Consider the following 110,905-nt stretch of genomic DNA (forward strand, 5'->3'; position numbering starts at 1 on the left):
GCCATGGTGGCGCGCAACATCGCAAGCCACCTGGACCAGTTGTTCAGGGACAAGCCCAGGGAATGGCGGCCGCTGGTCTATTGCTGGCGCGGCGGCATGCGCAGCGGCAGCTTCGTCAACTGGCTGAGGCTGGTGGGCTGGGATGCACAGCAGCTCAAGGGCGGCTACAAGGCCTGGCGCGCCCATGTCATCGAGCAGATTGCGCTGCTGGCGCCGCGGCTCGACCTGCGCGTGCTGTGCGGCCCCACCGGCAGCGCCAAGACGCGGGTGCTGCAGGCGCTCGCCGCTCAAGGAGAGCAAGTCCTCGACCTCGAAGATCTGGCGGCCCACCGGGGTTCGGTGCTGGGCGCCATGCCCGGCCGGCCTCAGCCGTCGCAGAAGGGTTTCGAGACGCAGTTGATGCAGGCCCTGGCCGGCCTGGACCTGAGCCGGCGCGTCTGGGTCGAAGCGGAGAGCCGGCGCATCGGCCGCATCACGGTGCCGGAGCCGCTGCTGCAGCGACTGCGCGAGAGCCCGGTCGTCGAGATTGATGCGTCACCCCAGGCCCGGCTCGACTACCTGCTGCGCGACTACGCCTGGCTGGGTGACGACCCGCAGGGCCTGGCCGACAAGCTAGGCACGCTGCGCGAACTGCTGCCCAAGGAAGTGCTGGCCGAGTGGCAGGCCTGGGCGCTGGAAGGCGCCCTGCCGCCGCTCTTCGAAGCCCTGATGGCCCGGCACTACGACCCTCTGTATGCCCGTTCGCAGGGCCGCCATCTGGCGGGCCTGCCCGACGCCCAGCGCCTGCAATGCGAGGATCTGTCGGATGCCGGCATCCAGGCCCTGGCCAGCCGCATCGCCTCATTGCCCTAGATTCCAACCATGACCCAAACGCCCGCCACGCCACCCGTGCCCCGCCTGACCTCCCTGTCCCACGGTGGCGGCTGCGGCTGCAAGATCGCCCCGGGCGTGCTGAGCGAGATCCTGAAGAGCACGCGCCACTTTCCGGCGCCGCCGGAACTGCTGGTGGGCATAGAGACCGCCGACGACGCGGCGGTCTACCAGCTGACCGACGAGATCGCGCTGATCGCCACCACCGACTTCTTCATGCCCATCGTCGACGACCCCTTCGACTTCGGCCGGATCGCGGCGACGAATGCCATCAGCGACGTCTACGCCATGGGTGGCAAACCCATCATGGCGCTGGCCCTGGTGGGCATGCCCATCAACGTGCTGCCGGTCGACGTGATCGGCAAGATCCTGGCGGGCGGTGAATCGGTCTGCGCTGCCGCCGGCATCCCGATCGCGGGCGGTCACACCATCGATTCGGTCGAGCCGATCTACGGGCTGGTCGCACTGGGCGTGGTGCACCCCCAGCGCGTCAAGCGCAATGCGGACGCACGCCCCGGCGACCGGCTCGTGCTGGGCAAACCTCTGGGCGTAGGCATCCTCTCCGCGGCCCTCAAGAAGGAGTCGCTCTCGCCCGAGGGCTACGCGCGGATGATCGCCACCACGACACAGCTCAACACCCCGGGGCCGGACCTGGCGGCGCTGGACGGCGTCCATGCGATGACCGATGTGACGGGTTTTGGCCTGGCCGGCCATGCGCTGGAACTGGCGCGCGGTGCCCAGGCCAGTGTCGAGCTCGACTGGGCGCGGGTGCCCTTGCTGGCGCAGGTGCGCGAGCTCGCCGAGCGCGGGATGGTCACCGGCGCCTCGGGGCGCAACTGGGCCGGCTACGGCTCGGACGTGCAGCTGCCGCAGGGCTTCCCGGCCATCGATCAGGCGCTGTTGAGCGACCCCCAGACCAGCGGCGGCCTGCTGGTGTCTTGCGACGCCAGCGCGGTTGACGCCGTGCTGGACGTGTTTCGCCGCCATGGGTTCGGTGCGGCGGCGGAGATCGGCAGGGTCGTGGCAAACGGGCCGCAAGGCAGCCGCCTGCGCTTGAACTGAGCCGCCCCACGGCGGGTCCGACCGCCTATCCCCTCCCGGCAACAGAGGTATGCCCGGCCGGGGGGGTGTAAGGTCGGGCTACTTTGGAGCCCCTCATGACGTCCCGTTCTGGATCCGCATTGCTGGCAGCAGGTCGCACTCCTGCGTGCCAAACATGATCCGCCTCGAGATCGCGCTTGAACTCGACTACGTCATTGCCGACCCGGGCTGTGATTTCATCTTCAACATCCACGCGGCCAGCACGCCCCGCCAGCTGGTGGTGGCGGAGTCGCTGACGCTGAGCCAGCCCTTGCTGGCCCGCGTCGAGACGGAGCCGGTCACCCGCAACCGCTACCTGCGCCTGCAGGCCCAGGCCGGGCCGCTGAAGGTGGCCTACCGCGCCACGGTCGACCTGATGCATCACTTCGCCCCGCCGGGCGACGTGGGCGAGGTGCCCGTCGCGCGGCTGCCCGCTGAGGTGCTGGGCTATATCTACCCGAGCCGCTACTGCCAGTCCGACCGGCTGCACCGCATGGCCATGCGCGAGTTCGGCCAGCGCTGGCAGGGCTATGGCCGCGTGCAGGCCATCCGCGATTGGGTGCTGGAGCGCACGACCTTCACGTCCAACACCTCGGACTCCAACACCTCCGCCATCGACACCCTGCTCGATCAAGTGGGCGTGTGCCGCGACTTTGCCCACCTGATGATCGCGTTGTGCCGCGCCATCAACATCCCGGCGCGCTTCGCCACGGGCATCGACTATGGTGCCGACCCCGCGCTCGGGCCGACCGACTTCCATGCCTACGTGGAGGCCTACGTCGGCGACCGCTGGTACATCTTCGACCCTTCAGGCACCGCGATCCCGATGGGCTTCGTGCGCTTTGGCACCGGGCGTGATGCCGCCGACGTCGCCTTCGCCACCATCTTCGGCACGGTCAACTCCAGCGCCCCGGTCATCAACATCCAGGCCGTGGCCGGTGCCGACGGTCGCCTGCAGCTGCCCTACCACTGCACCGACGCCATCTCGACGGACGGATAACGTGGCCGTGAAGATTCTCTCGGTTCTAGCCCGGCATCCCATCCTGGTTCCCCTGGCCTGCGCCGCAGCGTTGACCGTGGTGCTGGTGGGCGAGAGTTCCTACTGGCAGTCTGAAGACGTGCTGGGTGAACTCAGCGCCCTGCGCGCCGGCACCGCCAGGCTGGAGGAACTGCGCGCCGCCCCCACCGATCAGCAGACCGACATCCACCGCACGCTGCTGCTCAACCGCCTGGGCGTGGCGCTGCTGAGCGTGGCCAGCCTCGCTGCGTTGTTCCTGTACCTGCGCCAGGGGCTCGCGCTGGAAGACCAGCGCGAGCGCGAAAAGCAGGAACGCCAGCGCCTGGTGCAGATCGAGCGTGAGCGGCTGGAGGTCGAGGTGGCGCGCCGCACCGCGCAGCTCGTCAAGCTGGCGCATCACATCGAAACGGCGCGCGAGCAGGAGCGGGCCCGGCTGGCGCGCGACCTGCACGACGAGATGGGCTCGCTGCTGACGTCCGCCAAGCTTGATGCCGCGCGCATCAAGACCCGCGTCGCGAGCCTCGCACCCGAGGCGCTGGAGCCGCTGACGCGGCTGATCGAGAAGCTCAACAGCGGCATCGCGCTGAAGCAGGACATCATCGAGAACCTGCGCCCGTCCACCCTCGACACCCTGGGCCTGGCCGTCACGCTGGACATCCTGGCCGGCGATTTCGCGAAGCGCTCCGGCGTGCTGGTGCATTGCGAGCTGGCGCCCGTGCGGCTCGCCGAGGCCGCCGAACTCGTCGTCTATCGCGTCGTTCAGGAAGCCATCACCAACGTCAGCAAATATGCGCGCGCGCGCCAGCTGTGGCTGAACCTGGGCATCATCCAGGGGCAGGCCGAACTGACGGTGCGGGACGACGGCGTCGGCTTCGACGCCAACGCAGCAACGAACTCGAGCTACGGCCTGCTGGGCATGCGATTCAGGGTCGAAGCCGAGCACGGCAGCTTGTCGGTGACCTCGGCGCCGAATCAGGGCACGCTGATCCGGGTCAGGCTGCCAGCGTCGACCGAAGCCCCCGTTCCCTCCGAATACCTCAGCATCGCCGCCGCCACATCTCCGCCGGATAGTCCTCAAGGCCGAGTGAACGGTACAGCCCGCGACCTTCCGGTGTTGCGCCAAGGCTGAACTCTCGCCAGCCTGGTTGGCGCATGGTGCACACGCCGGCAGCGGGCTGCCGCGATCTTTATACGTTCTTTACACCGCCTACGGGAAACTGGCTCCATCCCACCCAGTTTCCCGTTCATGAGCCTTGAGACCCAACGCAGCGGCCTGGCCGCACTGACGCTCGGCGCAATCGGTGTCGTCTATGGCGACATCGGCACCAGCCCCCTCTACACGCTCAAGGAAGTATTCCTGCCCGCTACCGGCGTCACGCTGGACACCCACAACCTGGTGGGCGCGGTCTCGGTGATCGTCTGGGCGCTGATGTTCGTCGTCACGCTCAAGTACGTGATCCTGATCCTGCGCGCCGACAACCGCGGTGAAGGCGGTGCACTCGCGTTGACGGCCCTGGCCGCCCATGCCGTGCAGCAGCGGCCCAGGCTGCGTGGCGCGCTGCTGTTGCTGGGCCTGTTCGGGGCGACGCTGTTCTATGGCGACAGCGTCATCACGCCCGCGATCTCGGTGATGGGCGCCATCGAAGGCCTGGAGGTCGTGACGCCGACCTTGAAGCCCTATGTGCTGCCGATCTCGGTGGCCATCCTGGTGGGGCTGTTTCTGGTGCAGCGCCATGGCACGGCGGCGGTGGGCAAGGTGTTCGGGCCTGTGATCGTGCTGTGGTTCGCCGTGCTCGGCGCCATCGGCGTCATGCACATCACCCAGCATCCCGAGATCCTGGCTGCACTCAACCCGCTGGAGGCCTGGGCCTTCCTCAGCACGCGGGGATGGCATCTGTTCGCTGCCGTCGGCGCCATCGTGCTGGCATTGACGGGCGCCGAGGCCCTCTACGCCGACATGGGCCATTTCGGCGTGAGGCCGATCCGCCTGGCCTGGACGGGGCTGGTGTTTCCCGCGCTGGCGCTCAACTACCTGGGCCAGGGCGCGCTGCTGATCGGAGACGCCACGGCCATCGAGAACCCGTTCTTCCGCCTCTTCCCCAGCGCCTTGGTGCTGCCCATGGTCGGCCTCGCTGCGATGGCCGCCGTGATCGCCTCGCAGGCCGTGATTTCCGGGGCCTACTCGATGACCAAGCAGGCCATCCTGCTCGGCTTCCTGCCGCGCCTCACCTTGCGCCATACCTCCGCCAGCGAGTCCGGGCAGATCTACGTGCCGGCGGCCAATTGGGCACTGCTGGCCGGCGTCATCGGTGCGGTGCTGATGTTCGGCAGCTCATCGGCGCTGGCGGGGGCCTACGGCATCGCGGTGACGCTGACGATGCTGATCACGACCGTGCTGACCTTCTTCGTCATTCGCGACGGCTGGAAGCTCCCCGCGCCGCTGGCGATCGGCGCCACGGTGTTCTTCCTGGCCGTGGACATGCTGCTGGTTGCCGGTTGCGCGATCAAGTTCTTCGACGGCGGGTGGTTTCCGCTGGCGCTGGGCCTGATGCTGTTTGTCTTGATGAGCACCTGGGCGCGCGGCCGTCAGCTGCTGATGGCCGGCCTGCGCAGCGAAGGCATCGAACTCCAGCCCTTCATTGAGAGCCTCGCCCTGGGCGAAGCCCATCGTGCACGGCGCACGGCGGTCTATGCAGTCGCCGACCCGAACCTCGTGCCGCAGGCCCTGTTGCACAACCTCAAGCACAACCAGGTCCTGCACGAAACGAACGTCATCCTGAACGTCATGTTCCACGACCGTCCGATGGTCGACGCAGCCGACCGCCTCGAATTGACGTCATTGGCGCCAGGCTTCTGGCGCGTGCTCGTCCACTACGGGTTCATGGAGGAACCCGACGTTCCCCTGGCACTGGCGCTGTGCGAGGCCAAGGGCTTGCGCATCGAGCCCTTCGAGACCAGCTACTTCCTCAGCCGCGAGACGGTGGTGCCGACTCCCGGTGGCGGCATGGCGAACTGGCGTGAGCGCCTGTTTGCAGCATTGAGCCGCAACTCCAGCGGGGTCGCCAGGTTCTTCCGGTTGCCGGACAACGCGGTGGTCGAACTGGGCACACGCGTGCAGATATAGCCAGGCGCGTCGCGCCGTCTTGCGAACAGTTCGGCCCGCGGGGGCAGTCCGGCAGCGTCGAGGCGCTCAACCACGGCAGCAACGACGTGCTCGCACTACAACCCCGGCGTTCCCTTGTCGAACGCCGGTATCCCCTCGATGGCGTGGTGAGCGGCCTCGGTGGCATAGGTCAATGCTTCCTGCTCCGTAGCCCACAGGTTGTCGGTTGCCGGGCGGTAGCTGTCATCCGTGCCAACCTGGCCAGCGGCGGCCACGTCAAGGATCGCGAAGCGTCCTTCGAAGCCGCCGCTGCGAGGCGCCGCCTCCACCGTGAACCGCACACCCCGGTGAACGTCGGCGATGGCCTCACTCATGGCTTCTCCTTGGATTGAACGACGCCGTCAGTGCGGCTCAGCGTCCTGCCCCATCAACTCCGCCTTGCGCCCGGCGATGGCTTCACCCAAGGTATCCAGGTCGAGGTCGGACTTGCGGATCTTGGGGAACATCTCGCCTTCCTCTTCCTTGACGTGATGGTCGATGTACTCGCCAAGCACCTTCACCTTGGCGTCGTAGTGATCGTCATCGGGCGAGCCGGCTTCGATCTGCGCGATGAGTTCCTTGGCGCTGGCGTGCTCGATGTCGGCTTCGTCGATCAGGTCGGCGTCGTCGCCCAGCACGTCCCGCGCGGCCGGATAGAAGAGCTCTTCCTCAGCCGTGGCGTGCGCGGTCAGCATGACGCAGATCTGCAGCGCGATGGCTTGTTTCTCGCCGGCATCGCCATCGGCCTTGACAAGCTTGTCATAGGCCCGGAACAGGGACTTCACCTCCCGGTGATCGGCGGTCAGCAGATCGATCGCGTCCGGTGTCGAATCGCGTGTCGTCGGGCTGGCGGGTTTCCTGGCCGTGCTCTTGGTGGATTTGGCTGAGGTCTTCGTTGCGCTGGTGGGCATGGGAGTTCCTGCTGGCTGATGGTTTGGAAAGACTCCGGCGGGCACCGGAGCCGGTGAATTCAGAGCTTGTCTTCGGCAAGGGCGGTACGAACCGCCCTGTCGAGATCAAACCCAGGTCTCGCCGTAGTAGTCGTAGACCTTGCGACCGTAGTCGCGCGTGTATGCCGGCTCGCTGTAGCGGGCATAGCGCGGCGCGCCTTCCAGCTGCGACTTGTCGAGGTTCACCACATAGCCGTCCTTGGCGGTGTCGTACTTCAGCTTGGACCAGGGCATGGGATAGAGATCGGTGCCCATGCCCAGGAAGCCGCCGAACTCCAGGGCGGCGTAGCGCACCTGCCCGGAGGCCTTGTCGATGACCAGGTCGTCGATGGAGCCGAGCTTGTCGCCCTGCAGGTTGTAGACCTCGGTGCCTTCAACCTTCGAGGCAGCGATGGTGGGGCCGGTGGTGTTGTCAGTGTTCATGGTGGTCTCCGTAGCTGTGTAGCGGTCGATGGCGCCGCCCTGCTTCGACGGCAAATCACGTACCCACGCGCGGTGCCTCCTGCCTCGTTGAACCGCCTTGCAGGCTTGCCAACCATGCGGCATTCCGTCCTACACATGCCACCGCTGGCTTGGCGCATGCTGCGATGCAGCAGTTGAAGTTCAGCCATGTCGAAATGCATCATGCTGATTCGCCACGCCGAGAAGCCACATGGCGAGGACGGCGGCGTGGATGAATCCGGCCGCGACGATCCCAACTCACTCAGTGTTCAAGGCTGGCGCCGCGCCGGTGCGCTGGTTCCGTACTTCTCGGCACTGGCTGAACGCCTGCATCCGCAGGTGCTGGAGCGCCCGCAGCACATCCTTGCGGCCCGGCCAACGGCAATGCATCCGTCGACCCGCCCCTATGACACCGTGGAAGGCCTGGCCGACCGCCTCGGGGTTGCCGTCGATGAACGCTGGTCGGATCACGATCCGGTGGACAAGCTCGCGTGGCACTTGCGGTCGCTGGACGCACCGGTGCTGGTTTGCTGGCGGCACGACGACCTCCCCAAACTTGCCAAGGCGATCACGACAGTCGATGAAGTGCCGGAGAACTGGCCGTCCGAGCGATTCGACCTGACGTGGTCGTTTCGCTGCCAGGCGGGTCGCTGGCTGTTCCAGCAAGTGCCGCAGCTCCTGCTGGCCGGTGACCGGCTCACACCCGTCGACTGGCCGCAGAACAGAGCAAGGGCACGGCAAGCGGCTTGAGCAGGTTGCCGACGGTCTGGCCGCCATGGTGGCCCGCCTGCGGCATCAGGTGCAGCCGCTCGGCCAGCATCGGCCCTCGCGGCCGGTGGGAGCGGCATTTGCCAATCGTTGGGCCTTCCGCACCCTGCGCAAAAGCCCCTTGAGCCCAGCACCAACCGTCAGCCGCTTCCTCACCGCCGACGCTGCGAAGGCGGCGTTGACGGCGCCTGCCATCGCCGTCCAGCTCGCCATGGTCGACTGGCGCGGCGGCAGCGCGCGGGCGCGGCCCTCGTCATCGCCCCCCAACGGAGCGGCCCGTTCACGCGAGCGCAGTTTGCGCAGCTGCGGCAAGTTCTGCTGCACAGACTGCAGGTGGAATTCGGCGTCTCCATCGACGGCGTCGAGGCCGGCCAATGCGCTGGCGCACGGGACCTCGTCTGCGCTAACGCGCAGCGCCTCGCCTGGAACATGACCGGGGGCTTCAACCGGCAGGAGATGCAAGGTGCAGAGCAACTGGAACGGCGCCTTCAAATGCCTGGCACCCGAGCAGCTGATCGAGCGGCTGGCATGGCTGGAGCGGCCGCTGGTGTTCACCAACGGCGTGTTCGACCTGCTGCATGTCGGCCACGTCAGCTGCCTGGAGGCGGCACGCCGCCAGGGCAATGTGCTGGTGGTTGCGCTGAACAGCGACGCCTCCGCCCACGACCTGGGCAAGCCGGGTGAGCGTCCCTGCTGCACGCTGCACGAGCGCGCCCACGTCATCGCGGCCCTGTCCTGCGTGAACTGGGTGACGTGGTTCGAAGAGGCCACGCCGGCGGCGCTGCTGCAGGCGGTGCGGCCCGACGTGTACGTGAAGGGCAGCGACCACGCGGCGGAACAACTGCCTGAGACACCGTTGGTGCGCGGCTGGGGCGGCCGCGTCGTCACCGTGCCCTACTTGGCCGGCCACTCGGCGGCGGCCAGACGCAGCTGATCGAGCTTGGGGCGCATGCGCCTTCCCCTAAAGACCCTCTCAGGCGCCTAAGGCGGTAGGGGTCGGGCCGGGAAGCGAGCAGCGAGCTTGCCCGGGGCGGCGCTCATGACCTGGCCTCCTCCTCGGCCCAGCCCTGTGCGCCGATCAATGGCACGAAGGCCACGTCGGCGAGCGCTTGCTGGTCGAAGTGGCCGTTCGCCAGGCGCCTCACCTTGACGAGGGTCTGGCCTCGGGTTTTACCGACCGGGATGACCAGGCGGCCGCCGGGCGCGAGCTGGGCCTTGAGCCCGGGCGGCACGTCCGGGCCCGATGCGGCGACAAGGATGGCATCGAAGCTCCCCCCGCCGGGCCAGCCGCCGCTGCCGTCGCCGGTGATGATCTCCACGTTGTCGTAGCCGAGCGCCGCCAGGCGCTCATGCGCACGACGGGCGAGCACTTCGCTGCGCTCGATTGCCGACACGTGCGCGGCGATGCGGCTCAGCACGGCAGCCGCATAGCCCGAGCCCGCGCCGATCTCCAGTACCGCGTCGCCCGCCTTCACTTCGGCGGCCTCGATCATCAGCGCGACGATGAAAGGCTGGGAGATGGTCTGGCCCTGGGCGATGGGCATTGCTGCGTCCTGGTAGGCGACGTCCTCAAAGCCCGCCTCGACGAAAGCCTCGCGCGGCACGGTGCGCATCGCCCGTAACACCGCGTCGGCGCGGATGCCGCGGGCGGCCAGCTGTGTGGCCACCATGCGCTCGCGCCGCTCGGCGTAATCCACGTTCATGGCGCTCAGAAATCCATCAATTCGCTGGACGTGCAGTCCCGGCCGTGCTCCTTGGAAACGTAGAGCGCCCGGTCGGCACGCTCCAGCACGGCATCCAGCGCCTCGTCCGGGCGGGCCTGCGCGACGCCAGCCGAGAAGGTGTAGGCAATGCCGGCATGCGGCTCCAGCGTGTGGCGCACTCGCTCGAGCGCGGTGCAGGCCTCCGCCATCTCGGTGCCCGGGAGCAGCAGGAGGAATTCCTCGCCGCCGATGCGGCCCATGGCTTGGCCGGATCGCAGATGGGCCTGGGTGTGATCGCAGAAGTGGCGCAGCACGGCGTCCCCGACGGCGTGGCCACGCGTGTCGTTGACTCTCTTGAAGTGGTCCAGGTCCAGCAGCGCAAGGCTCACCGGCTGGGAATGCCTGCGGGGGTCGTTCAGGGCGCTCTGAGCGAGTTTCAGGATGTGCCGGCGGTTCGGCGTGCCGGTCAAATCGTCGGTAAAAGCTGCCTGAACCGCCAGCTCGTGCGCACGTTCCAGCTCCGAAGCCATCCGCTGGTTGGCTCTCAACAGGCGCTCGCAGTCGTCCTTCTGATCGCGCAGCAACTTGCGCTGCAGATAGAGGGCGACAAACGCACCGACCTTGCTTTCCAGCACCTGAGGGTGCACCGGCTTGACCAGGAAGTCGACGGCACCGGCCTCGTAGCCACGAAAAGTCCGCGCTGCGTCGCCGCCGTCGCCCGTCAGAAAAATGATGGGAACTTCGCGGGAACGCGCCTCATCGCGCATGGACTCGGCAAGCTGGAAGCCATTGACGTCGGGCATGTTGACGTCGACCAGCGCCAGCGCAAAGTCGTGCTGCGTCAACCGTTCCACCGCCACCGCAGCGGACTCGGCGGATACCACCTCTATGCCGGGACGATCCAGGATCAGCTTCGTCGAAGCAAGGTTGTCCAGGTTGTCATCGACATGGAGGATGAAGGCAGTCTCACGAACAGGCAGCTGAAGCTCCCGGGAGGACGTTGGTCGTGGGCGGCAATTGGCGCTCCCGGTGCCACCCCTGTCAGATACTGGCGCCGTCAAGTCGACATCAGGAATCTCCGTGAACACGTCCCCGATCAGCGACGACCTGGTAGACCGCGTTCGCCACGCGCTGGCCGGTGTCGCCGACGTGCGTGAGAAGCGCATGTTCGGCAGCGCCGGCTTCATGGTGCGCGACCACCTGTGCGTGACGGCGAGGCCCGAGCGGCTGATGTGCCGCATCGACCCGGCGCTGCACGAGATGGCGCTCCAGCGTGACGGTGTCGAGACGGTGGTCATGAAGGGGCGCCCCTACCCAGGCTATGTGTTCGTCGCCTCGACGACCGTGCAAACGAAGGCGGCACTGGACTACTGGATCGAGCTGTCCCTCAAGTACAACGCGACGCTGCCTGCGGCCAGGGAAAGGCAGAGCACATCGCGGGCCAGGGCCAAGGGGGCTGGCACCACCGACGGCACGCGCTCACGTTCTTGAGTGAATGGCCGGGCGCTTGCGGCGCAGCGAAGGCCCTTCCTACACTCGGCCAGGAATTGCGAGCGGCACACGCAGTGGATGTCGTCATGATCGCGGTCCGAGCCCTTCGACCTCTCGTTTCACGCCATTCATGCCATGAAGCTCCAGCCACTGCCCCGGCCCGTCGCCATCGTCATGGCCGGCTTGATCGCCGCTACCACGCAGGCTCAACCGACCGAACCCTTCCCCGTCCATATCGAGGTGGATGCCGGTCGCTCCATGGGCGAGCTCAAGCCCATCTGGCGCTTCTTCGGCGCGGACGAGCCCAACTACGCGACCATGAAGGACGGCCGCAAGTTGATGAAGCGGCTGGGCGACCTGCGGCCGGGGAGCGTGTACTTCCGCGCGCACAACCTGCTGAACACGGGTGACGGCACGCCGGCGTTCAAGTGGGGCAGCACGAATGCCTACACCGAGGACCGTGACGGCAAGCCGGTCTACGACTGGGCCGTCCCCGACCGCATCATCGACAGCTACCTCGAACGCGGCGTGCGGCCCTACCTGCAGATTGGCTTCATGCCGCAGGCCTTGTCGAGCGCCAAGCCGGGCACGCCGTACCAGCACAGCTGGCGCCCCGGCTTCGCCTACGACCTGATCGCCGGCGGCTGGAACGCCCCGCCGAAGGATTACGCCAAGTGGGCCGAGCTGGTCTTCCAGTGGACCAGGCACTGCGTGGAGCGCTACGGCCGCGAGGAAGTGCTGCGCTGGTACTTCGAAGTCTGGAACGAGCCCAACGGCCCGGCCTACTGGACCGGCACGCAGGAAGAGTTCAACAAGCTGCATGACTACGCCATCGACGCCGTGCGCCGGGCACTGCCCGAGGCTCGCGTGGGTGGCCCCGACGTTGCGGGCTCCGGGGGGGCGTTCATGGACGCCTTCCTCAAGCATGTCGTCAGCGGCCGCAACCATGCGACGGGGCAGATCGGCACGCCGACCGATTTCCTCGCCTTCCACGCCAAGGGCAGCCCGCGGTTCGTCGACGGGCATGTGCGCATGGGCATGGCGCCCCAGTTGAGCGGCATCGCCAACGGCTTCCAGAAGATCGCCGCGGTGCCCGAGCTGAAGGACAAGCCCATCGTCATCGGCGAGAACGACCCGGAAGGCTGCGCCGCCTGCCCAGGCCCGCAGAACGCCTACCGCAACGGCACCATGTACTCCAGCTACACGGCGGCCAGCTACAAGCGCATCTGGCAGCTCGCCGACCGCCACCAGGTGAACCTGGAAGGCGCTCTGACCTGGGCCTTCACGTTCGAGGACCAGCCCTGGTTTGCGGGCTATCGCCAACTGGCGACGAACGGTGTCGACCTGCCGGTTCTCAACATCTTCCGCATGTTCGCCAAGCTGGGGCCAACGCAGCTGCGCGCCACCAGCGACGCCGAAGTGGCGCTGGAGGACATCGTGGCGAACGGGGTCCGCGGCCGCCCGGATGTGGGCGTGCTGGCCACCCGCACGCCCGACGGCAAGATTGCGGTGATGACCTGGCACTATCACGACGACGATGCCAGCGGCCCGGATGCGGCGGTCAGCTTGAAGCTGGCGGGCCTGGGCGGGCAGGCGACGCGGTCGGTGACGCAGTGGCGCGTCGACAAGGCCCACGCGAACGCATTCACGGCTTGGCAGGCGATGGGCGCGCCCCAGGCGCCGGACGCGAAGCAGTACGCCCAGCTGGAAGCCGCCTCGGTGATGGCGCCGGCCGCGCTGCCGGCGCTGGCGGTGGCCAATGGCAGTGCGACGCTGAGCTTCACGCTGCCACGGCAGGGTGTGTCGCTGCTCGTCATCGAGTAGGCGCAAGTACACCCGGTGAACGTCAAGCTTGCAGCACTGAAGTGGCTGGCCGGCCTGCTCGTCTGCGGCCTGCTGGCGCCGCTGGCGCTGGCCGCGGACGCGCCGCGCACCGAGACGCTGATGCTGTCGGGCACCGGCCCGGATGACGCGCTGGACTGGGACTTCGTCATCGACGGCGGGCAGCGCGCGGGCGAGCAGGCGCGCATCAAGGTGCCGTCCAACTGGCAACAGCAAGGCTTTGGCCACTACCAGTACGGCTACGACAAAGGCCCGCGGGCGGCGGACAAGGCGATCTACCGACGCCGCTTCAGCGTGCCGGCCGAGTGGCAGGGCCGCACGGTCCGCGTGGTCTTCGATGCGGTGATGACCGACACCCTCGTGAAGGTCAACGGCAATGTCACCGGGTCCATCCACCAGGGCGGCTTCAACCGCTTCAGCCACGACATCACCCGCTGGCTCAAGCCGGGCGAGGACAACGAGATCGAGGTGCAAGTCAGCGAGGCCTCGGCCGCCACGGCCACCGACATCGCCGAGCGCCATGGCGACTACTGGGTGTTCGGTGGCATCTACCGGCCGGTGTGGCTGGAGGCGTCGCCGCTGCAGTCCATCGCGCACGTGGCCATCAACGCCCAGGCCAGCGGCGAGCTCACGGCCGACGTGACGCTGCGGGCGCCGCGCACGGTGACCCGGCTGGTGGCCCAGATCACCACCCGCGACGGCACGGCCGTGGGCCAACCCTTCTCCGCCGCGATTCCCACCGGCGGCGCCGGGCGCGTGCGCGTCCAGGGGCGGATCGACCAGCCGCTGCTCTGGTCCGCCGAAACGCCGCACCTGTACTTCCTGCAGCTCACGCTGTTCGAAGGCGACAAGGCCGTCCACCAGGTCAGCGAGCGCTTCGGCTTTCGGACCTTCGAGGTGCGCGAGGGCCAGGGCCTGTACCTCAACGGCCAGCGCATCATGCTCAAGGGCGTGAACCGCCACAGCTTCCGCCCGGAGACGGGCCGCGCCGTGTCGCGCGCCCAGGCCTATGAGGACGCGCGGCTCATCCGGTCCATGAACATGAACGCCATGCGCGTGGCCCACTACGCGCCCGAGAAAGCCTTCCTGGAGGCAGCCGACGAGCTGGGGCTGTACGTCATCAACGAGCTGAGCGGCTGGCAGAAGGCCCATGACACGGAGGTGGGCCGCAAGCTCGTGCGCGAGCTGGTGGAGCGCGACGTCAACCACCCCAGCATCCTGTTCTGGTCCAACGGCAACGAAGGCGGCTGGAACCGCGAGCTGGACGGCGACTTCGCCCTCTACGACCCGCAGGCGCGGCCGCTGATTCACCCCTGGGAGGCTTTTGGCGGCATCGACACCAAGCACTACCCGCGCTACCCGGACCTGCAGCGCCGGCTGGCCGGCCCGCTGCTGGTGATGCCCACCGAGTTCCTGCACGGCCTGTTCGACGGCGGCCTGGGTGCCGGCCTGGACGACTACTGGCGGGCCATGAGCGCCTCGCCGCGCGGCGCGGGCGGCTTCCTTTGGAACCTGGCGGATGAAGGCCTCGTGCGCACCGACCAGGGCGGGCGCATCGACGTGTTCGGCACCTACGCGCCGGACGGCATCGTCGGCCCCCGGCACGAGAAGGAGCCCAGCTACTACACGGTCAAGGAGATCTGGTCACCGGTGCAAATCGCGCCGCCAACGCTCGACGATCAATTCAACGGCGTGCTGAAACTGCGCAACGCGTTCGATTTCACGACGCTGGCGGCGGTGCGCTTCCAGTGGGAATGGATTCGGTTCGCCCAACCGCAGGACCGCAGCCCGGACGCCCGCGTGCTGGCCCAGGGCGACCTCGCCGGGCCGGCCGTGGCCCCGCATGCCGCGGGTGAATTGAAGCTGCCGCTGCCCGCGGCCTGGCGCGAGGCGGATGCGCTGCGCCTGACGGCAATGCAAGGCGACCAGCATCTGTGGACCTGGGTCTGGGCAGAGCCGGACCGGCCCTCCCACCTCGCGCGCCAGCATGCCGGCGCGCCCGCGGTGGTAAGAGACGGCGACAGCATCCGGCTGCAGGCCGGCGCCATGTCCGCGCGCTTTGATGCCCGTACCGGCCTGTTGCTCGAACTGGCAAGGGGCGGCAAGGCGCAACCCTTGTCCAACGGGCCACGCCTGGCCGTCGCCCGGCCCAGGCAGGCCGCCGAGCCGGCATGGCTGGAGCCGGCCGCCACGGCCGACGGCGTCTACGAGTTCCCCACCCCGACGATGGCCAATGTCGCCACCATCGACCTCGGCATCACCGAGACCGACGGCTGGGCGAGCTTCAAGCTGGATCTGTCTGCCGATGGCCAGCGTTGGAAGACCGTCTTTGATGGCGCACGGGTGGCGCGCGACGGCCAGACCTACATCTTCCCGCCCCAGGCCGTGAAGGCACTGCGCGTGACCCGCCTGGCGGGCGTGCGGCGCACGCCCTCGGTGGTGTCTCTGCGGCTGGCCTTCGAAGCAGACCGCTTCGCCGTACCAGCGGCTCAGGTCGCCGTGACCGCAGGCACCGGGCCGCAAGGCGCCTGGCTGGAAGCGCCTGGCGCCGGCGGGCTGGACCGCGTGCGCTGGACGCTCGGCGAGGACGACGACGGCGGCGTGCTTGCGCTGGACTACGGCTACCAGCTCCAAGGCCCCATGCTGTACCACGGCATCGGGTTTGACCGCCCGCTGGCGGACGTCAGCGGCTTCCGCGCGCTCGTGCGCGGGCCGAGCCCCGTCTGGCAGAACCGCCTGCGCGGGCCCGTGCTTGGTGTGTACGACATCGCGCCGCCTGCCGGCTATTTCGCGGACCCGCGCTGGCTGCGGCTGATCTCACCAGTTGGGGACCTCACCATCGTCAACGACGGGGCAAGCTATCTGCAACTGGGCGCGAGGCTGGCAGACTTCCCGACCACCAGCGTGGATTTCCCAGCCAGCGACATCGGCTTCCTGCACGCCATCCCCGCCATGGGCGCCAAGGGCCAGGCCGCTGACCTGACCGGGCCGGCGGGTGAGCCGGCCCTGGCGACGGGACGCTACGGCGGCCGGTTGCTGCTGCGGTTCTGACGGCCGCATGACGCTGCCCGGTTGCACAACGATCACAGGAGACCCATTGAACCCCCTTCACGTCATGCGGGCCGCGGCTTGCGGCCTGCTCGCCCTGGCGGCCACGGCATCATCTCAGGCGCAAGACATCGCCCTGGGCCAACGACTGTTCGACAGCAACTGCGCCATGTGCCACACCGTGACACCGGACACGCGCGCGCTGATGGGCCCCGGCCTGCATGGCATCGTCGGGCGCAGGGTGGGTGAAGCGCAGGGCTTCGGCTACTCGGCGGCACTGTCCGCGCTGGGTGCAAAGGGCAAGGTCTGGACGAAGGCGGAGCTGGACAGGTTCATCGCCGACCCCTCGGCCTATGCACCCGGCACCACCATGCCGATCAGCATGGCGGACAAGGCGCAACGCCAGGCGCTGCTGGCCTATCTCGACAAGCTTTCGGCCTCTGCGGCCCAGCCGGCGGCGAGCACTGCGGCCAGCAAGCCGGCGGTCCCTGGTGCAGACGTGGGCAGCTGGAGTGCTGATCGACCGGGGCGGATCCATGAGTGGAAGGTGGCCGACCTGCCCACGCCCTTCGCCACCGAAAGCGCAAGCAACGGGCCCCGCACGGTGCCACGCCCCGAGGGCGCGTTGCCGTTAGTTCCCGAGGGCTTCAAGGTCAGCTTGTGGGCCAGGGACCCTGATCGCGGCCGCGTCATGGTCAAGGCACCCAACGGGGACATCTTCATCTCGTCCACGACGAAACGGCTGGTCAAGGTGTTCCGGTCGTCCACGGGCGAGACCGCCGATCTGGTGAGCACCTTTGCGTCGGGCATGGACCGCCCCTTCGGCCTGGCTTTCTGGCCGACAGGCTCCGACCCGCGGTACCTCTACGTGGCCTTCGTCAATTCCGTCGTCCGATATCCGTACCGCAACGGCGACCTTGTGGCCGGCGGTGAGCCCGAAGTGGTCGTTCCCAAGCTGTCCCAGGCCGTCGGCGCGCACTCGTCCCGGACGCTGGTGTTCTCTGCCGACGGACGCACGATGTTCCTGTCCATCGGCTCGGCGACCAACGTCGCCGAGGGCATCGGCAAGACGCCTCCCGAGCCGCTTGCCGGCTGGGAAGCCAGGCACGGCCTGGGTGCAGCCTGGGGTGAGGAGGAAGGCCGCGCCGTGGTGCTGGCGTTCGATGCCGATGGCAAGAACCGGCGCACCTATGCCGCGGGGCTGCGCAACTGCGTCGGCATGTACCTCTACCCACGCACCGGGAACCTGCTGTGCAGCGTCAACGAGCGCGATCTGCTGGGCGACAACCTGCCGCCGGACTACCTGACCCGGGTGAAGGAAGGCGCCTTCTATGGCTGGCCCTGGTTCTACATCGGCGCTCATGAAGACCCCCGTCTCGCCGGCCATCGACCCGACCTTCGCGACAAGGTGACAGCGCCCGATCTGCTGCTGACGGCACACGCAGCGCCACTGGGCATGGTCATGTACGAGGCGCCGCCGGCCGCCCCTGCGGCGTTCGCGAAGGCCTACGACGGCGACCTGTTCGTCGCCTTTCACGGCTCCTGGAACCGGCAGACGCGCACGGGTTCGAAAGTGGTCCGGGTGTTCATGAAGGAGGGCGTGCCGACGGGCCGCTATCAGGACTTCGTGACGGGTTTCGTCGCCAGCGACACCGAAGTCTGGGGCCGGCCCAGCTCGGTCGCCGTGCAGAAGGACGGCTCACTGCTCGTGGATGACGATGTGACCGGCGAGATCTGGCGCGTCGCTCCGAAATGAATGTTCCAGGCTGACCGACGACGCGTTGCCCGTTGCCCGGCACGCCCCCTAGATTGGCAGCTGCCCGGGGCGTCCCACCGGACCGGAAACATGTTCTCCTTGCCGGCGGACCGTTCACCCGATTCCGTTGTCAGGTTTTTCGTCTCCGTCAGCCAAGGAACATCATGACTCGCTCACGAACGTTGCTCAGCGCGCTTCTTTGCGCTTGCGCGGTTTTGCCGTTTGGCGCGGCGCATGCGCTCGGCGTCGTCACCTATGTGGGTCACGCGGCCGCTGACAATTTCAATCCGCTCAATCGCCTGAATGACATCGACCACGGGACGACCTTTGCGCCTGCAAGCTACGGGGTGAACGTGGATGGCAACGTCGCCACCTCGATCACCGATTCAGCCCAGGGGGGCTCGGCTTATGCCTATTCCCTCTCCGTGGCTGCGTACTCGCCTGTCCTCGGATTCACCGTCGGCGGTGGTGCTGGAGCGACCACGACCATTCATTACCAGGTCATGCTGAGCGGCCCGGCCGCGGCAACGGTAGTGCCGGTGCACGTCCTCGCCCACGGCTTGGTCGACGGCGAAGGAAGTACGCAGGCATCGGCCTCCTTCTCCGTGAACTACGACAGCGGCGGCGCTGGCGCGATTTTGCTCGCCGGCATCAACCTCAACGGAGTGAGTGGCAACAGCTTCTCGTTCGATCAGGTCACCAACTTCAAGGTCAATGCCGTCTTTGATGTCTACCTCCGTGCCGATTCCGGCTCGGGCGGCCCCGGCGGGCCGGCAGGCTGGTCGAAGGCCTTCGTTGACCCTTCGTTCACGATCGACGACCCGGCGCTGGCCGCGCTCTACCACTTCGAAGGCATTCCTAGCGCCGTGCCTGAGTCGGCGACCTGGGCGCTCACGATGTTGGGGCTGGGCGTGGTTCTCGGCGTGCGGCGCCGGCGGACTGCGCTCGTGCCAGTGCCCGAATCGCAATGATTGGTTAACTGGCCCCAGTAGGCGGCCGCGCCATGCGCCTCAAATGGTCGCTCCGCTAGACTGACGACCATGCGCCACGGCCTGACGACCTTCCTGCTGATGCTGTGCATGTGCTGGCAAGCGCTGGCCCATGCAGGCATTGCCGTGGGGATGGCCGGCCAGGAAGAGCAGCAGCATGCGTTGATGCACCTCGAGGGCCAGGGGCACCATCACGATGATCACGGCGACGCCAGCGGCGTCCACGAGGACCAGTCGCTCGCCTCGGCCCATCATCTCGCCAGCGACTGCGGCTTGCATTCACCGGTCCTGATGACCCGTGTTGACCTGCACTTGCCACAACTGCCGCCGGCGATGCCGGTGCAGACCGCGGCGACGCCGCCTCCACCGCCCTGCCTTGCCGGCCCCGAGCGGCCGCCCAAAACCCAGTCCTGATCTCGCCGCGACCCGCGCGTGTACACGCGCGGCCGTCTGTCGCTCTGGTGGTGACCTCTTGCGCATGACCAGCCCTGGGCTGGCCCCATGCCGGTCGCCGCCGCTTTCGCATCAGGACCCTCGTGAAACTTCCTCCATGGTTGGCGCCATGGCTCGCCGGCAGCGCCCTTGCTGCCAGCGCGCTCGCCTGTGCCGCCCAACCCCTATCGAATTCCGCAGCGCTCGCGGCCAGCCGCCCCAGCCTGGCCCAGGCGATTGACGCCGCCTGGCAGCGCTCCGCCGAGGTGACGCAGTCGCAAGGCCAGCAGCGCCAGGCTCGCGCCGAGCAGGCCGTCGCCAGCAGCTGGCTCGCCGCGCCGCCAGCGCTGCAGCTGTCCCAGCGTGAAGGCCGCGGCAGTGGCGCCAGCGGCCAGCGCGAAACCGAGGTCGGCGTCGCCCTGCCGCTGTGGCGTATCGGCGCCCGCGCAACCGCCGGCCAGGCCGCCCAAGCCGGCCTCGACTGGAGTGCCGCCGCCGAGCGGGCCGCTCGCCTGCACGTGGCCGGCCAGGTGCGCGAAGCCCTTGGCCAGCTGAGCGGCCTGGAGGCGGAGCAGCGCCTGGCCGCGCTGCAAAGCCAGTTGCTCGGTCACCTGGCCGAAGACGTCGAGCGCCGCGTCAAGGCCGGCGACCTCGCGCCTGCCGACGCGATGGCGGCCCGGGCCGAGTGGCTGTCCAGCCAGGCTCTGGAAGCCGAGGCTGCACTGAAGCTGCACGCCCAGCAGACGCAATGGCAACTGCTGACGGGCCTCGCCGTTGCCGCGCGGTTCGAGCCCCCGCCCGCAGGGGCGACCTTCGACCTCGATGAGGCTCACCCCGAACTGCAGCTCGCCGCGCGCGCCGTCGACCGTGCCCAGCGCCAGCTCGCCCTGGCACAGGCCCAGCGCGGCGACGGCCCCGAGCTGGGCGTCAACCTGCGCCAGGAACGCCCCGGCCAGGGCAATCCGGCATTGAACAGCATAGGCGTCGCGCTGCGCCTGCCTTTTGCTGCATTTGGCACCGAGACGCACGCCCAGCCGCGCATCGCCACCGCGCTGTCCGAGGTCGACATGGCCCTGACCCAGCAGCAACGCACCCGCGACCGCCTCGCGGCCGAGCTGGAGCTGGCACGCAGCCAGCTGCAAGGTGCTCAAGCCCAGACCCGCCTCGAAACGCAGCGCGCCACGCTGCTGCGCGAGCGGGCGGGCCACATCGACAAGGCTTTCAAGGCGGGCGAAGCGCCGCTGCCCGAACTGCTGCGCGCCCTCAGTGCCGCCGCCCAGGCCGAGGCCGCCAGCGAACGCCAGCAAGCCCATCTGCGCCTGGCCCAGGCGCGACTCCAACAAGCCCAAGGATTGCTTCCATGACCTCCCTTTCCCTGCTGCGCGCCCTCGGCGCCGCTGCGCTGGCCGTGAGCCTGGGCGCTGCGGCCGGCCCCGGCGCCCACGGACCCAATGGCGAACATCTCGACGGCCCGGCCGCCACAACCGCGCCCGCCGGCAGCCGCCCGCGCATCGAAGCCAGGAGCGAGCAGTTCGAGCTGGTCGCCACGCTCGCCGGCGGCGAGTTCTCGATGCTGATCGATCGCTTCGCGACCAACGAGCCGGTGCTCAAGGCGCAGGTCGAAATCGAGTCCGGCGGTCTCAAGGCCAAGGCTCCCTTCCATGACGACATCGGCGACTACGCAGTCGCCGACGGGGCGATACTGAAGCTGCTCGGCAAGCCCGGTGACCACGCCATCGTCATCACCGTCATCCACGGCAACGAGTCGGACCTGCTGGACGCGACCCTCAAGGTCACCGCCGAGCAAGCCCAGGCGCCGCACGCGCACGAGCCCGGCGATGACCACGGGCACGACCACGCCAGCGGCTCGCGCAAGCTGTGGACGGGGATGGGCGTCACCGCGGCGGTGCTGATCGCCGTGGCCGCATGGCGCCGCCGCTCCGGCGCCAAGACGGGGACCGGAGGCCAGGCATGAAGCGCCCGCTGCTGACCCTTGGACTGCTGCTGGCCGCCACGGCTGGCCTGGCCGGCCCCGGCGCCCATGGGCCGAATGGCGAACACCTCGACCAGGACGGCCCGATCAGCGCCTCTGGCCTCGTGCGCCTGCCCGACGGCAGTGTCAACGTCCCCAAGCTGGCCCAGCGCCGCTTGGGGCTGCGCACGCTGATCGCACCCGAGACGGAGGCCGCCGCGACGCTGGAGTTGCCCGGCCGCGTGGTGCAGGACCCGAACGCCAGCGGCCGTGTGCAGGCCAGCCATGGCGGCCGTATCGAACCCGGCCCCAAGGGACTTCCTGTGCCCGGCCAGGCCGTGCAAAAGGGGGAAGTCCTCGCCTGGCTGCACCACCACGCCGAGCCTTTCGCTCAGGCCAACCAGGAGGCCCAGCGCGCCGAGTTGCGCGCCGGCCGGCAGCTCGCCGAGCTGCGCCTGAAGCGGCTGGAAGGGCTGGAGGGCACGGTGCCGCGCAAGGAGATCGAGGCCGCGCGCCTGGAGGCCGAGTCTCTGGCCGCGCGCGAGCGCAGCATCGCCGCGAGCCTGGATCAGCGCGAGCCGCTGCGCGCGCCGGTGTCGGGCGTCATCGCTCGCTCCGAGCTGATGGCCGGCCAGGTCATCGACGCACGTGACGTGCTGGTCGACATCGTCGACCCGGCACGGCTGATGGTCGAGGCACAGACGCCCGACGTGACGCTGGGCCAGCGCATTGCCGGCGCCGAGCTGGCGGATATCACCGGCGTGAAGCTGCAGCTCGCTGGCGTGCCCCGTGCACTGCGCGACGGCAGCTTGCCGCTGAGCTTCCGCGCCCAGGCGGACAAGGCCGGGCAAGCGACATCGCTCGCCGTCGGCCAGACGGTCGGGGTGATCGTCGCGATGAAGGACAAGGTCAAGGGTGTCGTGCTGCCGGCCGAGGCCGTCGTGCGCAGCCCGGTCAACGAGGCCGTTGTCTGGATCAAGACCGGCGCCGAGCGCTACATGCCTCAGCCAGTGCAGGTGAAGCCGCTGGACGCCAAAACCGTGCTCGTCACGCGCGGCCTCGCGGCGGACAACCGCGTCGTCGTCGTTGGCGCGGCGCTCATCGCGCAGATCCGCTGAAGGACCGGCCATGTTCAACTGGATCGTCCACACCAGCCTGCGCAACCGGCTCTTCGTTCTGGCCATTGCCGCACTGCTGATGGCCTACGGCGGCTTCACCGCCTGGCGCACGCCGGTCGATGTTTTTCCCGACCTGAACAAGCCCCTGGTGACTGTGCTGACCGAGGCGGGCGGCATGGCGCCTGAGGAGGTGGAGCAGCTCGTCAGCTTCCCCATCGAGACGGCGCTGAACGGCATGCCGGGCATCACGCGGGTGCGTTCGACGTCGGGGGTGGGCCTGTCCCTCGTCTACGCCGAGTTCGACTGGGGCACCGACGTCTACCGCAACCGCCAGCAGGTGTCCGAGCGGCTCGCGCAGCTGCGCGGCCAACTGCCGGGCGACATCACCCCGACGATGGGGCCGGTCTCGTCCATCATGGGCGAGGTCATGCTGATCGCGCTGCCGCTCAGCGCCGGCCAGGCCACGCCGATGCAGGCGCGCGAGTACGCAGACTTCGTGCTGCGGCCGCGGCTGCTCGCCATCCACGGCGTGTCCCAGGTCATCCCCATCGGCGGTGAGGTGCGCACGCTGCGCGTCGAGCCCGACACGGTGCGCATGGCCCAGCTCGGCGTGTCGCTGACGCAGGTGGAGCAGGCGCTGCGCGGCTTTGCGAGCAACGCGGGTGGCGGCTTCGTCGACCTGAACAGCCGCGAGTACCTGATTCGTCACCTCGGCCGCACCCATCGCATCGAGGACCTGCAGGGCATCGCCGTCGCCTGGAAGGACGGCCGCGCCATCCTGCTGGAGCAGGTAGCCAACGCGCGCTTCGCCGCCGGCTTCAAGCGCGGCGACGCCGGCTACAAGGGCGCACCGGCCGTCATCGTCAGCGTGCAGAAGCAGCCGGACGCCGACACGGTGCAGCTGACGCGACAGATCGAGACGGCCCTGGGCGAGCTCAAGCCCGGCCTGCCCAAGGGCCTGAGCGCGCCCCAGGTGCTGTTCCGCCAGGCCGACTTCATCGAGGCCTCGATCAGCAACGTCACCGGCGCGCTGCGCGACGGCGCCATCATGGTGGCCATCGTGCTGTTCGCCTTCCTGCTGTCGGTGCGCACGACGCTGATCTCGCTGATCGCGATCCCGCTGTCGCTGGCAGTGACGGCACTCGTGTTCCGCCTGCTCGACCAATCCATCAACGTGATGACGCTCGGCGGCCTGGCGATCGCCATCGGCGAGCTGGTGGATGACGCGGTGGTCGATGTCGAGAACATCCAGCGCCGCCTGCGCGAGAACCGGGCGCTGGCCCACCCGAAGCCGGTGCTGGAGGTCGTGCGGGCCGCCAGCGTCGAAGTGCGCACCGGCATCGTCTACGCGACGCTGATCGTCGTGCTCGTCTTCGTGCCGCTGTTCGCGCTGCCGGGCATCGAGGGGCGGTTGTTCACGCCGCTGGGCATTGCCTACATCGTGTCCATCCTCGCTTCGATGCTCGTGTCCATGACGGTCACGCCGGTGCTGAGCGCCTTCCTGCTGCCCCGCATGAAACGGCTGGCGCACGGCGACAGCCCGCTGGTCGCGCGGCTCAAGCGCTGGGACGAGCGCGTGCTGACGTGGTCCTTCCCGCGCGCGCAGCTGCTGATCGTCTCGGCGGCAATCGCCGTGGCTGCCGCCGCGGCCAGCGTGCCGTTCTTTCCGCGCGCCTTCCTGCCGGCCTTCAACGAGGGCTCCCTGGTGTTGTCGTTGATGTTCAACCCCGGCACGTCGCTGGCCGAGGCCAACCGCATGGGCGCGCTGGCCGAGAGGCTGATCGGCCAGGTGCCCGAGGTGACCCAGGTCGGCCGCCGCACCGGACGCGCCGAACTGGACGAGCATGCCGAGGGCGTGCACTCGTCCGAGATCGACGTGGATCTGCGGCGCGGCGGCAAGCCCGTCGACCGCGAGGCGGTGATGGCCAGCATGCGCGCCCAGCTCGCGTCGCTGCCCGCCCAGGTCGCCATCGGCCAACCCATCTCGCACCGGCTGGACCATCTGCTGTCGGGCGTACGGGCGCAGGTCGCCGTGAAGATCTATGGCGACGACACCGACACGCTGCGCGGCCTGGCCGAGCAGATGCGGGCGGGGCTGAGCAGCGTGCCGGGTCTGGTGGACCTCACCGTCGAGAAGCAGGTGCTGATCCCGCAGATTGCCGTGCGGCTGGATCAGCGCAAGGTCGCCCAGGCCGGGCTGTCGCCGGGCGAAGCCGTGCGCGTACTGCAAGCCCTGACGGACGGTGCCCACGGAGCGCAGATCGTCGACGGCCAGCGCCGCTATGACCTGGTGCTGCGCCTGCCCGACGACCAGCGCGGCCCGCAGGACCTGGCGCGCACGCTGATCGACACACCGGCCGGGCGGTTGCCGCTGTCCAGCATCGCCACCGTGGAAGAGTCCGACGGACCCAACCAGATCGGCCGCGAGAACGGCCGCCGGCGCATCGTCGTCTACGCCAACACGGACGGCCGCGACATGGGCCGCGTCATCGGCGACATCCGCCAGGTCATCGCCAAGACGGCGCTGCCCACCGGCGCCTTTGTCAGCCTGGAGGGCCAGTTCCAGGCCCAGGAGCAGGCCACGCGGCTCATCGTCGGCCTGTCGTTGATCTCGCTGGCGATGATGTTCCTGGTGCTCTACACGCGCTACCGCTCGGCGGTGCTGGCCGGCGTCATCATGGCCAACATCCCGCTGGCGCTGATCGGCGCCGTCATCGCGATGTGGCTGGCGGGCGTGACGTTGTCGGTGGCAACCATGGTGGGCTTCATCACGCTGGCCGGCATTGCCACGCGCAACGGCATCCTCAAGGTCAGCCACTACATCAACCTGTGCCGCTTCGAGGGAGAGCGCTTCGGCCAGCCCATGATCGTGCGCGGCTCGCTGGAGCGGCTGACGCCGGTGCTGATGACGGCCCTCGTCGCGGCCTTCGCGCTGACCCCGCTGCTGCTGGCCGGCGACGAGCCGGGCAAGGAGATCCTGCACCCGGTGGCCGTCGTCATCTTCGGTGGCCTGGTCAGCTCGACGCTGCTGGACACGGTGCTGACGCCGGTCGTCTTCTGGCTGGTGGGTGAGCGCCCCTTGATGCGGCTGTTGCGGGATGAAGAGCCCTCGGCGGGCGCGCAGGAGGCTTTCTAGACGTTGATCGAGGCCATGCGGCGCCGCACACCCCAAAGCGCCGCACGCCATCAAGTAACGTGCCGTCATGACGAAACGACTGATTGCTCTGGGCGTCCTGCTCGCCACTGGCATGCCACTCTGGGCGGCCGATGCGGCCCGCGACAACGGGACGCTGGCGACCAAGGCCGAAGCCGTGTTCGGCAAGCAGGCCGGCCAGAGCTTCGATGCCCAGGCGGTCAAGCCGAGTGCCGCGGCGCCGCGCACGGAGACCGTGACGGTGACGCTGGCCCCGGGCAAGGGTGCCGAGGTCCAGGCCGAACTCGACGCCGGCCAGGGCATGGTCTTCCACTGGTCCGCCAGTGGCGACGTGGCCGTGGACCTGCATGGCGAGCGGGCCGGCTCGAAGGACGAGTACACCAGCTACGACATCGAAGCCGGCCAGCGCCAGGGCGCCGGCACCTTCGTGGCGCCGTTCGCAGGCACCCATGGCTGGTTCTGGAAGAACCGCAGCCAGCAGCCGGTCACGGTGACCCTCACGATCACGGGCTTTCACAAGCGCCTGGTCCGGCACGGCGGCCAGCCCTGAGAGCGACGCCGGACATGCCCCTTCACCTGAACTTCCCTGCGCTGCGCGGCGGCCTGCTGGCCCTGCTGGCAGCCGCGCTGTTCGGCGTCAGCACGCCCCTCGTGCAGAAGCTCGGCCAAGGACTGGGGCCGTTCACGACCGCGGCGTTGCTGTATGCCGGCGCTGGTCTCGTCGGCGCACTGCTGCGCCAGAAGGCGGAGAAGGAGGCGCGCGTGCTCCGCTCGGACGTGCCGCGCCTGCTGGCCGTCGCCCTCTTCGGCGCGGTGATCGGCCCGGTGGCGCTGGCGTGGGGATTGCAGCGCACCAGCGGCACCGGCGCGTCACTGATGCTGACACTGGAGGCCCTCTTCACGGCCGTGCTGGCCTGGAGGCTCTATGGCGAGACCATGGACCGGCGCGTCTGGGCGGCGATGCTGTTGCTGCTCGCGGGCGGCGTGCTGCTCATCCTGGACCAGGGCCTGGCGTCAAGTGGCCAATGGGTCGGGCTGCTTGCCGTGCTCGCGGCGACGGCCGCTTGGGGCACGGACAACACCTTGTCGCGCGCGCTGGCTGAACGTGATCCCGGCCAGGTCGTGCTCGCCAAGGCTGCGCTGGGCGCCGCGGCAACGACGGTGCTGGCCTTCGTCGCGGGCGAGGCGATGCCCAGCCTTGGCGCAGCAGCAGGGTTGATGGGCATTGGCGCGACCGGTTATGGCCTGAGCCTGCGCTTTTACCTGCTGGCCCAGCGCGAGTTCGGTGCGGCGCGCACGGGCTCGGTGTTCGCTTTCGCGCCCTTCATCGGCGCCGCGCTGGCCTTCGGGTTGGGAGACCGCTCAGCCGGCTGGGGCATGGCCGCCGGGGGCCTGCTGATGCTGCTGGGTGTGGCGCTGCACCTGGCCGAGTCGCACGACCATGAGCATGAGCACGAGGAGCTGCAGCACGAGCACGCGCATCGGCATGACGACGGGCACCACGACCATCACCACGATCCGATGCCCGCGGGCGCACACAGCCATCGGCACCGGCACGATCCCAAGCGCCACAGCCATGCGCATGTGCCGGACGCCCATCACGGGCATGACCACTGAAGTCAACGCCCCAGGCGCGCCTTGACTGCCGCCACGAGCGGCGCGACGGCCGACGGTGGAAACGGCGACACGCTGCTGACGTTGATCTCGCAGAGCACGTAGCTGCCCGGTTGCTCACCGAACAGGAAATCGCAATCCCACAACATGGGCAGCTGGTCCCGGCTCAGGCCGACGCGCTCGCGCAGCAGGTCTATCCATCCTGACTCCAGGTGCTGCCGCAGCGCCTGGAACTGCGGCAGGTCCGCCGGGTGATAAAGCCGCGGGCTGGTGGCAGGTGGCGGCCCACCGTCCTTCGCGGGATGGAGCGCATTGACCGCCTGGTGCCCGAAACCGGCAACGCGGTCCTCGACGAGGTAGGCCCTCACCATGCCGTCGACGAGACGCGGCTGCCAGGCTTGGTCGATCATGTGGCCGCCGTTCTCCGGCTCGAAATAAGGCGCCAGCCGCTGCTGCAGCTCGTGCAGGCTGAGCAATTCCTCCTCGCTGCCCCGTTGCGCGTGGCGCACCTTCAAAAGCGCGGAGCCGGCGGCCTCGACACGCCAGACGCCATTGCCACTTTGCCCGCGGTGCTGCTTGAGCACACGCGCCCCGATGGTCAGCCGCTGCGGCAACTCGTCGACCAGTTGCGCCAGGCTGTCGACGCGGACCGCATCGCTGCCGAAGGGCAGGTCGCGGACGTCGACAAGAACGTCCTTGGTGCCGAGCTTGAGCAGGGTGTCGGGATGCGTGCTGACGAAGACGCCGCCCGCGGCCAGCTCGCGCAGCATTGCATCGAGCCGGTCACGGCGGCGGCCCGCCTCGATGGGGTTGCACCAGACCAGCAGGCCATCCACTCGCTTCAGCTGGGTAGCGACTTCATCGGCGAAGTCGTCGTGATAGACGGCCGGCTCGGCCGCAATGCCGGCGGCGGCAAAGGCCTCGAACAGCGCGGCAAAGCGACTCTCGTCCGGGTCATTGCGGTCGCGGGCCGCACGGTCTCCTGGATAGAGCAACGCCAGCGTGGGTGGGTGGTCAGCAGCCATGCGCGGACGGGCCGTTCAGGCTGGCTGGGTCAAGAGGAAGGTCCTGGGGGATGGCGTTCATGGCTTGTCCTCGGCGTTCTGAAAGGCAGTCAGCAGGCCCTCGAAGACCCCGGCGCTGACTTGCATCAACTGGTCGTCATCGGTGATGGCCTCGCGCATGCCGGCCAGCACGCGCTCGACGCCCGCGGCCTCCGGCGGCTGCACGCCGCCGATGTCCAGGCTGTGCACCAGCAGGCCCAGGCGCAGCAACGCAGGCGTCTCCAGGCCGAAGCTGGCGAGCAGCGTCTCGAAGGTCACGCGCGCGCCGACGTGGGTGAAGGTCGCGCCGTCGAAGTCGAAGCCGAGCGCCCTCTTCGGGCAGTCGGCCGGCGACTTGAGCCACAGGATGCGGGCTTCGGGATCGATGAAGCGGCGGATCAGCCAGGCGCAGGCCATCCGGTCCACCCACGGCCGGGCGCGCGTGGCCCAGATCCGCCCCTGGTAGTCGGCCCGATCCAGTGGCGTGATGGTTCGCACGGCGGGTTGAGGCTCATCCGGCGACAGCAGCCGGCTGGCCTGGTCCTCGAATTCTTCCAGTGCTTCGCGGGCCTGGCGTTGGGCCTCACCGGGAAAGAAGTCGATGGCGACGAACTGGTCGAAGGCCTTGCGCAGCTTGCGAGCCAGCTTGACCGACTCCATCGCCTGCTCGGCGCTGAGCCGCTTGCGACCGTCGGCGATATCGCCCAGCAGGGCCGCGAACTCGGCGCTGCGGTTGAACAGCGCAGGGAAATTTGCGTCGCCAGACTCCGTGCCCAGCAGATGAGCCGTACCGTCGTTCTGGCGCAGGTCGTCGGCAATGCTGCCCAGCGCCGCCTCATGCGCCTCGGAGTGCGGCAGCAGGTAGACGCCGTCGCGCAGCACCGCCGCGCCGCAGCCCTTGAGCGCCCGCCAGACGCGCATGCGGGCGGCGGTGTTCTCAGTCGGCAGCGAGAGGATGAGGAGCAGCCACTTCATTTGGTTTAATATATAACATCATGTCTCAACTGCAACATTGCCCGCTCTTGCTGAGTTCTGAATTCCCCGCACTCAGGTCCGTAGGGCTGGTCTGGCTAATGGTTCACGCAGAACTGGGAACGCGACGAGGTCGGCAACGGCGACATGGGGACGGTCCGTGAGCCAATAGCGTCTTTCCAGGAAAGCTCGTCGGTCAGCTTATCGAGTCCGTTGCCTTGCGCAGGATGTCGTCGGTACGCATGCTGTTGTAGTCCGCCGCCCGCGCATCGCGCACGGTTCCGTCGGGCACGATCTGCAGTTTCCCAGTGGTCGCCGGATCACCAATCCTTGGCGCAGCAGGACGTCACCTGATTGGCGGTGAATCGCGCCCAGCCCAAGCCGACAGTGGCTAAGAGCATCGCGCCAAGAGCCGGGGCCGAAAACCTCGGCCGTTCGGCCGATGACCACTCAATTGGGGAACGGCGCCGGGCTCGCCAGGTAGTCCTTGAACAGGCGCGCGAACTGCCCGTCATCGGTCGTGATGGTCGCCGACGTACTTCCGCCCGGACTGAAGACGATCGCAAACACACCGATCGCCGTGTATTGCGCCGCATGCGTGAGCATGTAGTGCACATGGTTGTCGCGGTAGTGGCCTGGTGTGCCGCCAGGGGCGGCCGAGGGTACGCCCATCGGCGTCTGCCAAAACAGAATGGGCAAATTGCCGAGGATGCTGCGCGTGGCGCTCCACTTGGCCAGCTCCTGGCTGTAGTTGGGTGTGGTGATGTTGTTCTCGTCCAGGTAGAACGGTCCATTGCCGCGTCCCGCACATTCAGCCACCGGCGATGCGACTTCAAAGCAACCAGCATCCCGATCGCTCGTCTGCGCCACGATGAAGTCAGCCTTGTCTGCACCGACTTTCAGCATGAAGTTGCCGACGCTTGTGGCATCGCCTCCCCAAAAGGATGGCGGGAAGCCGAACTTTGCATTTGGCGCGTAGGTGCGACCGAGGGCCAACAGGCACCCGGCGACGCCTACTGTGGTGTCCGGCTGGCCGGCGCATTCGGCGACAAAGCTAACGCGCGCCGGCACCTTCGTCGGATCGCCGCCTGACTTGGCCTGCACGAAGCCCCAGAAGTCAGGCTCGAGGTTGACCAGGGCGGGCTGGCCAGTGGCGGCGATCTTCTGGTACATCAGTTTTACTTGTGACCAGTATTTCGTCATGAACGCCGCGTCATTGACCGGGATCATGTCGGCTTCACCATCGGCGGCCATTTGGAACAGCGTGAACAACGGCACGGCCCCGATCGCCCTGTCGGCGGCTGAGACGTAAGTCACATAGGCACCGTCCGGACTGTTCCAGTAGGGCCATGAGCCCGGGCCGGTCCCTACGAGGTAGGTGTCGATGATGTCTGGCTGAATGTGCTGACTCGTCATGTCCGAGATCGAATTGCCACCGAGCCCCACGAGAAGCCGACTCGGCATGCCAAGCGCCGCATTGATCGAAGGAGGCGGGGCAGGGGCAGGGGCCGGTGCCGGTGCCGGTGCCGGTGCCGGTGCCGGTGCCGGTGCCGGTGCCGGTGCCGGTGCCGGTGCCGGTGCCGGTGCCGGTGCCGGTGCCGGTGCAGGTGCAGGTGCAGGTGCAGGTGCAGGTGCAGGTGCAGGTGCAGGTGCAGGTGCAGGTGCAGGTGCAGGTGCAGGTGCAGGTGCAGGTGCGGGTGCGGGTGCGCCGGTGCCAGACGCATCCCCGGATGAGCCTCCGCCGCCGCAAGCGGCGAGCCAGGAGCTCAACAGGCCGATCGCGATGAGCCGCATGCGATTCGGGCTGCGAGGGGTCAGCGATGCCTTTGTCGGCGATCGGACAACGCAGGGCCCGGCGATTCTTTTGGTCATCGGTGACATTCCTCGGCTTTGTAGGCTGCTCGCTGTGGGCAAGCAGGTGTCCACGAAACGCGCAAATTGGTCTGACAGGAATTCAATCACACCGAATGCGGTCCGACCAGATAACTATTTAACGGTGAACCGACAAGGGGTGTTGGGTCCCGTTTAGCGCCGTAGGCCCCGGTCTTGGATGGGAGGCAGTTGGCGCGCTCCAGCTCATGCAGGTCTGACGCGGCGTTTCATTCAGTTCTGTATTCGACCAAAAGCTCGTCGCTCAGTTCTGAATTTCTAGCTAGCCTGGCGGGCCATGACGGCGTTTGCTCCGTTGGCTTGGGAGTCAAGACGGCCGCATGCAGCGCCACCGCCCCTCGCCCCGCTGGCGCGTGGCGGCGGCCACCGACTCGGGTCGCACGCCTGGCACATGCAATGCGATGACGCGGGCAAAAGGCGTTTTCTGCGGCCATTCGACGAGCACCACAACTGGTCTGCCATCGTGGCAGTGGAACTCCCATTCGGTTTCCACGTCGCCGGCAAAGTGGTTGATCAGCCGGCGGTAGAAGACGTCGGTGACTCCTGCCAGCGCACCTCTTCGACGGAGCCCTTGTAGGCCGAATAACGAAAGCCTACCGTGTCGAAGCTCAGCGACTCGTAGTTGACCGGCTTGCGCAGATCGAAGAACAGGAAAGGCAGTAGTACGCCAACCCCGGCGGTCCAGATGGCGCCCAAGTACTTCGGCGCCGCAAGCGAGGCCACAAGGCACACGGCGGACACAGCCCAGGGCAGCCAGTCAGACGTGTCTTTCAATTTCGGACGCGCCACGACGACGCCACGCGCCTCACTGCGCCGCGCAAAGCTTGCGCGCCACTACCTCAAGCTCTGGCGGCAGCGTGTCGGCCAGCGCGCTTTCGGAGGTAATGACCGCAATGACCACCGCCGCGCCCTGGCCTTCTCGCGCCGCGCGGCCGGCGCCGGTGGATGCGAGGGCCACTTGTCGGCTGCAAGACAGGGTGGTCTCCACCTCGGTGGACTGGGCCGCGTGGCTGGCGGGCGGGTGGGCGTCGGCAGGCGGGGATTGCATTAGCCAGCGCAGCGAGAGGAGATCGCCATCGCGACGGGTGTGGGTCGGGTCGTGGCGCAACGTCTGCGAGCCGGTCACGAGGGGCTGACGGGGCCAGTCACGGGTGGGAGCGTCCAGCAGCGGCTGGTCGGCACAGGCCAGCGCGAGCATGCCTTCGGCGCGCGTGCCGGCCGGAACAGCCTTCCACGGGTCGGGCGCGGGCATGCGTGTGACGCGCGACGCGCCTTGGGCGAAGGCCGCGTCATGCGTCTGGCGCGACAGCAGGTGCAGGCGGCGGCCTGAGCAGTCGAACTCCTGCACGGAGGAGCTTGAGCGGTACTTCGCCCCACCCTGTTCAGCGCGCGGCTGGTCGAAGTTGGCCATCACCCGTACCCGCCCGAGATCGCCCTGCCGCTCGCGCGAGGCCAAGTCCACGAACATCTCGCCAGCCGCGGTGGGCCCCACGTAGCTCCAGTCAGCGTGGGCAGGCATGACCAGGCACAAGAGCAGGCCTGAAGAGACGGTGCCGCGGCGCATTCGATCCCTCCCGAAATTGACGTTTTGCGGAAATTCTGGCAGCGCCCATAGAAACGATGGCTTCAGGCCAGAAGCACCTTAGCCGGCTAGCTTTGCGTTGCCCAGCGGCTGCAGATCTCATAGTTGCGTTCGGCGTCGCCGTCACTCCCCCACGCATCCAATTCCGGCTTGTCGATAGTCTTCAACGCCGCGGCGGCCACCTCACGATCCTTGACCATGCAGGCCAATACTGCGCTCCGGTTGCGCCAATAGTTGCCCGGGTACACCGCAACCAGCCGCTCCAGGCCTTGGCGCATCAATGACCAACGCACCTGCGTTTTATCGAACAGCGATTGTCCGTAGTAGTAGACAGCCGCGTCGTTGTAGAGCCTTGCGTAGCGCATGATGGACTCGGCCTCGGGCAACGGCCGCATTGCCTCGCGCACCCAGGCTTCCAGCTGCTGCGGGGTGCCACCCCATCTCGGCATCAACCCGTCGATAGCGGCGCGGTAGATGCATTCGTCATTGGGCTCGCCTGAAAGGATGCGCCGCGCTGCTGTCAGCCGCTGGTCCACGCTGGCCTTGCGGAACATCAGTACCTCCAGCATCACCTGAGCGACATGGCTGTCCCCGGAGAGCATGGGCGCAAACTCGTTTGCGTGGGCCTGCAGTCGCCCGGCTTGGTGTTGGCAAATGCGCTGCCAGACTGGAACCAGGCCAGGTCTATCAGCGCGCGCAGGTGAGCGGCATGCGCCAGCGCTAGTTCCGGTCTGCTCTTCGCCCAGGCAAGCGTGCCAGCCACGCGGGCTTCGTGATACGCCAGCGACTGCTCGACGTCGCCGCCGCCTAGTCCATGGCGAAAACTGCACAAGGCTAGCGCGCCGTCGCGGGACCACTGCGGGGCAGCGCGCACCGCGACGTCAAGCCGCGTCAGCTCGTCCCAGTCGGCCCAGTCGGCCCAGTACATCGCACTGGCCGCTTGGTAGTGGATCATGTCACCCAGGCCGCCAGCCACTTGTGCATGGCTCAACGCCTGCGCGAAGAGCAGTGCGATAGCCAGCAGCGCTTGCCCGAGTCCCATCACAAGTCCCACTCAAATTCGCGTTCGAACAAACGCATACCCTGTTTCGGCGCCCATTCCATCCAGTCCATCTCTTGCGCCTTGGTCAGCGTTGCCAGGTCAAGGACTCCTTCAAACGCCAACGCACGTACCTCCCGCAAGCCCGGCACTGAAATCTCGCGCTGGACCACCGTCGGATTCACAAGCTTGCCGTCAGAGTTCAACGCGGCCCGGATGGTGATAACGCCACGGACGGTGAAAAGGCTACCCAGCTTGGGGTAGGCGTTGTCGGCGCTGGTGGGGCCAGCCGCAACCAGGCGGTTGATCCCCAGCACGTCGGCGGCCTGCATGGCCATGGCGGCGCGGAATTGCGCCGGAGTGACGCCCCCCCACTGGTGCAGGGCACAGCGCACTGCTGGTTCGGCCACCCGTGGATCCAACCGGCTGTCTCCCGAATCGCCGAGGTAGAGCTGTGCCAGCACGGGGGGAAGTGGCTTCCAGGGAGGCTGACTATCGACGCGCAGTGCCAACAGCATGTCCTCCGCGTCCAGCGGCTCGGTTTCGTCGACTTGTCTTGCCTTGCCCCAGCGCGCCAACAGGTCGCGCTCGGCTTGCACTGCGGCGCGTCGAACTTCGGGCGGCAGCCCGCGCAAACGTGCGAGGCGCATGACCAATTCGCTCGACCACCCACCCACCGGGCGGCACATGCCCGGCATCCGCAATGCTTGGCTCAGTGCGGCATCCTGCTCAGGCCCAGTACTGTCGCGCCCCCACAGCGCGAACTCGTTGGCCAACCGCGCCGTCATGCGGCGAAACCAATCCTTTTCTTCGGGCTGCTGAATTTCCTCCAGTGCCCATTGCGTCATCAGCGCCTGAACCCGCGGCAGATGCTCAGCCTGCATCGCCTGTGCAGCGGCGCGTGCTTCATCGTCGAGCGCGTCGTCGGCCCGCACAGTGAAGCGCGGCACCACGAGGTTCTTGAAGATCTGCTCGATATAGTCACGCTGCGCCTCGCTGAGGGCCGGTGCGGGGGCAGATGCAGCCGCAACTGCAGGAGTCGCCTTGGCAACGGGCGTTGGCTTCTTCTGGCCCGCCGCGAGTACCGGCGCGGCGCAAAGCAACGCCACTACGAGGCCGAGACCGGCTTCACGATTCATCTTCTAGTCTCCCTGGATGGGGCGCATTGTGACGGCCTGTCGGAAGCCGTCGCTGCACCACGGCTCGCGCGGAGTCTGAGTCCGGCGCACCAAAACTGGCTGCGAAACGTGCCACTGTCGGTTTGCACTCAACCCAAAACTGAAAACCGGCTCAGATCAACCACTTGGCTCCGGACGGCTCAGCTGGCTTTGAATCTGTGTCTCACTCAAGTCTGAACTATCGGTTTTTCGTCTCGCTCAACTTTGAACTTTGATCAGCCTCTAGGGCTGAAGGTCCTCGGAAAGAGGATGGGGGCACTGCGGTCGGCGAGCCGATAGCCCATGGCCGGCCGGTTTGAAGTGCCCTCCACATGGCCTGCCTCGACAAGAAACTGCGCCGCCAGCATGCGCGTTCTGAAGCCGCTCTTGTCCACGTCGCGATTCAGCACGATCTCGTAGATGCGCTGCAACTGCGGCAACGTGAACGGCTCAGTCAGCAGGAAGGCCGGCAGCGAGGTGTACTCCACCCGGCCGCGGAGGCGCTCGACGGCAGCTTGCAGGATGGCCGCATGGTCAAACGCTAGTCTCGGGTTGGCCAACACCTCTTCGACCTTGAACCAGGCAACGTCCGCCGCGTTGGCCCCTTTGGCAAGTTCGATGTCGCGGCTTGGGATCAGTGCGAAGTACACGTGGGTGGCTGACCATCCGCGTGGATCCCTGCTCGCTCCGCCCCAGCTCCCCAGCTGTTCGAGATAGGGGCTGCGAACGCCTGTCTTCTCGCCGAGCTTGCGTTCCGCGCAAGCCAGCAGGTCAACGTCGACGTCGACGTTGACGAATCCCCCTGGCAACGCCCAGGCGCCTGGAAACGGCTCGGCCTCTTTGTCCCCAGGGCGCTGCACGAGCAGCACCTTCAGTGCGTCGTCCGCGACGGTGAAGATGACCACGTCCACCGTCGTGAATGGCAACGGGAAACTCAGAGCGGGGGCTTTCGTTCGAGGGGGCTTGGCTGGCATACGGGCTCTTTGCTTGACGGAGCTGCTTTTGAGTTGTATTGTGCAACTTGTTTGGGTTGCACAGAACAACTTATAAAGCTCAGGGACCCCCATGAACAACACCGTCACCCTCTACCGCCCCACCTGCCCCAGCGAACTGGCGCTGGTGGAAGCCAGCGGCAATCGCCGATGGCCGCCGCGGCTGCCGGACCAGCCCATCTTCTATCCGGTGACCAATGAAGCGTACGCAGTGGAGATCGCGCGTGACTGGAACGTGGCCGCAAGCGGCTCCGGCTTCGTGACTCGCTTTGAGGTGCGTGAGGCGTTCATGCAGCGCTATACCGTCCATCAAGTGGGCGCCGCCCATCACACTGAGTGGTGGGTGCCGGCTGAGGAACTGGAAAACCTGAACGACAACATCGTCGGCGCCATCGAGGTGATCCGGCGCTTCCCCGAGAACAACAACTAGAACGGAACATGAAAATCGCAACCGCTCCCCACCTGCAACAAGCTACCGAATGGCCCGAACAAGGCGAGCACATCCTTGCCCACCATGACAACACCAGCGTTGTCGTCTATCAGGCCTATCGCCCGTCCATTGGTCGCTACGCCATCGAGCATGGGCACTTCGGTGGTCCGGACTACAGCTTCAACCGCATGAGCTGGGTGAAGCCCAACTTTCTGTGGATGATGTACCGCTGCGGCTGGGGCATGAAGGAGGGGCAAGAAGTCATCCTGGGCCTGCGCATCCGTCGGGCCTTCTTCGACAAGTTGCTCGACGCTGCGGTGTCGTCGTCCTTCGATCCGACGCGCTACGCCACCCAGCAGGATTGGCAGGACGCCGTCGCCACCTCCGAAGTGCGCCGGCAGTGGGATCCTGACCATGCGCCCAGCGGCGCCAAGCTGCCGCGTCGTGCCATCCAGCTCGGACTGCGCGGCAACCTTTTGCGTGCGTTCGCGACGACCGAACTGATGGAGGTCATCGACATGACCGACTTTGTCGCCGAACAGCGCCAGTACGCCCAGGACGACAACCCGCAACTGATAACCCCGCTTGAGCACGTGTATCAACGGCAGCACCATGACTGACATCTTGAATCTCCGCACCGTCGAAGACCTGCTGCGTGCGCTTGAAGCCGGCGCAAAGCCGAAGTACGTGCTCTTCTGGGGACACCAGCCCAACGCCGACGGTTCCATCGGCAAGGGCTGCTTCAGTCAGTGGTTCGAGGCGAGCTTCGATGCCGACGGCCAGACCTACCTGACGGCCGAACACTTCATGATGGCCGAGAAGGCCCGCCTATTCGGCGACGTGGAGACCCGCGCCAGCATCCTGGCAGCCAGAACGCCCGCAGAGGCGAAGAAGCTGGGGCGCGGCGTGAAGGGGTTCGACGATGCGCTTTGGGAGCAGGCGCGTTTTGACATCGTTGTCCGCGCCAATGAGGCCAAGTTCTCGCAGAACCAGGCATTGCGGGACTACCTGCTCACCACTGGTGACCGCGTGCTCGTCGAGGCTAGTCCCGTGGACCGCATCTGGGGGATTGGCCTGGCAGCGAACGATGAACGCGCCTTGGAGCCGCGCTCGTGGTGTGGCCTGAACCTGCTGGGCTTCGCGCTGATGGAAGTGCGCGCCCGGTTGGCATCCGACTGAATCGGACGACAACGATGGACGCCATTGATCGATACCGGGGCGCGTTGCTGGGACTGGCCTGCGGCGACGCGGTCGGCACCACCGTGGAATTCATGCCGAGGGGCAGCTTTGCACCGGTGACCGACATGCTGGGTGGCGGCCCCTTCTCGCTGGCGCCGGGCAAGTGGACCGACGACACCTCAATGGCGCTCTGCCTGGCAGAGAGTCTGATCCAGACCGGCCGCTGCGATCCGGCAGATCAGATGGCCCGCTACGCCAACTGGTACGAATGGGGCTATTGGAGTTCAACAGGCGTCTGCTTCGACATCGGGATCACGACCAAGGGCGCCATCCACCAGTTCCTGCTGACCGGCGAGGCTCTCGCGGGGTCTTCGGACCCAGAAGCTGCGGGCAACGGCTCCCTCATGCGACTGGCTCCCATTGCGCTGCGCTTCGGTCACGACGAGCAAGTGGTCCAGGACATGGCGGCGCTCAGTTCGCAGACGACCCACGCCGCCGCGGAATGTCTGGACGCCTGCCGGGTGTTTGCTGTGGCCCTGAGTCGAGCGTTGCGCGGTCTGCCGAAGACGGAAGTGCTGGATCTTGTCGGCCTGCCTATCGAAAGCACCAAGATTCGAGCGCTCGCAGCAGCCGATCACGGGTCCAAGCCGGTTGAACAAATCAGGGGCAGCGGCTATGTCGTGGACAGCCTGGAAGCCGCACTCTGGTGTTATGCCAGGCACGACAACTTCCGCGACGCCGTGCTCGAAGCCGTGAACCTTGGCGATGACGCCGACACAACCGGCGCCATCGTGGGCCAGCTCGCCGGCGCCACCTATGGTGCAGCTGGCATTCCGACGGCTTGGCTTGATCGCCTGCATCTTGCGCGAGAGATCGCGGGCTTCGCGGACTCACTGTGGCGACAGCTCTGAAGGAACCATATGCAGGGATGTTTTGTCGAGTTCAGTTCGCCGGATGAATCATCCCTGCTGCGCACTATTGCGTGCGTCAACCATGTGGCGGCGCTCAAGCGGGATGACGCGCTCGATGAGAAGCAAATGGCCCAGGAGCTCAGCGCATCGGAGCGCGCGTTCTTCTGGGAGCCGAATCCCGAAGAACTGCAGGAGTGGAACGCCTTCTGGTTTTCCACACCGCTGCCACAACGCCACTCTCCGAACATGCCAACTCCAGGCTGGAGTTTCGGGTCAATGGTGGAGTCGATCGCAAGCGCCGAATTTGACATCACGGGCGTTGCGACCGAGGGCAGCAAGTGCTATCTGACATTCGAACCTGAGAGCTATCCATTCGGCGGCGTAGGTTGCCTGGTTGCGCTGCTTGAATGCCTGGGGAACCAAGTCTCGGCCGTCAACGACGGGACAGGAGTCCTACCTCACGCCCAGAGTGTCAGATGGACGCCCAGACGGGGCAAATAGGAACCGGCGATCTCGGGTCGTGAGATGGACAAACAACGAAGCGTTGAAGAGTTGACCGATGAGCTGGATGCGCTCCAAGAAGGCGACGCTCGCGCACCCTTCCTCATTGAGCTACTTGGTCGGGCCGGACACGAGCGCCACGAGGACATTGTTTTCGAGCTGGGGCTTATCGGTTCACCAAGCGCTGTGTCAGCGATTGCGAGGGCGGCAACTAGCCCGTACCGCTACATCGAGGAATGGGGGAACCTTCACGAGTTCCAACGGAAGTGCGCATACGCGCTCGCCCGCATTGCGACCCACGAGTCCCGCGTGGCGCTCGAGCAGATGGCCGAGAGCCCCGACCCCCATCTGCACGAATACGGCCTCGAAGGGTTGGAGCACTGGCCGCTCCCGTTCAAGAGACGTTGACGCGACGGCAGCCTCCTGCCGATAAGCAGAAGCTTGCGGCTGTCGCTTCAGCCCTGTCGCCGCACCATCTCCCACGTCAGCCCAAACTTCATTAGGTACTTGCGCAGCCTGTCGGCATCGTTGATGACGGCGCGTTGCTTTCGCGACCGATCAAACAACCGGCGGCCAGCATCGGACAGGGTTTGCGCCTGCTGGCACACACGCACAACAGCTTCCAGCTGAAGGCGATCAAACAGATCCAGCTCCTCTGCCGCGCCTTCAGGCAGCATTTCGTCGAGCGGGACATCCGACTTGGACTCGTCCGCTGGCTGCCACAGCCACTGAAGGCGCTGGATTTCGGCCTCGACCAGCCCGGTTGATATCCGCCCGCCATCTGCCAACGTGGCCATCCGTGTCACGCTGGCCAGCAGGTCGCGAAAGTTGCCGCTCCAAAGTGCGCTGGCGGATTTGGCGAAGCGCAGATAGTCGGCCTTGGCCTCGGCGTTGAACCGGACCGCCCGGCCCGACTCGGCCACGTAGCGAGCAAGCAGGTGGTCGACATTGGGCTCAATGTCCTCGGGCCGCTGTGCGAGGCCCGGCAGCGTGTAGGCCCAGAGGTTGATGCGGGCGAACAGGTCTTCCCGAAACCGACCCTGCGCGACATCGATGCGCAGGTCGCGGTTGGTGCCAGCGATCAGCTGGAAGTCGCTGCTGACCTCGCGGTCGCTACCCATCGGGAAGAAGCGCTTCTCTTCCACCGCCTTGAGCAGCATGGCCTGCTCGTCGAGGCCCAGTTCACCAATCTCGTCGAGGAAGAGCACGCCCTGGTGCGCCGTGCGCAGCAAGCCTGCCCTGTCGGCCGCGGCGCCAGTGAATGCACCCTTCTTGTGGCCGAACAGCGTTGACGCCGCGCCGTCGCCACGCAGCGTGGCGCAGTTCACCTCGACGAAGTCGCCCTGAACTTGGTGGCGCGACTTCTTGAGTTCGAACATGCGCCGCGCCAGGTGCGATTTGCCTGCACCCGTCGGGCCGGTCAGCAGGACAGGCGCTTGTGAACGCACGGCCACCCGCTCGATCTCCTCGATGAGGGCATTGAAGCGCTTGTTGCGGGTGGGGATGCCGCTCTTCAGGAACTCCAGCGCCTCCGCGTGGGCCTGGCTGAAGCGCTGGGCCAGCACGTCATACCGCGAGAGGTCCAGATCGATCAGCGTGTAGCTGCCTGGGTTGTCTCTCTGCTGCTTCTTCGGCGGCGCCGTCTGCAACAGCACGCCGGGGATGAAGCGCGACTCCACCATCAGGAACATGCAGATCTGGGCGACGTGCGTGCCGGTGGTGATGTGTGCCCAGTACTGCTCGTGCGCTGGATCGAAGCGGTAGCTGCGCGCCCAGTCGTAGAGGGCCGCGTACATTTCGCCGAAGTCCCAGGGGTCCATCACCTCCATGGGCACCAGATTGACGGCCGTGTCGGGCGACACGTTGGCGATATCGCGCACCAGGACCTGGGCCAGTGCCTCGTGCCTTCTCGAATAGAGCAGCTCCAGCCGGTCGATGAGCGTGTCTTCGTGCTGCACCAACGAGATCGTCGGCCGCCACTTCTCCCAGCGGCCCGCCCCCTGCCCCGAATCCAGCTGGGTGCCCATAAATCCGATGACGACGTTCTTCTTGGTCATATCCAAATTGATACCTGACTAGCCAATAGTCTAGTTTCACAGGAATTTGCCAAGGTCTTACGGCAGTCACAAGGCACGGCATCAAAGATTTTTCCGTTTCAAATCAATTGCTTGCGAATATTCCAAGGACCGAACCGCAGACCTGGCACACCCGTTGCAATGAAGAGAGCACGAACAACAAGTTGAATGCAACGAGGAGAACCTCATGGTCAACACGCAGCTCTTCCACACGATCAAAGGCGCCCTGCTGCCCGCAGCCACGGCGCGCAACGCTCACCAAGCTCCGGCCTACGCCTTCAGCGCCAAGCATCAACTGGCGCAACTGGCGGCCACGGGCTGCCTGAGCCGGTCCTTCTACGCCAACGCCGAGGACCAACTCGACCAAGTTCTGACGCTGACCCAGAAGCTGGAACCCGCCTTCATTGCCAAGACCGCGATCTATGGTCGCCAATCGGGCCACATGAAGGACATGCCGGCTCTGCTGGCGGCCACCCTGGCCGTTCGCGACGTCGCGCTGCTGAGCCAAGTGTTCTCTCGCGTCGTCGACAACGGCAAGATGCTGCGCAACTTCGTGCAGATCCTGCGTAGCGGCTCTGTGGGTCGCAAGTCGCTGGGTTCCCGCCCGAAGAAGCTGGTGCAACACTGGCTGCTGACGGCCACCGAGAAGCAACTACTGAACGCGGCGGTAGGCAACACGCCTTCGCTGGCCGACGTGGTCAAGATGGTTCACCCCAAGCCTGCAGAGGCCTGGCGTGCGGCGTGGTTCGCATGGTTGATCGGCAAGCCGGTTGACGAAGCGGCCCTGCCACCCATCACCCAGGCGTTCGAACGCTTCAAGCGCGAAAGCGCCCAGGGCGTGGCCACCGAGGTGCCCGACGTTCCGTTCCAGATGCTGACCGCGCTGGCGCTGAACTCGGCTCAATGGGCCCAGATCGCTCGCTCGGGCTCGTGGCAGATGGTGCGTCAGAACTTGAACACCTTTGCCCGGCACGGCGTGTTCGACCTCCCCGGCATGGCCGAGGTGGTCGCCGCCAAGCTGAACGACGCACAAGCGGTGGCCAAGGCTCGAGTGATGCCGTACCAGCTGATGTCCGCCTTCATGGCGGCCGGCGAGTCGGTGCCTGCCCAGGTTCGCGATGCGCTGCAGGATGCGATGGAGCTGTCGCTGGCCAACGTGCCGGCCCTGGCAGGTCGTGTCGTGGTGTGCCCTGACGTGTCGGGTTCGATGAGCTCGTCCGTGACCGGCTACCGCGGCTCGGCAACCTCCAGCGTGCGCTGCATCGACGTGGCTGCCCTGGTGGCCGCTGCGGTGCTGCGCAAGAACCCGCAGGCCCGCGTGCTGCCGTTCGAGCAGGATGTGGTGAAGCTGTCGCTGAACGCTCGCGACTCCGTGATGACCAACGCCCAGGCGTTGGCCAAGATCGGTGGCGGCGGTACCAACTGCAGCGCGCCGCTGGCTCTGCTGAACCGGCAGGGTGCAGAGGTGGATCTGGTGATCCTGGTCTCGGACAACGAGTCCTGGGTCGACGCCAATCGGCGCGGTGCGACGCAGACCCTGCGCGAGTGGGAAGTGCTGAAGCAGCGCAACCCGAAGGCGCGCCTGGTCTGCATCGACATCCAGCCGACGGCGACCACGCAGGCCGCGGAACGGCACGACATCATGAATGTCGGCGGCTTCTCGGACGCGGTGTTCACCATGGTGGCGAACTTCGCCACCAGCAAGATGGACGCCGAGCACTGGGTCGGTGAAATCGAAAACGTGTCGTTGGCCGCGCAGTAAGGCCGCGACACATCAAGTTGGACGGTGTCCCAGGCGAATGCCTGCAGGAGTACAGCACCTTTGGCCGCGTGGGCCCGCAAGCCTGCAACGGAGAACCCGTAGGCCGCTCTTGCAACTCTCGTCGCCTGGGGCACCAACCTCACAACAGAACACGCGTCGTCGCGTGGCGAATGCAGGTGGGACTACATAGAGCGTGTCTCACCGACTGTTTGTCGCCACGCGGGGGCCATCAGTTTTTGCGCGAATGCTGGCAGGACTACATCTGGAACGCCGGGGGTTCGAATCCCCAACCGGGAAACCGGCATGGCAGTGTCTTGCCCCTCTTGTCGCGCTTTTTTGAGATGCCTTGCTGCGAATGCAGGTGGAACTACAGACTCTTAATCTCGTGGTCGCGGGTTCGAGTCCCGCCGGTCCCAAATCAGGGGGACCGTAGCTCAGTTGGTAGAGCACGACGTTTCACCAATCCTTGTCGCAGCGGGGCATCACCCGCTTTTGCGGTGAATGCAGATGGAACTACAGGTAGACGCACGCGGCGAAAGCTGCGTGCTCTGTGAGTGATCACAGAGCGCCCGGGTTCAAGTCCCGGTCCAGCAATGGATGGCGGAGCAAATGTTTCATCAAACCTAGTCACCCCTCTTCTTTGATCGACCAATCATCATGAGCCTCGCAGCAATTGACCCGCAATCCGTGGATGCCGTCATCGCCGACGCCTACAAGGTGTTCGGTCGATACCGGGCGCCCACCGTGCAGCTCGACGCATGTCCCTGCTGTATGCGCCCCACGCTGGAGGAGCAAATGCGCAAGCTGCCTTTGCGCAGGCTCACCCGAGAGCATTTCTATGAGTACAACACCGCCGCCAAAGGCGAGGTGCAGCCCGTATGGGAGGTCCTGTACTTTCTGCCGCGCCTGCTCGAGCTGATCGCTCATGGGGAAGACGTGCACCACTCCACCGAGCTCTACCTGGACCGCGTCGGCCGCTGCCCGCCTCAAACCTTCAATGAAGCTGAACGCGAAGTGCTCAATCGGTTCGCGATCAACTACTTCGCCGGCCATCTGGCATCCCGTGACCAGCGTCCGCTCGAAGACGCCTTGACCGTGCTGCTGATGTTCCATATCGGTGGGTTTGACCCGCCACCGCTACTGGACTATTGGCTGCATTGCCAGGACCCGTGGTCGACGGTGCACTATGTCGAAGCCGGTTACTGGCACTTCTGGGAGGACCGAGAGGTCACCAACGCCTTTGCGCAAGATCGCATCGAGTTTCGGCAGAGCATCCGCCAATGGATGCTGGCCCCGGCTCACCGCAACATCTTCGCTGACAAGCTGATGCGCCCCGACTTTCTGAACCTGGTTGAGAACCAGCCCGACAGTGGACGCATGCCGTTCAAGCTCCTTGTCGATGCTGTCTTCGACAACCTGATCGAGTAAAGAGAACCAAACCATGAACTACAACATCGAACAACCCGAAGGCGGCGTGCCCATCAAGATGTGGACGCAAGGCGTCCCCGTGGAGCCCGAGGCCAAGCAGCAACTCGCCAACGCCGCCAAGCTGCCCATCGTGTTCAAGCACATCGCGGCTATGCCCGACGTGCACTTGGGCATCGGCGCAACCGTCGGCTCGGTGATTCCGACGCTGAAGGCCATCATCCCGGCCGCCGTGGGGGTGGACATCGGCTGCGGCATGATGGCCGCGAAGACCACGCTGCGCGCCGAAGACCTACCGGACAACCTCGGCCCGCTGCGCTCGGCCATCGAGAAGGCTGTGCCGCACGGCTCGGCGCCCAAGCACCGCGGTCGTGACCCCGGCAGCTGGGAGAACCCGCCCGAGACGGTGGACCAGGTCTGGGCCACGCTGGTGGACGAGTTCGATGCGCTGTGCGAGCTGCACCCGCGCCTGAAGAACACCAACAACCGCAAGCACCTGGGAACGCTGGGCACCGGCAACCACTTCATCGAGGTCTGCCTCGACGAGGTCGGCTTCGTCTGGTTCATGCTGCACTCGGGCTCGCGCGGCGTGGGCAATGCCATCGGCACGCACTTCATCGAGCTGGCCAAGAAGGACGCGGAGCGAAACATGCGCAACCTGCCGGACAAGGACCTGGCCTACTTCGAGGAAGGCGCCCAGTACTTCGGCGACTACGTGCGCGGCGTGTCCTGGGCCCAGAAGTTCGCGATGAAGAACCGCGAGGTGATGATGGCCAACCTGATCGCCACCGTGCGCTCGGTCATCACGAAGCCCTTCGAGGCCCATGTCGAGGCGGTGAACTGCCACCACAACTACGTGCAGCAGGAGCGCCACTTCGGCCAGGATGTGTTCGTGACGCGCAAGGGCGCCGTGAGCGCCAAGCGCGGCGAGATGGGCATCATCCCGGGCAGCATGGGCGCGCGCAGCTACATCGTTCGCGGCCTGGGCAACCCGGAAAGCTTCGAGAGCTGCAGCCACGGCGCGGGTCGCGTCATGAGCCGCACCAAGGCCAAGAAGATGTTCACCATCGAGGACCAGGTCAAGGCAACCGAGGGCGTCGAGTGCCGCAAGGACGCCGACGTCATCGACGAGATCCCGATGGCCTACAAGGACATCGACGCGGTGATGGCTGCGCAGAGCGACCTGGTGGAAGTGGTGCACACCCTGAAGCAGGTCGTGTGCGTGAAGGGATAGATGGGTGAGGGCCTCGCGCCCTCACCCATCTCAGAACAAGAAGAGAAAAACATGATCGAGATTGATGGCTCCGTCGGTGAGGGCGGAGGACAAATCCTGCGGACTTCACTGGCCCTGTCCATGTGCACGGGCCAGCCCTTCGCGCTGAACAAGATCCGCGCTGGCCGCGCCAAGCCCGGCCTGATGCGCCAGCACCTGACTTGCGTGAACGCCGCGGCTGAGATCTGCGGCGCCGAGGTCCAGGGCGCTGAGCTGAATTCGCAATCGCTGAGCTTCACACCAGGCCAGGTGCGCGCGGGCGACTACACCTTCAATGTCGGCACGGCGGGCAGCTGCACGCTCGTGCTGCAGACCGTCTGGCCGGCATTGATGCTGGCCGATGAACCCAGCCAGTTGAAGCTCGGGGGCGGAACGCACAACCCCATGGCGCCGCCCTTCCACTTCCTGGAGCGCAGCTATGCGCCGCTGCTGCGCAAGCTCGGCGCGGAGGTCGAACTCGAACTGCGTCGCCTGGGCTTCTACCCGGCCGGCGGAGGCGAGATCGAAGTCAAGATCTGGCCCGCCGGCGACCGGCTGCAGGCTTTCGATTTGAATGAACGTGGCGCCAAGCTTGAGAGCTACGCCGAATGCTTCGCGCCGGCGCTGCCGCGCTCGGTGGCTCGGCGTGAGCTGCAGCAACTGGGCGCTGACCTTGGCTGGGGTGACGACCAGCTGCGCGAGGCAGCCAGCCGCCAGAACGAAGGACCTGGCAATGCGCTTCTGGCGACGCTGGTGTATGAAAACGTCTGCGAAGTCTTCACCGCGTTTGGCGAGAAGGGTGTCAGCGCCGAACAGGTCGCGCGCGATGTCGTGCGCGAGGTGCGGGCATACCAAGTCAGTGAAGCCGTGCTCGGGCCTCATCTGGCCGACCAGTGGGCACTGCCACTAGCGCTTGCCGTGTGGCGGCGTGGGGGCGAGGCGTCGTACACCTGTACGGAGCTGACGCCTCATGCAACAACGAACTTCGACGTGATCGAGCGGTTTTTGCCGGTGAAGTTCTCAACCGCGGCAATCGCTGGCGGCTTCTCAGTCAAGGTGCAGGTTGCTGACCCATCAGTCGGGCAATCCCTGTTGTAGGAGCTATTGCGACTGAGATATTGTTTTCGAGCGGCTATGGGGGTCCTTCCTTCTAAAACATCTGAACCTAGGGTCCCCGCTTTCCGCTCATCGCCTGCCTCTGGCAGGCGATCTTGTTTCCAGGGAGGAGACGATGAACGAGATCTACCTGCGCCGTCGATCGCGGCTGCATGTGCACCCGGGAACGGGCGGCGTCACGCCACAGCAGATGGCGACGATGCTCAAGGAGCTTGAGCCGCTGGGCTTCGTGCTGGCCGATGAAGTGGTTTCGCGCCTGTCCACACTGACACCCGAGGAAGTAGCGCGACTTCTACGCGATGCAACGCAGGAGATGCGCAAGCTCGTGGGCGCGCACCGCCAGCATGTGCCATTGCACCCCGGCTTCCCAACACAGGTGATGGCGCTGACAGAGGCGCAGCTGTACCTCGACGCGGTGAGCCACTACGTGAGCCTGCGCCGGTTGCCGGCCACGGACGAGCAGCGCCCGCCGCTGCTGCACAACCGCGCCCCGCGCGTTGTGGAACTCGGATCGGTGGAGGACTTCGAGGTCATCTGCACGCGGCTCGCGGGATCGGCGGCATCACTGTCCGCGCAGGATCAAGCCGACCTGACTTGGTTCGTGTGCCAGTACCGTGCCGACGTTTTCCGTCTGCTACCAGCCAAGTTTTCGTTCAAGGAGAACCTGGCTTTGCTGGGCGCCCAGTTGGTGTTGCATGTGGAGGAGGACGAGCGCACGCAGCACTTCGTCGAAACACATTTCCGCACTGCGACCGACGTGCTGCGCCTGGCCGTGGGTTTGTCCGGCGGTGATGTGTCGCTGGCTGCACCTTCGCGCTTCGCCCGTTTTCCGCGCCGTCAACGGCGGCTGCTGCTCGCCCTGCTGGAGGGCTGTGGCGGCCTGACGGAAGACATGCGTCGCCGCGTGGAGCAATTCAAGCGCCTGGGCGAGCGACTGCATCCGGGAGAGCACGCCGAGCGCTACCCGAAGACGGTTGCAGCATTTACGGTGATCCGCGACGGCTTGCCCTTCACGAGCTTCAACAGCCGCGTGGAGCAAGCCTTGATCACAGGCGACGTTGCCGGCGCGGCTCAAGCGCTGGAGGCGCGCCCGGGTGAATACGCTCGCCGGCTGGACGTACTGCTACGCAAGAGCGGCGAGCCCGAGGCGTTGCTGAAACGCTTTGCCGAGTTGGCGCCGCGCGTGTCGACTGCCGTGCTGCTGCAGGTGCTCGCGCATTTCAAGGCGCGCGCTGAGAAGGGGCGCCTGCGCGTGTTCTTTCCCAAGGGCGAGGTCGCCAAGGTGTTCGCGCTGCGGGATCGCCGTGCAGCCATCGACGAACGCATCGGGCAACGGGTGGTGCGGGGTTGCGAGGAGGCGCTGTTGGCGCGCTTCGCGCAGTTGCCGCCTTTGGGACGCTGCTACGTGGATCCGGCGTTGGCGAGCTACGTCGTGCCGTTGGCACAACGCGCAGCGTCCAAGACGCTGCGTACCTTTGCGCGTGGCAGTCGCATTTCCGTGCCCGACGGCGGCTTCATCCGGCTCTTCCTTTGGTGGATGAACGGCCGGTCGCGGGTGGACATCGACCTCTCCGTGGTGCTGTACGGCGATGACTACCGCTACATGGACACGGTCGCGTTCTACAACCTGCGCAGCTGGGGTGCACACCACAGTGGCGACATCGTCGATGCCCCGAAGGGCGCGGCCGAGTTCATTGATCTGGACCTGCAGATGCTGCGCGCCCGCGGCGTGCGGTTCGTGATGATGTGCGTCAACAGCTACTCGGGCCAGGCCTACTGTGATCTCCCGGAGTGTTTCGCGGGTTGGATGTTGCGCACGAACCTGAACTCGGGCGAGCCTTTCGAGGCTCGCACCGTGGTGGATCGCGTGGACCTGGCTTCTGACGCGCACATCAGCCTACCGCTGGTGCTGGACCTGCAACGGCGCGAGGTGTTGTGGGCGGACATTGCATTGCAAGAGCATCCGCGCTTCGCCAACAGCGTGGCGAGCAATCTGGCCGGCGTGTCGTTGATGCTGCGCGCGCTCCATGAAATGGTGAAGCCCGACATGCATACGCTGCTATCGCTACACGCGAGGGCACGCGGCACGATCGTAGACAGCCCCGAGGGCGCCGATGCCTGCTTCGGAACGACGCGTGGATGCACTGTCACGCCGCTGGATGGTGACTTGATCAGGTCAGACTATGTTCAGTAAGCGTCTGAACGGTTGGTCCGTTGTATTCGTAATTTGCGCCACGCTTTGGTTTGAATTGGCACTTCCGCAAAGCGCTTCTGCCAGCACGCGCCTCGAACTTCCAAACACGGCGACGAGCGAACAGAAACAGGAGATCGCCCGACTTAAAGCGGAACAAGAGCGCCTTCTCAAACAGCTGAAGCGCGAATTGGCGTCTTTATCGACGGGCTCTACTTCAACGCAGAGTGCTCGCGATCGAGATCGCCGCGCGCAACTGGAGCTCCTGCTGTCTGAAGTCGAAGAACGAATGCGGGCCGAAGGCCGTACTCGTTACGTTACGGCCATGACTGATGACCCTGCTCTCCGCGCGTACTTCGAGCGTGTTCAACGCCGTGTTGAGCGGCAAGGCGATGCCGATTTTCCGAAGGCCAACGGCAAGTCGCTGCATGGGAGAGTCGTAGTGAGCTTTGCGCTTACACCGGTAGGCAAGATAGAGCGCATAGACATTGCCCAATCCACCTCGAGTGCACTCTCTCAGCATTCCATCCGGCTTCTTAAGCAACTGGAACCGTTTGAGAGCTTTCCACCTGAAATAGCGAATCGCTTCGATCGAATGGTCATCACAGTGCCGTTTGACTACAAACCGAGAACGAGCCCTGATTGACGATCCATGCGTCTGGCCAGCACGGCTGAACTGAGGGCTCGCACGACAAAATGAAAAAGCCCCTCACCGCGAACGGGAGGGGCAAAGGCTGGAAATGTGTTGCTGCTGCGGTTAGGCGAGCCGCGAGCCTCGCGGGAGCTTGGCTGCCAGCCACTCGTGGACGTCCACGCGGATCTTGCGTCCCTTGAGCAGGAAGTCTTCGTGTCTGCTTGGCACATACGGCATGAAGCACAGCGGCATGCGGGCTTCCTCAGGTGTCCGGTTGGCCTTCAAGGAATTGCACGAGCGGCAGGCCGCGATCGTGTTCATCCAGGTGAGGCGTCCACCCCGGGACTCAGGGACGATATGGTCGACCGTCAACTCACGTTCATCGAACAGCTCCGTGCAGTAGGCGCAGGTGTGGCGGTCGCGCCGAAGCAGCTTGACCTTGGAAAAGACGGGCACCAAATCAAACAGGTTGATCCGTGAGGCACCTCTCAGCGCGATGATGGGCGGCACTTCAACGATCGACTGCAGGCCAGTCAGCGAGTTGGTGCCGCCTCTGAGCACCGCCAGAGGCGCCTCACCCACAGTCCAAACCACGGAATCGGTAGCCAGATGGCCGACAGCTTCCTCGACCGAGATCCATGCCTGCGGGAGGCCGGTGATGTCGAGTTGGAGAACTTCGTGCTGCATCGGGGGCTCCTCCTTTCTGATGGTCAGCGTTGGTGGCGCGATTGCGCGCGGGATTTGGTTCTGTCGAACCGGCTTTGGTCCCCGCCGCAGGGATCGAACCTGCACGCCTTACGGCACGAGCACCTCAAGCTCGCGCGTCTGCCTGATTCCGCCAGGCGGGGTGGGGAGATGTGACTTGGGGTGTGCGATCGGTTTCGAACCGATGCCTCCGGGAATCACAATCCCGGGCTCTTCCAACTGAGCTACGCACACCGCTGGTAAGACCATCAAGTGCTGCCGGCCGCGATTCATGGCCAGTTCATCTCGAACGATCCGTTGGCCCGTCATCCAGACCTTGGTTGGTTGAATGGGGATCTGGCCCAAGAACTGCGCGAGGTGGCTGAGGTGTTGCCACAACTTTGACAACCCGTGCCGGGGTTTGGATGGCGACTCGCAACTCATGAACGAGTCGCTCTAACCGACTGAGTGAACGGATTAAGGAGTCAATGAGTGGTCCCTCGAGCGCGATTTGAACGCGCAGCCTTCCGGTTAAAAGCCGGTTGCTCTCGCCAGTTGAGCTATCGAGGGTATGGACTGGCTCCACCTGCTGGCCTCGAACCCGCGCGCTCCCGGTTAACAGCCGGGCGCTCTACCAAACTGAGCTAAGGTGGAAATGACTGGTACGACGGACACGATTCGAACGTGCGCGCTCCAGGTTCGTAGCCTGGTGCTCTTCCAGCTGAGCTACCGTCGTAGGGTGAAACTGGCAAGGGGTCTGGGATTCGAACCCAGGATCTCCGCAGTCAGAGTGCGGCGCCTTAGACCGGACTTGGCCAACCCCCAATTGAGCTCTTCAAAGCACTGTCACAAGGTGGAAAGGGTGGAAGGACTCGAACCTTCAACCGCCCGGATCAAAACCGGGTGCTCTGCCAATTGAGCTACACCCCACCTGGGACATCCAAACCGTTGGACTGGTGCCCGCAGATGGGATCGAACCATCGGCCGCCGCCTTATCAAGACGGTGCTCTACCGCTGAGCTATGCGAGCAATCTGGTGGAAGCGGCGGGAGTTGAACTCGCGTGCCGACTCTTCGTCGGCCATCCGCTTTCGAGGCGGCACCGTTAGACCACTCCGGCACGCTTCCATGAGTTGTGGCGGGTGCAGCTGGATTTGAACCAGCGCGCCGGCTCGACGCCGACGACCGCTTAGCAGGCGGTTGCCTTAGACCTCTCGGCCATGCACCCTAGACTGGTTCCCGAGCTCGGATTCGAACCGAGAGAGGCCCTGCTTCTGAGGCAGGAAGGTGTACCAAATTTCCATTAGCCACCCGGGACTTGTTGACTGGCGGAGACGACGAGATTCGAACTCGTGAGTCGGCTCGACGCCGACCATCTGTTTTCCAAACAGCGACCTTGGACCACTCGGTCACGTCTCCTTGGCTGTTCTTGCCGGTTGACCAGGCGTTGCATCCCAGGACGCGATGCATGACGCGAAACTACCCTGTGCATTAGCAGGTCAGGGCGTCGATCTGGTGCCGGCGGTCGGGATCGAACCGACATTCCCGAATTCGGGAGACAGGGTTTGGGCCTGCTGCGTGAACCAGTTTCGCCACGCCGGCTCAAGTTGGATGAGAAAGTCGATGGGGGAGCGCGTCCGATTCGAACGGACGACCCGGGCGAGCCGGATTCCGGGGTTCAAGCCTGGCGCGTTCGACCGCTCCGCCAGCGCTCCATGGTCTCGGTCTGGTGCCTCAAGCAGGGCTCGAACCTGCGACGCCCGGCTCTTCAGGCCGGCGCTCTACCCACTGAGCTATCGAGGCAATGTGTGGCGCCCTCGAGGAGGATCGAACTCCCGACTTCCCGCTAGACAGGCGGGCACTCTGGCCGCTGAGTTACGAGGGCAAAAATGGTTGCCGCGCTTTGACGGCAGTCACCGGGTTGCGTCCGGCCGCTCCACCTCTTCACGGGCTTCGCGTCGCGTGCCGAGTCGGGCATCTCGGGTAGCGCCAGCTATCGTGCTGACTGCATCCAAGGCCACGGCCTGGGCTTCTCCGAATTTCGGGTCACCACCTCGGAGCACAGTGGTGAGGTCGCCCGCGCAGCTTTTGCCTGCGCTGTCGATAGTGGTCTCCGTGGACGGGTTCGAACCGCCGACATCCTGCTCCCAAAGCAGGCGCGCTACCAACTGCGCTACACGGAGTAGTTTTGGTGGAACCAGTCGGGATCGAACCGACAACCTCCTGCTTGCAAGGCAGGCGCTCTCCCAGTTGAGCTATGGCCCCATGAAGGGTGATGGTGGGTGCTGACGGGATCGAACCGCCGGCCCGCTGCTTGTAAGGCAGCCGCTCTACCGCTGAGCTAAGCACCCATTTACGCGCATGGTTGTCGGTGACGAGTTCCGACGTCCGCACAATATTTGCGGCCGGTTTCTGGCATCCCGAAGCGCGATCTCGACGGGAGCCTCCTGTTGATGTGGTCGCGCAGGGCGGACTCGAACCGCCGATCTCGGGCTTATGAGGCCCGCGGGTTGCCAGCTTCCCTACCGCGCAATTGCACTGGAGCGGGCCAGGGGAATTGAACCCCTCTACTCAGCTTGGAAGGCTGGTGCCTAAGCCGATCGGCCAGGCCCGCATGAACGAAACAATGGTTGGCTGGCCATGAAGGAGTCGAACCCTCAACCTTCGGATTTGGAATCCGCTGCGCTGCCAGTTGCGCCAATGACCAACTGAAGAAAATGCACGTCGACCGACTTGCACTTTCTGCAGCTGACCGAAGTCAGTACAGAACTCGCCCTGAGACTACGGGAGAGTTCACCAGCACCTGCGTCGGATCATCTGAGCGCTTGCGGCGCTCTTTCCCGACTCGTCCACCAGGGCCCCTTGCGGGCACCCCAGTCTGCTGGCACGGCGGCCTTTTTTAGAAGGAGGCATTTCCTTCGTCGTGTCGCACAACTCGATCTTCTTCCTACTGCCGACCTTGCGGGGCCGTGAGGGTTGCTACACCCGACATGCGGAATCTCATCGAGAGCTGTTGGCCTTGCGAGCCGCGAGCTCCCTCAGTTCACCCGAAGGTGCTGAGGCTTACGCCGCTTTCATGCGACACCGGAAGCGTCTTTGCGTTTGACAGGTGTGGGAATTGAACCCACGACCTTCAGATTACAAGTCTGATGCTCTACCAACTGAGCTAACTGCTACCTGCTGCGGCGTGCGCTTCCAGTGGTTTCGATCCCTTTTGGAGGCCGAAATGCCACACGCCGCTGTGTCGTTCGTCCCGCGGACTACTTGACCGATCTTCCCGACTCGCGTCCACCTTGCGGTGGCCACGCTCCAGTCGATCTGTACGCCGCCCTTGCTTGCGAGGCTCGGACTGTGCGCACTACCCTTTCCGCTATTCGATGGAGAGCTGGTTTGTCTGGCCGGTCGGCACCACCCGTTACCTGTTCGAAGACCTCGGTTCCCCGCATTGCTGCGGGCCGTTGAACCCTCGTCCTTTGCCAGACGCTCTCGTCCCGACTCTGCCCCGCCCAGCTGGTAGGCGAGGCGCCCCTTGCGAGGGCGCGGTGAGCTTGCATGCTTGACCAGACGGATAGCCCGAGGGCTGTCAATCTGGCGTCGGGGGAGGCAGGTCTCCCGACTTTGTGCCGTGTCACCACGGTCTATCTCATCGACCACATGCGGCCGGGAACCGAAGTTCTGAAAGCCTTCACGCGCTTTCAGAACTGCGCTTCTTCTGGGCTGAGTTGCCCTGGTACCCCGTACGGGAGTCGAACCCGTCTGTGCTGGTTGAAAGCCAGCTGACCTCACCCGAAGTCGAACGGGGCAGGGTGAGCGTTGATGAAACTTGGACTCGACGCTCGGATTCGAACCGAGGTGTGCTTGCGCAGACGGTTTTGCAGACCATCGCCTTCGACCGCTTGGCTACATCGAGTCAGAACCCTTCCCGAGGCGCAACTGCGCCTACGGCATCCTGGTGGAGAGACCTGGATTCGAACCAGGACGGAACGAGCCGACCTCCGGGTTACAGCCGGGTGCCCTACCGAGTAGGCGTCCTCTCCAAAACTGGAGCCCCCTGTCCGATTCGAACGGACGATCGCCTGCTTACAAGGCAGGTGCCTTAGACCTCTGGGCTAAGGGGGCAAACATCATCTCGGCTGTGTCCACACGCGATCCACCGCGCTTCCGCAGAAGCGCATTGGTCGCTGCACACCGGCGGCTGCGGCCCTGGTGCACATGCTCACCCTTCGAGATCCTTGGATCCGAACGATGCTTGTGCGCGGGCACACCCGAGATGACCCCGTGGGCGGCGAAGCCCAAGGGATGGAGCAGACGGTGGGGTTCGAACCCACGACCTCAAGGTTGGCAACTTTGCGCGCTACCTACTGCGCTACGCCTGCATGGTGCGATTGACGGACTTCCACCCAGTAGTGGGTCCGAATCGCGGCAAATTTTTAAAGAGCATGCCCCGTATCGGGGCTGGCGACTGGTGTCACCGGTGGCAGCTGCCAGGCTGCGGTCTGAGCCGAAGCTCTTGTTGATTTCGAGGGCCAAAGCACTGAGGCCCGGTTCCTTGCGGATACCGGGCCTCAGTTGAGGGGCTCTTGTGAGCCTGAGTAGGTGCGCCTAAGCGCCCTGCTCTCCCGGTGGGGGCTGGTACTCGAATCCTGCGAACCACGACATCGTTTGGGTGATGTGTGTCCTGCAGACCGAGTCCATGCCCCGATCAAGAATCTCGTGTGCGACGACGCAACCCAAGCCATTGGCTCGGGCCAGTTCGCGGGCGCACCGACCCTGGGCGGGTCGCTGGCTTGAACTGAATAGGTTGCGTTTCACGTTGAGTCCTGATGTCGAAAAGGTTGAAGTGGTCGATAGAGCCGTCTTGGCAGCTGCACTGATGTTGATCAATGCGGCGCTTCGGTTAGCGAATAACTGCATTGTGAAGAGTGTTCACTTGCGAAGTCAAGCGTTTTGCGAAAAATCTTCACAAGTAGAATGCGTGAAGACTTTTCGCAACACTTCGAGATCCCCGCACGACCCCGTGCTGGCAGCGCCACGAGACCCGGATGTCCAGCCCGCCCAACATCACTACGATCCGACGCATCAACGCTCACAGCCTGTTTCAGCAGTACGCCGAGGAGCGCATCAGCGCTGGCGAGCCGCCGAAGGGGTTGGAAGCGGCCTGGGCTTCGCACATCGGCGTGAGCGGGGCCACCTGGTCGATGGCCAAGAGCGGCGCCCGTCCGATCGGTCACAAGCTGGCCAAACAAATCGAATCGCACTGCGGCGTCGAGCAGGGGTGGCTGGACATTGAGCGCGCGCCTCAAGGACTCAGCGGACCGGAACAGCAATTCTTGGCCTTGGCCCTAAAGGTCTATCGCGCGACGAACAGCGGTGGCCGCAAGGATCTGCGGCGCATGCTGACGGAATTTCGCAAAGACTAAGCCGCGAGATTCCGTCCAGGTCCAGGCGCAGCCTTTGCGGGCTAGAGCTCGCCCCGTCTTCGCCGGGCGCAAGCGCTAGACGGGCCGACGGCATTCGCCTCGGATGGCCGTCGCACTGGTCAGCCTTGAGTGAGAACCGACATTGTTGGGTCTCGTTTAGCGCCGTAGGCCCCGGCCTTGGATGGCAGGCAGTTGGCGCGCTTCAGCTCACGCAGGTCTGACGCGGCGTCTCATTCAGTTCTGTATTCGACCGAGCGCTCGTCACTTAGCTCTGAATTTCGAACCGGCCTTATCGAGCCATACCGGAGTTTGCTCCGTTGGTCTGGGAGTCAAGGCGATCGCATGCAACGCCACATGAAGTGACGAACGTGCGCGAAGCCTACTGGCTGCCGCGCACGCGGTTTGAGCCGACGTAGCCGCGCCCGCTACTCCCCTGTTAGCTCAACGAACAACGGCGCCCTACCCCCGCCCGGACCGGTGGGGAATCCTGCGTAGGCCTTTGAAACTCGTTGACAGTAGGCGCGGTTCTTCTCGACGAAAACCTCAATTCCGCATTCAACGTCAATGTGCCTGGGGCCGGGGTGACTCGTAATCAGCTCACCGGTGTTCTTGACCTTGTCCAGCTCGATGACCCAAGGGTTGAAACCGTGAGCTCGGTAAGCTGATTCATAGCGGCGCGCGTCTTTGGAACTGAGCACGGCCATGCGTGACTTGTCGATGGAGCCATACGTCGATTTCAACTGTGCGATTTCATCGGTTGGGCAAGTTTTGCCGTCCCAAGCCCAGCCCCCTAGCAACTTTCGAATGCTCTTTCCATTAGCGTCCGAGACGTCGATCGAAAACTGTGAAAGTTGCGCAGCGCTGTGATCAAGATGCTGGTGAATCCGGAACTGAAAGTGGCGCACGTCTTGCCCAAAGAACGTCACATCGGGCGTGCCGTCAAGTTGACCTAGAAAGCGTTCAACCTCGGATCTCCAGAAGCTCTCGAATCCGACAAAGGCGGCGAACGCGCGAATCGTGTAGTCCCACGAAGGACCCACTTTCGGACTGGACTTGGCGTTAAAGAAATACCTATTCGTGCGCGGCGCACTAGGCCCTAGGTCTTGTGCGACAACACACCGCTGCATCTCTGCCAGGTCGTGCACCAAGTCGTTCTTCGGCCAAGCACCGATTGAGAACAATTCTTTGAGCGGCCGGGTCTCCAGGATTGCCGAGATTTTCTCCGGCGTACCCATCCGCATCGTTGCGAACGCAAACTCGACCTCTTTGCACTGACTCGTCAGCCAATCGAGCACAGACGCCTCTTCTTTCCAGCCCTCGTACCGATGGCTCGGAGGTTCGACATCGTCGCCTTCATCAAGATCAGCGGTCCGCAAGGCCTGGCTCACACCATCGATGGCTTCGTCACCAATTCTCCACATGCACAAAATCGCCAAGTCCTCTTCGCCGATGACTGGCTCGAACTGAAGAAGTGCAGCGCGAACTGCCGGGATCAATTTCGATGCTTTCCTCAGGTCATTGACTACCGACAACATCGCTCCTTCCTTCGCTTGAAGAAGGCGCGTGTCCGGGCAAAGCTTGGGCAGACTATCCACTGGCAACAAGACTCGCTCATCAACTTTGACGCTCCCCTGCTCCGCACTCACCTCAAATCCTTTGACGTTGACCGTTGCGGCCGCTCGAAAGAACGCAAGCGGCGTGTCCAACTCGTGCCAGTGCGTAGAGACGACAAAGCACCTCAGCTTCTGCTCGTCGACGTGCTGCGTAGTCAGGAACGCGGAGATGTACTTGCTGAGCTCATGCAGCGCTTGGCGAGCAGCTTGATCGCTTCTCTTGACCTCGATGATGACGAAACATCCATAGCGGTCCTTCGCCAGGATGTCCAAGGCGCCGTTTGCACCCTGCATGCTCTTGATCGAATAGTTGGTAGCAACCAGCGCCAGTCCAGGCTCGATCAGTCCAAGATTCGCGGCTAGGTAGTCACGAAGTTTGTCTTCGTTTCGGAATAGTCCCAGAACAGGCGTCTGATTCACTTTCACTCCCATGATGCAAGCTCAATCTTCGGAACTTCACCGATCCTATGACCTCGGCACTAGGTCGACCGCATCAACCTGGGGCTTCCGTTAAGGCCCGCAGCAAAGAAAGAGCCCCCGCTGCCTGCCAAGCAAGCAACAGGGGCGGGGAAGGCTCAGCCTTTCAGCCGAGCACTTCAGTCACGATGCCGGCGCCAACGGTCTTGCCGCCTTCACGCATGGCGAACCGCATGCCGTTCTCGATCGCGACGGGCTTGCTCAGCTCGAAGCTGATCAGAGCCTGCGCGCCGGGCTCGACAACGCCGGCCTCGGCGTCGACGCTGATGACGCCGGTCACGTCAGTCGGGCCGAAGAAGAACTGCGGCTGGTAGCCGGAGCCGAACGGCGTGTGGCGGCCGCCTTCGTCCTTGCTGAGAACGAAGATCTGGGCACGCCCCGTGCGGTAAGGCTTCAGCGCGCCAGGCTTCACCACGACCTGGCCGCGCACGACGTCGTCACGCTTGACGCCGCGCAGCAGCAGGCCCACGTTCATGCCGGCACGGCCCTCAGCCACGTCCTTGTGGAAGGACTGCACGCCGGTGACCACGACAGGCTCATCGCCGGCCGAGCTGAGCCCGACGATCTCCAGGACGTCGCCCACACGGATCACGCCGCGCTCAACACGACCACTGACGACAGTGCCGCGGCCCGCGATGGTGTGCACGGCCTCGACGGGCATCATGAACGGGCTGGCGTAGTCGCGCACCGGGTCAGGGATGCGCGAGTCCAGTGCGTTCACCAGCTCGACGATGCATTGCACGTCCGGGCCATCCAGCTCGCCACGTTCAGCGGCGGCCAGCGCCTTCATGGCGCTGCCGAAAACGAAGGCGGGCTCCGTGTAGCCATGGGTGGCCAGCAGAGCGCCGATCTCCATCTCGATCAGCTCGGCGATGTCGGCGCGGTCGCTCTCGGGCACGAGGTCCATCTTGTTCACGAACACCACCATGTGGCCCACGTTCACCTGGCGAGCCAGGAGCACGTGCTCGATGGTCTGACGGGCGGCGCCTTCGGTGCCGTCCACCAGCAGGATGGCGCCGTCCATCTGCGAGGCGCCGGTGATCATGTTCTTGATGTAGTCGGCGTGGCCCGGGCAGTCGATGTGCGCATAGTGGCGCTTGTCCGACTCATACTCCACGTGCGAGGTGTTGATCGTGATGCCGCGCTCGCGCTCTTCCTTGGCGTTGTCGATCTGCCCATAGGACAGGGCACGGCCGCCAAAGCGTGCGGCCTGCACGGAGGTGAGAGCGGCCGTCAGCGTCGTCTTGCCGTGATCGACGTGACCGATCGTGCCGACGTTGACGTGGACCTTGGTGGTCATGATGTTTCTCCAGTTCATTGGTGAGTGAAAAGCCGGTTCGGCCCACTGGCCAGGTGGACCTATCGGCGGGGTGTCGGCGCGCGCGCCAGACCTGGTGTGCCCGCTTGCGCGGACGAATACAAAAAAAGCCTGCGGGGTGTGGGCCACCCGGCAGGCTTTTTCAATTCGCCTGAAGGATGGACCTCCAGGCACACGCAGGCCCGGAGGGATCTACACGGACCACTCCACGAAGGGGACGCACAGCACGGCGCTGGTTGCAGCGCGTGCGGCGAGGAATGAGGACGAATCTCGATCGAGGCTCATGGCCTGGGTCTCCAACGGACGACGGAAAAAACAAAACCCGGTGGCTTGCGGCCTACCGGGTTTCATTGAACTCAGGAGGCCGAGCCTCCGGATGGAAAAGCTCTAGGGAAGCAGTGCTGCGTCATACGCCGCGCGCAGCGAATCCACCGCTGCATAGCGGGTCGTCGATGCGGTTTGAGCGCGTTGTGAGGTCAGGAGCTGCTTCATGGCGTCCGAAGGCTAACACCCTGATGGGCGGGAAGCAACGGAGGCGTTGTGCGCGCGCAGCAGCTCGGATACCCGAGCCGCAAACCTATCCTCTGGCAAGGACGCCTAAGTTACGGCTTCGACCGGCTGTCCACGATGCGGAGCAGGAGGCTCGCCAACATGACCTGTTCTTGGGCTTCTCGGATGTCGTCGATGGTGACTTCCCGATGCGAAACCGGGTTCTTGAAACATCCGATCGCGCCCGCGAACAGGTGAGCTCTGGACTCGCGCTCGCCCGCCGGCTTTGTCATGTCGCTCAGCGGCCCGTTGTTCACATTGAAGGCTTGGCGCATCAAGTCCATCCCGACTTCTTTGTCCAGATATTTGCCTGCAGCTCGCACCGCAATCTCTACCGCGCGGAAGGCCTTGAACACCGCCGTGCCCGGATCGCCGCGCACGATGTCAAGCCAGACCTCTTCACGGATCGCCGGATGCAGCAGCGCCTTCGGAAACTCAAGGCTGCCGACGTAAGTCCTGAAGGCGGTTTCGTCCAAGAGCGTCTCGGCTCGTCGACTCAGCCGCACCCAGCCAGACACCGTTGACTCGATCTTGGGGACCAGCAGGCCCTGGACGCAAAGCCAATTCCAAGCCTCGGCAAACGCGGCCTCGGCGTCGGCCCGCTTGTGGGCCGGGTATGGGCACTGCATGTCGACCCGATCCTGAAAATCGGAGGTGAACGCCGTGGGGTGAACTGAACCGTTTTGCAGTCGCTGGGCAGCCAGCCGCAATACCGTCGAGGCCAGTTCTTCGGGTGCAAGCCGAAGCAGAACCTCAACGCCGGGAATCATGGATCCGAGGGTGCTCATGAACGCAGTCTATGCCGCGCATAACCAGGCGCACTCAGGCTCTATACGAAGAAGTGCTCGTCGGCCATGGCCTCAAACTGCCCAACTATTTCATCAAGAAAGTCTCCAGTTGCTCGCGCGTAAGCCGCGAAGTCTTGCGCGGAAATAAATAGGTCTTGCCCGGCAAGCGGAAGGCGCACATGAGACGCCGTGTAGAGCTCAGGGGCGTCCGGCATTAGCTCCCGCAACGACGGATCTTCGAAGAGATCCGGGCGCAACGCGCGCAGTTGCGTTGCCGAAGATCCAGCGCCGTGCTTGGCGGTGTTGGCGACGAGGCGTAGCTCGTCGACTCGCTGCCAGGATGGGAGCGCACGCAGATCTACGCGGAAGTGCCTTCGGTACCAGTCAGCGACGACGTCGAGCTTCGTGTCAGAAGGTGGGTTGACGTCAAAGCTGGCGTCGCGACACAAGTCGCAAAGCAGTTGCTCCAGCAGGTGGAAAAGTCCAACGGCATACAGCGTCAGCGAGGTCCGGCGCAGACTGTCCATGGTGTTGTAGAACGCCTCGCCAGCCTCTTGCGCTCCGTCGGCGAAGTCACCAAAGTCCCCGTCAAATTCGTGTGAGGCGGGTTCGGCGCCAAGGCGGGCAAACTCCGCCTCTGCGATCCGGCTTGCACGTTCGTTCAGGCCCGAGAACACGGGCAGGATTTCCGTCTGGACGGTCTCGGTGTAGCCCGCCACGTAGGGCACAACCCCATGTCGGATGCGCCGAGAAAGATAGTGTCCAGTTACAGGCATTGGTCTCGTCGCCGGTTGTAGTCAGGCTGAATGATGCTAGTCGGTCTGACCGCCTCTCCACCTGGGCTTTCTTGCGGTTTACGGCGCAGGCTTCGAACTCGCCAGCGGCCCGGATACGGCCCCGGCGTCGCTTCACTGAGCGTCAGCGGCCGCCGTTGGCACCGCGTGACGTGGCATCGTCTTCGGCATATCCTGCGCAGCAAGCTCATTCGCCTGCAATCATGCGTCCGCTCAATCACAAGCAGATCTTTCTGGATACCTTGCGGCTGTATTTCGCGCCGCTGGTCGGCGCGGTCCGTGGAGCCTGCAGGGAGGTGACGTTGGTCCACAGAAGCATCGAGCGCCGACGGCGTCTTGAAATCGGGGCCTCCGACGGGCCGAATCGCTGAGCGCCGGCACACGACGGCTTCCGCCGGACCCCTGAACACAGTCAGCTCACTGTGCTCGCAGTGCAGCGAGTGCCGCGGTCGAGCGACGGGCGCGCCATAGGGCCCTTGCCATATACTTTGCGCACTTGCTGCAGGAAACGCTGGCTTTGCCTCCACCCGCAGACAGACGCTAGTTCGAGAAGCCCACCTTCAACCGGTGGGCTTTTTCTTTTCTGGTCGTAGGCGACGCGAGGCGCTCGGGACTGTGCTGCGGCGGCCCCGCACCCCACAGCTAAGACGGCATCGCTTCGTCGCCTGGATCCGCCATCTCATCTCGATCCCACTGTGTGGGCACGCGGAATTGAAGGCTTTGGTCCCGACCTTCGAACTGAACGCCATCTGGGCCGAACACCACCTGAATGACACCAGGCCGATGGAAGACATCCCAGCTCAGCGGGTTGGTCGCATAGTGGTTGTGGAACACCATCAGACCGTCGCTGATCCCTTCGCTTGGGACGCCGATGGGCTTCTCGCGCTTGTCGGGCTTACCGAACTCGCCCTGCCCCCATACTGAATGGATGACCCCATCCCTAGCGACGGAGGACATCGCAACAGCTTTCCCCCACGTGGCCGTGCAAGAAAAAATCACCGCGCTGACCTCCCGCCAACGGTCGTCCAGAAAGAGCCCCAGATCGATCACTGCGCCGTTGTCCTTCTTGATGTCGCCAAGCTTCACGCCGGGCGGTCCGTTGGGGTACCGCGATGGGTTCGCCTTGTAGGCCTGTTCGTCAACGTAGTAGTCGTAAAGCAGCGCTTGGATAGGGCGGTCGTACTGGTGGTTGAAGAACGGCTGTTCAAAGGGTGCAACCGCGATGACAAAAGGCTTGCGGGGCACGTGGGGTAGCGCTCGATAAGTCCTCTCGTACTTGCGGACCTTGCTGAGCAGGGCGTTGGCAAGCCGGATGATGGCGACTCGGTTCAGTGGCCAGAAATCACCCTTCTCGATCAGCTCGATAGGCTTGCGCCCCCATTCAGGTTCAGCTCCATCGGCCTCATTCGCGGTGACGGCCTCGACGATGACTTCGCCGAGAGGCGTCTTGAGCCAAAAGTCAGGGCTCGGATGGGCCCAGTCCATCTCAAAGCCGTAGTCCTTGAAAAGGCCGTGCAGGTACACCTCCCAGAAGCAGGAATTGAAGGTGCGCTGGAACTGGTCTACGAACTTGCCATCGCGATCTGGAAAGCCGTCGGCCCAATCTTTCACGACCGCTACCTCACCCGCCCGCTGCATGATCTGCACGGCCTTGAAATTTGGGTGCAGATGCTCGGCGTCCACGATCGGGGTGAAAAGATCCACGCAGCGCGCCACGGGTTGGTAGACGCGCAATGCTACTCAGCCGCGAATACACGGACACCCAGGGGACGATCACGCGCCCCAGATGCAGCCGATGTACATGGCGCCCGGCAATGGAAGTCAAAAACCCTGCCGGCCCAGCTACTGCGTAGGCGCGAATAGGTGAGCGGCGCCGCCAACGCGTCACCTCCGTTGATACCACCCTGTGATCTCAGGCGAAGCTCGAGTTGCTTCCACTGGCCTGTCGATGGAAGCGAGTTCAATTCAAACGAGCGTTGGACCTCTGCTGGTATGTCGCTGTCCGATAGGGGGCGGCATAGCGCTTTGACGAGTCCACAGCCTGCTCGTAGCCAGTGCGCTTCGATAGGTGAAAGCACGCTCGACCGATCCGGATCTACCGAGCACGGCTTGGCTTCACTCAGATCAGCCATGCAGCTCAGGCATCGCCGTTGGGATGCGTACCCATTGCGGCCAGCCCTGGTCTCGGCCATGTCGAGGGGGTACCACAGGAGACGCCCGCAGCGCCAGCAGTTCTCCTCCATCAAGCAGCAATGGCTCGGGCAATAGCGCCAATCGAGGAAACGCCAGTGGATCGGAAATGTCGGCGGCTGCCGCTCCCCGAAGCAAAGCGGGCAATAACGGAAGGCCGGCGTTGGTGCCGCAGGCCTGAAGATCACGTCTGGCCCCAGTTGGGCGCGCGCCAACCTAGTCATGGCCCTGTCCGCAGCGAGGAACGCGGACGCTGGCAGACCACATTTCCAACGCAGCTCGGTGAGCGTCAGGCCAAAGAAGGAGAGATCGGCGTAGGGCTCAATCCTGAGACCGAGGAAGTTCAACAGCTCTGGCAACGAGCAGCCCTGCGCCAACGCCAAGCGGCTGAGCCAGCTTGCCGGCGACTCATCGTCGGCAGGCTGCGGCACCCCATGCTGAAGAATGCGCCCGATGCTCATGCGAGGAACAACGGCAGTTGGCCCTTGGGGCGGAGTCCGGCCCGGGTTGTGCCGGGATCAATGCCGCTGCGAAGCGCATGCAGCAGCCACCACGCAAGAGTATGGTCAACCGGAGCGGCATAGTCCCTTGCGACTTGGATCAGGGCCTCTTGATTGACAACGGACGCTAGGCTCGGAACTTCGGTCAGGTTGGCCTCAATGAACCTCAATCGATCCAGGCCGCGCGCGATCGCGGCGCCGAGCACCCGTGGCACCGCGCACTTGGCCAAAGCGGAGCGTACAGAGTCATTCGGCCCAGCACGTAGCCCCAGCGCTTCTACGATCCTGAAAGACCCGTCGACGCTGAGGTGCTCGATGGCGCCAGGCATCGAACGAAATGCGGCGGGCACTGGTCTCTGCGGCGCTGCCGGGCTAACGGCAGCCTCCAGCCAGCAGAGCCAGGCCATGACATCACTCTCGAGCTCTGGCGCTTCACCGTTGGCTTTGAAGGGGTGCCCACAGCGGCAAATGTCGACGTCTGGCCGATCCCAACCAATGCCCTCTCCGCAGCGGTGGCACGAGCAGATCAGGCTGTAGCCATGCCATGGGCAGCCGACGGTGGCGCGCAGGAGCCAGCTCAGTCGGACGATGCCCCGCTCGCGGACGCATTGCGGGCATAGCTTGGCGTACAGGCGATTGGATGCGATATGGCGCCGGAAGCGCTGCCCTGCCAGACGCACCCAGCCCTTGCCGCCGTGATCACGTACGACCACGCGCCCACCCCAGTGGTCCGCATCGACGTTCAGCGCCCAGGCAATCTGTCGAATGTCCTGCCACGCCAGCGGCCTATGGCGCTCCAGCCGCAGCCACTGCACGCCACGGTCAAACGCCACGCCGTTGGCGCGCAGCGCCCTGAGGGCGAACCCCAGACCAGATTCCGCCGGCGCCAACTCAAGCCGGATGGGGAGCTGACGTTGATCAGGCGCTTCCATAGGGGTTGGGCAGCACGTCACTAGGTCCGTTGGTACGGCGGAAGGCGAGTTGCAGGTGCTCCAACCTCACTCGGTTTGACCCCGCGTCAACGGCGATGAGGACAGCTTCCGTAACCAGCCTCTTCACCGCCCGTCTGCATCCGAGCGTCGCCGCGTGCGTCGCCGCGCGTACCGCAGGTTCGGCAAGCAAAGTCATGTCGATCGCCTTGATGCGCGCAAGCTCCGCCACAAACGCGGCCCAGATCGCGTCGTTGTCAAAGTGGGACAGCGTGATGCGCGCTGTAACTCGATCTGCGAGAGCAGCATCCACATGGTCGAGGCTCTGAAGCCGAAGGTCGGCCAAGATGCCAATGGCGACTTTGCCGCGGTCCATCAGCTCGCGCAGCAAGTTCCCGGCGGACGAGTCTCGGTCATCGCTGACGCGGCCACGACCACGAAGAGCCAGGCACTGCGCCTCGTCGATGAAGACCATGCGCGTCCCCTTATGTTCCATGGCCTCGAACGCGATGTCTCGCATGGTCGCCACCCGCTCCGCTCTGACATTGGTGAAGGGGTGACGCAGCGCGCTCAGCAGCTGCGAAACGATGAAGCCGGCCGAAGCCCCGGGCCGCAAGCGCAAGTACAGCGCGCCGAACCCGTCGACAACATCCGGCATCGGCGGCAATGACTTGATGAAATAGTCGACAACACTCGTTTTTGACGAGCCAGGCGGTCCGTTCAGGAGCAAGCCCTGCGGGATGCCCAGTTCCCGCGAGAGTTGGTAGGCGCGGTCGAAGGCGGCAAGCACGGTCTTCAGGTCCGGGAACAGGATGTACTTGCGCGCAACCTCCCGCCCCACCGCCAGCGCCTTGACCGAGTACATGGCCATTTGACGAGCACGTATCTGGCGCTCTTCCTCGTTCCAATCGTCACCTGGATCAATCACATCAATCGACATGTCAGCTCTCCTTTAAAGATCAATGGTTTCGAATTCCTCTTGGCAGAGGGGTGCGACCGCCGGGGCGACGACGCAGGGCGGCGCCTGTACGCCAGCCGTCTCCTGGGGCTCGCTGCCAGTCAGCACACGTGCGGACGTGTAGCCCGCCGTGATCGCGGCGCGCTTGCGGTCGACACGGGTCTTCCAGGCCACCGACTCCATCCAGTGGCTGTGCAGGCGCAGCCGCGCCTGCTCGAGGTACTCAATGGCGCCTGAGGCCTTCAGCTCCTCTCGGGCAAAGCGTCTGATCAGAAGATGTTGGTTCCAGCTCAGTCCGTGGGCGTAGTGGTGCCAACGGCAGGGGCTGACGACGAACTCTTTGGTCTCCGGATCTTGGATCCAGGCATGACTCAGATCGTCGGGATCCCACTTCACCAGCGTCTTGAAGCTCTTGCCGTAACGACGGCGCATGTCGAGCAGTTCCGGGCCGCCGAACGGCAAGCCGTGCAGTTCGACGCCGCCGGGTCCGACCGTCAAGACCCTGCGCATCGCCGAGATCCGACGAAGCGCGTCGATGTCAGGCGGGAAATGGACCGGCGGACGGCGCTCGATGCCCTCCGTGAAAAGGTCGAACGGCCGGGCCAGCTTGCGCTGGTTGATCTGGAAGGGATACACCTCGACCACAAACTGCGCGATGCCTCGAACGAAGTCCCCGAACATGACTGCGGCGCCGACATTGGGGTCGGTCTCGACGACGTTGGCCATGCGCTTGTGAATGCGGCCCTTGGCCAGTGTGAGCGTGTCCAGCGTCGAGAAGAACCGCTCCACGTGAGGCTTCAGCCACGGTGTGCGCACACGGCAGTACGTGAGGCTCATACCCAGATCCCATCCGATCAGCTGGAATACAGGGCTGTGGAACTCCAGCCCGTTGTCGATCCAGAGCGCGTCGGGGATGCCTTCGGCTGGCCACGCCTTGGCCAGGGACAGTGCCGACGTCGTATCCCCCTTCGGACGGATGGCGCTCTGCAGCGCACCACAGACGCTGGTCAGGCCGGCGCCGTAGAAGCTGATGTAGAAGCCCAGGACGTAACCGGAGTAGGCATCGATGAGCACCGTGAGCGTCGGCCGGCCGAGAGGCAGGCCTGTCCGCTCGCAGATCAGCACCCAGTTCAGCGGCGTGTGATCCACTTCAACGCGCTGCAACGGGTACTCGGCGGCCGCACCGTCCATGCTGGTGCGGCAAACCATGCGCGCGCGGGCCGGCCCGAAGCGCGCTTGGAGGACGCGGTGCCGATCAAGTGCCGCCACTCGGCGACAGAGGGTCGCGTGGCTGACCGTGGCGTCCCTCGCAGGCATGCGTCCTGCCTCGACCTCCTTGGAGGCCTCAGACCGTATCACTGCGAGCGTGAAGGTCAATGAATTGCGGTCGCGATTGAGATAGACGCGCGCCAGCACCGCCGTCACGAGCCGCTCCATTTCGGCCGATAGCCGGCGCGATCGTTTACGGATGGCGTTGCCATCCACCAAGACGCCGACGTGGCCGTCGGCGGTGTCTAGGTCTCGGGCCCACCCACTGACCGTGGTTGCGCCTGGTGGCTCCTTGTCGCCGATGCGCTCAGCAACGGCGCAGATCACACTCTTGATGGCACTGACGCGGCCTCGGGACACATGCGCGGCCGTCATACCCCTGAGGTAGGCCAGCTTGCGCTCGACCTTCCTGCGGTCGCCGGGACGCAACGATTCCAAGGTCGTTAGCACGGGAGCCGCGATGCGCCCCCGTGCGCCTATGGGTTCCTGAAACGTCAGCTGCCCTGTCCAGACCAGCTTGAGCAGCTTGGCCTTGTCATAAACAACCTGTCTGCGAGTGACGCAGTCCTCAAGCGCCAGCGTCCCGTCCGGAAGTTCTCGCACCAGTTCCAGCGTCCGGGCGCCACGGCGAAACATCAAGCCAACTTGCAAGCTGAAGGTCATCTTCTTTCTCCAGGTGTTCGGGGAGGACCAGCACGTCGCTGGCACTGATACGGTTCTTGAACGTGAGTCGCCGCCGGGCGATCAGGTGATAGATCAGCTCGTGCGGCACAAGGGCTCGGACGGCCAACTGGTCAATGGGGTACCCGTCCGAGTACTCGCGCACTTCGGCAAGCACCCTGTTCAGGACGGCCTCAGGTGGCGTGCCTTTGCCGTAGCGGTGCAGGAGTTCAGCGAACTGGTGCTGATCACGCCGCCGCAGGGAGACGTTGGAGATCGCGTAGAAGCGGGCCCCCTGCGCATGCAGGTGGCTGGCGGCCTTGTTGAACAACGAGCGGTATTTGTCGAAGCGCTGTTCGAGCTTGACCTCCCAGTAAGAGACGACACCGTCGCCGCAGTCGATGCGGTAGTCCGGCGTGAATGCTTGACCGTCAAGGTCCAGGGTGCACGGCTGGGAGACGATGTTCCGCACCTTCGGGCACAGTGCGGCCAGGCGCACGAAGTCGGCCTCGGTCGATGCCTCGGCTTGAACCGGCGCTGCCAGTGCGCCGAGGTTGAGCAAATGCACCGTGCGCGGCGTCGTGGGTTTGATGAGCTGACGGACGGGCGCGTTCATGACGCACCTCGGCAGTGGCAAAGGAGGGACGGGCGCCGGACCGTTGAAGGCGCGCTGAAGTGAAGCAGGCGCACGTAGGCCTGCCATGGACAGATGGCTATCCGCATGGGCGGTTCCTTTCAAATCGAAGGGATGAGTTCGCCCAGCTACCTCAAGGCTTGACGCCAAAAGGCACGCGGCCCATACTGACCACAAACAAGTCCCCACTTGATCTGGTCATCGAGCCGGACGCGAAACCCGAGGTCACCCTCGGGTTTTGTCGTTCTGGGCAGCGAAGGTTGCTATGTGCTCTCTTGGGGGTCTCCTTTCTTCGGCTGAGGGGGTGGGACCTTTTCGGCGCTGAGCCTTGCTGCGGCAAGCCAGGCGGCGATGTCCCGGGTCAAAGCAAAGTAGCCGCGCTTCTGTGGCAGCGTGAAAAGAGGTACGGGAACGCGCCCGCGCTTGCGTGCCTGCCTCAACGAGGCTGCATTCGCGTGACCCAACGCCGCGACCAGCAGCGGCCCGCCGAATAGCGGCCCGTGCAGCATCTCCAGCTCACGATGCAGTTCGTCTGCAAAGCTGCCTGGTTGAGTGACTTGATCTTGGGGCATGGGCTCGAATCCCGCCGTGACGTGACTTGGCGTGACCGGAGTGTTGCGGCCGGTTTTGACCTTGCATAGTTCAGTGCAGAAGTTCGGAATTTCTGTACGCTGGAGCATGGCGAAGAAACCCTCGAAGCCTGGAAACAGGCGGCCCAGACGGCATCCCATCGATGCGCTGTTCACGCGACTTTGGTTCCGTGCCGTAGCGCTCGGACTAGGGCTGCCAACCCCTGGCAAGGTCGAGAGGCACATACAGCCCGGGCGCGTGACACGAAAGAACGGGCGCCAAGTTAGATCCTCGCGGTGGTACAGCTACAAGGTTGGGCGGCGCGTGCCGACGTTGCGCAATGGCGTACATCCGGTCGACCTGGCAGAGCAGGCCTGCCGGGGCACTGCGCGCTACTTTCATTCGCCCTTGAAAAGGCTGCTGCGAGGAGATACGGTCTCCAGGGCGTGGATTGACGAGCAGTTGCTCGCACTGCCGGCGCAACTCGTCGAGCTGTTGGTTCTGCCGCTTTCTGAAGCGTGTTCCTCGCTACCTGTGGCGTTCCTGCAGCCGTTCGACGATCAGCGAGCAAGGCAACTGGCGTCGGTGGGCGGCCTTCACGCCCTTGAGGCGGCGGTGTTGCTGATGAAGCTCGGCGAAGTCACCGCATCTCCAGAGCTGCGACGCTTGGCGCGGGAGGCCTACATACGAACTCAACCGAGTGTTAGGACGGAGCCGGTACTGTCAACCATGGCCGACGAGTTGTTCGCGTGCATCGACGATGTGTTCCCGCGATGGTTGCATCTGCGCCAGGATCTGCGCCTTGAAGTCATGAGCCTCAACTTCTTTTGCAAGGAGGCAGGCCTTCTAACTCCCGACGAAGTCCTGGCGGAGGAAAACCTGCCCCATACCATCTTGAAATTGGCACGTATTGCAGTTGAGCAACGCGTGCTTGAGGCTTGCCTTCGGGCGGGTCAACAAGATCGCAAGTCGAGGGCCGCTGCTTGACTAGGGTTGTCTGTTGCCGCCACGGTCAGAGCGCTGCTAACGCCGGTGCCGCGACGCTGGATCCTTTATCGATCGAGCTGACCGATCTTGGCCGACAGCAGGCCGAGCGAGTCGCCTTGCTATGGACGGAGCCACCGAGTCTCATCGTGGTCTCGCCGGCTGAGAGGGCTTGGGCGACAGCCCTGCCGACGATGCGGCGTTTTCCAGGAGTCCACGTGGAAGAATGGCCGATCCAGGAGTTCACCTATCTGGCGCCAATGCGATGCGCGGGGACCACGGCTGAACAGCGCCGAGTTTGGGTTGAGCACTACTGGACTCTGGCGGACCCCGACCGATGCGATGGTGACGGCGCGGAAAGCTTCAACGAGTTCCTTGCTCGCGTCGACGACACGATCGGGCGCTTGGCCCAGCTCGCAGAACCGTTTGACCTCGCCGTCCTTCTCTTTGGCCACGGCCAGTTCATCAATGCCATGCGCTGGCGGCAGTCGCACTTGTGCGGTGAGCAGTCGATGTCTAGCTTCAGGGACTTTGACCTCGGGAATCCCGTCGCCCACTGCGAGCCGCTTGAGCTTGCGCCGCCCCCGGCAGGCTTTTCCATTCTGCGGCTCAGTCATAGCGATGGCGCCTAGATATCCGTCGCGTGACCATGCGGAAATCAGGGGTCAGATCGGCGGAGCACACTCGGTACGGGGTGAAGTGCGGTCCGCCGGCTGACACTCTAGGCCCGCCTTCGGCTGGCCAACTCCATGATCAGGCTCCGGTGCTGCGTGCAAGGGCACGACATCGCAGCGCGCCTGTAGAGTGATAAGGACGTGTGGAATCCTTTGAATAGGTCCGCGATCTGGAACTCATGGACGAAGCGGGTCTCAGGCCAGCACAACCTGCGCAGTACCTGGGCCATCACGAGGGCAGCAGCGGCGCTCGCGACAAACGGTACAGACGGGCGGAAGCCCTCATCAAGCTCGACACCCATACGCTTGAGGGCCAGGAGGCCAGGCAGCATCGAGCAGAGGGTCGCACCGGCCAGCCGGCCCGCGCGTAACGCATCGCGGATCTCAGGCGCGGCGGCATCGATGTCAGCGTCGCTGATCTGCCTGTTGGTGCCGCCCTTCAGAGAGTCGGCGCCGAGCCCCGTCGCCTTCGCCTGCTTCTCGAGAGCATCTTTGTTAGGCAACTCAAAGGTGCACTGCATGCAAGCCCAGCTTGGGAGATCCAGGCGGTGCGTCACGACCGCCGCGCCAAACGAGTTGATGGCCCCGTCGACGAGGAGTGAAGGCCACAGACGCTGGACGTCATGCCGAGCCTGGTTGTCGTCGAGGCCATTGATGACCAGATCGATCTGCTTCGGTTTCAGGGTCCCAGCATCGATCAAGTCGGCGATATAGGCCTGTTCACCGGTCGCCTCTAGCTTGCCGCCGGATTGCTCGTTCAGCCAGTCTGCGAGGTTTTCCGCCTTCGATACGTCAAGCCAGCTGTCCTCATCAAGCACGCAGCATGTGCCGAAGTTCTCCGGACCGTAAGTTTGCTTGTCGACGACATGCACCTTGCCTTCAAGCGGCAATTGGGACATGAGGAGCGCCAGCGCATTTCCAATCGCGCCGGCGCCGAGCATCAACGTGCTTGGAAGCCGAACCGCTTCAGGAAGCGGCGGGCCAACATCAACACGGTCCGGGTCCAAGGTGAAGAGCGACAGCTGCTCGCAGTCCATCAATGGATAGAGCTCGGCGGGCACGCTATAGACGCGCTTAAACACCTCCGCGACGCCCGCGGACGCAGCCATCATGGCACCAAGCGGATTGGCCTGATCGCAGTCTCCTGGGATTTGCGTCGACGTCGAGGTGCAGCGGGCAATCCAGCCATTCGAGTTGATAGAGGTCCAGGGCAAGTCCTCTCTTGCCTGATTCCCCACATTCAGCACCGCCACGGCATCAACAAAGCAGTCCTCGCTGTAGGCGCAGACCTGAACATCGCCCTGAGACCAAATGGCGTCGCCGAGCGCACGCACTTCGCTCTCCAGATCCGGCAGCCCGTCGGGCAGCGCCACACACAGCGGCCCAACCACTCTCGAAAGAAGGCGAATCGCGGTCAGTAGGCATGAGCGACCGTTCGGGGTGGAAAGGGTCTGCAGTTCGCCGGTGAGGACCACCTTGCGGGCATAGACGATCTTGGCGTCCAGGACGGTGGCGGCGAGGTCCTGGGCGACGCCGAGCGGGCGCGAAGCCTCCAGCGGTGTTTGTTGTTCGGTGTTCATGCATGCACCTCCAGGTTGAGAACCTCGGCCTTGTGTTGGCCAACGCGGATTCGGCCTCCGACCTCGCGCTGGGTGAAGCGCCTGTAGGCGCCGTCATCAAAAACATGCACACCGCAGTCATCGAGGTCGTTTGTTCGAGCCTGGGCGTAGTGGGGGCAGACGACGGACAAGTAGTCCTGCACCTTGACCCCAAAGGCACGGTCAACCCGGGACAGGTCAACAAACGTGCCCGGATGGCTATGGATCTGGCCAACCCAGTAGAGGCCCAGTTCGTCAGAGAGGTCCGTGATGCGCGAGATGGCCCGCATCGAGAGGCTGAGCTGGAGCGGCCCGGCGACGAAGCCGCTGCCGTGCAACCGAAGGATATGGGTCACCCTTGCGGTGCCGTCGTGCTCGTCGCCAAGCCAGAGGGCCAAGCCTTCGTTTCCGTGTAGGCCATTGGGACGCATGATCTCAACGGAGTCTGCGAGGAGGTTGCTGGGCAGCGCCCAGGACATAGGTTTCATGGTTGGCACCTTCCTGTATAGGTGATGTCCAAAAGGCTCTGGAGATTGAGCAGCACGTACTGCAGCGGGTCTTCCAGCACCGGGTATGCATTGATGCCTGCGGCCCATTCGGGGTGATGGGCAAACCCTTCCTGGGTGAAAGGAACGCAGATGAAGAAGCTCGTCGGGCGACTGCCGTCGAAGACCGGCCAGGCGCGAGCCTCGGTCTCCGACCCAGTGGGCATGTCGATGAATTTCACCGACGGCGGCTTGGCGTAATCGGTCCAACGCAGTCGGACCCGGTAAAGCTCCTGCGGCGCCTTGCGGGAAGACAGGTCGACCGTGACGTCGAGCGCGGCGGGGTCGCCTCGTTTGACGGTCCAGCGGTCAACCTGCGGCAGCGCCCGGAGCTCTTCAAGATGCTGTTGGAACAGCATCAGGTCGAGCTCGCTTGCCATGCCCTAGCCCTGGGTGAATTGCTCTACCAGGAGCAGACTGAGTTGGCGGTGTTCGGCCAGGTCGCCCACCTTCAACGAAAGGTTCGTTTGAACCTCGCCATTGAGAGACAGGGAGTAGGTCTTGCTGCCGCCATCGACTGGGCCCTCCGAGAGGTGAAAGTGCGCCAACGCGCGGGCCTTCACATCCGCCAGGGTGTCAGTCTGCGGGGTGTGGTTCTCAGTGAAGGGCTGCTTCACTGGTGCGTAGCGCACGCGAACCACGACGTCTTGAGATTTGTTGGAGGCGTTCTCGTCGCCTTCATGGTGCTCCGCATGGAGCGATGCTTCAGTGTGCATGGTGTGAAATCCGAAAAAAAAGTGGTCGTATTCGCCCCCGCAAGCTAGGGGTGGTGCTTGACCTAGAGGATTTCGTGCCGCACACTTTTGGCTCTCACACCGGATGTGGCAACACGTCCCCAAGGCAAGCCTTCGCGCTTGCCTTTTCTTTTAGCGTTTGCGCATCGTTCGCCTCCTTAGAAGAAAAGTCCGACCTGACCATCCTTCGGCGCGATGATCTGCTTCTCGATCAGGCGTTTCAGGCGGTACTCAGCCGACTGAATACTGGTGCCACAGATCTGAGCCAGGTCACGCGCTGAGCTTGCTTGGCGGCAAGCCTCGATCGGCATCATCACGGCGGCGGTTAATGCCTTGGCCTGCCACTCGCTGTCTTCACAAAACTGATGCGCGCCGATTGGGCCGCGCTGCAGCGTGAGGGCATGGTCAAGAACGATGTGGCTCAGTTCGTGAATCACGGTGCTGCGGGAAAAAACGTTCTCCTCAGCCAAGCCGTCGTACACATCCTCGCGCAGCACGATCAAGTTCTTCGCCGGCACCGTGAAAGCAGCGCATTCAACAAGCGTGTCGTCAGCGTGATAGTTGTAATTTGCACGGGGCAACGTCTGCTCAAGAACGCGACGGGCGTCAATGCGCAGTCCTTGCGAGCCGGCGATGGTGGGAAGGATCTTCCGTAGGTCCACCGCAACCTCCTCGAGCTTGGCATAGCTCATCGGAGCCACTTTGTAGCCACTTGGGGTGGTCGACCGTTGAGAATTGCCGAACATCATTTGTCTTCACTCCCCGGAAATTTCGACTCCAGCCAATCGTTCATCTCCTTCGAGGGTTGCCCCCCGGCCTGAAGGCGCCGAGCAAAAGCGGCAACGAGGCGCCGCGCATCAGGCTCAAGCGCTGACACCGATACGACCTCCTTAGATTGGGCTGCTGCATGCTTAAGCCGCTGCAGTTCTTCAGGGCTCGCGGTGCCCTCGAAAAAGGCGTGGGCCGCATCGGCGTACTTGTCAGCTAAAGTTTTCTCTCCATACTCGATGCCGCTCAGGTACGAAGAGCTGATGCCCAACGCCTGTGCCATCGACTTCATTGAAACGTCATAACGCATTCGCAACGTCCTTACTGTTTCGCCAAAGGGGGTTAGCTTCATGGATGCTCCTAGGTGGTCTCAGACATCCCTCCGTGGGTTGTTCCTCCGGTTGGATCACTACTTCGCTGAATTGTGCATCACTTCGCCAAAAAGTGAACGTAGGTAAAAACCCTACAATTCTTGGTGCAGCCCTAAGACGCGTCGCCACATCCGTCATGACTCCTGAGAGCGGGCCTTAGATGAGGGCCGCGACGGGGCGTCTAGGCTGGGCAGGATCGCCAGCCACCGTAACCCCGCGGGATGGACTCCTCGGTCGAGCCGGGACGTTTGTTCCCGAAAGCGGTAGCCTGGCTTTCGGTGTGATCGAATGGTCTTCAACTGAAGACAGTTGATGTCCATCTGAGTTGCGCGCCGGCGTAGCAGCTGCTACATTGCGTTCAACACACCCGCCACACGTTCTGGCTTCGCGGCCAGGGTTCCTCCGAAAGGGGGACGTGCAAAAGGCGGGTTTTCTTTTGTCTGGACCATTCATGGCGACGACAGCTCCTCCGCGCCCCTTCTCAAAACCGGCAAGGACTCCCGAGCAACTGCTACAGAAGCTCAAGGACTGCGGCCTTACCGTCGCCGACGACAGCCAAGCGCTGGCCTACCTGCGCGGCGTTGGCGCGTATCGCCTCAAGGGTTACTGGCACCACGCCCAAGACCCTGTCACCAAGCGCTTCCAGCCGGGCTACGATTTCGAAGAGATTCGCCAGCGCTGCGAGCTCGACCGTGAGCTGCGAGCGGCCACGATCGAAGCGATCGATCGGCTCGAGGTGGCCATACGCACGGCCATGGCCAACCACCTGAGCCTGGCCCATTCACCGCACTGGTTCCTCCAACCCGGCGTGTTCAAACCGACCATGCGCTGGGGCATCGGCCACCTGATCCGCAAAATCGAGGATGAGGTCGGACGCGCCCAGGCCAAGACATTCATCAAGCATTACTTCGACAACCACGACGAGCCTTACCTCCCACCGAGCTGGGCGATCAGCGAGTGCGTGTCTTTTGCGATGTGGTCGCGTACCTTTTCGATCCTGCGTGACCCCAACGACCGCAAGACCATTGCTAAGCGGTTCGGCGTGCAGCAGCCCGAGGTGTTCGAGTCATGGGTTCATGCGCTGACGGTGCTGCGCAACTTAGCCGCACACCACGGCCAGCTTGTTAACGTGCAGTTGGGTGTAGCACCGGCGGGCTACAAGAAGGCCGGCATCACGTTCTCTCATCCGAAGTCGTTCTTCGCGATGGCAACGGTGGTCCAGTACCTGTTGGTGCAGACCGGACTGCCACAGCGCTGGAAGTCCGCGCTGCGCGCATCGTTCGCTGCACATCCGCGCGTTCCGTTGGCCGAGCTGGGCTTCAACGCGACCTGGGAAACAGCACGCGGCTGGTAACTAAGCAAGGCCGAACGATCTTCCGCGAAGTTTGTTAGAGAAGCCTGCAACCCTGCCCAAAAAATGCGGCAGGCGTTTCGCGGCCCAGAGTGGCAGGCCCACGTACGGCGCGCCCGTCGCTACAGAACTGAGTGAGAAGAATTCAGAACTCAGTGAGACCCGACACCGACAGTCACGCAGCTCATCCCGCCAATTCGACGGTTTGTCGCTCGCCGCTAGGTCGCCAACCGGGGTCGGAGATATGGTGTGCTACATCAGCAACACACCTCGGAGCTCCCATGACTCCCACCTGGACAGACCAGGCACCGATCTACCAGCAGTTAGCCGACCGACTGGCCGTGCAGCTGCTTGACGGCAGCCCCCCGGAAGGCGAGGCGCTGCCGTCGGTGCGACAGCTCGCCAGCCAGTACGTCATCAACCCGCTCACCGTCACGCGGGCGCTGCAGGCGCTCAGCGAGCACGGCCTAATCGAGTCGCGCCGCGGCCTGGGCATGTATGTGATGAGCGGCGCCCGCGAGCGCTTGCTGCGCCAGGAGCGCGAGCAGTTCCTGCAGAAGGACTGGCCTGCCCTGCGCGCCAAGCTCAAGCGGCTGGGCCTGACCGCCAAGGATCTGAACTGGGAGTCGACATGAACCTCATCGAAGCCAAGAACATCACGCTGCGCTACGGCAAGAAGACAGCGCTGAACGACGTGTCCGTCGCAGTGCCCAAGGGCCGCGTCGTCGGCCTGCTGGGCCACAACGGCGCCGGCAAGACCTCGCTGATGAAGGCGATGGTCGGCTTGCTGCCGGTGCAGGGCGAGCTGAGCGTGCTGGGGCTGGAGCCGACCAGGAACCGCCAGCAGCTGCTGACCGAACTCAGCTACATCCCCGACGTGGCCGTGCTGCCGCGCTGGGCCCGCGTGCACGAGCTGATCACGCTGATGAGCCGGCTGCAGCCCAAGTTCTCGGCCGAGCGCGCCCGCACCTTGCTCAAGCGCACCAGCGTCAGCGAGGGCGACAAGATCAAGAGCCTGTCCAAGGGCATGGTGGCCCAGACGCACCTGGCGCTGATTGCCGCCATCGACGCCAAGCTGATGATCCTGGACGAGCCGACGCTGGGCCTGGACGTGGTGTCGCGCAAGAGCTTTTACGAGATGCTCATCGACGAGTGGTGCGACGGCGAACGCAGCGTGCTGATCTCGACCCACCAGGTCGAGGAGGTGGAGGCGCTGCTGTCCGACGTGATCATGCTGGACGAAGGCCGCGTGGCGCTGTCGATCAGTCTGGAGGACATCGACCGCCGTTTCGTGGCGCTGAACCACGACCCGGCCGCCGCCGACGCGATGGCCGCCGCCCACCCGCTGCTGCGCTACCGCGAGCAGGGCCGCACGACCTCGCTGTTCGACGGCCCGCCGCCCGAGCACATCACCAGCCTGGGCCAGCGCGTGCGCCCCAGCCTCGTCGATCTTTTCATGGCGCTGACCCGCAACCCGGCGCTGAACGGCAAGCAAGCCTGAACTGGAGCAAATGCCATGAACAACCACATCCCCACCCTGCTGTTGCGCGAGTGGATGCAGCACAAGCGCGGCTGGCTGATCGCCGCCTTCGCTCCGCCGATCCTTTTCCTGGCCATGCTGCCCTTCGGCCATGTGCAGGGCCTGCCGATGGAACACCCGGAACTGATCGGCCTGGCCATCTTGCTGCTGAGCACCTGCGCGGTGTATGCCATCTGCCTGCTGGTGGCGCTGTTCCAGCTGCCTGGCCTGGCGCGCCGCGACGCGCAGGACCGCTCGATCGAGTTCTGGCTGTCCCTGCCGGGGCGGCCGAGCGAGAGCGTCGCATCGACGGTGCTGGCGCATGCCTGGCTGGCGCCTCTGGGCGGCGCCGTCGTGGGGGCCCTCTTCGGCCTGCCGATCGCGATGTCGGTGCTGGGCAGCAAGGCGGGCTTGGGCGCGGCCATGTCGGTGAACTGGGGCGAGGTCGTCTCGGCGGCAACGCCCCTGCTGCTGCGTGGCCTCGTGGGCACCGTGCCGCTGATGCTGTGGCTGGCGCCGATGATCTTCGTGCTGATGGCCGCTTCGGCCTGGCTCAAGCGCCTGGGCGTGCCCCTGGTCTTCGTCGGCGGCTTCGTCGTCACCCTGGTGCTGCACAAGGTCTACAGCATCGACTGGCCGCTGCAGGCGCTGAGCGATTGGAACGAGCGCCTCGGCCACTCGATGATCAATGACGCGGAAGGCCTGAAGTCGGCCCTGATGTCGGACGTCAACCTGTGGACCTGGTCGCTGCAGGACCTGAGCCACACGCTGGCCGATCTCGCCTCGCTGCAGTTCCTGGGCTGGGTCGCCGTGGCCGCCGCTGGTTTCGCGCTGGTGGTGATGAAGCGGGCACGCGGCGCCTGATCGGCCGGCCTGCCCAAAAGCAAACCGGGGTCAGTTCAACTGGCCCCGGTTTTTTGCTTCTGAACGCCTCAGGTCGGTGAACTGGCCAGAGCGTCGGGCGCCGCCGGCGGCACGATGCGCGCTGCCACTTCCTTGCGGAAGCGGTTGAGCTCCTGCACGGTGGCGAAGCTGCGGTCCATCAGCAGGCTCATGTTGTGCAGGATGCGCTCGACGACCTTGTTCTCCCAGACCGAGTCGAACTGGATCTGCTTGTCCAGCCAGCGCTCCAGCCACTCGGGGTCCGGCAGGCGGCTCTGGATGGTGTCGCGCGGGAAGAGTTTGGCGTTGACGTGCAGATTGGTCGGATGCAGGGCCTGGGCCGTGCGGCGGGCGCTGGCCATGAGCACGCCCACCTTGGCGAAGGCCGCGCGGGCCTCGTCGCCGAACTTGGCCATGGCCCGCTTCATGTAGCGCAGATAGGCGCCGCCGTGGCGGGCCTCGTCGCGCGACAGGGTTTCGTAGATGGCCTTGATGACGGGCTCGTTGTGCCACTCGGACGCGCGGCGGTACCAGTGGTTCAGGCGGATCTCGCCGCAGAAATGCATCATCAGCGTCTCGAGCGCTGGCGCGGGGTCGAAGTCGAACCGCACCTCGTGCAGCTCGGCCTCCGTGGGCACGAGATCAGGGCGGAAGCGCTTGAGGTACTCCATCAGCACCAGGCTGTGCTTTTGCTCCTCGAAGAACCAGACCGACATGAAGGCCGAGAAGTCACTGTCTTCGCGGTTGTCGCGCAGAAACATCTCGGTGGCGGGCAGGGCCGACCACTCGGTGATGGCGTTCATCTTGATGGTCTGGGCCTGTTCGTCGCTCAGCAGGCTGGCGTCGAACTTGTCCCACGGGATGTCGCGGTCCATGTTCCAACGCACGGCTTCGAGTTGCTTGAACAGTTCAGGGTAAAGCATGAGAAATCCTCGTCTAGAGGCGGGATTCTAAAGTTCGCGCCAGCGTGCCATCTCCGGCGCGATTGCGGCCAGGCCGTCAAGGCAGCGCACACCGTCCTGAGAGCCCGGCAAACGGAGTGCCTGGCTGCTGCTGCCTGCAGCCCAGATCTCGACGGCGGCCGGCAGCTGTGTGCGCAGGTTGGCCAGCCCGTCCAGCACGGCGCGGTGGGCCAGCTGGCCGGCGAAGCTCACCGCGACGACATCGACCCGGCAGGCCGCCGCGGCGGCAGGCAACTGCGCCAACGGCGTCTGCACGCCCAGTGACAGGCAGACGGCGCCCTCCAGGCCCAGCAGGGCCTCGACCATCAGCAGGCCCAGCGCATGGCTTTCGCCGGGCAGGGTTGTCAACAGCACCCGCGGCTGGCGACCGGTCGGGGGCGGCAGCGCATGCATGGCCTGGCGCAGCACCAACTGCAGGGATTCGCTGTAGAGATGCTCCTGGAAGATCTGCAGCGCCCCGCTCATCCACAACTCGCCAATGCGCGTCGTCAAAGGCGCGAAGACCTCGATGACGCCGCGCCCCAGACCGCGGCGCAGCACGACCTCTGACAGCGCACGCCGCAGCCCCTCGACGTCATGGCCTTGCAGCAAGGCGGCACAGGCGGCGATCTCGAAAGGCTCGACAGCCGCGCCCGCGACAGGCACGGCCGCAGGCGGCTTCAGCAGGGCCGACAACTCCTGTACCGAAGCAGCAACGACACGGCCCGGACGGTGGCCGGCGTCCAGCAACCGCTTCACGAGCCGCAGCCGCTGAACCTGTTCCGGCGGGTACAGGCGCTCGCCGGTCGCGTCGCGCCAGGGCGACGGGAAACCATAGCGGCGCTCCCAGACGCGCAGCGTTTCCTTGTGGATGCCGGTATCGCGCTCGACCGCGGTGATGCCGATGCCGTCGAACGAATCATTCATCGCTGGATCTCGGATCGCGCATGGTTCGCCCTGCACAAAGCTGGGACAGTAGTTGATTCCGGCCGCGCGCGAGGGGCGGCCCGCACACCAACAGAAATATTCGACAAAGCGACTTACACGTCCTACTGTTTGTAATTCCGCCGCAGCCACACGGGGCAGAGAAAAACAGCCGCGGCGAGGACAACAATCGTCACAGGAAACCGGTACACGGCCTTGGAATTTCGCGCTCAGTGCCCACTCTCAGGCTACACACCAGTAAAAACCCGAGCCCTGGCTCGACTCGCACTCTCCGCTCAACCACGAATTTAGGTCGCGCAACCTCTCTGATCTCAGAGCAGCAATCTCGAAGCCGTTCTCCTCCTCCTCCCTCCCTCCCTCGTTGGCTTCGAGGCGTTCTGCGGCCGCTTTTATGACCAGGGCCTGCGTCCACGACGCAGGCCCTTGCCTTTTGACGCGCACGGGAGCTATTTCAACCAACCCTTGCGGCGGAAATAGATGAAGGGCGCGGCGACGGACAGCAGCATCAGCACGAGGGCGAATGGGTAGCCCCAGCTCGACTCCAGTTCCGGCATGTTCTTGAAGTTCATGCCGTAGATCGATGCGATCAGCGTCGGCGGCAGCAGGGCGACGCTGGCCACCGAGAAGATCTTGATGATCTTGTTCTGGTTGATGTTGATGAAGCCGACGGTCGCATCCATCAGGAAGTTGATCTTGTCGAAGAGGAAAGCGGTGTGTGAGTCGAGTGAGTCGATGTCACGCAGGATCTGGCGCGATTCCTCGAACTGCTCGGCGTTGAGCATGCGGCTGCGCATCATGAAGCTGACGGCACGGCGCGTGTCCATGACGTTGCGGCGAATGCGGCCGTTCAAGTCTTCCTCGCGCGCAATGGCCGACAGCACCTCGCCGGCGGCGGCGTCGGTCACGTCGCTCTTCAGCACGCGAACGCTGACGGCCTCAAGCTTGTCGTAGATGCCCTCCAGCACGTCCGCCGAGTACTCGGCGTCGGCGTCGTAGAGCTTGAGCAGCACATCCTTGGCGTCCTCGATCAGGGCCGGAATGCGCCTCGCGCGCAGCCGCAGCAGGCGGAACACCGGCAGGTCCTCGTTGTGGATGGAGAACAGGATGTTGTTGAAGAGGATGAAGGCCACGCGCACATTGCGCGCCGACTTGCCGTCGGGGCCCTCGTCGCCCTCGATGAGGAAGTCGGAGCGGATGTGCAGCTCGCCGTTGTCTTCCTCGTAGAAGCGCGCCGATTCCTCCAGGTCCTCGTCGACGATGTCCTCGGGGATGGTCAGGCCGAAGCGGTCGCGGATCCAGCCCTTCTCCTCGGCGCTCGGGCTTTCCAGGTCGACCCAGACCGGGCGCGACTGGGCCAGGTCCTCGGCGGTTTCGATTTCTTCCTGGAACAGGCCGCCCTTGAGGCGCCCGTTGTCCAGCGTAAACACATTCAGCATGCATCGTCTCCTGGCAGCGCTGGCCAGACTGGCGGAGGACGACGGCGCAGCGCCGTCCGGGGTGGCGGGATTCAGGTCAACCGTCTCACTCCGGGCGGGGCCTCAGGAAGGCCGGCAGCGGGAGTGGACGGTCACCGAGGGTGATCGCTGTCCAAGAAGGGCTCCGTAGGGTGAATAGCCGCGGATTATTGCACCCGCTCAAGACGTGAAAGAAGCCGCGAAAACGAGGCCCTCCAGCCGACAAACGGTCACCGTCATCCCCTTGTCATGCCGCGGCTTCGCGAGCAAACTGGACTCGTCGATTTCCCCACTCCCACCCACCTCCGCTACCCGAAAGACCCTCCTCCTCCCTCCCCCTTCGTCTGTTTTTTCTCAGTTTTCTGGTTTGTTTTCCGACCCATTCCTCTGAAAGGAGGCTTTATGAATCTGACGATCAGTGGCCATCATCTCGAAGTCACGCCCGCTCTGCGCGAGTACGTACTCACCAAGCTGGACCGTGTGACCCGCCACTTCGACCAGGTCGTTGATATCAACGTCCTGCTGACCGTAGAGAAGCAAAAGGAGAAGGAACGCCGCCAGCGCGCCGAAGTGACCCTGCATGTGAAGGGCCGCGACATCTTTGTCGAGCAATCCCACGAGGATCTGTACGCCGCCATTGATCAATTGATGGACAAGCTGGATCGTCAGGTCTGCCGCCACAAGGACAAGGTGCAGGACCATCACCACGCCTCGGCCAAGCGCCTCGAGGTACCCGCACGCTGAAGCCCCTGGCTCATCTCGCGGCGGCCTGCGGGCCGCTTTTGTTTTTGCGATGCACAATCCATGGCTGCTCGCGGCAATCGGTTGTTGCTGCAGTGCCGCAAAAACCCGCATTCATGGGTGGTCAGAGGCGTTTTCCACGTCTCTAGGGGCTACCGCCCACCCCAAAACGACGCACGGTTCCATAATCTGTCGCTCTGATTGACCCACCAGCCCGGCACGGCCGCGCCTATCCGGCGCCCCCGATGCTTGGCCTCAACCCATGAACCGTCTCGCCGCCATCCTGCCTGCCGACAACGTGTTGGTGAACGTGGATGCGTCCAGCAAGAAACGCGCCTTTGAACATGCAGGCTTGCTGTTCGAAAACCACCACCAGATGGGCCGGGCGCTGGTCACCGACAACCTCTTCGCCCGAGAGCGTCTGGGCTCGACCGGCCTGGGACACGGCGTCGCCATCCCGCATGGCCGCGTCAAGGGCCTGAAGAACCCGCTGGCTGCGGTGCTGCGGCTGGCCCAGCCCATCGGCTTCGATGCGCCGGATGACGAGCCCGTCGGGTTGCTGATCTTCCTGCTCGTGCCCGAAGCGGCCACGCAGCGTCATCTGGAGATCCTGTCCGAGATCGCCGAGATGCTGTCCGACCGCGAACTGCGCGAGCAGCTCAAGGCCGAGCCGGACGCCGCCACCCTGCACAAGCTGATTGCGGCCTGGGAGCCGCTGAAATCAGTCGCTTGATGCCGCTTTTCGACGCTTCGCGTAAACCCTTAATTTGAAACCCACCTCGATCAGCGCGGAAAGGCTTTTCGAAGAGCACCGCGAGGCCTTGCGCTGGGAGTGGATCGCCGGCCACGCCCACCCGGAACGCCGCTTCGACGAAGCGGCCGTGCGCGATGCGCAGAGTGCGGCCGACCTGGTCGGCTACCTGAACTACATCCATCCCTACCGCGTCCAGATCGTCGGCCGTCGTGAGGTGGCCTATCTGAACCAGGAAGGCACCGACGTTCAGGACCGGCGCATTTCCCGCATCGTCACGCTGGAGCCGCCGGTCATCATCGTCGCCGACGACAGCTTGCCGCCGCCGCGCCTCGTCGCCATGTGCGACCGGGCCGAGATCCCGCTGTTCCGCACCAACGAGTCCGCCGGTCATGTCATCGACCTGGTGCGCGGCTACCTGTCCCAGCTGTTCGCCAACCGCACGACCCGCCACGGTGTCTTCATGGACATCCTGGGCCTGGGCGTGCTGCTGACCGGCGAATCGGGCCTGGGCAAGAGCGAACTCGGCCTGGAGCTGATCTCGCGCGGCCACGGCCTGGTCGCCGACGACGCGGTCGACTTCTTCCGCATCGCCCAGACCGCCATCGAGGGCCGCTGCCCCGAGCTGCTGCTGAATCTGCTGGAAGTGCGCGGCATCGGCCTGCTGGATATCAAGTCCATCTTTGGCGAGACAGCCGTGCGCCGCAAGATGCGGCTCAAGCTCATCGTGCACCTGGTGCGCAAGGAGACGATGGAGCGCGACTTCGAGCGCCTGCCCTATGAGCCTCTGTATGAGGATGTGCTGGGCATGCCGGTGCGCAAGGTCGTCATCGCCGTGGACGCCGGCCGCAACCTCGCCGTGCTGGTCGAGGCCGCCGTGCGCAACACCATCCTGCAGCTGCGCGGTATCGACACCTACAAGGAATTCGTCGAGCGCCACCAGCGCGCCATCGACAACGGTTCGATGGATTGAAGCCCCTCGCCCGAGGGAAGCGCTCAGCTGCGGTTCGGGCAGTCCGTCTTCAGGCAGGTCGCGTACAGCGCCAGCGAATGCTCCTGCAGCTGGAAGCCACGTTCGCCCGCGATGGCGTGCTGGCGCTCCTCGATGCCGGGGTCGAAGAACTCCTCGACCTTGCCGCAGTTCAGGCAAACGAGGTGGTCGTGGTGGTGGCCTTCGTTGAGCTCATAGACGGCCTTGCCGGTCTCGAAATGGTTGCGGCTCAAGAGGCCCGCCTGCTCGAACTGCTGCAGCACGCGATAGACCGTCGCCAGGCCGATGTCGGCGCCCTCGCCAAGCAAAGCCTTGTAAACATCTTCAGCGGTCATGTGACGCTGCGCCGCGCGCTGGAAGATCTCGAGGATCTTGATGCGCGGCAGCGTCGCCTTGAGGCCGCTGTTCTTGATGTCGCTAGTCTGGTTCTTGGCGGAAGAGGGCATGGCGGGAAGCAAAGGAGGCCAGGGAGGGCCCCGCTAGAATCCGCCGATCATAGCCAGCCGGCCTGCCGGCCGGCGCTTCCCGTCCCCTTCCTGCCCCTTCAGCCAGCCGCCCGATGCGTCCCCTGCTTGCCTCTCTCCCGCTGCTTGCACTGCTCGGCGGCTGCTCCTACTTACCCACCTGGGATTCCCTGCCAAGCCTGCCGTCGGTCACCGGCGAAAAGGTGCTGGGCCTGCTGACGCCCTATCGCGTCGAGGTCGTGCAGGGCAATGTGCTGACCAAGGAGATGGTCGCCCGCGTCAAGCCCGGCATGCCCAAGGCGCAGGTGCGCGACCTGCTCGGCTCGCCGCTGCTGACAGACGTCTTCCACGAGGCGCGCTGGGACTATGTCTTCACGATCCGCCGCCAGGGTGCCGCGCCGCAGCAGCGCCTGGTTGTGGCCCTGTTCGACGGCGACAAGCTCAAGTCCCTGGATGTGCCCGACGACCTGCCGGCCGAGAACGACTTCGTGGCCGCCATCAACACCTTCAAGCCGAGCAGCAAGAACCCGAAGCTGGAATTGAGCGAGGCCGAGCGCGACGCCCTACCCCCGCCCAAGAAGAGCGCCGAGGCCGCGCCCACGGCCGCCGCCGAAGGCCCGGCGCCGGGCCGCACTTATCCGCCGCTGGACGCCAAGCCGGGTTCGGGCTCGTGATCAAGGTCGCAGTGATGGGCGCCTCCGGGCGCATGGGCAAGATGCTCATCGAGGCCGTCGAGGCGGCCGACGACTGCAGTCTGCACGTCACGCTGGATAGAGGCGACGACGTCCGCGCGGGCCTGGCCGGCGCCGACGTGATGATCGACTTCACCCGCCCCGAGGCGACGCTGGCCCATCTGGCTGTTTGCGCCGAACTGGGCGTCAAGGCCGTGGTCGGCACGACCGGCTTCGACGAAGCCCAGAAGGCCGAGATCGCCAGATTCGCCGAGCGCACCGCCGTCGTCTTCGCGCCCAACATGAGCGTTGGCGTCAACGTCGTGCTCAAGCTGCTGGACATGGCCGCCCGCGCGCTGAACGAGGGCTATGACATCGAGATCGTCGAGGCCCACCACCGCATGAAGGTGGACGCCCCCAGCGGCACGGCCCTGCAGATGGGCCAGGTCGTCGCCGACGCCCTGGGCCGCGACCTGAAGACTAGCGCCGTGTATGGCCGCGAAGGCGTCACGGGCGCGCGCGACCCGTCCACCATCGGCTTCGCCACCGTGCGTGGCGGTGACATCATCGGCGACCACACCGTCCTGTTCGCCGGCATCGGCGAGCGCATCGAGGTCAGCCACAAGGCCACCAACCGCGGCATCTATGCCCAGGGCAGCCTGCGCTGCGCGCGCTTTCTGGCCGGCGGCAAGAAGGCCGGCCTGTTCGGCATGAACGACGTCCTCGGATTCAACGGCTGATATGGGCGGCTTCGCGGACTTCTGGGCCCAAAGCGACCTGGTCGGTCGCGCGGTGGCGCTGCTGCTGCTGGCCATGTCGGTCAGCGCCTGGGCTCTGATCCTGTGGAAGGCCTGGCTGCTGCGCCGCGCCCGCCGCGGCCTCGTGCGCGCGGTGCCGGCCTTCTGGGGCGCGGCCGGTGTTGCTGAGGGCCGCAGTGCGCTGCTGAGCTTCGACACCGAAGGCCTGTTGCTGCCGCTGCTGGACGCCGCCACGGCCGAGACCCGCAGCGCCACGCTGGACGCCGCCGGCAAACGTGAATCCCGCCTGACCCGCCGCCTGCGCGACGCGCTGCATGCCGTGCTGGCCAAGCTCCAGTTCGGCCAGGTGCTGCTGGCCTCCGTTGGCGCGACGGCCCCCTTCGTGGGCCTGTTCGGCACCGTCTGGGGCATCTATCACGCGCTGGCCAGCATTTCCGCGGCCGGCAACATCACCATCGACAAGATCTCCGGTCCGGTCGGCGAGGCGCTGATCATGACGGCCGCCGGTCTGGCCGTGGCCATTCCGGCCGTGCTGGCCTACAACGTCTTCGGCAAGCTGGTTGCGGCCTGCGAGGCCGACCTCGAAGGTTTCGCGCACGACCTGCGCGAGTTGCTGGACCACGATTGATCATGAGCTTCGGGCGACTTGAAAGGCCTGACGCCGCTCGCCCGATGAGCGACATCAACATGACGCCGCTGATCGACGTCATGCTGGTGCTGCTGGTCATCTTCATGATCACCGCGCCCTTGATGACCGCATCCCTGCGCCTGGACCTGCCCAAGAGCGAAGCTGCGACGCCCAGCGACGCGCCAGGCTTCATCGCCGTGGCCATCACGCCGGACGGCAAGCTGCATCTCGGCGACGACGAGCTGCCGCCCGAGGCCTTCCAGAAGCGCATTTCCGAACTCGGCCGCGCCAATGCGCAACTGGAAGTGCAACTGCGCGCCGACCGCGCCGTGCCCTATGGCCAGGTCGCCGAGCTGATCGGCTGGGTGCAGGCCGCGGGATTGAACCGCATCGCCTTCGTCGCCCAGGCCGCCGCTTCAGCACCGTGATCGAAGGGTCGCCAGAGGGGCGACCCATACAATTTGGCGTATGAACGCCAAGACCGAAGCGCCCAGCTACAACCCGAACGAGATCGAAGCCGCCGCCCGTGCCTACTGGACGGAGCGCGATGCCTACCGCGTGACCGAAGACGCGAGCAAGCCGCACTTCTATGCCTGCTCCATGCTGCCCTACCCGTCGGGCAAGCTGCACATGGGCCATGTGCGCAACTACACGATCAACGACATGCTGGCGCGCCAGCTGCGGATGAAGGGCTTCAATGTCCTGATGCCCATGGGCTGGGATGCCTTCGGCCTGCCGGCTGAAAACGCTGCGATGAAGGGCAAGGTGCCGCCCGCGCAGTGGACCTACTCCAACATCGCCCACATGAAGGGCCAGATGCAGGCCATGGGCCTGGCCATCGACTGGAGCCGCGAGGTCGCGACCTGCCAGCCCAGCTACTACAAGTGGAACCAATGGCTGTTCCTGAAGATGCTGGAAAAGGGCATCGCCGAGCGCCGCACTCAAGTTGTCAACTGGGACCCGGTGGACCAGACGGTGCTGGCCAACGAGCAGGTCATCGACGGCCGTGGCTGGCGCTCGGGCGCGCTGGTGGAAAAGCGTGAGATCCCGGGCTACTACCTGAAGATCACGCAGTACGCCGAGGAGCTGCTGTCGGCCGTGGCCGACCCCGCCGACCCCAACTACCTGAGCGGCTGGCCGGAGCGCGTGCGGCTGATGCAGGAGAACTGGATCGGCAAGAGCCAGGGAGTGCGTTTCGCCTTCCCGCACACCATCGAAGGTGGCGGGGGCCGGCTGTGGGTGTTCACGACCCGTGCTGACACCATCATGGGCGTGACCTTCTGCGCCGTCGCGCCCGAGCATCCGCTCGCGACCGTTGCAGCCAAAGACAAGCCTGAGGTGGCCCGCTTCATCGAGGAATGCAAGGCCGGCGGAACCACCGAGGCCGAGCTGGCCACGCAGGACAAGAAGGGCGTGCCAACGGGGCTGTTCGTCACCCACCCGATCACCGGCGCGCAGGTCGAGGTCTGGGTCGGCAACTACGTGCTGATGAGCTACGGCGACGGCGCCGTCATGGGCGTGCCGGCGCACGATGAGCGCGACTTCGCGTTCGCGCTGAAGTACCAGCTGCCGATCAAGCAGGTCATCGACGTTGACGGCCAGGCCTACGACGACAAGAAGTGGGCCGAGTGGTACGGCGACAAGTCCAAGGCGCGCTGCATCAACTCCGGCGTGCTGGATGGCCTGGGCCACGTGGACGCCGTCAACAAGGTCGCCGAGCTGCTCGCCGAGAAGGGCCTGGGCGAGAAGAAAACCACCTGGCGCCTGCGCGACTGGGGCGTCAGCCGCCAGCGCTACTGGGGCACGCCGATCCCGATCATCCATTGCGACGATTGTGGCGTGGTGCCGGTGCCCGAGAAGGACCTGCCGGTCGTGCTGCCCGACGACCTGATCCCCGACGGCAGCGGCAACCCGCTGAACAAGCACGCGGCCTTCCTGAACGTCGCCTGCCCGAGCTGCGGCAAGCCGGCCCAGCGCGAGACGGACACGATGGACACCTTCGTCGATTCGTCCTGGTACTTCATGCGCTATTGCGACCCGACCAACGATCAGGCCATGGTCGCGGACGGCACGAAGTACTGGATGCCGATGAACCAGTACATCGGCGGCATCGAGCACGCCATCCTGCACCTGCTGTACGCGCGCTTCTGGACCAAGGCGATGCGCGACCTCGGCCTGGTGACGATCAGCGAGCCGTTCGAGAAGCTGCTGACCCAGGGCATGGTGCTCAAGGGCGCGTTCTTCCACAAGCCCGAGGGTGGCGGCAAGGACTACTACTGGGACCACGAGATCGACGTCATCCACGACGACAAGGGCGGCATCGCCGGCGCCAAGCTGAAGAAGGACGGCACGCCGCTCGAGTACGAGATGACGACGATGTCCAAGTCGAAGAACAACGGCGTGGACCCGCAGGCCCTCATCGACCAGTACGGCGCCGACACGGCCCGCCTGTTCGTCATGTTCGCCAGCCCGCCCGAGCAGACGCTGGAGTGGAACGACGCGGCCGTCGAAGGCGCGCACCGCTTCCTCAAGCGCGTGTGGAACTTCGGCGCGCGCAATGCCGACGCGATCAAGTCCGGCGGCCAGGACTTCGCCGCGCTGAACGGCGACGGCAAGGCGCTGCGCCGCGAGGTGCACAACGTGCTCAAGCAGGTCAGCTACGACTACGAGCGCATGCAGTACAACACCGTCGTCTCCGGCGCAATGAAGCTGCTCAATGCACTCGAGGGCTTCAAGGCCGAAGGCCAGGCGGCTGCAGTGCGCGACGGCTTCTCGGTGCTGCTGCGCGTGCTTTACCCCGCCACGCCGCACGTCGCCCATCAGCTCTGGCAAGACCTGGGCTTTGCGGCCGAACTGGGCGACCTGCTCGACGCGCCCTGGCCGACGGTCGACGAGGCCGCCCTGGTGCAGGACGAGATCGAGCTGATGCTGCAGGTCAACGGCAAGCTGCGCGGCGCAGTCAAGGTGCCGGCCTCGGCCGACAAGGCGGCCATCGAAGCCGCGGCGCTGGCGACCGAGGAGTTCGCCAAGTTCAGCGAAGGCAAGGCGCCCAAGAAGGTCGTCATCGTGCCCGGCCGCCTGGTCAACATCGTCGTCTGATCGCGATGCAGCGCCGTCACCTTCTGCTGCTGGGCAGCGCGGCCCTCGCCGGCTGCGGCTTCGAGCTGCGCCACGAGCCCGTGCTCTCCTTCCAGACCCTGGCGCTGACCGGCTTCCCGCCGGAATCGCCACTGGCTGCCGGCCTCAAGCGCCAGATCAAGCGCACACCGGTGCAGCTGCTGGACGACCCGGCCCGCGCCCAGGTCGTGCTGGAAGCCACCCGCGAGTTCCGCGACCGCACCGTCGTCGCGTCCACCAGCGTCGGCCAGGTGCGTGAGTTCCAGCTCCGCCTGCAGTTCGACTACCTGATCCGCACGGCGGCGGGCGAGCTGCTGGTGCCCAAGGTGGAGCTGCGCCTGGCCCGCGACATGACCTACACCGAGACCTGGGCGCTGGCCAAGGAGCAGGAGGCCGCCAACCTGTACGGCGCGATGCACTCCGACGCGATCGCGCAAGTCATGCGCCGCCTCGCCGCCGTGAAGCTCCAAGGCTGATGCAGCTGCGCGCCGAGGGCCTCAGCGCCCATCTCGCCAAGGGCCTGGCCCGTCTCTACACCGTGCACGGCGACGAGCCGCTGCTCGCGCAGGAGGCGGCGGACCAGATCCGCGCCGCCGCCCGCGCCAATGGCTTTGGCGAGCGGCAGATCTTCATCGTCAGCGGCGCCTATTTCGACTGGGCACCGGTGCTGGCCGCCGCGCAGGCCATGAGCCTGTTCTCCGAGCGCCAGTTCATAGAGATCCGCATCCCCAGCGGCAAGCCCGGCAAGGAGGGCTCCGAGGCCTTGCAGCGCTATGCCCAGGCCGCGCCTGACGATGTGCTGACCTTGGTCACGCTGCCGCGGCTGGACAAGACCCAGCTCTCCAGCGCCTGGTTCATGGCGCTGGATGGCAACGGCGCGTCCATCCGCGTCGAGCCCGTGGAGCGTCGCCTGCTGCCCGCCTGGCTGGCGCAACGCCTGCGCGCGCAGGGGCAATCGGTACCCGAAGGCGAGGACGGCCAGAAAGCCCTGGCCTTCTTCGCCGACCGCGTCGAGGGCAATCTGCTCGCAGCCCACCAGGAGTTGCAAAAGCTCGCCCTGCTGCATCCCAAGGGCGAGCTGACGCTGGAGCAGATCGAGGCGGCCGTGCTGGACGTGGCGCGCTTCGACGTCTTCAAGCTCAGCGAGGCCGTGCTGTCGGGTGCTGTTCCGCGCATGCTGCGCATGCTGGACGGCCTGGAGGCCGAGGGCGAGGCCGCCGTGCTGGTGCACTGGACGCTGGCTGAGGACGCGCGGGCTTTGGCCCGCGTGCGCGCCGCGCTGGACGCCGGCAAGCCGCTGCCATTGGCGCTGCGCGAGGCGCGCGTCTGGGGCGCCAAGGAGCGTCTCATTGAACGCATCGCGCCGCGGCTGGACGCCGCCCAGGCGGGCACCCTCGTGCAGGCTGCCCAGATCTGCGATGGCCTCGTCAAAGGCCTGCGCCACCCCGACTGGCCCAGCGACCCCTGGGCCGCGCTGCGCCGCCTGGCCCTGATGCTTGGCGAGGCCGCCAGCGGAAAGACTGGGGCAGTTCTGGCTGCCCGTTGACCCCGATTGGGCTATCGTCGGGGCGGTAACCCTGCCGCCATGCCGCCCTCTCTTCACCAACTCGTCCCTACTGCCCTCGCGCTGAGTTCGCTGGCTGCCCAGGCCGTGCCCGTCACGGTGCAGTTGCGCGGGCCAGGTGGCCAGCCGCTGGCCGGCGCCGCGGTGGCCATCGAGGTCAAGGGCCGCACCGTCAAGACCAGCACCACGAAGGCCGAGATGGGCCAGCGCGACCGCCAGTTCACACCCGAGCTCCTCGTCGTGCAGACGGGCACGGCCGTCAGTTTCCCGAACTTCGACGCCGTGCGGCATCACGTCTACTCGTTCTCGCCCATCAAGGTCATCGACATCAAGCTCTACTCGGGCACGCCGGCCGAGCCCATCGTGTTCGACAAGCCGGGTGTCGCCACGCTGGGCTGCAACATCCACGACCGCATGAGCGCCCACATCGTCGTGGTGGACACGCCGACCTTCGGGCGCACCGATGACAAGGGCCAGGTGGCGTTTGACCTGCCGGTGGGCGAGCACGTCGCCAAGGCCTGGCATGGCGGCCAGAAGTCAACCAACCTGCAAAGCGTCAAGCTCGAAGTGCCGGCGGGCGGGGGCCCCGTGGCCCTCACGCTCGCCGAGTAACGCCACCGCAATGCGCTGGCCAGCCTGGCTGAACCTGCGCCGCCTCGAGGGGCGCATCGTCGCCCTCTTCCTGGCGCTGCTGCTGGTCGTGCAGCTGGTCAGCTTCGGCGCCATCCACGCCAGCATCACGCACAACGCCGAGGATTCCCTCGCCAGCGAGCTGCAGACCGGCGAACGCGTGCTGCGCCGCCTGCTCGACCAACGCGCCGGCAAGCTGCGCGACGCGGCCGAGCTGCTGGCCAAGGACTATGGCTTTCGCAGCACCGTCGGCCTGTCGCTGGCCGAGGCCGGCACCGTAGAGACCATCAAGGACGCGCTCGTCAATCAGGGCGAACGCGTCGGCGCCTCGGTCGTCGCCTACTTCGATGACCAGCAGCACCTCGTTGCCGCCACCCGCGACGGCGCGGCCGGTTTCGGCGCCGCGCTGGGCCAGCTCGTGCACAGCAAGGATGGCGCGGCCCTGGCCGTGCAGGGCAGCAAGGTCTACCAGGTGGTCGCCGTGCAGGTGCGCACGCCGGCACCGGTGGGCTGGGTGTTGATGGCCTTTGCGCTGGACCGCGAGGTGCTGGACGATCTCAAGGCGCTGTCGGAGCTGCAAGGCGTCGTGCTGCTGCAAGGTCCGACCAAGCAGTGGCAGACCACCGTCGACAACCTCGATGGCAGAGCAGTCAACGCCTTGCGTGCTGCGCTGGGTCAGGCCGCTCCAGCCGACGGCATCGTTGAGCTGGCCGGCGAACGCATGCGCGCCCTCTTCGTGCCCCTGATCGGTGGCGATCAAGCCCTTGGCGTGCTGCTGTTGCGGTCGCTGGACGCGGCCCTGGCGCCCTATCAGCAGTTGCAGCTCGTCCTGCTCGGCCTGACCGTGCTGGGCGTCGTCGTCTTCGCCCTCGTCAGCGTGCTGCTGGCACGCGGCATCAGCAATCCCATCACGGCCCTGTCGGCCTCGGCGCGCCGGCTGGAGCGCGGCGACTACGACACGCCCGTGCCGTCGACCTCGCGGCTGGAGGAGGTGCACAAGCTGGCCCTGGCGCTGGAGAGCATGCGTGAGGGCATCCGCCGCCGCGATGCCCTCGTCAACAACCTGGCCTACGTCGACCCGCTGACGCTGCTGCCCAACCGCGCGCGTTTCGCCGAATTCCTGCAGCACCACCTGACCCACAGCAACACGCCGGGTGCCGTGCTGATGCTGGACCTGGACCGCTTCAAGCACGTCAATGACGTGCTCGGCCACGAGGTGGGCGACCGCCTGCTGCAGTCGGTCGCCGAGCGCCTGCAGGCGTTGTGCGCGCCGGCGCATTCGGTGCTCGCGCGGCTGTCGGGCGACGAGTTCGCCGTGCTGCTGGCGCACACGGACGCCCATGCCGCCAGCGAGGCGGCGCTGGCCATCCTGAAGGACTTCGAGCGCCCGCTGCAGATCGACAACGAGACCATCGACCTTGGCGCCGGCATCGGCATCGCCCTCTTCCCCGAGCATGGCCGTGAGGTCAACCTGCTGCTGGGCCGCGCCGAGCTGGCCATGTATGCGGCCAAGGCCCGCCAGTGCGGCAGCCTGATCTACCACGCCCAGCTGGATGCCGGCAGCCAGGAGTCGCTGTCCCTGTTGACCGAGCTCCGCCACGCGGTCGAGAAGGATGAGCTGCGCCTGTACCTGCAGCCCAAGATCGACCTGCAGCAGGGCAAGATTCTCGGCGCCGAGGCCCTGGTGCGCTGGCAGCACCCGACGCGCGGCCTGGTACCGCCGATGCAGTTCATTCCTTTTGCCGAGCAGACGGGCTTCATCCGCCTGCTCAGCGCCTGGGTGCTGTCCAACGCGGCCAGGTTCGCGCGCCAGGCCGCGGACGCGGGCCTGACGCTGCGGCTGTCGGTCAACCTGTCCACGCGCGACCTGATGGACCAGGACCTGCCGGCCAAGATCGAGGCCATGCTGGCGCCGCTGCAGGTGTCGGCCGACTCGCTGTGCCTGGAGATCACCGAGAGCACCATCATGGACGACCCCGAGCGGGCCCTGTCCACACTGGAGCATCTGCATGCGATGGGCTTCAAGCTGTCCATCGACGACTTCGGCACCGGCTATTCGTCGCTGGCCTATCTGAAGCGCCTGCCGGTGGATGAGCTCAAGATCGACAAGAGCTTCGTCATGGCCATGGAGCGTGACCTCGACGACGCGCGCATCGTGCGCTCGACGATCGAGCTGGCGCACAACCTCGGCCTCACCGTCGTCGCCGAGGGGTTGGAGACGCTCAAGGCCTGGGCCATGCTGGCCCGCCTGGGCTGCGACGAAGGCCAGGGCTATTTCATCAGCAAGCCCATGCCGCAGGAGCAGTTCATCGCCTGGGCCAAGAGCTGGCAGCCGCCGGACATCTCGGTCGTCACGGCCGAGAGCCTGATGGCCAAGCTCGGCTAGTTGTCCCGGTCTTCCAGCGCTTCACACAGCGCCGTCAAACCCGCCGTCACCGTCTGCAAGCGCACCGCATGGCGGTCGCCGCTGAAGTTCTCGCGCCAGACCTGGGCCGGCCGCCCCGCATGCACCAGGGCCAGCCAAACGGTGCCGACCGGCTTGGCCTCGCTGCCGCCCGTCGGCCCGGCCACGCCGGTGACGGCCAGTGCCCAATCGATGGGCGCGTGCGCCAGCAGGCCACGCGCCATGTGTTCGGCCACCTCGGCGCTGACGGCGCCGTGCAGCGCGATCAGGCCCTTGGGCACGCCCAGCAGTTCGGCCTTGGCCTCGTTGCTGTAGCTGACGACGCCGCGCTCGAACCACGCGCTGGAGCCGCTCAGGCTGGTGCAGGCGGCGGCGATGAGGCCGCCGGTGCAGCTCTCCGCCGTGCCGATGCGCTCGCGCCGCTGGATCAGCGCCACGGCGATGCGGTCGATCAGTTCAAGGTCGTCGGCAAACATGCTTACCCCATCACAAAGCGGTAGAGCGCGATGACAGCGAGCGTACAGCCGGCCGCGACGAAATCGTCGAACAGGATGCCGAAGCCCTGCGCCCAGGTGACCGCCGCGCCGCGCTCACCCTTGAAAAGCCGGTCCGCCCAGCCCACCGGCCCGGGCTTGGCGGCGTCGAAGAAGCGGAACAGGCCGAAGGCAATGAGCTGGCCCAGCCAGCCCACCGGCGCGATCAGCCACAGGATGAGCCAGAAGGCCAGCACCTCGTCCCAGACGATGGAGCCCGGGTCGGGTGTGTTCATGTCGCGCGCCGTGCGCGTGCAGGCCCACCAGCCCACCAGCGTGCCGATGCCGATCAGCAGGCCCCAGGCCAGCTCGCTCATCCACGGCGAGATGACCCAGAACACCAGCCAGGCCCAAAGGGTGCCGACGGTACCGGGCGCTTTGGGGCTCAGGCCGCTGCCGAAGCCCAGGGCGATCCAGCGCGCCGGGTGGCGCAGCATGAAGGCCGGGGTGGGTCGGATGGGTGCACCGGTCACTGGTGCACCCTTCGGCCTGCGGCCTGTCCCGCCAGGCGGGAGCGAACTTGCTTGGGGCGGCACGGCACGGCGCTCATGACTTGAAGTGATCAAAGCTGCACAGGCCATGCTCGACAGCCGCCCCGAGAGCATCGACGACGCGCAGGCCGGGCTCGGCCTCGATGACGCCGATGCGCGTCAAGGCAACCCCCATATCGGGCAGCTGCGCCCCGGCCGGCGTCGTGAAGACGAGTTCGTAGTCATCACCGCCGGCCATCAGGCATTCGCGCTGCAGCGCGGGCGGCTGCGCAGCCAATACCGCGCTGCGCGGCAGGGCGTCCACGTCGATGCGCGCGCCGACGTTGGACGCCGCGAGGATGTGGCCCAGGTCGCCGAGCAGGCCGTCCGACACGTCGATGGCCGCCGTCGCGATGCCGCGCAGCGCCTGGCCGAGTGCGACGCGCGGCGTTGGCAGCTCCATCGCGGCACGCACTTCCTCGAAGCCGGCGCCATCCACGGCCACAGTGCCACGGAACACCTCCAGCGCCAGCCGCGCATCACCGAGCCGCCCCGACACCCAGATCTCGTCACCCACTTGCGCGCCGCCGCGCAGCAAGGCCCGCCCCGGCGGCGCCTCGCCGAAGACGGTGATGCAGAGATTCAACGGCCCCTGCGTCGTGTCGCCGCCGATCAGCGGGCAGGCATGGGCGTCGGCCAGGGCCAACAGGCCGCGCGAGAAACCGGCCAGCCAGGCTTCGTCAACGCGCGGCAGGGCCAGGGCCAAAGTGAAGCCTCGCGGCGTCGCACCGCAGGCGGCCAGATCGCTCAGATTGACGGCCAGCGCCTTGTGGCCGAGGCGCACCGGATCGACCGTCGACAGGAAGTGCCGGCCCTCGACCAGCATGTCACTGGAAACCAGCCAGCGCGCACCCGGCGTGGGCACGAGCACGGCGCAGTCGTCGCCCACGCCCACCTCGACGCCAGCCACCGCGGGGCGCTGGAAGTAGCGCCGGATCAGATCGAATTCGCCCATGGTCACGATTAGACCTTGTGGACATCCACAGCGCCCGGCGCGCCCTTGGGTGGCATGATTCCAGCCCCGTCGGCACCTTGTGATCCCGCCATGTCCAGCTCCGAAGAAAAACGCGCCCAACTCCGCCAGGCCGCTCTCGAGTACCACGAGTTCCCGACGCCGGGCAAGATCGCCATCGCGGCGACCAAGCAGCTCGTCAATCAGCACGACCTGGCTCTGGCCTACTCGCCGGGCGTGGCTGCGGCCTGCGAAGAGATCGTCGCGGACCCGGCCAATGCCTTCCGCTACACCTCGCGCGGCAACCTGGTCGCCGTCGTCTCCAACGGCACGGCCGTGCTGGGCCTCGGGAACATCGGCCCGCTGGCGTCCAAGCCCGTGATGGAGGGCAAGGGCGTCCTGTTCAAGAAGTTCGCTGGCATCGACGTGTTTGACCTCGAGGTGGCCGAAAACGACCTCGACAAGCTGGTCGACTGCATCGCCGCGCTGGAGCCCACCTTCGGCGGCATCAACCTCGAGGACATCAAGGCACCGGACTGCTTCTATGTCGAGCGCAAGCTGCGCGAGCGCATGAAGATCCCCGTCTTCCACGACGACCAGCATGGCACCGCCATCGTCGTCGGCGCGGCCTTCCTGAACGGCCTCAAGGTCGTCGGCAAGGACATCAAGCAGGTCAAGCTCGTCACGTCGGGCGCAGGCGCGGCGGCGCTTGCCTGCCTGGGCCTGCTCGTCAAGCTCGGGCTGCCGCGCGAGAACATCTGGGTGACCGACCTGGCCGGCGTCGTCTACGAGGGGCGCACCGAGCTGATGGACCCGGACAAGGCCGTCTTCGCGCAGCCGACCTCGCAGCGCAGCCTGCGCGAGGCGATTGCCGGTGCCGACGTCTTCCTGGGCCTGTCGGCCGGCGGCGTGCTGAAGGCCGACATGGTCGCGACCATGGCCGCGCAACCGCTGATCTTCGCGCTGGCCAATCCGACGCCGGAAATCCTGCCGGAAGAAGTCCAGGCCGTGCGCGGCGACGCCATCATGGCCACGGGCCGCACGGACTACCCCAACCAGGTCAACAACGTCCTGTGCTTCCCCTACATCTTCCGCGGCGCACTGGACTCGGGCGCGACGACGATCAACGTGGAGATGGAGATCGCCGCGGTGCACGCCATTGCTGATCTTGCCCAGGCCGAGCAGAGCGAGGTGGTGGCCGCGGCCTATGTGGGCGCGACGCTGAGCTTTGGCGCGGAGTACCTGATTCCCAAGCCCTTCGATCCACGGCTGATGATGCGCATCGCGCCGGCCGTCGCCAAGGCCGCGGCCGACTCCGGCGTCGCGGCGCGGCCCATCCAGGACTGGGATGCCTACCGCGAGAAGCTGCAGAGCTTCGTCTACGCCTCGGGCAACACGATGAAGCCCATCTTCACCGCGGCCAAGCGGGCGCCCAACAAGCGCGTTGCCTACGCCGAGGGTGAGGAGGAGCGCGTGTTGCGCGCCGCACAGGTCGTCGTCGACGAAGGCCTGGCGCGCCCGACGCTGGTGGGCCGCCCGCAGGTCATCGCCGAGCGCTGCGAGCGCTTCGGCCTGCGCCTGCAGCAGGGTCGCGACTATGACGTCGTCAACGTCGAGCACGACGACCGCTACCGCGACTACTGGCAGACCTATCTGCAGATGACCGAGCGCAAGGGCGTCACCCAGCAGCTTGCCAAGATCGAGATGCGCCGCCGGCTGACGCTGATCAGCTCCATGCTGCTGCACAAGGGCGAGGTCGATGGTCTGCTCTGCGGCACCTGGGGCACGACCGCCACGCACCTGCAGTACATCGACCAGGTCATCGGCAAGCGCGCCGGCGTGAAGACCTATGCCTGCATGAACGGGCTGATCCTGCCGGGCCGCCAGGTCATGCTGGTGGACACCCACGTCAACTACGACCCGACCGCCGAGCAGCTTGCCGAGATCACCGTCATGGCCGCCCAGGAGATGTGCCGCTTCGGCCTGACGCCGAAGGCCGCCCTGCTGTCGCACAGCAACTTCGGCACCAGCGACAAGCCGTCAGCCGTGAAGATGCGCGACACGCTGGCGCTGCTGCGGCAGCTCGCGCCGTGGCTGGAGGTCGACGGCGAGATGCACGGCGACACCGCGCTGGACGCCCCCTACCGCAAGCAGATCATGCCCACCAGCCCGCTGACGGGCGAAGCCAACCTGCTGGTGCTGCCCAATATCGATGCCGCCAACATCTCCTACAACCTGCTGAAGACGGCCGCCGGCGGCGGCATCGCCATCGGGCCGGTGTTGCTCGGCGCGGCCAAGCCGGTGCACATCCTGACGCCTTCGGCGACCGTGCGCCGTATCGTCAACATGACGGCCCTGACCGTCGCCGACGCGAACGCGGCACGCGCCTGAACCTGGCACCGGCTCCAAGGGGGAACAGGGCAAAAGCGCCCGGACTCCCCCAATTGACAGAAGTTTTCACGACCCAAAACGGCGTCACGCAGCTGTCATGCTGCGAGTGAAATCAATCACTTAGACGCGCGTGAGTGCTGGCTCACATGACCCTATTCCAGACTCCGGCGCCCGCGCCGAGCTTGAGCTTTTGGGGTCGCTTCGGTACCATTACGGTTTCTCGTTCAGGGTTAACCCGTGTTTTTGCTCTCGTGGCTGGCGCGCTCCGGCGCCTCGGCGGTCACCACCGCCCTGCTGCTTTCCGGCTTGGCCGGAGGCGCGCAAGCCAAGGAAGCCATCGGCGATAAGCCCCCCACCGCAACGCCCGCTCTGGCTGAAATTTCGCTGAGCGAGCTGCCCGCCCAGGCCCAGGAAACGCACCGGCTCGTTCTCGCCGGTGGCCCGTTTCCTTATGCCAAGGACGGCGTGGTGTTCGGCAATCGCGAGCGTCTGCTGCCCCGCAAGGCTCGCGGCTTCTATCGCGAATACACGGTCAAGACCCCTGGCGCCCGCAACCGCGGTGCCCGCCGCCTTATCTGCGGTGGCACGCCGCCGACGGCGCCCGAGATTTGTTATTACACCGGCGATCACTATGCCAGCTTCAAGCGCGTTCGCGCCCAAGCGGCCCGGTGAAGTCGAGGGTTCAGCAGTTTTGTGACTTGAAAGGAGGAACGCGACCATGCTTTTGCAGACCGTCCGTCCCAATATCGTGCAGGCCATACGGGCCTACAGGGTCGAGGACTTGATGCAGGCCGCCCAAGAAGCGGGCCAGCATTTCCTGTACGCCAACCTGTCGGAGGCGCAGTCCAAGCAGGACGTGCTCGATGGCATCGCGCAGGCCTTCCTGTTTCCAGCGCATTTCGGCAAGAACCTGGACGCCCTGCATGACTGCATGACCGACCTCGTCCACAAGTCCGGCTCCCAGCCAGGCTTTGTCGTGGTGCTGGAGCAGTTGCCCGACAACGTGCGATTCGACCGCGAGGCGAGAGAGCAATTGCTCGATGTCTTCCGAGACACGGCCGACTATTGGGCCGACAGGAAGATAGCGTTCAGGTGCTTCTATTCTTTTCAGTAGCCCGCTCCCAAGATAACGGGTCATGGGAGCGGGCTACTGAAGTGGCCCCGGTTATTGAAAAGCCTGCGCCGAAAAGCGCCAAGGCGACGGTTGGCAACCCCAACTTCGGCATGAACATGCCGATGATGTGCAGTGCCTTCGATACCTCGATGTGGCTCAGCGCAGCTTGAAGCGCTGAACTATCTAAAGCAGAACGGGACCCTCGGGTCCCGTTTTCATTTCTGCTGCGGCACTTCGAGCGCCAGCGCGACGAATTCGTCGACCGGCACCTCCTCGGCGCGACGCTGCAGGTCGAAGTGGCCCGAGAAACCACGCTCGGCCAGCCAATGGCCCAGGCTGTGGCGCAGCAGCTTGCGGCGCTGCGAGAAGGCGCTGGTGACAAGGGCCCCCAGCAGGGCCGGGTCTACCGCTGGCGGCCTGGCCAACGGCTGCATGCGCACGATGGCCGAGTTCACGCGCGGCGGCGGGTCGAAGGCCTCGGGCGGCACTTCCAGCACCGATTCAATGTCGTAGCGCCACTGCAGCATCACGCTGAGGCGCCCATAGTCCTTGCGGCCCGGTGCGGCGGCCATGCGGTCCACCACTTCCTTCTGCAGCATGAAGTGCTGGTCGACGACGTCGTCCACCGCATCCAGCAGGTGAAAGAGGATGGGCGTGGAGATGTTGTAGGGCAGGTTGCCGACCACGCGCAGCTTGGCGCCCTTGGTGGCAGCCAGCGCCTTGAAGTCGACCTTGAGCACGTCCGACTCGATGACCTCGACGTCGTCGCGCTTGCGCAGGCGCGCAGCCAGGTCGCGGTCCAGTTCGATGACGGTCAGCGGCTTGTGTCGCGCCAGCAGCGGCAGCGTCATCGCGCCCAGGCCAGGGCCGATCTCGACCAGGGTCTCGCCCGGCTGCGGATCGATCAGGTCGACGATGGCCTCGATCAGCGCCTTGTCGGTCAGGAAATGCTGCCCGAAGCGCTTGCGGGGGATATGGGAACTCAGTCGAGCCACTCGCGCACTTCAACAAACGCCTTCGCCCGCAGATCCTTGACCCACTCCTGATAGGCCTCGTCGTATTTCTGCTCGCGCAGTGCGCCGCGCGCCTGGTCGCGCAGCTGCTTCATCTCGACATCGACCGTGCGGCGCTCCAGCACCTGGATCAGGTGCACGCCGAAGCGCGACACGACCGGTCCCGAGATGCCGTTCAGCGGCAGCACGTTCATCGCTTCCTCGAATTCCGGCACAAAACCGCCGGCAGCCATCCAGCCCAGGTCACCGCCTTCGGGGGCGCTGCCGTCCTCGGAATTGGCGCGGGCGAGTTGCTCGAACTTGGCCGAACCGGTCTCGATCTGGCGCTTGAACTCGGCCAGGCGGCGGGCCGCGACTTCGGCCGTCAGCTGTGCCGAGGGGCGCAGCAGGATGTGCCGGGCATGGGTCTGCACGGCCTGCGTCAGGGATGCGCCACCTTGGCGCTCGATGACCTTGAGGACGTGAAAGCCCGCGCCGGTGCGCAGCAGCTGAGGCGCGACCTCGCCGCTCTTCAGCCCCTTGACGGCATTGACGAACACGTCGGGCAGCCGATCGGCCGGGCGCAGGCCGATCTCGCCGCCGCGCGCCTTGTTGCTGTCTTCGGACACCTCGCGGGCGACGCGGGCGAAGTCCTCACCGCCCTTGATGCGCGCCAGGGCGCCTTCAGCACGGGTGCGGCGTTCGGTGACGACGCTTTCCGGCGCGCCATCGGGCACCGGCACGAGCACCTGGGCGAGGTTGACCATGCCGCCGCTGGCGAGTTCATTGCGCTTCTTGTCGAGGTAGGCGTCGATCTCGGCGTCCGTCACCTTGATGCGTCCCTGCACTTCGCGCTCGCGCACGCGCTCCGTCATCATCTGGTCGCGCAGGTTCTCGCGAAAGCTCTTGTAGTCGGTGCCGTCGGCCTTCAGGCGATCGCGCAGCTGCGCCATCGTCAGCTTGTTCTGCGCGGCGACGTTGGCCACCACGCGGTCCAGCTCGGCCTCGTCGATCTTCTGGCCGGTCTCGCGGGCGTAGGTGACGAGGACGCGATCCTCGATGAGGGCCTCCAGCGCCTGCTTGCGCAGGCCGGCCGTCTCGGGCATGACCTCGCCCTTCTGGCGGGCTTCCTGGCGCAGGCGTTCGGTACGCTGGATGACCTCACTGGCGGCCACGACGTCCTGGTTGACGACGGCGGCGATGTAGTCCCCCGGCTGCAGCGTGGGCGTCTGGGCTTGGGCCTGGAAAGCGGCCAAGGCCAGCGTCACGGCAAGAAAGAGGGGAGCTAGGCGATAGATCATGGTTGGAAATCTGAACTCGGTGAGCGGTCGGAGCTCAGCCTTCGGTAACCGGGCACATTGTCCTTCAAGACTTTGAGGGCGTTCGAACCGAGCTGTGACAGGCCGACGAGCTCCAGTTGCAGCATCAGCCGCGTGTTCGTTTCAGCGCGGCCGGTGGACAGCCGCTCGACGCCCCAGCGCAGCACCCAGCAACCGGCGTCGTACTCGAAGCCCATGACCGAATCGGTCAGGCGCCGGTCGCGCAGCGAGTACTGCACGCGGCCGGCGCTGTACCAGGCGCCGCCGCAGGCCTTGCTGTCGGCACCGCGTGAGGTGACAGGCGTACCGTAGATCGGCCATTGCCAGGCCAGTTCGACCTGCTCGCTTTGGCCCCGCGCCAGGCGGTAGGCGACGCTGACAGTCTTGTAGGGGCCGGGCGAATAGCGCGCACGGAGCACCGAGCGCACCGAACGGTTGGTCTCGGGGTTGAACTCCAGCGTGCCGTCGGCCCACCACTTCTCGTCCAGATGGGCGGCGGCAGCCAGCAGCAGATCGGAGAAGCGCTGCGTGACGGGCTGGCCGTCGGGTGTGATCTTCTGATCGCGGAACAGGAAGCGCTGCACGGCGCCCAGGCGCAGGATCTCCTCGCCCGTGTTGGTGCCGATCCAGCGGCTGGTCACGCCCGCGCTCAGCGCGTGCAGGTCCGACACCCGGTCCACGCCCGAGAAGGGGTTGTCGGTGTAGATGGAGTCGAAGTTGAAGTCCTTGGCCGCCGCGTCGAAGTTGGGCAGGTTGGCCTGGTCGCGGAATGGCGTGTTGACGTACAGCAGCCGCGGTTCGAGGCTTTGGCGGTAGTCGCGGCCGAACAGCGTCGTGTCGCGCTCGAACACCCAGCCGTGGTCGATGCTCAGCGTCGGAATGACCCGGCCCATGCGCCGACGGCCGTCGGGCTGGGGCCGGTCGAGGTCGTAGGCAGCCGCATTGAACGAGGCTCGCGGGATGAACCACCAGGCCTCGCCACCCAGCGGTGCGCTGATGTGGCCCAGCGCATGCACGCGCTGGCCGCCACGCGGCTGGCCGGCCAGCGCCGAGCCCGGCAGGTCGAAACGGTTGTACTCCAGCTCCAGCCCGCCCTCCAGCCTTGCCTTGCGGCCCCAGGGGCGAAAGCTGTCCAGCACGGCCTCGTCGGCCGCCGTCGTCACGCGAACGCCGACCTGCGGGCTGCGCTGGAACGGCGAATCGAACTGCGAGGGGACGTCGGTGCCCTGCAGCGCCTGCCAGCGCTGCACGCGGGCATAGGTGTCGATGACACCCCAGGACAGCTCGCGCTGGCGGTTCAGCGTGAAGTCGTTGGCCAGCAGGCGCGGCGTCTGGCTCTCGACGCGGCGCGACATGTCCTTCCAGTAATCGTCGTCAGACACGCGTTCGCTCTTGAGCCGGTAGCGCCAGTCGCCAAAGACATGGCCGTCGTTGTTGAGCTTGAGGCTCCAGCGCGAACGGCCGAAGACGCGGTCGCCGGGCAGCAGGTCGACGTTGATGCGGCCGGCATGGTCAGGCTCGAGGTAGCGGAACTCGCTGTCCAGGCCCACGCCGCGCTTGCTCATGATGAAGGGCGTGAAGGTCGCATCGCGCTGCGGCGCGATGTTCCAGTAATAGGGCACGCCGAATTCAAGGCCGCTGCGGTTGTCCAGGAACAGATTCGGCGGCAGCCAGCCCGACTTGCGCGCCGAGCTGAGCGGGAAGCTCAATGACGGTGCGGCGAGCAGCGGCATGCCCAGGAAACGCAGCACTGCGCCGTCGGCCTGGCCTTCGTTGGCGGCCAGGTCCATGCGCAGCTGCTTGGCCGTGATCTGCCAGGCCGGCTCCTGGCCCTCCACGGCGGGGCAGCTGGTGTAGCTGCCCTCGGTGGCGCTCATGTGCTCGCTGTCCTGGAATTTCAGCACCTGGGCCTTGCCGGCGCCGCCCGTGGCCGCGAGGAAGAAGCGGGGGGTCAGGAACTCGCCCTCGAAGCGGCTCACATAGAGCTGCAGCAGCGGGCCGGAGAAGACATTGCCGTTGTGGTTGATGCGCACCTGGCCTTCGGCCCGGGCAAGGTCGTCCACGACGCTGTAGTCCAGCTTGTCGGCGTTCAGCACCAGCTCGCCGTAGCGCAGCTCGACATCGCCCAGGCCCTCGGCCTTCTGATCCAGCTGGGCCGAGACCTTGTTGGCGCTGATGACCAGGGCCGGCTTGGCACCGGTCTTGGACGCCGGCCCGAGCACGCGGCTGCCGCGCAGTGGCAGGGCCTCTGCGGGGCCAGCCTGCTGCTGGGCCGACGCCTGCCCCCAGGCGCACAGGGCCAGGGCAACGAGGGCGGGTAGCAGGGCTGGGGTGGGAAATCGGGAGAAGCGCGGCACGGACGGCAAAGGCTCGGAGTCGGTGAGGATGCCGGGGCCGGCAGGTAAGGAAGCGCTGAACAAGTTCCTCGCGCGCGGCGCATCCGTGTTTTGGGCGGTCTGCGGCGTTGCAAATGCTCGCCATGGCCCCAGCCATGGCTGTGCTTTGCGCCTTGCAGCCCATCCCAAATCACGGCGCGCCGCATCGCGGGAACTCATTCAGCGCTTCCCTAGAATTTCATTATCCACGAGGGCCCTTCCCTATGACCTATGCCCCGACCTCGGCCTTGATTGCCGAACTGCTTGCCCGCCCCGCCGACGCCGACCGCCTGATGCGCGCCGCCTGCGCCGAGTTGCGCGCCCATCCCCTGCCGCCAGCCCCGCCCGATGCCAACGCCCTGCGCACCGGCCTGGGCCGCGTTGCCGAGGCGGGGCTGGACGGCGTGCTGCATCGCCTCGTCGCCGATGTGCCACACGGCTGCGTGACGGAGAGCCTCGCTGCACTGCTGCGCCCGCCCGAACTGGCCTGGGACGAAGCCCAGGAGATCGACTGGGCCGCACGCCATTGGCAGGAATGCCGCGCCGAGGGTCTGCTAGACGAGGACCTGGCGGCCGACTTCGGCGAGTACTGGCGGCGGCTGGAATGGAGCGCGTTGCGCCAACACCTTGTGCTGCTGGCGACCCTGGGCGAAGGCCACGCCGACGAGCGCCGGCTGATGGCCCATGTCGCCAAGACATCGAGCCGCTACGTCGCCTTCGGGCCGCTCAAGCGGGCGATGGAGGCGCGCCATCCAGAATTCTTCGTGCTCGGTTTCAGCCTGCGCTGAGCCGAAAGCAAAACGACCCCGGGGCCGAGGCCGCGGGGTCGCCGTGGGGTGCGGATGAATCAGGCCTTGCGGCGGCGCTTGGCCAGGCCGACACCGGCCAGGGCAATGCCCACCAGCGCATAGCTGGCCGGTTCAGGCAGAGCGGCGGCACCGGTCTGGTAGGCCCACAGGCCCAGGTCGCTGTAGGCCGAAGTGTTATTGGGGTTGTAGTGGTCCCAGCTGCCATTGGTGCCGGCGTAGGCGTAGGCATAGGCATTCGGGTTGCTGGCACCGACGTCGGCGTAGTTGCCCCACATCAGGCCGCGCGAGGACGAACCACCGATGACCGAGCTCAGCGCGTTCCAGTCGCCGCCGGGCGTGCTGGTCCACAGCGCATCCACGTCGCTCAGCGAAGCGACCGAGAAGCCGGCAGCGGTGGCCGTGTTGACCTGAGCCATGTAGTTCATGTTGAACAGGTCGGGCAGCTGGAGCCAGACACGGCCGGTGGTCGTGTCCTGGAAGGTGGCATAGCCGTTCACATCGGCGTGCGCCACGAGGCCGGCGTGAGCGGCACCGGCGCCCAGGCCGATGACGGTAGTGAGGGCGACGGCCAACAGCTTGGTCGAGAAGGTCATTTGATTTATGAACTAGGGGTTGACGACGGACGCATATTGCCCGGGTCACCTCCAAGCTCCGCCCCCTCGCCTCCAGGGGGTCAGGCCATGCCTTGTGAACAAGTTCGCAGCCGCCCGGCCGCGTCTTCCCCCGTGATCACGGGGGCAGCGCCTCAGGGGCAGGTCGCGCAGCCCGCCGCGACCAGCCAGGGGTCCTTGTCCTCGCCGCCGAAGATCTGCAGCAGGAAGTCGAGGAAGGCGCGCGTGCGTGCCGGCACGTATTTGCGGGTCGGCATGCCGGCCCACAGCGTCGTGCCAAACAGCCGCCACTGCGGCATGACGCGCTCCAGCGCCTGCTCCAGCAGCGCGTCCTCGACCATGAAGCTGGGCAGCCCGGCCACGCCCAGGCCGTGCAGGGCGGCGGCGTAATTGGTGTCCATGTGCGTCGTCGACAGCGCGGCGCGCGAGGGCACGATGGGCAGGGTGATCTCCTCGGTGCCGTCGCCGCGCTGCAGCGTCAGGCCGCGCATCAGCGAAGGCGTGGGCGGCAGCAGCGCGTCGTGTTGCTTGAGGTCGTGCGGATGCTGGGGGCGGCCGCGCTGGTCCAGATAGTCGGGCGAGGCGCACATGATGAATTCACTGCGTGCCAGGCGGCGGGCGATGAAATCGCCGTCCAGCGTCTCGCGGGACAGGAAGATGGTCAGGTCGTAGGCATCGTCCACCGTGTCGACCGGGCCGGGCGACGTGATCTCCAGCGTCACCAGCGGGTACTCGCGATGGAACTTGGGCAGGTGCTTGGCGAGCTGATGCACGGCGATGGCCGGCGGGCACAGGATGCGCAGCAGGCCGCGCACCTCTTGGGTGGCCGAGGCGGCCAGCGCCGCGGCCTCGTCGACATCGGCCAGGATGCGCCGCGCCCGCTCCAGATAGGCCTCGCCGATCTCGGTCAGCGACAGCCGCCGCGTCGTGCGGTTCAAGAGCCGCGTGCCGAGATGCTCTTCCAGCTCGGCCACCAGCCGCGTGACGACGGCCGGCGCCAGGTCCAGCCCGCGTGCCGCGGCGGCAAAACTGCCCTCGTCGATGACGCGGACGAAAACCTTGATGGCGCGTAGCTGATCCATCCTGGTTCAGGGATGAGCGGCCATCACTTGCGCGACCGCCGCGGTCAGTCGCTTGCCATAGGGCACGTGCAGGAACTCGTTGGGCCCGTGGGCATTGCTCTTCGGTCCGAGCACGCCGCAGACCATCATCTGCGCCTTGGGGAAGCCCTTTTGCAGCATGCTCATCAGCGGGATGGTGCCGCCCTGGCCGATATAGCCGACCGGCGCGCCGAAATGGGCCTGGCTGGCGTCGTTGAGCGCCTGGCTGAGCCAGGGCGACAGCTCGGGGGTGTTCCAGCCGGTGGCGCCGTAGGCCCCGGCGCGGCCGTCGGGCGTGAAGGTGACCTTGGCGTTGTAGGGCGCATTGTCCTCCAGCAGGGCCTTCAGCTTGAGCGCCGCCTCGTTGCCGTCAATGAGCGGCGGCAGGCGCAGCGACAGCTTGAAGGCCGTGTAAGGCCGCAGCACATTGCCGGCGTTCTTCAGCTCGGGGAAGCCATCGGCGCCGACAACCGACAACGTCGGCCGCCAGGTGCGGTTCAGCAGCACCTCGACCGGGTCGGTCGTCACCGGCAGCACCGGGCCGCCGTCCGCACCGCAGGCCCAGGGCATGCGCTTGTAGACCTCTTCCTTCAGGATGGCCGCCGTCGCTTTGACCTGGTCCAGGCGGGCGCCGGGGATGTCGCAGTGGAAGCTTTCGGGCAGAAGACGGCCCGTCTTGCTGTCCTCCAGCCGGTCCAGCACCTGGCGCAGGATGCGGAAGGACGAGGGCACGACGCCCGAGGCGTCGCCGCTGTGGATGCCTTCGGCCAGCACCTCGACCTTCAGCACGCCCGACACCATGCCGCGCAGCGAGGTCGTCAGCCAAAGCTGGTCATAGTTGCCGGCGCCGGAATCCAGGCAGACGACCAGCGACACATTGCCCAGCCGCGGGCCCAGCAGATCGAGATAGGCGGGCAGGTCGAAGCTGCCGCTCTCCTCGCAGGTCTCGATCAGGCCGACGCAGCGCGGGCGCGGGATGCCCTGCTTGTCCAGCGCCATGATGGCCGTCAACGACGCGTAGACGGCATAACCATCGTCGGCGCCGCCGCGGCCATAGAGCAGGCCGTTCTCGTACTTGGGCGTCCAGGGGCCGAGGTCGTTGCGCCAGCCGCTGAACTCGGGCTGCTTGTCCAGGTGGCCGTAGACGACGACGGTGTCGTCCGAGCCCGCCTTGGTGGCCGGCACCTCGAAGAAGATGACCGGCGTGCGGTCGGGGATGCGCACCACTTCGAGCTTCAGGCCGGCAACCTTCTTGCTCTCGACCCAGGCGGCGGCCTGGGTCAGCACCTTCTCGATATGGCCGTTCTTCGCCCAGTCGGCGTCGAACATCGGGCTCTTGGCCGGAATGGCGATGTAGTCGGTCAGCGCGGGGACGATTTCCTCGTCCCAGACGCGGGCGGCAAAGTCGCCCAGCGCGGTGGCCTCGTCGGCTTGCAGGGGCAGGTGGGGATCACGTGCGTTCATGGCGTACTCCTGGCGCTTGTGGCGCGACTTACCAGTTTAGGCTTGGCCGCGACAGCCATCACGCCGCCTGGGATAACTACCGGCGGCACTCCTGGCATCAAGCGCTTAGGCTCGACGCCAAGATGCGCTTGTTACTGATTGTTCTGATCGCGCTGCTGACCGGCTGTGCCTCAGGCCCCAAATTCACCGTGGACGACGGCCGCAAGGTCGACGAGACGCTGCTGGCCGGCATGCGTGCCTATGGCGCCGGCGAGCGCCTGATCCGCCCGGCCATCGCCCGCAGCGCGGCGCTGAAGGACAAGGACTGCGACAAGCAGTGGGAGCTGCCCTTCGCCGTGGCCACCAGCGCCGGCTGGAGCGCCGATGACCGCGTCGCCTGGGTGCGCGCCCTGCAGGTGGACGAGAGGCTGACCGTCATCGCCGTCACCCAGGATTCGCCGCTGGCCCCGAGCGACCGCATCGTGCGCGTCGGCGGCCGCGAGGACATCGACGGCGAGCGCCTGCTGGAAACGCTGGCCGAGGCGCGCGACGCTGGCAAGCCCTTCAACGTCGGCCTGGCCTCAGGCCGCAACGTCGCCATCAAGCCCTTCGAAGTCTGCCGCGGCTACACACGCTTCGCACCGCCCAACACGGCGCAGCTGCAGGACTACCACTGGCTGCTCAGCCTGCACCCGCTGGAGGTGACCCAGGCCGAGCCCACACCCGACGAGGCGCTGTGGATGGTGTTGTGGACGCAGGGCCTGTCCGAAGAGGGCGGGGCCCGCATGAAGACCTACCACTACGCGATCAAGATCGCCGGCACCCTCTACAACCTGGCCACACTGGCCTCGGGCGTCAAGGCCGCGGCGCTGGCCGCCGACGCCGCGATGAGCGCGGCCAAGAGCGCCGCGGCCAACGTGGCCAGCGAGTTCCTCAAGCAGCAGCTCATCGAGCAGGGCAAGGCGCTGGCGACGCAGAAGATCCGCGAAGGCCTGGTGGACGCTGCTCAACAGCTGACGCGCCAGCAGGTCATGAACGTGATGCAGGCCGCGGCCGCCAACCGCGGCTCGCTGTCGGGCGTCTCCCGCATCGCGGCCACCACCTTCGACTATGCCGACGCCTGGGCCTTCACGCGCATGGCGGCCCTGGGCGCGTCGCCGCTGGCGGGCTTCACGCTGCACCAGAAACTCATCGAGCGCAGCCTGGCCGCCAACGCCTTCCTGTTCGACGCCGACCGCCTGGCGGCCATCAACAAGATCGCCGCCGCACGCGGTTTCGAGGCCGAGGTGGTCGCCATCCTCGGTGGCCTGCGCGCCGACACGCTGCGGGCCGAGATCGGCGCCATGCCGCTGGCCTCGTCGCGCGGCAGCTTCAGCTTCGACAACCCCGACGACCCCGGCGCCAGCCGTTTCTCCCGCGGCCTGGTCGACGCCATGCTGGAACTGCCCGCCGAGTCGGCCACCAAGAAATGAAGTTCGCCATCACGCTGCTGCTGTTGACGGCCGCCTGGGCTCAGGCACAGACGCCTCCCGAAGCCGCGGCGTCGGCACCCGAGCCCGCAGCTTCCGAGCCCGTCGCCGCGCCGGCCCCACCGCCGCCCAGCTGCGCCCAACTGTCGAGCCGGGCGCTGTCGGCCGACCTGCGTGCCGCCACGGCCCAATCGCAGAACCAGCCACTGGAGGCCCTCGTCAAGCTCTACGACGAGGCGGTTGCGCAATGGGGCGGGGCACTGGCCAGCTGCGACGGCCGCGCTCGCGAACGCGCCCAACGCAACCTGGCCGACAGCCAGAAGACCCGCGAAGCCCTGGCCGAGAAGCTGCAGTCCGGCAGCCAGTGCGAGAGTGCCCACCGCGATGCCGCCTCGCTGCAGGAGCTGGCCCGCGCGGCCTTTGGCGAGCGACGCTTTGGCGACGCCGCCAGCCTCTACCGCAAGGCCGAGGGCATGTGGGAGCTGGCCGCCGAGCAGTGCAACGGCAGCCAGCAGCAGACTGCCCAGCGCCGCCGCGAGCAGAGTGAGATCGACGGCCACAACGCCGAGTTCTGCGCCGCGCCCTTCGAGCGCGCCCGCGAGTTCTCCAGCAAGCTGCGCAACACCGGCGCCGCCCTGCCGCTGGCCGAGCGCCAGACACAAAGCCAGATCGGCGAGACGCTGTGGCGCGACACCGCCAAGCTCTGCAAAGGCAGCGCCCAGGAGCTGGCGACGAACAACGCCCAGGCCCTGGCTCGCGAGCGCGGCACACCCTGGGTGGCGACACCGCTGCCCGGCGCGCCGGCACCGGTGGTTGCGGCAGCGCCCAAACCGGCGGCCGCGATGGCGGCACCCGTCACCAACAAGGCCGCTGCCAGCGCGCCACCGCCGGC

104 protein-coding genes, 26 tRNA genes and 1 pseudogene (2 of these 131 only partly in view) are annotated in these 110,905 nt (G+C 65.7%); 58 read left to right on the forward strand and 73 right to left on the reverse strand.

All coding sequences use genetic code 11. The features are described from left to right. The 5 genes from mnmH to ASC91_RS18115 form a co-directional block, all read left to right on the forward strand. On the forward strand, positions 1–852 hold the 3' portion of the coding sequence (gene mnmH, locus ASC91_RS18095; RefSeq protein ID WP_056199862.1) for a tRNA 2-selenouridine(34) synthase MnmH. 195 nt of this gene lie to the left of the window's left edge; the window shows 852 of its 1,047 coding nt (coding positions 196–1,047); its start codon lies beyond the left edge, outside the window; the stop codon is at positions 850–852. A 9-nt stretch (positions 853–861) separates the two neighbouring features. Further along, positions 862–1,932, forward strand: a complete 1,071-nt coding sequence (gene selD, locus ASC91_RS18100; RefSeq protein WP_056199867.1) for a selenide, water dikinase SelD — start codon at positions 862–864, stop codon at positions 1,930–1,932. A 154-nt stretch (positions 1,933–2,086) separates the two neighbouring features. Further along, positions 2,087–2,950, forward strand: a complete 864-nt coding sequence (locus ASC91_RS18105) for a transglutaminase family protein (RefSeq protein WP_056199870.1) — start codon at positions 2,087–2,089, stop codon at positions 2,948–2,950. A gap of 7 nt (positions 2,951–2,957) precedes the next feature. Beyond that, positions 2,958–4,097: a sensor histidine kinase gene (locus ASC91_RS18110; protein WP_157281781.1), complete on the forward strand. Its 1,140-nt coding sequence runs from the start codon at positions 2,958–2,960 to the stop codon at positions 4,095–4,097. A gap of 117 nt (positions 4,098–4,214) precedes the next feature. Continuing rightward, the gene (locus tag ASC91_RS18115; RefSeq protein ID WP_056199877.1) at positions 4,215–6,092 is read left to right on the forward strand and encodes a potassium transporter Kup; all 1,878 of its coding nucleotides are present in this window, start codon (positions 4,215–4,217) and stop codon (positions 6,090–6,092) included. Between the two features lie 95 nt (positions 6,093–6,187). On the opposite strand, the gene ASC91_RS18120 is transcribed toward ASC91_RS18115, so the two are convergent. From ASC91_RS18120 to ASC91_RS18130, 3 genes are all read right to left on the reverse strand, one after another. After that, positions 6,188–6,445: a hypothetical protein gene (locus tag ASC91_RS18120; protein ID WP_056199881.1), complete on the reverse strand. Its 258-nt coding sequence runs from the start codon at positions 6,443–6,445 to the stop codon at positions 6,188–6,190. A gap of 27 nt (positions 6,446–6,472) precedes the next feature. Further along, entirely contained in the window at positions 6,473–7,021 is a 549-nt protein-coding gene (locus ASC91_RS18125) for a hemerythrin domain-containing protein (protein ID WP_056199883.1), read from the reverse strand. Positions 7,022–7,126: 105 nt separating this feature from the next. Next, a complete protein-coding gene (locus tag ASC91_RS18130; RefSeq protein ID WP_056201253.1) occupies positions 7,127–7,483 on the reverse strand; it encodes a PRC-barrel domain-containing protein in 357 nt (118 codons plus the stop codon). A 186-nt stretch (positions 7,484–7,669) separates the two neighbouring features. Between ASC91_RS18130 and ASC91_RS18135 the strand changes: the two genes are divergently transcribed. After that, positions 7,670–8,251: a hypothetical protein gene (locus tag ASC91_RS18135; protein WP_056199886.1), complete on the forward strand. Its 582-nt coding sequence runs from the start codon at positions 7,670–7,672 to the stop codon at positions 8,249–8,251. A 45-nt stretch (positions 8,252–8,296) separates the two neighbouring features. Here ASC91_RS18135 and ASC91_RS18140 read toward each other — a convergent pair whose 3' ends face one another. Continuing rightward, the gene (locus ASC91_RS18140; RefSeq protein ID WP_056199889.1) at positions 8,297–8,731 is read right to left on the reverse strand and encodes a hypothetical protein; all 435 of its coding nucleotides are present in this window, start codon (positions 8,729–8,731) and stop codon (positions 8,297–8,299) included. Position 8,732: 1 nt separating this feature from the next. On the opposite strand from ASC91_RS18140, the gene ASC91_RS18145 reads away from it, so the two are divergent. Further along, positions 8,733–9,203 (forward strand): adenylyltransferase/cytidyltransferase family protein, encoded by a 471-nt coding sequence (locus tag ASC91_RS18145; RefSeq protein WP_200955306.1) that lies wholly within the window; start codon positions 8,733–8,735, stop codon positions 9,201–9,203. A 103-nt stretch (positions 9,204–9,306) separates the two neighbouring features. Here ASC91_RS18145 and ASC91_RS18150 read toward each other — a convergent pair whose 3' ends face one another. Beyond that, a complete protein-coding gene (locus ASC91_RS18150) occupies positions 9,307–9,972 on the reverse strand; it encodes a protein-L-isoaspartate(D-aspartate) O-methyltransferase (RefSeq protein WP_056199892.1) in 666 nt (221 codons plus the stop codon). 5 nt (positions 9,973–9,977) lie between these two features. After that, the gene (locus ASC91_RS18155; RefSeq protein WP_162247815.1) at positions 9,978–11,060 is read right to left on the reverse strand and encodes a diguanylate cyclase; all 1,083 of its coding nucleotides are present in this window, start codon (positions 11,058–11,060) and stop codon (positions 9,978–9,980) included. Between ASC91_RS18155 and ASC91_RS18160 the strand changes: the two genes are divergently transcribed. From ASC91_RS18160 to ASC91_RS18215, 12 genes are all read left to right on the forward strand, one after another. Further along, positions 11,053–11,463, forward strand: coding sequence for a TfoX/Sxy family protein (locus tag ASC91_RS18160; protein WP_200955307.1), 411 nt, complete (start codon positions 11,053–11,055; stop codon positions 11,461–11,463). The genes ASC91_RS18155 and ASC91_RS18160 overlap by 8 nt on opposite strands. A 135-nt stretch (positions 11,464–11,598) precedes the next feature. Further along, positions 11,599–13,287: a beta-xylosidase gene (locus ASC91_RS18165; protein ID WP_082532799.1), complete on the forward strand. Its 1,689-nt coding sequence runs from the start codon at positions 11,599–11,601 to the stop codon at positions 13,285–13,287. 15 nt (positions 13,288–13,302) lie between these two features. Then, entirely contained in the window at positions 13,303–16,356 is a 3,054-nt protein-coding gene (locus tag ASC91_RS18170; RefSeq protein ID WP_056199908.1) for a glycoside hydrolase family 2 TIM barrel-domain containing protein, read from the forward strand. 46 nt (positions 16,357–16,402) lie between these two features. Beyond that, positions 16,403–18,109 carry a PQQ-dependent sugar dehydrogenase gene (locus tag ASC91_RS18175; RefSeq protein ID WP_235532025.1) on the forward strand — a complete coding sequence of 569 codons (1,707 nt, stop codon included), beginning with the start codon at positions 16,403–16,405 and terminating at the stop codon, positions 18,107–18,109. A 164-nt stretch (positions 18,110–18,273) separates the two neighbouring features. After that, entirely contained in the window at positions 18,274–19,080 is an 807-nt protein-coding gene (locus ASC91_RS18180; RefSeq protein WP_082532801.1) for a PEP-CTERM sorting domain-containing protein, read from the forward strand. Between the two features lie 69 nt (positions 19,081–19,149). Next, a complete protein-coding gene (locus tag ASC91_RS18185; RefSeq protein WP_056199914.1) occupies positions 19,150–19,512 on the forward strand; it encodes a hypothetical protein in 363 nt (120 codons plus the stop codon). Between the two features lie 122 nt (positions 19,513–19,634). After that, a complete protein-coding gene (locus tag ASC91_RS18190; protein WP_082532802.1) occupies positions 19,635–20,894 on the forward strand; it encodes a TolC family protein in 1,260 nt (419 codons plus the stop codon). Beyond that, positions 20,891–21,505, forward strand: a complete 615-nt coding sequence (locus ASC91_RS18195) for a hypothetical protein (RefSeq protein ID WP_056199919.1) — start codon at positions 20,891–20,893, stop codon at positions 21,503–21,505. The genes ASC91_RS18190 and ASC91_RS18195 overlap by 4 nt, the downstream gene beginning before the upstream one ends. After that, positions 21,502–22,620, forward strand: coding sequence for an efflux RND transporter periplasmic adaptor subunit (locus tag ASC91_RS18200; RefSeq protein WP_056199921.1), 1,119 nt, complete (start codon positions 21,502–21,504; stop codon positions 22,618–22,620). The genes ASC91_RS18195 and ASC91_RS18200 overlap by 4 nt, the downstream gene beginning before the upstream one ends. A gap of 10 nt (positions 22,621–22,630) precedes the next feature. Further along, positions 22,631–25,756 carry an efflux RND transporter permease subunit gene (locus ASC91_RS18205; RefSeq protein WP_056199924.1) on the forward strand — a complete coding sequence of 1,042 codons (3,126 nt, stop codon included), beginning with the start codon at positions 22,631–22,633 and terminating at the stop codon, positions 25,754–25,756. A 67-nt stretch (positions 25,757–25,823) separates the two neighbouring features. Further along, positions 25,824–26,324: a hypothetical protein gene (locus ASC91_RS18210; protein ID WP_056199927.1), complete on the forward strand. Its 501-nt coding sequence runs from the start codon at positions 25,824–25,826 to the stop codon at positions 26,322–26,324. A gap of 14 nt (positions 26,325–26,338) precedes the next feature. Beyond that, on the forward strand, positions 26,339–27,391 hold the full coding sequence (locus tag ASC91_RS18215) for a DMT family transporter (protein ID WP_056199930.1): 1,053 nt from the start codon (positions 26,339–26,341) through the stop codon (positions 27,389–27,391). A 2-nt stretch (positions 27,392–27,393) separates the two neighbouring features. On the opposite strand, the gene ASC91_RS18220 is transcribed toward ASC91_RS18215, so the two are convergent. From ASC91_RS18220 to ASC91_RS29545, 3 genes are all read right to left on the reverse strand, one after another. Continuing rightward, entirely contained in the window at positions 27,394–28,413 is a 1,020-nt protein-coding gene (locus ASC91_RS18220) for a Cj0069 family protein (protein WP_056199933.1), read from the reverse strand. Positions 28,414–28,470: 57 nt separating this feature from the next. Next, a complete protein-coding gene (locus ASC91_RS18225) occupies positions 28,471–29,406 on the reverse strand; it encodes a chromate resistance protein ChrB domain-containing protein (protein WP_056199936.1) in 936 nt (311 codons plus the stop codon). A 447-nt stretch (positions 29,407–29,853) separates the two neighbouring features. Continuing rightward, complete coding sequence (locus tag ASC91_RS29545; RefSeq protein ID WP_056199939.1) at positions 29,854–30,819, reverse strand: hypothetical protein; 966 nt, start codon at positions 30,817–30,819, stop codon at positions 29,854–29,856. Between the two features lie 95 nt (positions 30,820–30,914). Here ASC91_RS29545 and ASC91_RS29840 point away from each other — a divergent pair, with 95 nt between their 5' ends. Then, positions 30,915–31,190, forward strand: a complete 276-nt coding sequence (locus ASC91_RS29840) for a hypothetical protein (protein WP_056199942.1) — start codon at positions 30,915–30,917, stop codon at positions 31,188–31,190. A 616-nt stretch (positions 31,191–31,806) separates the two neighbouring features. Here the strand turns inward: ASC91_RS29840 and ASC91_RS18240 are convergent. From ASC91_RS18240 to ASC91_RS18265, 6 genes are all read right to left on the reverse strand, one after another. Beyond that, positions 31,807–32,067, reverse strand: coding sequence for a hypothetical protein (locus ASC91_RS18240; RefSeq protein ID WP_157281787.1), 261 nt, complete (start codon positions 32,065–32,067; stop codon positions 31,807–31,809). Positions 32,068–32,098: 31 nt separating this feature from the next. Next, positions 32,099–32,812 (reverse strand): surface-adhesin E family protein, encoded by a 714-nt coding sequence (locus ASC91_RS18245; RefSeq protein ID WP_157281789.1) that lies wholly within the window; start codon positions 32,810–32,812, stop codon positions 32,099–32,101. A gap of 131 nt (positions 32,813–32,943) precedes the next feature. Further along, complete coding sequence (locus tag ASC91_RS18250) at positions 32,944–33,477, reverse strand: hypothetical protein (protein ID WP_162247816.1); 534 nt, start codon at positions 33,475–33,477, stop codon at positions 32,944–32,946. Continuing rightward, positions 33,444–33,917 (reverse strand): hypothetical protein, encoded by a 474-nt coding sequence (locus tag ASC91_RS18255; RefSeq protein ID WP_056199952.1) that lies wholly within the window; start codon positions 33,915–33,917, stop codon positions 33,444–33,446. Before ASC91_RS18255 ends, ASC91_RS18250 begins: the two co-directional genes overlap by 34 nt. Continuing rightward, positions 33,917–35,053 (reverse strand): hypothetical protein, encoded by a 1,137-nt coding sequence (locus ASC91_RS18260; RefSeq protein WP_056199955.1) that lies wholly within the window; start codon positions 35,051–35,053, stop codon positions 33,917–33,919. The genes ASC91_RS18255 and ASC91_RS18260 overlap by 1 nt, the downstream gene beginning before the upstream one ends. 254 nt (positions 35,054–35,307) lie before the next feature. Beyond that, positions 35,308–36,045: an NUDIX domain-containing protein gene (locus tag ASC91_RS18265; protein WP_056199958.1), complete on the reverse strand. Its 738-nt coding sequence runs from the start codon at positions 36,043–36,045 to the stop codon at positions 35,308–35,310. Positions 36,046–36,136: 91 nt separating this feature from the next. On the opposite strand from ASC91_RS18265, the gene ASC91_RS18270 reads away from it, so the two are divergent. Genes ASC91_RS18270 through ASC91_RS18295 form a run of 6 tightly spaced genes read left to right on the forward strand, consistent with a single transcriptional unit; the run spans position 36,137 to position 39,492 of the window. Further along, positions 36,137–36,493, forward strand: a complete 357-nt coding sequence (locus tag ASC91_RS18270) for a hypothetical protein (RefSeq protein ID WP_056199960.1) — start codon at positions 36,137–36,139, stop codon at positions 36,491–36,493. 8 nt (positions 36,494–36,501) lie between these two features. Continuing rightward, positions 36,502–37,113, forward strand: a complete 612-nt coding sequence (locus ASC91_RS18275; protein WP_056199963.1) for a DUF4291 domain-containing protein — start codon at positions 36,502–36,504, stop codon at positions 37,111–37,113. Then, positions 37,106–37,672 carry an NADAR family protein gene (locus ASC91_RS18280; protein ID WP_056199966.1) on the forward strand — a complete coding sequence of 189 codons (567 nt, stop codon included), beginning with the start codon at positions 37,106–37,108 and terminating at the stop codon, positions 37,670–37,672. The genes ASC91_RS18275 and ASC91_RS18280 overlap by 8 nt, the downstream gene beginning before the upstream one ends. Before the next feature lie 14 nt (positions 37,673–37,686). Next, the gene (locus ASC91_RS18285; protein WP_056199969.1) at positions 37,687–38,583 is read left to right on the forward strand and encodes an ADP-ribosylglycohydrolase family protein; all 897 of its coding nucleotides are present in this window, start codon (positions 37,687–37,689) and stop codon (positions 38,581–38,583) included. Between the two features lie 9 nt (positions 38,584–38,592). Next, positions 38,593–39,084 carry a hypothetical protein gene (locus tag ASC91_RS18290; protein ID WP_056199972.1) on the forward strand — a complete coding sequence of 164 codons (492 nt, stop codon included), beginning with the start codon at positions 38,593–38,595 and terminating at the stop codon, positions 39,082–39,084. A gap of 24 nt (positions 39,085–39,108) precedes the next feature. After that, positions 39,109–39,492: a hypothetical protein gene (locus tag ASC91_RS18295; RefSeq protein WP_157281793.1), complete on the forward strand. Its 384-nt coding sequence runs from the start codon at positions 39,109–39,111 to the stop codon at positions 39,490–39,492. Positions 39,493–39,539: 47 nt separating this feature from the next. Here the strand turns inward: ASC91_RS18295 and rtcR are convergent, their stop codons facing one another. Further along, a complete protein-coding gene (gene rtcR / locus ASC91_RS18300) occupies positions 39,540–41,141 on the reverse strand; it encodes an RNA repair transcriptional activator RtcR (RefSeq protein ID WP_056199978.1) in 1,602 nt (533 codons plus the stop codon). A gap of 205 nt (positions 41,142–41,346) precedes the next feature. Between rtcR and ASC91_RS18305 the strand changes: the two genes are divergently transcribed. The 6 genes from ASC91_RS18305 to ASC91_RS28915 all read left to right on the forward strand — a co-directional run bounded on the left by ASC91_RS18305 (position 41,347) and on the right by ASC91_RS28915 (position 49,551). Continuing rightward, entirely contained in the window at positions 41,347–42,921 is a 1,575-nt protein-coding gene (locus tag ASC91_RS18305) for a TROVE domain-containing protein (RefSeq protein WP_056199981.1), read from the forward strand. Between the two features lie 657 nt (positions 42,922–43,578). After that, positions 43,579–44,349 (forward strand): hypothetical protein, encoded by a 771-nt coding sequence (locus ASC91_RS18310; RefSeq protein WP_056199984.1) that lies wholly within the window; start codon positions 43,579–43,581, stop codon positions 44,347–44,349. A 13-nt stretch (positions 44,350–44,362) separates the two neighbouring features. Next, a complete protein-coding gene (locus tag ASC91_RS18315; protein ID WP_056199986.1) occupies positions 44,363–45,580 on the forward strand; it encodes an RtcB family protein in 1,218 nt (405 codons plus the stop codon). 51 nt (positions 45,581–45,631) lie between these two features. Then, a complete protein-coding gene (gene rtcA / locus ASC91_RS18320) occupies positions 45,632–46,696 on the forward strand; it encodes an RNA 3'-terminal phosphate cyclase (RefSeq protein ID WP_056201263.1) in 1,065 nt (354 codons plus the stop codon). Between the two features lie 133 nt (positions 46,697–46,829). Next, positions 46,830–48,908, forward strand: coding sequence for a TerD family protein (locus tag ASC91_RS18325; protein ID WP_056199989.1), 2,079 nt, complete (start codon positions 46,830–46,832; stop codon positions 48,906–48,908). Continuing rightward, on the forward strand, positions 48,898–49,551 hold the full coding sequence (locus ASC91_RS28915) for an energy transducer TonB (protein WP_082532803.1): 654 nt from the start codon (positions 48,898–48,900) through the stop codon (positions 49,549–49,551). The genes ASC91_RS18325 and ASC91_RS28915 overlap by 11 nt, the downstream gene beginning before the upstream one ends. A 111-nt stretch (positions 49,552–49,662) precedes the next feature. Here the strand turns inward: ASC91_RS28915 and ASC91_RS18335 are convergent, their stop codons facing one another. The 27 genes from ASC91_RS18335 to ASC91_RS18470 all read right to left on the reverse strand — a co-directional run bounded on the left by ASC91_RS18335 (position 49,663) and on the right by ASC91_RS18470 (position 54,597). Next, a complete protein-coding gene (locus ASC91_RS18335; RefSeq protein ID WP_056199995.1) occupies positions 49,663–50,226 on the reverse strand; it encodes an HNH endonuclease in 564 nt (187 codons plus the stop codon). Positions 50,227–50,301: 75 nt separating this feature from the next. Then, positions 50,302–50,387 (reverse strand) — tRNA-Leu (locus tag ASC91_RS18340). 15 nt (positions 50,388–50,402) lie between these two features. Further along, positions 50,403–50,478, reverse strand: a tRNA-His gene (locus tag ASC91_RS18345). Positions 50,479–50,716: 238 nt separating this feature from the next. Continuing rightward, positions 50,717–50,793 (reverse strand) — tRNA-Lys (locus tag ASC91_RS18350). A 7-nt stretch (positions 50,794–50,800) separates the two neighbouring features. Continuing rightward, positions 50,801–50,877, reverse strand: a tRNA-Asn gene (locus tag ASC91_RS18355). Between the two features lie 6 nt (positions 50,878–50,883). Then, positions 50,884–50,959 (reverse strand) — tRNA-Arg (locus ASC91_RS18360). Positions 50,960–51,177: 218 nt separating this feature from the next. Continuing rightward, a tRNA-Ile gene (locus ASC91_RS18375) sits at positions 51,178–51,252 on the reverse strand. A gap of 4 nt (positions 51,253–51,256) precedes the next feature. Beyond that, positions 51,257–51,349, reverse strand: a tRNA-Ser gene (locus tag ASC91_RS18380). An 8-nt stretch (positions 51,350–51,357) separates the two neighbouring features. After that, positions 51,358–51,449, reverse strand: a tRNA-Ser gene (locus tag ASC91_RS18385). A 5-nt stretch (positions 51,450–51,454) separates the two neighbouring features. Beyond that, positions 51,455–51,538, reverse strand: a tRNA-Leu gene (locus ASC91_RS29555). Between the two features lie 9 nt (positions 51,539–51,547). Next, positions 51,548–51,640, reverse strand: a tRNA-Ser gene (locus ASC91_RS18390). Positions 51,641–51,734: 94 nt separating this feature from the next. Then, positions 51,735–51,823, reverse strand: a tRNA-Leu gene (locus ASC91_RS18395). Between the two features lie 22 nt (positions 51,824–51,845). Beyond that, positions 51,846–51,936 (reverse strand) — tRNA-Ser (locus ASC91_RS18400). A 12-nt stretch (positions 51,937–51,948) separates the two neighbouring features. Then, positions 51,949–52,024, reverse strand: a tRNA-Phe gene (locus ASC91_RS18405). Positions 52,025–52,030: 6 nt separating this feature from the next. Further along, positions 52,031–52,106 (reverse strand) — tRNA-Asp (locus ASC91_RS18410). A gap of 222 nt (positions 52,107–52,328) precedes the next feature. Further along, positions 52,329–52,404: transfer RNA gene (locus ASC91_RS18415), tRNA-Pro, on the reverse strand. A 6-nt stretch (positions 52,405–52,410) separates the two neighbouring features. Continuing rightward, a tRNA-Ala gene (locus ASC91_RS18420) sits at positions 52,411–52,486 on the reverse strand. 11 nt (positions 52,487–52,497) lie between these two features. Then, positions 52,498–52,572: transfer RNA gene (locus ASC91_RS18425), tRNA-Val, on the reverse strand. A gap of 105 nt (positions 52,573–52,677) precedes the next feature. After that, positions 52,678–52,753 (reverse strand) — tRNA-Met (locus ASC91_RS18430). Positions 52,754–52,760: 7 nt separating this feature from the next. Beyond that, positions 52,761–52,835: transfer RNA gene (locus tag ASC91_RS18435), tRNA-Gly, on the reverse strand. A gap of 17 nt (positions 52,836–52,852) precedes the next feature. Continuing rightward, positions 52,853–52,928, reverse strand: a tRNA-Trp gene (locus ASC91_RS18440). 395 nt (positions 52,929–53,323) lie between these two features. Beyond that, positions 53,324–53,397: transfer RNA gene (locus tag ASC91_RS18445), tRNA-Thr, on the reverse strand. A gap of 552 nt (positions 53,398–53,949) precedes the next feature. Further along, positions 53,950–54,024 (reverse strand) — tRNA-Glu (locus tag ASC91_RS18450). Positions 54,025–54,045: 21 nt separating this feature from the next. Then, positions 54,046–54,131 (reverse strand) — tRNA-Cys (locus tag ASC91_RS18455). Between the two features lie 40 nt (positions 54,132–54,171). Further along, positions 54,172–54,258 (reverse strand) — tRNA-Tyr (locus ASC91_RS18460). A 5-nt stretch (positions 54,259–54,263) separates the two neighbouring features. Further along, positions 54,264–54,340: transfer RNA gene (locus ASC91_RS18465), tRNA-Thr, on the reverse strand. Between the two features lie 181 nt (positions 54,341–54,521). After that, positions 54,522–54,597: transfer RNA gene (locus tag ASC91_RS18470), tRNA-Gly, on the reverse strand. 666 nt (positions 54,598–55,263) lie between these two features. Here ASC91_RS18470 and ASC91_RS18475 point away from each other — a divergent pair. After that, positions 55,264–55,641, forward strand: a complete 378-nt coding sequence (locus ASC91_RS18475) for a hypothetical protein (protein WP_056199998.1) — start codon at positions 55,264–55,266, stop codon at positions 55,639–55,641. A gap of 425 nt (positions 55,642–56,066) precedes the next feature. Here the strand turns inward: ASC91_RS18475 and ASC91_RS18480 are convergent, their stop codons facing one another. Beyond that, positions 56,067–57,674 (reverse strand): endonuclease NucS domain-containing protein, encoded by a 1,608-nt coding sequence (locus tag ASC91_RS18480; protein WP_235532026.1) that lies wholly within the window; start codon positions 57,672–57,674, stop codon positions 56,067–56,069. Between the two features lie 163 nt (positions 57,675–57,837). Next, the gene (locus ASC91_RS18485; protein ID WP_235532027.1) at positions 57,838–59,031 is read right to left on the reverse strand and encodes an elongation factor Tu; all 1,194 of its coding nucleotides are present in this window, start codon (positions 59,029–59,031) and stop codon (positions 57,838–57,840) included. A 275-nt stretch (positions 59,032–59,306) separates the two neighbouring features. On the opposite strand from ASC91_RS18485, the pseudogene ASC91_RS30950 reads away from it, so the two are divergent. Continuing rightward, positions 59,307–59,513: pseudogene (locus ASC91_RS30950) on the forward strand (glutamate-cysteine ligase family protein); the annotation flags it as partial. A 138-nt stretch (positions 59,514–59,651) separates the two neighbouring features. On the opposite strand, the gene ASC91_RS18490 reads toward ASC91_RS30950, so the two are convergent. The 9 genes from ASC91_RS18490 to ASC91_RS29570 form a co-directional block, all read right to left on the reverse strand. Next, entirely contained in the window at positions 59,652–60,386 is a 735-nt protein-coding gene (locus ASC91_RS18490; RefSeq protein WP_056200005.1) for a TIGR02391 family protein, read from the reverse strand. A gap of 41 nt (positions 60,387–60,427) precedes the next feature. Continuing rightward, positions 60,428–61,105 carry a hypothetical protein gene (locus tag ASC91_RS18495; RefSeq protein WP_157281795.1) on the reverse strand — a complete coding sequence of 226 codons (678 nt, stop codon included), beginning with the start codon at positions 61,103–61,105 and terminating at the stop codon, positions 60,428–60,430. A 717-nt stretch (positions 61,106–61,822) separates the two neighbouring features. Continuing rightward, on the reverse strand, positions 61,823–62,884 hold the full coding sequence (locus ASC91_RS18500) for a hypothetical protein (protein WP_157281799.1): 1,062 nt from the start codon (positions 62,882–62,884) through the stop codon (positions 61,823–61,825). A 32-nt stretch (positions 62,885–62,916) separates the two neighbouring features. Beyond that, complete coding sequence (locus tag ASC91_RS30955; protein WP_082532805.1) at positions 62,917–63,831, reverse strand: TniQ family protein; 915 nt, start codon at positions 63,829–63,831, stop codon at positions 62,917–62,919. Next, the gene (locus ASC91_RS18505; RefSeq protein WP_056200011.1) at positions 63,828–64,802 is read right to left on the reverse strand and encodes a TniQ family protein; all 975 of its coding nucleotides are present in this window, start codon (positions 64,800–64,802) and stop codon (positions 63,828–63,830) included. The genes ASC91_RS30955 and ASC91_RS18505 overlap by 4 nt, the downstream gene beginning before the upstream one ends. After that, positions 64,789–65,739, reverse strand: a complete 951-nt coding sequence (locus ASC91_RS18510) for a TniB family NTP-binding protein (RefSeq protein ID WP_082532806.1) — start codon at positions 65,737–65,739, stop codon at positions 64,789–64,791. The genes ASC91_RS18505 and ASC91_RS18510 overlap by 14 nt, the downstream gene beginning before the upstream one ends. A 12-nt stretch (positions 65,740–65,751) precedes the next feature. Continuing rightward, positions 65,752–67,689 (reverse strand): Mu transposase C-terminal domain-containing protein, encoded by a 1,938-nt coding sequence (locus ASC91_RS18515; RefSeq protein ID WP_082532807.1) that lies wholly within the window; start codon positions 67,687–67,689, stop codon positions 65,752–65,754. Continuing rightward, positions 67,595–68,302, reverse strand: coding sequence for a hypothetical protein (locus tag ASC91_RS18520; RefSeq protein ID WP_056200018.1), 708 nt, complete (start codon positions 68,300–68,302; stop codon positions 67,595–67,597). The genes ASC91_RS18515 and ASC91_RS18520 overlap by 95 nt, the downstream gene beginning before the upstream one ends. 281 nt (positions 68,303–68,583) lie before the next feature. Continuing rightward, a complete protein-coding gene (locus ASC91_RS29570; RefSeq protein WP_157281801.1) occupies positions 68,584–69,066 on the reverse strand; it encodes a hypothetical protein in 483 nt (160 codons plus the stop codon). A gap of 148 nt (positions 69,067–69,214) precedes the next feature. On the opposite strand from ASC91_RS29570, the gene ASC91_RS18525 reads away from it, so the two are divergent. Both ASC91_RS18525 and ASC91_RS18530 read left to right on the forward strand, forming a co-directional pair. Further along, the gene (locus ASC91_RS18525; RefSeq protein WP_157281803.1) at positions 69,215–69,877 is read left to right on the forward strand and encodes a hypothetical protein; all 663 of its coding nucleotides are present in this window, start codon (positions 69,215–69,217) and stop codon (positions 69,875–69,877) included. Then, positions 69,874–70,506 (forward strand): histidine phosphatase family protein, encoded by a 633-nt coding sequence (locus ASC91_RS18530; RefSeq protein WP_056200025.1) that lies wholly within the window; start codon positions 69,874–69,876, stop codon positions 70,504–70,506. The genes ASC91_RS18525 and ASC91_RS18530 overlap by 4 nt, the downstream gene beginning before the upstream one ends. Positions 70,507–70,595: 89 nt before the next feature. Here ASC91_RS18530 and ASC91_RS18535 read toward each other — a convergent pair whose 3' ends face one another. The 6 genes from ASC91_RS18535 to ASC91_RS18560 all read right to left on the reverse strand — a co-directional run bounded on the left by ASC91_RS18535 (position 70,596) and on the right by ASC91_RS18560 (position 74,545). Continuing rightward, positions 70,596–72,128, reverse strand: a complete 1,533-nt coding sequence (locus tag ASC91_RS18535; protein WP_056200027.1) for a ThiF family adenylyltransferase — start codon at positions 72,126–72,128, stop codon at positions 70,596–70,598. Continuing rightward, positions 72,125–72,634, reverse strand: a complete 510-nt coding sequence (locus ASC91_RS18540) for a hypothetical protein (protein ID WP_157281805.1) — start codon at positions 72,632–72,634, stop codon at positions 72,125–72,127. The genes ASC91_RS18535 and ASC91_RS18540 overlap by 4 nt, the downstream gene beginning before the upstream one ends. After that, on the reverse strand, positions 72,631–73,071 hold the full coding sequence (locus ASC91_RS18545) for a hypothetical protein (RefSeq protein WP_056200031.1): 441 nt from the start codon (positions 73,069–73,071) through the stop codon (positions 72,631–72,633). Before ASC91_RS18545 ends, ASC91_RS18540 begins: the two co-directional genes overlap by 4 nt. A 3-nt stretch (positions 73,072–73,074) precedes the next feature. Then, positions 73,075–73,407: a hypothetical protein gene (locus tag ASC91_RS18550; protein WP_056200034.1), complete on the reverse strand. Its 333-nt coding sequence runs from the start codon at positions 73,405–73,407 to the stop codon at positions 73,075–73,077. Positions 73,408–73,583: 176 nt separating this feature from the next. After that, positions 73,584–74,117 carry an ImmA/IrrE family metallo-endopeptidase gene (locus ASC91_RS18555; protein ID WP_056201266.1) on the reverse strand — a complete coding sequence of 178 codons (534 nt, stop codon included), beginning with the start codon at positions 74,115–74,117 and terminating at the stop codon, positions 73,584–73,586. 53 nt (positions 74,118–74,170) lie between these two features. After that, positions 74,171–74,545, reverse strand: coding sequence for a helix-turn-helix transcriptional regulator (locus ASC91_RS18560; protein ID WP_157281807.1), 375 nt, complete (start codon positions 74,543–74,545; stop codon positions 74,171–74,173). A 470-nt stretch (positions 74,546–75,015) separates the two neighbouring features. On the opposite strand from ASC91_RS18560, the gene ASC91_RS18565 reads away from it, so the two are divergent. From ASC91_RS18565 to ASC91_RS18580, 4 genes are all read left to right on the forward strand, one after another. Continuing rightward, a complete protein-coding gene (locus tag ASC91_RS18565; RefSeq protein WP_056200040.1) occupies positions 75,016–75,918 on the forward strand; it encodes an Abi family protein in 903 nt (300 codons plus the stop codon). A 278-nt stretch (positions 75,919–76,196) separates the two neighbouring features. Continuing rightward, entirely contained in the window at positions 76,197–76,550 is a 354-nt protein-coding gene (locus tag ASC91_RS18570; RefSeq protein ID WP_056200043.1) for a GntR family transcriptional regulator, read from the forward strand. Continuing rightward, entirely contained in the window at positions 76,547–77,416 is an 870-nt protein-coding gene (locus ASC91_RS18575) for an ABC transporter ATP-binding protein (RefSeq protein ID WP_056200047.1), read from the forward strand. Before ASC91_RS18570 ends, ASC91_RS18575 begins: the two co-directional genes overlap by 4 nt. Before the next feature lie 15 nt (positions 77,417–77,431). Beyond that, complete coding sequence (locus tag ASC91_RS18580; RefSeq protein WP_056200050.1) at positions 77,432–78,298, forward strand: hypothetical protein; 867 nt, start codon at positions 77,432–77,434, stop codon at positions 78,296–78,298. A 68-nt stretch (positions 78,299–78,366) separates the two neighbouring features. On the opposite strand, the gene ASC91_RS18585 is transcribed toward ASC91_RS18580, so the two are convergent. The 3 genes from ASC91_RS18585 to corA all read right to left on the reverse strand — a co-directional run bounded on the left by ASC91_RS18585 (position 78,367) and on the right by corA (position 81,638). Beyond that, positions 78,367–79,239 (reverse strand): hypothetical protein, encoded by an 873-nt coding sequence (locus tag ASC91_RS18585; RefSeq protein ID WP_056200052.1) that lies wholly within the window; start codon positions 79,237–79,239, stop codon positions 78,367–78,369. Between the two features lie 27 nt (positions 79,240–79,266). Next, positions 79,267–80,184, reverse strand: coding sequence for a MerR family transcriptional regulator (locus ASC91_RS18590; protein ID WP_056200054.1), 918 nt, complete (start codon positions 80,182–80,184; stop codon positions 79,267–79,269). A gap of 464 nt (positions 80,185–80,648) precedes the next feature. Continuing rightward, a complete protein-coding gene (gene corA, locus ASC91_RS18595) occupies positions 80,649–81,638 on the reverse strand; it encodes a magnesium/cobalt transporter CorA (RefSeq protein ID WP_056200057.1) in 990 nt (329 codons plus the stop codon). A gap of 420 nt (positions 81,639–82,058) precedes the next feature. Here corA and hpf point away from each other — a divergent pair, with 420 nt between their 5' ends. The 3 genes from hpf (at position 82,059) to hprK (ending at position 84,121) form a co-directional block, all read left to right on the forward strand. Continuing rightward, positions 82,059–82,400: a ribosome hibernation-promoting factor, HPF/YfiA family gene (gene hpf, locus ASC91_RS18600; protein ID WP_056200061.1), complete on the forward strand. Its 342-nt coding sequence runs from the start codon at positions 82,059–82,061 to the stop codon at positions 82,398–82,400. Between the two features lie 259 nt (positions 82,401–82,659). After that, positions 82,660–83,130, forward strand: coding sequence for a PTS sugar transporter subunit IIA (locus tag ASC91_RS18605; protein ID WP_056200063.1), 471 nt, complete (start codon positions 82,660–82,662; stop codon positions 83,128–83,130). A 34-nt stretch (positions 83,131–83,164) separates the two neighbouring features. Further along, positions 83,165–84,121, forward strand: coding sequence for an HPr(Ser) kinase/phosphatase (gene hprK / locus ASC91_RS18610; RefSeq protein ID WP_056200066.1), 957 nt, complete (start codon positions 83,165–83,167; stop codon positions 84,119–84,121). A 23-nt stretch (positions 84,122–84,144) separates the two neighbouring features. Here the strand turns inward: hprK and fur are convergent, their stop codons facing one another. Continuing rightward, entirely contained in the window at positions 84,145–84,585 is a 441-nt protein-coding gene (fur, locus tag ASC91_RS18615; RefSeq protein ID WP_056200069.1) for a ferric iron uptake transcriptional regulator, read from the reverse strand. A 113-nt stretch (positions 84,586–84,698) separates the two neighbouring features. Here fur and ASC91_RS18620 point away from each other — a divergent pair, with 113 nt between their 5' ends. Genes ASC91_RS18620 through ASC91_RS18660 form a run of 9 tightly spaced genes read left to right on the forward strand, consistent with a single transcriptional unit; the run spans position 84,699 to position 94,357 of the window. Continuing rightward, positions 84,699–85,277, forward strand: a complete 579-nt coding sequence (locus ASC91_RS18620; protein ID WP_056200071.1) for an outer membrane protein assembly factor BamE — start codon at positions 84,699–84,701, stop codon at positions 85,275–85,277. Next, on the forward strand, positions 85,274–86,014 hold the full coding sequence (dapB, locus tag ASC91_RS18625; RefSeq protein ID WP_268795276.1) for a 4-hydroxy-tetrahydrodipicolinate reductase: 741 nt from the start codon (positions 85,274–85,276) through the stop codon (positions 86,012–86,014). Before ASC91_RS18620 ends, dapB begins: the two co-directional genes overlap by 4 nt. A 1-nt stretch (position 86,015) precedes the next feature. Continuing rightward, positions 86,016–86,660 carry a MotA/TolQ/ExbB proton channel family protein gene (locus ASC91_RS18630; protein ID WP_056200074.1) on the forward strand — a complete coding sequence of 215 codons (645 nt, stop codon included), beginning with the start codon at positions 86,016–86,018 and terminating at the stop codon, positions 86,658–86,660. A gap of 2 nt (positions 86,661–86,662) precedes the next feature. Then, positions 86,663–87,088: a biopolymer transporter ExbD gene (locus tag ASC91_RS18635; protein ID WP_056200078.1), complete on the forward strand. Its 426-nt coding sequence runs from the start codon at positions 86,663–86,665 to the stop codon at positions 87,086–87,088. Positions 87,089–87,128: 40 nt separating this feature from the next. Beyond that, the gene (gene leuS / locus ASC91_RS18640; RefSeq protein ID WP_056200080.1) at positions 87,129–89,759 is read left to right on the forward strand and encodes a leucine--tRNA ligase; all 2,631 of its coding nucleotides are present in this window, start codon (positions 87,129–87,131) and stop codon (positions 89,757–89,759) included. Between the two features lie 5 nt (positions 89,760–89,764). Beyond that, the gene (gene lptE, locus ASC91_RS18645; RefSeq protein ID WP_056200082.1) at positions 89,765–90,253 is read left to right on the forward strand and encodes an LPS assembly lipoprotein LptE; all 489 of its coding nucleotides are present in this window, start codon (positions 89,765–89,767) and stop codon (positions 90,251–90,253) included. Beyond that, the gene (gene holA / locus ASC91_RS18650; protein WP_056200084.1) at positions 90,253–91,323 is read left to right on the forward strand and encodes a DNA polymerase III subunit delta; all 1,071 of its coding nucleotides are present in this window, start codon (positions 90,253–90,255) and stop codon (positions 91,321–91,323) included. The genes lptE and holA overlap by 1 nt, the downstream gene beginning before the upstream one ends. 39 nt (positions 91,324–91,362) lie before the next feature. After that, complete coding sequence (locus ASC91_RS18655) at positions 91,363–91,953, forward strand: methylamine utilization protein (protein ID WP_157281809.1); 591 nt, start codon at positions 91,363–91,365, stop codon at positions 91,951–91,953. A 10-nt stretch (positions 91,954–91,963) separates the two neighbouring features. Next, positions 91,964–94,357 (forward strand): EAL domain-containing protein, encoded by a 2,394-nt coding sequence (locus tag ASC91_RS18660; protein ID WP_056200088.1) that lies wholly within the window; start codon positions 91,964–91,966, stop codon positions 94,355–94,357. Here the strand turns inward: ASC91_RS18660 and ASC91_RS18665 are convergent. The 3 genes from ASC91_RS18665 to thiL all read right to left on the reverse strand — a co-directional run bounded on the left by ASC91_RS18665 (position 94,354) and on the right by thiL (position 96,393). Continuing rightward, positions 94,354–94,851, reverse strand: coding sequence for a CinA family protein (locus tag ASC91_RS18665; RefSeq protein WP_056200091.1), 498 nt, complete (start codon positions 94,849–94,851; stop codon positions 94,354–94,356). The two genes, ASC91_RS18660 and ASC91_RS18665, sit on opposite strands and share 4 nt — an antisense overlap. Positions 94,852–94,853: 2 nt before the next feature. After that, entirely contained in the window at positions 94,854–95,345 is a 492-nt protein-coding gene (locus ASC91_RS18670) for a phosphatidylglycerophosphatase A (protein ID WP_056200092.1), read from the reverse strand. Between the two features lie 109 nt (positions 95,346–95,454). Beyond that, on the reverse strand, positions 95,455–96,393 hold the full coding sequence (gene thiL / locus ASC91_RS18675; protein WP_056200095.1) for a thiamine-phosphate kinase: 939 nt from the start codon (positions 96,391–96,393) through the stop codon (positions 95,455–95,457). Positions 96,394–96,483: 90 nt separating this feature from the next. Here thiL and ASC91_RS18680 point away from each other — a divergent pair, with 90 nt between their 5' ends. The 3 genes from ASC91_RS18680 (at position 96,484) to ASC91_RS18690 (ending at position 99,895) form a co-directional block, all read left to right on the forward strand. Then, a complete protein-coding gene (locus tag ASC91_RS18680) occupies positions 96,484–98,781 on the forward strand; it encodes an NADP-dependent malic enzyme (RefSeq protein ID WP_056200098.1) in 2,298 nt (765 codons plus the stop codon). A gap of 243 nt (positions 98,782–99,024) precedes the next feature. Next, entirely contained in the window at positions 99,025–99,453 is a 429-nt protein-coding gene (locus tag ASC91_RS18685; RefSeq protein WP_394326336.1) for a ribonuclease domain-containing protein, read from the forward strand. A 46-nt stretch (positions 99,454–99,499) separates the two neighbouring features. After that, entirely contained in the window at positions 99,500–99,895 is a 396-nt protein-coding gene (locus ASC91_RS18690) for a barstar family protein (protein ID WP_056200105.1), read from the forward strand. A 215-nt stretch (positions 99,896–100,110) separates the two neighbouring features. On the opposite strand, the gene rsmA is transcribed toward ASC91_RS18690, so the two are convergent. Genes rsmA through ASC91_RS18705 form a run of 3 tightly spaced genes read right to left on the reverse strand, consistent with a single transcriptional unit; the run spans position 100,111 to position 104,626 of the window. Then, a complete protein-coding gene (gene rsmA / locus ASC91_RS18695; RefSeq protein WP_235532028.1) occupies positions 100,111–100,890 on the reverse strand; it encodes a 16S rRNA (adenine(1518)-N(6)/adenine(1519)-N(6))-dimethyltransferase RsmA in 780 nt (259 codons plus the stop codon). Next, entirely contained in the window at positions 100,878–102,188 is a 1,311-nt protein-coding gene (locus ASC91_RS18700) for a peptidylprolyl isomerase (protein WP_056200108.1), read from the reverse strand. Before ASC91_RS18700 ends, rsmA begins: the two co-directional genes overlap by 13 nt. Next, entirely contained in the window at positions 102,185–104,626 is a 2,442-nt protein-coding gene (locus ASC91_RS18705) for an LPS-assembly protein LptD (protein WP_162247818.1), read from the reverse strand. The genes ASC91_RS18700 and ASC91_RS18705 overlap by 4 nt, the downstream gene beginning before the upstream one ends. A gap of 179 nt (positions 104,627–104,805) precedes the next feature. Between ASC91_RS18705 and ASC91_RS18710 the strand changes: the two genes are divergently transcribed. Next, positions 104,806–105,369 carry a hypothetical protein gene (locus tag ASC91_RS18710; protein WP_056200112.1) on the forward strand — a complete coding sequence of 188 codons (564 nt, stop codon included), beginning with the start codon at positions 104,806–104,808 and terminating at the stop codon, positions 105,367–105,369. Between the two features lie 59 nt (positions 105,370–105,428). Here ASC91_RS18710 and ASC91_RS18715 read toward each other — a convergent pair whose 3' ends face one another. The 3 genes from ASC91_RS18715 to ASC91_RS18725 all read right to left on the reverse strand — a co-directional run bounded on the left by ASC91_RS18715 (position 105,429) and on the right by ASC91_RS18725 (position 108,565). Then, positions 105,429–105,983, reverse strand: coding sequence for a PEP-CTERM sorting domain-containing protein (locus ASC91_RS18715; RefSeq protein ID WP_056200115.1), 555 nt, complete (start codon positions 105,981–105,983; stop codon positions 105,429–105,431). A gap of 152 nt (positions 105,984–106,135) precedes the next feature. Next, positions 106,136–107,083, reverse strand: coding sequence for a LysR family transcriptional regulator (locus tag ASC91_RS18720; RefSeq protein ID WP_056200116.1), 948 nt, complete (start codon positions 107,081–107,083; stop codon positions 106,136–106,138). Between the two features lie 6 nt (positions 107,084–107,089). Further along, positions 107,090–108,565: a M20 family metallopeptidase gene (locus ASC91_RS18725; protein ID WP_056200119.1), complete on the reverse strand. Its 1,476-nt coding sequence runs from the start codon at positions 108,563–108,565 to the stop codon at positions 107,090–107,092. A gap of 128 nt (positions 108,566–108,693) precedes the next feature. Here ASC91_RS18725 and ASC91_RS18730 point away from each other — a divergent pair, with 128 nt between their 5' ends. Further along, positions 108,694–110,016, forward strand: coding sequence for a hypothetical protein (locus ASC91_RS18730; protein ID WP_157281811.1), 1,323 nt, complete (start codon positions 108,694–108,696; stop codon positions 110,014–110,016). Next, on the forward strand, positions 110,013–110,905 hold the 5' portion of the coding sequence (locus ASC91_RS18735) for an MORN repeat-containing protein (RefSeq protein ID WP_056200125.1). The gene runs 814 nt beyond the window's last position; only the first 893 of its 1,707 coding nucleotides appear in the window; the start codon lies at positions 110,013–110,015; its stop codon lies beyond the right edge, outside the window. The genes ASC91_RS18730 and ASC91_RS18735 overlap by 4 nt, the downstream gene beginning before the upstream one ends.

The sequence above is a fragment of the Pelomonas sp. Root1237 genome (assembly GCF_001425055.1).
GTDB lineage: Bacteria > Pseudomonadota > Gammaproteobacteria > Burkholderiales > Burkholderiaceae_C > Pelomonas.

Excerpts from the sequence above, each read along its gene's own strand:
- ASC91_RS30955 (WP_082532805.1), bottom strand. The coding sequence starts at position 63,831 with ATGAGCATCGGGCGCATTCTTCAGCATGGGGTGCCGCAGCCTGCCGAC.
- ASC91_RS18290 (WP_056199972.1), top strand. The coding sequence starts at position 38,593 with ATGCAGGGATGTTTTGTCGAGTTCAGTTCGCCGGATGAATCATCCCTG.
- ASC91_RS18725 (WP_056200119.1), bottom strand. The coding sequence starts at position 108,565 with ATGAACGCACGTGATCCCCACCTGCCCCTGCAAGCCGACGAGGCCACC.
- lptE (WP_056200082.1), top strand. The coding sequence starts at position 89,765 with ATGCAGCGCCGTCACCTTCTGCTGCTGGGCAGCGCGGCCCTCGCCGGC.
- ASC91_RS18710 (WP_056200112.1), top strand. The coding sequence starts at position 104,806 with ATGACCTATGCCCCGACCTCGGCCTTGATTGCCGAACTGCTTGCCCGC.
- selD (WP_056199867.1), top strand. The coding sequence starts at position 862 with ATGACCCAAACGCCCGCCACGCCACCCGTGCCCCGCCTGACCTCCCTG.
- fur (WP_056200069.1), bottom strand. The coding sequence starts at position 84,585 with ATGCCCTCTTCCGCCAAGAACCAGACTAGCGACATCAAGAACAGCGGC.
- ASC91_RS18475 (WP_056199998.1), top strand. The coding sequence starts at position 55,264 with ATGTCCAGCCCGCCCAACATCACTACGATCCGACGCATCAACGCTCAC.
- ASC91_RS18700 (WP_056200108.1), bottom strand. The coding sequence starts at position 102,188 with ATGATCTATCGCCTAGCTCCCCTCTTTCTTGCCGTGACGCTGGCCTTG.
- ASC91_RS18520 (WP_056200018.1), bottom strand. The coding sequence starts at position 68,302 with ATGAACGCGCCCGTCCGTCAGCTCATCAAACCCACGACGCCGCGCACG.
- ASC91_RS18135 (WP_056199886.1), top strand. The coding sequence starts at position 7,670 with ATGTCGAAATGCATCATGCTGATTCGCCACGCCGAGAAGCCACATGGC.
- ASC91_RS18280 (WP_056199966.1), top strand. The coding sequence starts at position 37,106 with ATGACTGACATCTTGAATCTCCGCACCGTCGAAGACCTGCTGCGTGCG.
- ASC91_RS18115 (WP_056199877.1), top strand. The coding sequence starts at position 4,215 with ATGAGCCTTGAGACCCAACGCAGCGGCCTGGCCGCACTGACGCTCGGC.
- ASC91_RS18565 (WP_056200040.1), top strand. The coding sequence starts at position 75,016 with ATGGCGACGACAGCTCCTCCGCGCCCCTTCTCAAAACCGGCAAGGACT.
- ASC91_RS18295 (WP_157281793.1), top strand. The coding sequence starts at position 39,109 with ATGGACAAACAACGAAGCGTTGAAGAGTTGACCGATGAGCTGGATGCG.
- ASC91_RS18180 (WP_082532801.1), top strand. The coding sequence starts at position 18,274 with ATGACTCGCTCACGAACGTTGCTCAGCGCGCTTCTTTGCGCTTGCGCG.
- ASC91_RS18285 (WP_056199969.1), top strand. The coding sequence starts at position 37,687 with ATGGACGCCATTGATCGATACCGGGGCGCGTTGCTGGGACTGGCCTGC.
- ASC91_RS18305 (WP_056199981.1), top strand. The coding sequence starts at position 41,347 with ATGGTCAACACGCAGCTCTTCCACACGATCAAAGGCGCCCTGCTGCCC.
- ASC91_RS18570 (WP_056200043.1), top strand. The coding sequence starts at position 76,197 with ATGACTCCCACCTGGACAGACCAGGCACCGATCTACCAGCAGTTAGCC.
- ASC91_RS18660 (WP_056200088.1), top strand. The coding sequence starts at position 91,964 with ATGCGCTGGCCAGCCTGGCTGAACCTGCGCCGCCTCGAGGGGCGCATC.
- ASC91_RS18335 (WP_056199995.1), bottom strand. The coding sequence starts at position 50,226 with ATGCAGCACGAAGTTCTCCAACTCGACATCACCGGCCTCCCGCAGGCA.
- ASC91_RS18690 (WP_056200105.1), top strand. The coding sequence starts at position 99,500 with ATGCTTTTGCAGACCGTCCGTCCCAATATCGTGCAGGCCATACGGGCC.
- ASC91_RS18185 (WP_056199914.1), top strand. The coding sequence starts at position 19,150 with ATGCGCCACGGCCTGACGACCTTCCTGCTGATGCTGTGCATGTGCTGG.
- ASC91_RS18555 (WP_056201266.1), bottom strand. The coding sequence starts at position 74,117 with ATGAGCTATGCCAAGCTCGAGGAGGTTGCGGTGGACCTACGGAAGATC.
- ASC91_RS18620 (WP_056200071.1), top strand. The coding sequence starts at position 84,699 with ATGCGTCCCCTGCTTGCCTCTCTCCCGCTGCTTGCACTGCTCGGCGGC.
- ASC91_RS18250 (WP_162247816.1), bottom strand. The coding sequence starts at position 33,477 with ATGCTCTCCGGGGACAGCCATGTCGCTCAGGTGATGCTGGAGGTACTG.
- ASC91_RS18665 (WP_056200091.1), bottom strand. The coding sequence starts at position 94,851 with ATGTTTGCCGACGACCTTGAACTGATCGACCGCATCGCCGTGGCGCTG.
- rtcA (WP_056201263.1), top strand. The coding sequence starts at position 45,632 with ATGATCGAGATTGATGGCTCCGTCGGTGAGGGCGGAGGACAAATCCTG.
- corA (WP_056200057.1), bottom strand. The coding sequence starts at position 81,638 with ATGCTGAATGTGTTTACGCTGGACAACGGGCGCCTCAAGGGCGGCCTG.
- ASC91_RS18715 (WP_056200115.1), bottom strand. The coding sequence starts at position 105,983 with ATGACCTTCTCGACCAAGCTGTTGGCCGTCGCCCTCACTACCGTCATC.
- ASC91_RS18510 (WP_082532806.1), bottom strand. The coding sequence starts at position 65,739 with ATGTCGATTGATGTGATTGATCCAGGTGACGATTGGAACGAGGAAGAG.
- ASC91_RS18720 (WP_056200116.1), bottom strand. The coding sequence starts at position 107,083 with ATGGATCAGCTACGCGCCATCAAGGTTTTCGTCCGCGTCATCGACGAG.
- leuS (WP_056200080.1), top strand. The coding sequence starts at position 87,129 with ATGAACGCCAAGACCGAAGCGCCCAGCTACAACCCGAACGAGATCGAA.
- ASC91_RS18120 (WP_056199881.1), bottom strand. The coding sequence starts at position 6,445 with ATGAGTGAGGCCATCGCCGACGTTCACCGGGGTGTGCGGTTCACGGTG.
- ASC91_RS18255 (WP_056199952.1), bottom strand. The coding sequence starts at position 33,917 with ATGGGACTCGGGCAAGCGCTGCTGGCTATCGCACTGCTCTTCGCGCAG.
- rtcR (WP_056199978.1), bottom strand. The coding sequence starts at position 41,141 with ATGACCAAGAAGAACGTCGTCATCGGATTTATGGGCACCCAGCTGGAT.
- hpf (WP_056200061.1), top strand. The coding sequence starts at position 82,059 with ATGAATCTGACGATCAGTGGCCATCATCTCGAAGTCACGCCCGCTCTG.
- ASC91_RS18130 (WP_056201253.1), bottom strand. The coding sequence starts at position 7,483 with ATGAACACTGACAACACCACCGGCCCCACCATCGCTGCCTCGAAGGTT.
- ASC91_RS18270 (WP_056199960.1), top strand. The coding sequence starts at position 36,137 with ATGAACAACACCGTCACCCTCTACCGCCCCACCTGCCCCAGCGAACTG.
- ASC91_RS18265 (WP_056199958.1), bottom strand. The coding sequence starts at position 36,045 with ATGCCAGCCAAGCCCCCTCGAACGAAAGCCCCCGCTCTGAGTTTCCCG.
- ASC91_RS18310 (WP_056199984.1), top strand. The coding sequence starts at position 43,579 with ATGAGCCTCGCAGCAATTGACCCGCAATCCGTGGATGCCGTCATCGCC.
- ASC91_RS18225 (WP_056199936.1), bottom strand. The coding sequence starts at position 29,406 with ATGAAGTGGCTGCTCCTCATCCTCTCGCTGCCGACTGAGAACACCGCC.
- ASC91_RS18560 (WP_157281807.1), bottom strand. The coding sequence starts at position 74,545 with ATGAAGCTAACCCCCTTTGGCGAAACAGTAAGGACGTTGCGAATGCGT.
- ASC91_RS18545 (WP_056200031.1), bottom strand. The coding sequence starts at position 73,071 with ATGGCAAGCGAGCTCGACCTGATGCTGTTCCAACAGCATCTTGAAGAG.
- ASC91_RS18490 (WP_056200005.1), bottom strand. The coding sequence starts at position 60,386 with ATGAGCACCCTCGGATCCATGATTCCCGGCGTTGAGGTTCTGCTTCGG.
- ASC91_RS18485 (WP_235532027.1), bottom strand. The coding sequence starts at position 59,031 with ATGACCACCAAGGTCCACGTCAACGTCGGCACGATCGGTCACGTCGAT.
- ASC91_RS18680 (WP_056200098.1), top strand. The coding sequence starts at position 96,484 with ATGTCCAGCTCCGAAGAAAAACGCGCCCAACTCCGCCAGGCCGCTCTC.
- ASC91_RS18205 (WP_056199924.1), top strand. The coding sequence starts at position 22,631 with ATGTTCAACTGGATCGTCCACACCAGCCTGCGCAACCGGCTCTTCGTT.
- ASC91_RS28915 (WP_082532803.1), top strand. The coding sequence starts at position 48,898 with ATGTTCAGTAAGCGTCTGAACGGTTGGTCCGTTGTATTCGTAATTTGC.
- ASC91_RS18505 (WP_056200011.1), bottom strand. The coding sequence starts at position 64,802 with ATGGAAGCGCCTGATCAACGTCAGCTCCCCATCCGGCTTGAGTTGGCG.
- ASC91_RS18200 (WP_056199921.1), top strand. The coding sequence starts at position 21,502 with ATGAAGCGCCCGCTGCTGACCCTTGGACTGCTGCTGGCCGCCACGGCT.
- ASC91_RS18315 (WP_056199986.1), top strand. The coding sequence starts at position 44,363 with ATGAACTACAACATCGAACAACCCGAAGGCGGCGTGCCCATCAAGATG.
- ASC91_RS18210 (WP_056199927.1), top strand. The coding sequence starts at position 25,824 with ATGACGAAACGACTGATTGCTCTGGGCGTCCTGCTCGCCACTGGCATG.
- ASC91_RS18150 (WP_056199892.1), bottom strand. The coding sequence starts at position 9,972 with ATGAACGTGGATTACGCCGAGCGGCGCGAGCGCATGGTGGCCACACAG.
- ASC91_RS18635 (WP_056200078.1), top strand. The coding sequence starts at position 86,663 with ATGAGCTTCGGGCGACTTGAAAGGCCTGACGCCGCTCGCCCGATGAGC.
- ASC91_RS18540 (WP_157281805.1), bottom strand. The coding sequence starts at position 72,634 with ATGAAACCTATGTCCTGGGCGCTGCCCAGCAACCTCCTCGCAGACTCC.
- ASC91_RS18325 (WP_056199989.1), top strand. The coding sequence starts at position 46,830 with ATGAACGAGATCTACCTGCGCCGTCGATCGCGGCTGCATGTGCACCCG.
- ASC91_RS29545 (WP_056199939.1), bottom strand. The coding sequence starts at position 30,819 with ATGACGAGTCAGCACATTCAGCCAGACATCATCGACACCTACCTCGTA.
- ASC91_RS18550 (WP_056200034.1), bottom strand. The coding sequence starts at position 73,407 with ATGCACACTGAAGCATCGCTCCATGCGGAGCACCATGAAGGCGACGAG.
- ASC91_RS18165 (WP_082532799.1), top strand. The coding sequence starts at position 11,599 with ATGAAGCTCCAGCCACTGCCCCGGCCCGTCGCCATCGTCATGGCCGGC.
- ASC91_RS18575 (WP_056200047.1), top strand. The coding sequence starts at position 76,547 with ATGAACCTCATCGAAGCCAAGAACATCACGCTGCGCTACGGCAAGAAG.
- ASC91_RS18515 (WP_082532807.1), bottom strand. The coding sequence starts at position 67,689 with ATGACCTTCAGCTTGCAAGTTGGCTTGATGTTTCGCCGTGGCGCCCGG.
- ASC91_RS18105 (WP_056199870.1), top strand. The coding sequence starts at position 2,087 with ATGATCCGCCTCGAGATCGCGCTTGAACTCGACTACGTCATTGCCGAC.
- ASC91_RS18220 (WP_056199933.1), bottom strand. The coding sequence starts at position 28,413 with ATGGCTGCTGACCACCCACCCACGCTGGCGTTGCTCTATCCAGGAGAC.
- thiL (WP_056200095.1), bottom strand. The coding sequence starts at position 96,393 with ATGGGCGAATTCGATCTGATCCGGCGCTACTTCCAGCGCCCCGCGGTG.
- ASC91_RS18245 (WP_157281789.1), bottom strand. The coding sequence starts at position 32,812 with ATGCCTGCCCACGCTGACTGGAGCTACGTGGGGCCCACCGCGGCTGGC.
- ASC91_RS18535 (WP_056200027.1), bottom strand. The coding sequence starts at position 72,128 with ATGAACACCGAACAACAAACACCGCTGGAGGCTTCGCGCCCGCTCGGC.
- ASC91_RS18585 (WP_056200052.1), bottom strand. The coding sequence starts at position 79,239 with ATGCTTTACCCTGAACTGTTCAAGCAACTCGAAGCCGTGCGTTGGAAC.
- ASC91_RS18125 (WP_056199883.1), bottom strand. The coding sequence starts at position 7,021 with ATGCCCACCAGCGCAACGAAGACCTCAGCCAAATCCACCAAGAGCACG.
- ASC91_RS18580 (WP_056200050.1), top strand. The coding sequence starts at position 77,432 with ATGAACAACCACATCCCCACCCTGCTGTTGCGCGAGTGGATGCAGCAC.
- ASC91_RS18590 (WP_056200054.1), bottom strand. The coding sequence starts at position 80,184 with ATGAATGATTCGTTCGACGGCATCGGCATCACCGCGGTCGAGCGCGAT.
- ASC91_RS18605 (WP_056200063.1), top strand. The coding sequence starts at position 82,660 with ATGAACCGTCTCGCCGCCATCCTGCCTGCCGACAACGTGTTGGTGAAC.
- ASC91_RS18260 (WP_056199955.1), bottom strand. The coding sequence starts at position 35,053 with ATGAATCGTGAAGCCGGTCTCGGCCTCGTAGTGGCGTTGCTTTGCGCC.
- ASC91_RS18655 (WP_157281809.1), top strand. The coding sequence starts at position 91,363 with ATGCCGCCCTCTCTTCACCAACTCGTCCCTACTGCCCTCGCGCTGAGT.
- ASC91_RS18215 (WP_056199930.1), top strand. The coding sequence starts at position 26,339 with ATGCCCCTTCACCTGAACTTCCCTGCGCTGCGCGGCGGCCTGCTGGCC.
- ASC91_RS18275 (WP_056199963.1), top strand. The coding sequence starts at position 36,502 with ATGAAAATCGCAACCGCTCCCCACCTGCAACAAGCTACCGAATGGCCC.
- ASC91_RS18195 (WP_056199919.1), top strand. The coding sequence starts at position 20,891 with ATGACCTCCCTTTCCCTGCTGCGCGCCCTCGGCGCCGCTGCGCTGGCC.
- ASC91_RS18630 (WP_056200074.1), top strand. The coding sequence starts at position 86,016 with ATGGGCGGCTTCGCGGACTTCTGGGCCCAAAGCGACCTGGTCGGTCGC.
- ASC91_RS18670 (WP_056200092.1), bottom strand. The coding sequence starts at position 95,345 with ATGCTGCGCCACCCGGCGCGCTGGATCGCCCTGGGCTTCGGCAGCGGC.
- holA (WP_056200084.1), top strand. The coding sequence starts at position 90,253 with ATGCAGCTGCGCGCCGAGGGCCTCAGCGCCCATCTCGCCAAGGGCCTG.